Consider the following 115,343-nt stretch of genomic DNA (forward strand, 5'->3'; position numbering starts at 1 on the left):
GGCGCGACCCACCATGGACAGCCTCCCTTGGTTGCAATATGCAACCATTCATGCCAGGCTCAAATGGTTGCGAAGTGAAACCAACTCTACCGAGGGGCGCGCGTGCTGACCAGACCCGTCATCGTGTTGTTCTCGATCGCCTGCGGCCTCGCGGTGGCGACCATCTACTTCTCACAGCCGCTGCTGGACACCATCGGGGCACAATTCTCCATGCCCACAGCACAAGTCGGCATCGTGCTAACCCTCACCCAGGTTGGGTACGCCATCGGCCTACTGCTGATCGTGCCCCTTGGCGATACCGTCAACCAACGTCGGCTCATCGTCGGGCAGACCGTTCTGCTGGGTGTATCTCTGCTGGCCACAGCGATATCGCCCAACCCGTGGACGTTCCTGCTCAGCGTCACCGCCGTCGGCGCACTCGCGGTGGTGACGCAGGTGATGGTCACCTACACGGCGGTACACGCCGAGCCAGAGCGGCAGGGATGGGCCGTCGGCGTGGTCACCGGCGGCATCATCAGCGGTATTCTTCTGGCGCGCACGGTATCCGGCGCCCTGTCCGACCTGTTCGGCTGGCGAGCGGTGTATCTGGTGGCCGCCATTGCCGCCGTAGCGACCGCAGCGATTTTGACGCGCGCGCTGCCGCACTCCACCCGCTCGCCCCAGGGGCTGCCCTACGGACAACTGGTCGCCTCCACGCTGCGACTCCTGCGCGACGTGCCGGTGTTGCGCTCGCGGGCCATCATCGCGATGCTCATCTTCGCCGCCATCACCGTCCTGTTGACGCCCATGGTGTTACCGCTCACCTCTGGCCCATACCACTTGTCGCATACCGAAGTCGGGCTGTTCGGGCTAGCCGGGGCGGCGGGCGCGCTGGGTGCGTTCAAGGCCGGATCATGGTGCGACAGGGGCTGGGCCAATCGGGTTACCGGCGTGGGCCTGTCGCTGATGCTGGCCGCATGGGCATTCGCAGCGACCCTGCGCTGGACCCTGCTCGGCCTGACCATCGCAGTCGCGATCATCGATTTCGGGCTGCAGTCGGTACACGTGGCGAATCAGAGCCTCATCTACCGGCTGGATACCGAACTCCACGGCCGGCTCACCGCCGCCTACATGACGTTCTATTCGATCGGCAGCGCTGTCGGCGCCATCGTGTCGACCTGGGTGTACGCGACCCACGGTTGGGGCGGCGTCTGCCTGCTGGGTGCCGCGATCAGCCTTGGCGCACTGTGCTATTGGATCGGGAGCAGCACCAGCTCTGGCGTGGTGGCCGCCGCGGACACCGACAACCGCTGCCGGGAAAGTGCCGGCCATGCCTGCACGGCACAGAACGGCGCGCACTGATCCTGTGCGGCGTGCGTCGCGACATGCACGCAGCACTGGGTGAGCCGCTCCTCGATCATCGTCGACATATCCATGAACGGCTTGACGGTGATCCGCACTATGCGCTCTCCGAGCATGCGCCGCAGCTTCTCCCGGCGTCCCGGTAACGCCGAGGCGGCGAGCGTCATCAACGTGGAGATTCCCAAATCACAGCTGTCACAGATGGTCTTCCACACATCGCCGATCGTCGGATGCGACAGGGAGGATTGCTCGGAAAGCAGGCCCAACAGCGACTCCTTGACCGCCAGCCGCAGCTGCTGCGGAACCTCCTGATCGGCAATGCGATTGGATACCAATCCGAGGTTCTCCTTGAGACGATCGTGTCCGATAAGGGAGGTCAACGACCGCCACACTCCCGCATCATCGCGCAGCAGGTATCCCACCGAGCAACAGTGGGGATGCGAACACGGCAGGGCCGTCAAGTCGCGCCAGGTGACAACGTCACCCGTCTGCGGGCCAAGACGTTTCAGCACACCGGTATGGGTGAGCCGTTGCATGGGGTCGATCGCGCCTGCTCGGCCCGACCCGAACTGCGGCTGTATCGAGACACCACCCACGTAGGGCGTGTCGAAGGCGAGACCGATGACCGCGCCGATATCCGCGTCGTTGACTCCGAGCGCCGCAGTCATGACCAATGTCGTGAAGATCTCACTGTCCGAGAGACGTTGTACCGCCGCGGCTTTGATTCTCGTCAGATCGCCACCCCGATGATGCCGCGAAGCGTCGGCCGACGGACCGTCGTACTGGAGATAGACCTCTACGCGCTCACGGTGACGAGCCAGCAGCTCTAGCAGGGCATCATCGCGGGCAATGAGAACACCGTTGGTATTGATCAGGATTCGGGTGATCGGTCGAGCCATCAGCTCATCGAGCAGCCGGGCAAGCTCCGGGTACACAGTGGGTTCGCCACCGCTGAGCATCAAGACATCCAGTCGGCCGTTCTCCCGTGCAAGCCGCTGGTCGACATTGCTGAGCACCCGCTCCACCGGTACCACACCGTGCAAGTCCGGCGAGGAATCAGCAAAGCAGGTGGGGCAGCGCAGATTGCACGCCTCGGTGATGTCTGCCAGCAGGATGCACGTGTGCTGGGTTTGCATCTCGGGCAACCCGCGCAGATAAGCCATCGGGATGGGATCGAAGTTGCCCGGCACATCCGGTACATGGGTCTTGGTGGGTGCCGTCCATTCCTCCAGGTACTCAAGGATCTCAGCGTCCTCGTCGTACAGCGTGCGCACCAACCCATGCACGCGGCAGGCCCGTTCGAGCCACACCCGGTCGTCACGGTGGGCGAGCCAGCCCGAGAGCCGGGCCACCTCCGCGAGGGGGCGCTCCGGGTTCGCCTCGTGGCACTGCGGACAGAAAGCGTTGACGTACCGCAAGATGCGGTCCCCGCGCAGCCCCATACCCGCCACGTCTACTCCAATCCGTCCAACATCGAAAGACAGCCCACAATGAACCCCGTCATGATCGCCACGGTTGCCCAACCGATCATGAAGCCGATTCCCAGCCCGCGGACCCAGTCCCGGCCCCACACTGTCAACGCGAGCCCACCGCCCAAACCGATGACCGACATCACGACGGCCACCACGGTCGCCCGGGTATCGGGTGCGAACCCACCACTCATCGCGTTCTCCAGCACCAGAAAGGTTCCGAACGTCATCACCCAGAAGACGAAGACACCGACGAAGGTCATCCCCACCACCGCACCACCGCTGGATTTCGGCGGCGGCTGCCGATAGGGGTAGTAACCGGGCGGATACGGCGGATATCCGGGCGGCAGCGGATATCCGGGCGGCAGCGGATATCCGGGCGGCAGCGGATATCCGGCGGGACCGTACTGCTCCGGGCCATACGGGTATTGCTGAGGTTGCTCACCTTCGGGCGGCGGTTGCGGCGGGATGCTCATTGGTACAACACCGGATTCAGCCCCGTGCAGATTCCAACCGTGAGCATGGACACCAATGCCCAGCCGACCATCAGGCCCACACCCCAACCACGCTTGTCACGATCCCCCGTTCTGATGAGCACCGTGCCCACGCCGAAAGCGACCGCAATCCCTACCAGCGCAACAAATCCGGGCACCACCTCGAGGCCGGCACCGTACCTGTCGGCCAACGACCCGCCGATCATCAACGAGAGGAATCCAAACACCGCGTTGCCGAAAATGAAGGAGAGTGCACCGGCGACCATCGTCGCCCCACTCGTGCCGGGTTTGGGCTGTTCGGGTGGATAGCTCATGCCGTCACCACCTCGGCGCGGCGCTTGCGGAACATGCCCTGGTAATAGCCCGCACGGTTTCCGCGCCATAGCCTCCATGCGGCCAGAGTCATTCCTAGCAACAGAACCCATTGCGGACGAGTGAGATTCAGCCAAACTGTTTCGTTGGCGCGGGTGAACTCGACGAAGAACCGGAACACCGCGTACGCGGACACATAGAGCACGAAGAGCTCACCGGAATGTGTCACACGCGGACGCAGCCACCACCACAGCACGGCGAAGGCCACCACCTGGAAGGCGATCTCGTACAGGAAGGACGGATGCATGGCCACCCCGGCCAGGCACCCCGGACAGTTCGGTCGCGATGCCGGAGCGTGCACCCCCCACGGCAGCGAGGTCGGCCGGCCCGGGGCCTCGGTGAGGTGACATCCGATCCGGCCCACCGCCATACCCAACGCCACCGCGGGCGCGAACAGATCGCCGGTCTTAGCCTGGTATCCGATGAGCCGCTTGGCCACCAAGACGCCGACATATGCGCCCAACAGCCCGCCGATGATGCTGCGTGACCCGAACATCCACGCCTCGACAAGGCTGGGATTATGCGCCGGGTTGAGATGTTCGATCCAGCCCGAGAGTCGCATACCGATCGCACCGCCGACCAAGGCACCCGCCACCGCGATCAATGACTGCTCAGCGGGAGCACCCCTGCGACGTGCTTCGTAGGCGAAGACCACGGCAGCAACCAGCACTCCGAGCCCTACGAAGAGCCCGTGCACGCCAATTCCCAGCCCCATCGGCTCACTGTACGAGCCAGTACCGGGGATACGCAGCGCAAATGCGCGATTACCGGAAGTTACAGCGCGCAGCCCACCAGCACCGGCTCGGGGACCAGCCGGACACCGAAGGCGGCCAAGACCCCGTCGCGAACGGTACGCGCGAGCTCCAGTAGGTCGCCGGTACTCCCGCCCCCGCGATGAGTCAGTGCCAGTGCATGTTTCGTGGACACCCGCACCGAAGACTGCGCGCCCGGATACCCCTTGACAAAGCCGGACCGCTCCACCAGCCAGCCCGCCGAGAGTTTCACCCCGTCCGGGGCCGGATACTGCGGAATGGCGATATCGGGCCCGAGCCGTTCGTGGGCGCGTTCCCGAACGTTATCCAGATCACCTTCGGTAACAACAGGATTCGTAAAGAAGGAACCGACACTCCAGGTGTCGTGATCGGACTCGTCGAGCACCATGCCCTTGCCCCGCCGCAGGCCGAGCACCGCCTCACGCACCGCCAGCGCATCAGTGCGCGCCCCTCGATCCACCCCGAGCTCGTTGGCAAGCTCCGGGTACCGGATCGGAGAACTCAAACCGTCGGCGGATAAACCGAACTCAACCCCGAGTACCACCCGGGCATCGGTGCCCTTGAGAATGCTGGTGCGATAGCCGAACCCCAGCTCGCCGGGCTCGTACCATCGCACGTGGCCAGTCGCCCGATCCAGTACCTGTACGCGCCGCAGCAGCGCGGCCACCTCAACGCCGTAGGCACCCACGTTCTGCACCGGCGTGGCACCGGCGGTGCCCGGGATTCCCGAAAGACATTCCAGCCCCCCCAGACCGGCCCGCAGTGATAACGCCACAACCTCGTCCCAATTGGTCCCCGCGTCCGCGCGCAACAGCGGCCCGTCCACCGTCACACCGGCCGAGGCGATGTGCACCACCGTGAGGTCCGGAAGGTCGTCGGCCAAAACCAGATTCGAACCGCCCGCGAGCAACAGGACGGGATGGCCGTCCAGCGCGGCCAGCGCACCGGTCACCTGCGCACTGCTCTCGCACCGAATGAGCGTGGAGGCCACCGGCCCCAGCCGCAGGGTCGTCAACGAGGCAAGCGGAGCATCGTCGGTCACCACGGCGCCGAGATCCTCGATCTTCGCGCGCGTTGTTGGTGCCAAGCTCACGGGGGGTAACGGTAGCCTTGCCACCCATGGCACGCTCATTTGACCTGTCAGTGGAGTATTCGGCCAGCGTCGAACAGGTCCACGCGGCCCTCGCCGACGAGGACTACTGGAATGAACGTCTGGCCAGCTCCGGCGCCGACACCGCCACCCTGGATTCCCTGAAGTCCGACGGCGGCGCACTCGAAATCGTCACCACGCAAGTGCTGCGCAGCGACAGGCTGCCGGGCATCGTGTCGCAGTTTCACCGAGGCGACCTGCAGATCGTCCGCACCGAGAACTGGAGCGCCATCACCGATGGTGCGTCCGAGGGCACCGTGGTGGGCTCGATACCGGGCGCACCCGTCACCCTGTCCGGTGCCGCACGGCTGCACACCGGCGCCAAGGGCTCACGCCAGGACCTAAAGGTCAGCGTGGAGGTGAAGATCCCCCTGGTCGGAGGCAAGATCGAGGGCTTCATCGGCGGAAAACTCATGGACCTGTTATCTGCCGAACAGCGATTCACCTCGGAGTGGATCGCCACCCACGGCTAACCTGGGTCCGATGTCCAGGCGTTCGGTGTTCACCGTGAATTTTCCGGCTCCGGCCGAGAAGATCTACCAGGACTTCGCGAGCCGGGACTACTGGGAAACCCTGATGTCTGCGTATGGGTGGATCACACCGGTCTCGGAGATTCACACCCTGACGGTGACCGACCGCGGTATCGACGTGGTGGTCAAACAGAATCTGCCCCGCATGTATCTGCCGCCCATCGCGCAGAAGGTCATGCTCACCGACATGATCATCACCCGGACGCAGCATTTCGAGCCGTTCGATCAGGGCAAGGGATCCGCGATGGGCAGCTACGGGGCCTCAGTACTCGCCGGACCGGGCGCCTTCACCGGGGTGTGCAAGCTGTCCGATACCGATCAGGGCTCGCAGCTGAGACTCGCCAGCACGTGCAAGGTGTATATCCCGTTCATCGGGGGCAAGCTCGAAGACCTGATCCTGTACCACGTCAACGACCTGTTCCGTGTGGAAGAAGGTTTCATCGCTGACTGGATCTCGAAGCACCACTAGTTGCACGCACTATTTCGGAGCCTCGAACCCGCCAATCTTCTGCTCGAGCAGTTCGGCCATCCGCAGCGGGGTGCGGTCCTCGAACATGGGACCGATGAGCTGCACGCCCACGGGCAGGCCCGCCGCGGAGCGGCCCGCTGGTATCGCGGTGGCGGGCAGACCGGGCATGGTCGCCACGCCGGCCCAGACCAGCTGATTGACGAACGGGTACGCGATACCGTCGATGGTGACCTGCCGCGCTTGTAAATCCGGTTCGTGGTCGTGCGGGAAGGCGGGAGTGGGCGTGATCGGGCACACCACCACATCGAATTCGGCGAAGAGCTGCCGCCAGCTGTGGCGGTGAAGCTCGCGACGGTTGTTCGCCTCGATCCATTCGCGGTGACTAAACACCGGACCGCGTAACCACGCGGTATCGAAACCCCGGTCATCTGGATTCAGTGCGGCGGCGAGGATCCGCAGCTGCTCGTATCTCTCCACGGGATAGCCTGCCGCAAGATTCGAGGTGAGTAGCTCGGCATAGAGCGCTGCGGCGTCGGTCAGATCCGGCAGCAGCGGACTGTGCCGTTCGACGCGGGCGCCGCCGTCGACGAGCGCATCGGAGACGCGGTCAACGGCTGCCCGCACGGCGGATCCGGTGGGGATGAGTGGATGCTCGTCAAGAACCAGAACACGAAAGTCGCGGAGACGATCGTGGCGGGCCGGTGGTAGAGCGACGTCGAACCCGACGCCCAAGGTGAGCGGGTCCGGCCCTGCCATGACCTCCAGAAGCAGGGCGAGGTCGCGGGCCGTGCGCGCCATGGGGCCGACCACGCTCAGATCGCGGTCGGTAGGCAATGGTGGATTGGGCGGAGGAAGATGACCGCGATTCGCCACAAGTCCGAGTGTTGGCTTATGCGCGTAGACGCCGCAGAAATGAGCGGGTGTGCGCAGCGAACCGGCAATGTCTGAGCCAATGGACAGTGCGCCGAATCCGGACGCCAGTGCGGCGGCTGATCCACCCGAGGATCCGCCCGGCGTGCGAGCGTGATCCCACGGGTTGTTGGTAGTGCCGTAGATACCGTTGAAGCTCTGTAAGTCTTGAAGCATCAAGGGCACGTTGGTCTTTCCGAGCACGACGGCCCCGGCGGCCTTGATCCGCGATACCTGGACCGCGTCGTCGGTCGGCCTGTAGTTCTTGTGCTGGGGCATGCCCCAGGTCGTGGTCAGCCCCGCCACGTTGTAGGACTCTTTGACGGTCATCGGGATACCGAGCAGCGGCCGATCCTCGCCGCGAGCACGTGCCTGATCGGCATGGCGCGCCGCGGCCCGCGCACGATCGAAGTCCGGTACACAGATCGCGTTGATCACCGTGTCGTCCTGCTCGATACGGGCGATTGCCTCGTCGGTCAGTGCTACTGATGTGACCTCACCGGCGCGCAACGCGGCCGAGAGCCTCTCGGCCGACTCAAAACTCCACTCCATGATCTGACGTTATAGGCCTGCCGCCGAGGACATAAAACACCTTTGAGCGCAACAGGTTCGGTGCTCCCTCATGACGACGCCCCCGGCGCCGACATCAATAGTCCGATTCGGCGGCGAGCAGCTCGGCGAGGAACACGTCAGGGGCGGGGGCCGCGAGCCGGGCGCGTGCGAATGCCCGGACCCGATCGCGTAGCTCGCTCGACTCGGTGGCTTCTCCGGCGCCCACGCTGACCCGCGCCGCCGGCCAGTCGGCGTTCCAGGCTTGTGCCTCATCGGCGGGCCGACCGTCGGCGTCGAACACCGGCAGCAGCGCGCCCCCTTCGGCGTCCAACGCCCCGGCCGCATGAAACGCACCGCAAGACAACGAGACCGGAATACCCGCGGCTGATTCGGGGCCGGATAGCGCCGCCCGCAGCTGGGCCATTACCGTCGCGCCCTCGGCGACTACCCCCCACGCCAGATTGCGTTCGGCCGCGTCGAAGATCCCCGGTGGTACGTCCGACCAGGCGATGGTCACGTTCCCTGCGGCGATCACGCCCGAGGGGCTGGACTCGCCGTCCAGACCGGCCGCCAGCGCGTAGTCCTCGCGTCGCGCGGCCGTGGCGGCCGGTGCACCCCACTGGAGTCCAGCATCATCGGCCAGGTCACGACACCGTGCCACGAGCGCGTCCACGCGCGGGTCGCGATACGAGCCGAGCGCCGCACCGTGGGGCGCCAGCAGCTCAGCCACGTCGGCATCCAGGGTGTCGTCGGTGAAGTAGCCCTCGGCAGCCGCGGTCAGCACCGCGAGTTCAGCGTCGAGCACCGGCCGATCCAGCGCGACAATGCCGTCACGGCGACTCGCCGGCCACCATCGCCGCAGCCAATGTCCCAACGCCAGCCGCCGCAAGGAATCTGCCGACCCCGGCAGCACCGTCACCGACGGCAGCTCGATCACCTCGGCGGGATCGGGGTCGCGCAGCGCCTCGATGACCGCGACGTGCCCGGCCTCACCGAGCACCCTCCACATCCAGTCGGCTCGCGCCGCATCGGTGAAGCTGATCACCGGCAGATGCGACGGGTCGTCAATCGGCCAGGACAACACAGCCCCACTGACCTCGAGAAGCGCCACCGCGCCAACCGGGGCAGGTGCGGAACCTGTTGCCCACAAACCAGATTCATTGATCAGCTTCATGCCGTGGCCTGCAATTCCAGCATGGCCTTGATCCGCTGCCGGTGGTCCAGGCTCACCGAGCGGGCCACCCCCTCCAGCAGCGACCGAAGATCATCGACATCGCCGCAGGACTCCTGCCAGACATCGCGGCCATGCAACCTGGCCCACAGCCTGCTCACGTAGGGCCGCGCGAACGCCGCGAGGTCGTCGACAACCTGTCGCTGCCGGGGATGGATCGCCGCACCGTCGGCGAGATAGCGCCGGGCGTGCATCACGTAGGCCTCTTTCACGAGCCGGGCCTGGACGCGCCCGGACAGGTTGTAACGTGTCGTCACCGAATCACCCAGTGGCCGCAGGTCTGTCGCCATCTCAACGCCCGCCAGCAGGGCAGCTTGTTTGTCCTCGCTCATCAGCCCCCATGGGGCGCAGGCCCGGTCGACCTCCTCGGCGCACAGCAGCGGGACATCGGGCAGCTCGTCATGGTCCAGCGCCCGGCGCAGCGTGGCCCGCACCCGATCAACGACGCTGCGATCTAGCGGACGGTCGCCGTCGGTGTCTCCATCGATGGCCGGCGGCAGTTGCGGTTCAGCGGAACTCAATCCGATCTCGACAATGGACCACGGCAGCGTAGCGACCACGCCGTGCGCACTCGCGCCCAAGTTGTACGGGGTGGCATCGGCGATGAGTGCCGTCCAAACCCGTTGGCGTGCAGACATCTCACGGTGAGTACTGGCCTCGCCCAGGACCGTGGTAAGGCCCGTGAAGAACGGGCCGGTGATGGTGTCGTCCGGCCGCACATCGCGCCAGCTCCGGTCTCGCAATCTGGTGAGTCTGGCGACCACGTCGGGGTCATCGACATGGCGGTTGAGCACCTCGATCGCCGTACGGTCCCGATCACGGTGCAGATCGTGCAGAACCTCCGTTGCGGTGCGCTGATCCTCAACCTGCGGAACGCCTTTGGTGACAGCCAATTCGAAACACACCGGGAAGTAGAGCTCTTGAGCGTTACCCGTCGTAATGCGCTGTCTGCGCCGCTCGGCCTTGAGCATCACGAACCAGTCCGCCGTGGCCCGCAGCTGTGGACCATGTCCCACGATTTGAGCGTGCATGGCAGCGGCCACCTCGGGCCCCAGCACTGGAGCCGAGAAAGCCGCATTGCTCCGCAACCTCAGCACCAGAGGGTCCAGGATCCGTTTCACGGTCCGGCGCAGCGGCCCACCGTCGTCGGCACTGAGCACCTCGACACCGGGGCCGATAGCGCGCCAGGCCCGGTCGATCACGGCACGCCGCGGCACCGCCGACCGCACCGAGACGGCGGCCTCGGATGTTGCCGACCCGATGCTCACCGTCACAAGGGTAATCGCTTTCGGCCACCCGAAAGTTGGGTTCGGTAGCGGCGGGCCTGGTCGACGATATCGACATGACCACAGGACGATTTCCCACCATTACCAGGGTCTTCGGTGGATGCGCCGCGTTGCTGTCCGGCCGCCGGAACACCTCAGCACACTCGGACGCGGAGGCCGAAGAGCGGCTCGTCACGATCGAGGAATTCGCCGCCGAATTCGACCATGTACTGATCCGCAAGCGGCTGCTGACCGGGGCACAGCGCGCCGTGATCGACGGGGGCACCCGTTCTCGCGGGGTCGTCACCGGGTTGAGCGCCACCGGTTCGGGCCGCGAGATGCAACTGGACCTCATGGTGACCCGGCCGGACGGCCGCCAGTTCCCGGCACGCGAAACCGCGGTGATACCCACTTCCGCGCTGCCGAAGATGGCACCGGGCAGCGTGATCGACGCCTACTACCGGCCCGGAGATCACAGCATCATCGCGGTCTGGGTGTGTGCCGACTGACTCAGCGGGCACCGTCGACGGCGAAACTGACCACGGCCGCCCAATGCAGTGGAGTCGCCGCGCAGTCACCGTCGCGCCAGCGTCGCAACTGAACCCGCTGCCAGCGGTTCACCGCACGGCCCGCATCCTCGCCGCGGTGCGCCCGGTCGACCTCGGCGACCGTATCGGCCATGGGATCTTTTGCAGACAAGCCAAATTGACCGTAGGCCGCCGCAGTCGGCAACGACCACAGGGTCGCGGTGACCAGCTCCGCTCCCCCCAGGATCATCGCCGCGGCGAGCCCGGTTGCCTCATCGAAGCGGTAATCGCCTCCCGAGGAACAGGCCAGCAGCGCGACTCGCGGCGGGATCGAAAGCCGCGTAGCCATCATGTCGGCCGCGGTCAGCGGACGATCCTCGGCCAGGTGCAAGGCAGCCCGTTCAGCATGGCCCACGGTTCCCTCAGCCGCGCTGGCATGCCCGACGTAGAGCAGCCGGGCGGGGTGCTGCGCACACGCCCGCGCAAGCCAGTCGCGGTCGATATCGGTCCGGCGGAACAGTTCCACCGGCGCACCGACCGCGGGCAGCACCCGGTGATCGGCCATCAACTCGCCGAAATGGCGCGTCAGCGCGGCCTCCGGCGACGGGCGTCCCAGCACCGAGCCCAACGTCGAATCCGGTCGCTGCCCGGGGATCCGCGGATCCAGCAGGAGCACCACCGGACCGTTCTGGCGATCGCGCCACCGAGCCGGTGCACGCGGCGCATGCACGATGTTCGGCGGCACAGCCATCAACACGTCGGCCAGCTCCATCAATCGGACATCATCCGCACCCGGCATGGCCAGCTGCCCCCAGGGCACTCGCGCCAATCGCGGGCTGGGTGTCACGAACAACACCGCGCGCTCAGGTGACCCACCATCAGACAACGCAGACAACAGCGTCCAGCCGTCGGCTGCCACCAACGCGGACCCGAGCATGCGTGCCAGGTTCAATTCGGTCTCAACGCCGACGAAAGCCCCTGTGGTCAAGGCCCGTTCGATGGCCACGAGTGCGGTCTCGGCGCCAGAAGGATCCGGCAGCGCGGCATTGAGGGCAGCGCAGGCCGTTTCCAGCGCCTGCTGCTCGACGACCCAGGTGATGGTTCGCGACGGCTCCCCCACCACCCGCAGGCTGGCGTAGGTGGCTACGCCCACGTCGGCGAATCGCAGGACCAGGGTGTCGGTCATGGCCACGTCGACCATTCGTCGTCGGCGGCGGTTACCTCACGGCCGTATCGCTGCCAGGCCAGCTCCCGGTAATCGCTCATGATCTGGTCACCGGCGGGATCCATCCTCATCGGCGGCAGCGGCCCGAGACGGGTGAGCCCACCGTCCGCCTGCACCGGCGGTGCCGCGGCGACGAGCGCCAGGTCGCCGTCGACGGGAACCGCTGCGGTGGCCGTGGCCGCCCACGCTCCCGATGACGGACCTACCCGGGTATCGCCCAGCTCTGTAGTGAAAGCCCCTCGCGCGCTGTGGTATTCGATCAACTCACTGACCAGTTCGGCGTTATCCCATTCCTTCGCCACCGCGAACGCGCCCGCGAGCAGAGGCGCCGAGACACATCTGGCCCAGCGCATGCGCGCCCCCGCGTCAGGGATCGCGTAGCGCACCGCGTCGACCGCCAGCGCCGCCGGCACCTTGAGCTCGGCGGCCCGTTGGAGCTTGGACATCCCGCGCTGGTACTCGGGACTGTCCGCACCACCGGACATCACCCCGGTCGTGGGATCCAGGCCCAAGTCGGCGAGCGCGTCGGCACGCCAGATGTTGCCCAGCTGATCGTCGAGCCGGGCGTACTGCAACCAGCTGTGCCGCGGATAGGAATCCAATAGCTCCCTGGCCTGCGCCACCTTCGCGGCCGCTTCGGCAAAGTCACCACGGAGTATGGCAATCCAGCTGCGCTGTAACAAGATTCGATGAATATGCAGTGGCTTTTCGATCTCGCGCCAGTGCCGCTCGGCATGTCCCCAGCATTCATCGGCCTCGTCCAGTGCGTTCATCCGGAATCTGATCAGGCCGAAGTACAGCCAGCTGCGGGATACGTCGTGTGCCCGGACATGCTCGGCGATCGCCGGGTATGCCTGGTGGACCAGCGTCTGGGTTTCGGCGATATCGCCGTCTGCCCATCGGGCCGCGGCTCGTTCCAACTGCGCACGGGCGCAGGCCAGTTGCCAGCCCCGCGCCCCCGCGCGCGCCTCGGCCCGCCGCAGCCACGGTTCGGCGTCGTCGAGCCGGCCGGTCTCCACACAGAATCGGCCATACGAGAGCGCGCCATTGACAAACAGATGGTCGGACTCGGGGTCGCCCTCGCGCACATACTCCTCGAGTAGATCGAGAACCTCGGCCCATACCGGCACCGAGTCCGCGTACATGTCGTCGTCGCACAGGCCCCGGGCAATCAAGATCCTGGCGTAACAGATGAGACCGCGGTGTTCGGCGGCCAAATCCTCGAAATCCCCAGCAGTTTCGATCAGTGCTCGCAGGCTTGCCGCGGCCCCGTCGTGGTCACCATTCGCCGCGGCCAGTCCCGCCGCGAGGAACTCAGCGCGCCGGGTATAGCGGCAGATCAGGCGGTCGACCTCGCCATCGGACAGGGCGACCTGCGCGGCAAGATCAGGCCGCCGCCCCGAGCGGATGTCGGCATAGGCCGCCAGGCATTCACGGATCCGCCGTACACCCTCCACCACGCCGTCGTAGGCGGTGCGCACCAGGTAGATCTCGGCGAGTTGAGCCAAGACCTCGCACGCGAGGTCGTCACGGTCGGCCTCCTCGGCCTGAGTCAACAGCGACAGCAAAATCTCCTTGGCGGCCTCTTCCTTGGCCGCCAAGGCCAGGTGACGGGCCCGCTCCAGGTCGCCGATGATCGTCACCTTCGAATAGTAGGAAGCGGCGGGCGTGCTGTGCACGCCCGCCGCTTCTCGAGATGTCAGCCGCAGCTCACCTTGATGGTGAACGGCTTGGTGATCATCCCGGCCATCGGGTTCTTGACATCGGCACCGGAGGCCTCGCCGGTGATGGTGTACGTCTTCCCGTCGACCTTGACATCGGCCGAGCCAACGCTGGCCCCCATGCCGCTGCTGACCGCGAGTGCGGCACCGTCGTACACCAATCCCAGCGACTGCACCTTGGGCGGCGCCTCGTCGGTCATCACGACACCCAGACCCTGTTGGCCGCTGACGGCACCGCTGGCCACATTGATCTTGCCGCCCTGCTTGACGCAGGTCACGGACTTGAGGTCGAGGCCGGCCAGGTCCTTGCCGTCCACCTTGACCTCGGCATTGCTGCCCGGGCTCACCTGCGATCCGCCCGGCTTGTCGGTCGAGCAGCCGACCACCACCGCTCCGGCAGCGAGAAGTCCCATGGCGCCCACGATCACTCGATTCATCATCTGTCCCTTCGTCGTCCGTCGCCCCGATGGCTCCGTCATGGCTCAAGTGAAGGCGGGCAGCGGCACTACCGATCCCAAGAAATCCCGATTACCGCAGGCAGCGGTCGCCCAGGCACCATGGAGAAGTGGCACCCTCCCCTGCGTCCCGGCCGCACGGAACCATCACCCGTGGCACCACGGGCATCAACCGGCTGCGCCGTAGCGACCGCTGGCTGGTCCATCGCCCCGATGTGCAGACCGCGCTGGCCGATGCCGCCGATCCCCTGGTAGTGGACCTGGGATACGGCGCCATGCCCACCACCACCCTGGAGCTGGCCTCGCGGTTGCGGACAGTCCGGACAGACATCCGGGTGGTAGGGCTGGAGATCGATCCGGAACGGGTGGTGCCGCCACGCGACGGGGTCCATTTCGGTCTCGGCGGCTTCGAATTAGCAGGCCACACACCGGTTCTGGTGCGCGCCTTCAATGTGCTGCGTCAGTACCCGGAATCGGAGGTGGCGCAGGCCTGGGCCACGATGACGGCCCGGCTCGCACCCGGCGGGCTCATCATCGAGGGCACCTGCGACGAGCTGGGCCGCCGCTGCGCGTGGTTGCTGCTCGATGCGACCGGACCGCGAACCCTCACCCTGGCCTGCGACCCCTTCAACATCGAGAGACCATCCGACCTGGCCGAACGGCTACCGAAAGCCCTTATCCACCAAAATGTTCCGGGCCAACCCATTCACGATCTACTCACCGCCGCCGACCGCTCCTGGGCAGCGGCGGCCCCACACGGCGTGTTCGGGCCCCGAGTCCGCTGGCGCATGATGTTGAAATCACTGCGCGACAATGGCTTTCCCGTGGAACAACAGCGCAGACAGGTCCGTGACTGCATCTTGACGACACCGTGGGCGGCCGTGGCGCCACTGGCCTAGGCTGGAAGACATGCGGATAGTGTTGGCGCAGATCACCAGCAGTGCCGATCCCACCGAGAACCTGGCCACCGTCGCGGCCACGGTGCGGGATGCCGCCGCGCAGGGCGCCGCGTTGGTCGTCTTCCCGGAGGCGACCATGTGCCGGTTCGGTGTGCCCCTGCGCCCTGTCGCACAGCCCATCAACGGCCCGTGGGCCGACGGAGTCCGCACCATCGCCCACGACGCGGGCCTGACCGTCGTGGTCGGAATGTTCACCCCCTCCTCCGACGGCCGTGTCCACAACACGCTGCTGGCCACCGGCCCCGGCGTGGACACGCACTACAACAAGATCCATCTCTACGACGCGTTCGGCTTCCGCGAATCGGCCACCGTCGCGCCCGGGGACAAGCCGGTGCTCATCACGGTCGACGGAGTGAGCGTCGGGCTGACCACGTGCTACGACATCCGCTTCCCCGGCCTGTACACCGACCTGGCACATCGCGGCGCACAGGTGATCACCGTCAGCGCCTCCTGGGCCGCCGGAACCGGGAAATGGGATCAGTGGACGCTGCTGGCACGGGCGCGGGCGGCCGACTCGACATGCTTCATCGCCGCCGCCGACCAAGCCCTGCCCGCTCTGGAGACGCCCGCCAACGGTTCCCCGACGGGGATCGGCGGAAGCCTGCTGGCCTCACCCACCGGCGAACTCATTGCCCAGGCCGGTCCGGAGCCGGAGCTCATCGTGGCGGATTTGAACCTGGACGCGGTCGCCGAGACCCGCAAGATCTTGCCCGTCCTTAACCCGTCCTCAGCCGAGTAAGGCACAATCGCGCGGGTGACGACACCGCCTCAGCCGCCGCTCGGCCCACCCGGATCGACACCTTCCGAGCCTTCGCCGTGGCAACCGCCGTCCCAGCAGGTGCCGTCCCCGCACCAAGAGCAGCCGCCGACCCTGCAGAACCCGGTGGCTCCGCCCCCCGTCGAGCCCCCGCCCTCAGACGCGCCGCCGCAACCTGCCGAGCCCAAGAAGGGCCGCGACTACAGGTCGCTGGTACTCATCGCCGTCATCGTTGTCGCCGTATTTGTGGCCGCCGTCCTCGGCATCGAGCTCTACGCTCGCCAGCGGACCAGCAGTGAGGTGAATGCCGCCACGTCATGCCTGGTGCAGGACGGCGCGACCGCATCCTTCGGCCCGATGCCCCTCGTCGTGCAATACCTCGGCAATCACATCGACAAGCTCACGATCAAGACCGCGGGTAATCAGATCGCACAGGCCAAGAAGATGTCCGTCGCCATCACGGTCCGCGACATCTCGCTGAAGAAGACGGCCGACTCGCTCGGCACCATCGGACGCCTCGACGTCGAGGTGTCCTGGCCGACCGCCGGCATCACCGAGAGCGCGCGTGACCTCGTGCCGGGAATGCTCGGCTCGTTGGTGGGAGATGCCACCACCAACGAATCCACCGGCGAGGTGACGCTGAGCGCGGCCGGCGGGTTGGCACAGATCACCACCAAGCCCGTCATCAAGGACGGCATGGTGACGCTGCAATCTGAGAACGTGTCCGCGTTCATCGGCCTGCCCCGCGAGATCATCCAGCCGGCGCTCGACACCTTCTCCAAGGGGCTCGTCGGCGGCGCGTACCCGATGGGGCTCAAGGCCCAAGAGGTCAAGGTCACCAACGACGGGATCACGGTCAAACTGTCGAGCACCAACCAGCCCATGAAACCGGTGGAGAATCCCTGCCTGCAGAACCTCTCGTTCTAAAGCAGGAACCCGTCCAGCACGGTCCGACTGCTCGACAGGCCTAGCCGGGTCGCACCGGCATCGAGCATGGCCGCGGCATCCTGTGCCGTCCGGATTCCGCCGCTGGCCTTGACCTCGAGCCGACCGCCGACGGTCTCTGCCATGATGCGCACGGCCTGCACGGTAGCTCCTCCCGATGGGTGAAACCCGGTGGAGGTCTTCACAAAATCGGCCCCGGCAGCCTCGCTCACCCGGCAAGCCTCACGGATCGCCCCCGCACCGGAATGCTCCAGCAGAGCCGCGGACTCGATGATGACCTTGAGCGTCGCGGCCGGGACCGCCCGCCGGACCGCCTCGATATCAGCCTGTACCGCCGTGAAATCACCTGCCACCGCGGCACCCACGTCGATCACCATGTCGATCTCGGTCGCACCTGCGGCTGCCGCGAGGGCGGCCTCGTGCGCCTTGACGGACGAAAGATGTTTTCCCGACGGGAATCCCGCCACCGCCGCGACAATCAGCCCGGGAGCATCGACCGGGAGCATCGACGGCGAAACGCATACCGCGAGCACCCCGAGGTCGATGGCCTCCGCGATAAGGGCCTGCACGTCTCCGGGCGTTGCTTCAGGCTTGAGCAGCGTGTGGTCGATGCGCGCGGCAACCTCCCCGCGAGTGGGCCAAACCGCCGGTGTGCCTACCGAATCCGTCATGGGCGTAGCGTCCCACACATGACCTCCCAGCATGAGCGTGCGGTCGTGTTCTCGGCCCTTCATCAGTCCGGGATGTTCGTGGTCCCCAACCCGTGGGACGCCGGGTCGGCCCGCATCCTCACCGGCTGCGGCTTCCCCGCGCTGGCCACCACCAGCGCCGGATTGGCGTTCGCGCTCGGACGGCATGACGGCGCCAATCTGGTCAGCCAGGCCGAGACGCTGGCCAATGCTTCGCAGATCGCGGCCGCCACCCATCTGCCGGTCTCGGCCGACCTGGAGAACGGCGGCCCCACCATCGGGGACATCGCCATGACCATCCGCGAGGCGGCGGCCTCGGGGCTGGTGGGCGGATCGATCGAGGATGCCACCGGGATTCCCGGCGCGCCGATCTTCTCGCTTGCCGAAGCGGTGGACCGCATTACGGCGGCGGTGCATACGGTGCGCGATTTACCGTTCCCCTTCACGCTGACGGCGCGGGCCGAGAACTTCCTCTACGGCAGGCCGGACCTGTCTGACACCATCACCCGGCTGACCGCATACGCCGAGGCCGGCGCCGATGTGGTGTACGCGCCGGGCCTGCCCGATGCCGACGCCGTCCGCGCCGTCTGCGCGGCAGTCGATCGCCCGGTCAATGTGCTCGCCACGGGGTTCGTGCTGAATCACTCGGTGGAGGAGATCGCGCAATGGGGTGTGCGCAGGGTCAGCCTCGGATCCGCGATGGCACGCGCCGCACTGGGGGCGTTCGTCGACGGGGCCCGGGAGATCGCGCAGCACGGCACCTTTGGATTCGTGACCCGCGCTATTCCCTATGCGGAAGCCAATGCCCTGTTTCCGTGAACCTTTCGGTGCACGTGATTTCTTGCCCGGGCCGCGCTGCAGCCGCAATTGGATAGCCTATCCTTATCTACATGGAACGCCCCTGGCCAGTGCTCTACCGCCATGTCGCACCCGACCCCTCGGTGCCCGCACCTCCGGAACCGAAGCTCGTCAGCCCGTTCGGTGTGAGGCTTGTGGACCCGGATAGCGAAGACACTGCGCTGATTGCGCGATGGATGCGCCAACCGGCGCTGGTCAACGGCTGGGAGCAAGACTGGCCGGATGAGCGCTGGTACGACCAGCTCAAGGCCCAGGTTGAGAGCACCTATTCGCACCCGTACCTGGTGCTGTTCCGGGACGAGCCCGTGGGCTACCTGGAGTTTTATCGGGCAGCTCAGGATTCGATCGGCGAAAAGTACGCCGCCGACCCCTACGACCTGGGAATACACGGCGCCATCGCCAACCAGGCCATGGCCAGCAAGGGCTTCATGGTCATGATCCTGCCCAAGCTCATCAAGAGCTTCTTCGAGCTGGAGCCGCAATGTAAGCGGGTCATGTTCGACCCCGAATTCCAGAACTTCGAGACTCGCAGGGTCTTTGAGCACATCGGCTGCACCTTCCTGGGCGAACATCAGATGCCCAACCGCCGGATGGCGCTGTACACCACCGCGCGCACCCCGGCGGATGTACCCGCCCCGCTGGCCTAGACGCCCAGGGAGCGGTAGCCCTCGATATCGGGTTTCAGCGTGGCGGCGACGAACTCCCAGAGAGTCTCGTCGGTACCGCCGCCCACCCGGGCCAGCTTCATATCGCGCCACCAGCGGCCGACTGGAGTCTCGTCGGTCAGGTATCCCGAACCGCCAAAGATGTGCAGGCACTCGGAGAGCACCTCTTCGCCGAGCCGGGCGGCGGTGACCTTCGCCGCGGCCGCGGTACGCAGGTTCATCTGCCCCGTCGCGGCGATGCCCTCAAGCGAATAGCGCATCATGTCGACCCGGGACTGCAGATCCGCAACACGTAAGCGCAACGCCTGGTGCCCCAGCAGGGTGCTGCCGAACTGCACCCGCTCCGTCATGCGGGCAAGGGTGATCCCGAGAGCCTTCTCGCAGAGCGCCACCACCTGAGCAGCGATGCCGAGCCGCTCATGCGACAGCCCCCAGCTGATCGCGGCGAGCCCCGCGCCGGGGCGGGCGATCAGTGCGTCGGCAGGAACCCACGTGTCGATATCGATGGGCGCGGTATCGAGCGGTCCCGCGCTGAGCTTCCGGTACCGCTCATGCACCACCACCTGGACGGTGGGCACCAGCAGCAACATCACATTGCCGTGCTTGCTGGCGGCATCGTCGTCGGCGCCGCGGGCGACGACGACGATGTGATCCGAAATCGGGCCGAGCGAGACGAACTTCTTGCTGCCGCGCACGTGGTAGCCGCCGTCGACGCTGCGGACCAAGGTCTCCGAAATCTGGAGATCGGAGCCGCCGGCCTCTTCGGAGGCGCCGATGCACAGCACGGCCTCACCGCGGATCGCCTGCTCGGTGATCTCACGCAGGTAATCGGTTCTACCGAACCGGCGCAAGATGGAAATCGCTGAGTCGTGCAAGCTCGCGCCAATGCTGATTCCGATCGAACCGAGCCCACCCAGTGCGAAGCCCAGCGAGACCAGCTTCGCGACGTCGGGCAGCGCCCCGGACGACCACTTGTCGGCCAGCACACCGGTACTACCGAAGCGCTCGATCAGCGCACGGGGGAATCGCTCGGTCTTCTCGGCTTCGTCCACCCATGACGTCACCTCGTCATCGATGACTGAACTCAGCAGCGCGCGAAAACCTTCGATAGACAGCGGAGCCACGGTCTGGCTCTCCGGGCCGGCCAGGGTCATCGCAGACCTCCACCGGTCTCGATAAGACGCTTGACCTCGAGACGCCGCAGCTTGCCCGACGTCGTAATCGGCAGATCGCCCGGGGGCACAAACACGATTTCGGAGGGCACGACCCCGCAGTCGGCGGTAACGCGCTGCACTACCTGCCTGCGCGCCGCCTCGAAGTCGGTGCCTTTGTACTCGACGGCCAGTGCGAGCCTCGGGCGGACGCCGCCTTCATCGAGTCCCACGGCCGCGACTCTGCCTGCCCGCACCCCTTCGACCGACGCGGCTGCCCGCTCGACATCGATGGGATACACATTGCGCCCGGCAAGGACGATGAGTTCCTTGAAGCGGCCCACGATGACCAGGTCGCCGTCATGGAAGTAGCCCAAATCGCCGGTGTTGAACCACTCGTTCCTGTCGATGGCCGCGTTACCCAGATATCCGTTCATCATGCAGGCGCCCTTGATTTCGACCTGCCCGACTTCCCGGCCGCTGATCGCCGGTACCTCGCGCGCGGCGGGTACCACCCGGACCTCCATCCCATCGAACGCCGAGCCGACCAATGCGTATCTGCGGGGGGCCTGACCGCCATCCGGGGTCGCGACGAGCACGTCGTCGGATCTCGCTCCCACACCGGGACGGGTCATGGTCACAACACACGTCCCTTCCGCCAGACCCCAGGCCGCCACCGCCGCGCCTGGAGAGAAACCATGGGGAGTCGCCGCCGTGAGGAACCGCTCGAAACCGTCGCAGTTGATCAGCTCGGCAGCGCTGACCGCCGCGCGCAGCTTGCCGAGGTCGACGCCGCGGTCAATCTTGTCGACGTACCGGCCAATGATGTCGTACGCGAAGTTCGGCGCCATCAGATATGTCGCGCCACTCTCGGTGAGCCAGTCCAACCACCTGATCGGCGAGGCGGCAAAGGCGCTATTGGGCGCCAGCCACAGCGGCATACCCGTCCAGAACGAAGCCAGCAGGGTGATGAGGCCCATATCGTGGTACAGCGGCAACCAGCTGCACGTCAGGTCTTCCCCGGTCAGCTCGGCCCGGCGCACCATGGCACTGACATTGCTCATGACGGCTCCCCGGGACAGGACAGCGGTCTTGGGTGTGCCGGTGGAACCGGAAGAGTTCTGGAGGACGGCGGCCGTGGTCTCATCGCCGGTCTGGACGGGCGTGAACGCCTGTGGACGGGGGCGCGCTCCGATCTGCGCCACATCCTCGATCCGGATGCTGGACTCCACCGCACGCAACTGCTCCAGCTCACGACCGTTGCTGTAGATCGTGCGCACACCGATCGCCGCGCAGCGTTCCAAGGTCGTATGCGCCCAGCGGTCCAGATCTGCCCCACGCACCAGGCCGGGGAAGAACGACACACTCGTTCCCGCCAGCCATGCACCCTGCACGCTCGCCACCAAGTCGACGGTGGGACTGCCGATCAGACCCAGTGCCCCGACCGGTCCGTGTGCGTTGTCGAGCAGGTCTACGGCGACGGTCTCCGCTCGCGCATGCACCTCGGCCCAGGGGAACCGATGCCATTCGCGGGTTGCGCCATCCATGACCACCAAGTCGGCGGACGAGGTCAGCATCGCCTGGGAAACCTTCTCCGCCAATGCATTGCCCTGCACTGCGGGCACGTTCGTTGTGGAACTGGTCATGGTTCTCTCGCCCTTCCCGTTCTGCGAACTTCTACTCGGCGAGTGCGCTGGTCGTTTCGGGCGAGACAGTGGCCTGCCCTGCCGAGACGATGTCGACAAGGTCGCCAAAGGAATCACAAACGAGTAGCTGATCTTCAGTGAGGGTGACGCCGAACTGCTCCTCGATGAGGACGAGGCCAAGTGCGAATCCCACCGAGTCGAGCCCAAGATCGTCGATCAACAGCTTGTCGCGGGTGATCTCGTGCGCGCTTACCGCGAGCTCTCCGCGCAGGATCTTCTCGAGTTTCTCGGCAACTTCAGTCGACATGTTGACTGCTCTCCTTGTGGCTCAATACAGGTGGGCACGAGGGCTCCAGCGCTCCGCGGCACCGACTATACAACTGGCATTAGGTAAGCCAAACCTACTATCTTGGGCGCCCCATCGGGCTCCTACCAGTTGTCGCGGGCACGCTCCCGTAGCGCCCCGATCGACGTACGACACGGCCGCCGCAGCTCAATCGCGAGGGGGCTCGCCACAGCGCCGTCTGCACGTAGCCTGCGGGGGAATGAGCCCGGCTAGCCGGCGGGGGGAATGAGCCCGACAACTCCGCTGCACATCTGGCGGAAGTTCACGATCCCGAAAATGCTGCCACCGGGAACGAATTGGCACCCCGAGCGCCCGGTCATCGGGCCGGTGCCGCCACCGCCACATTCGGGCCACGCACCAAGGCCTTGCGTCTGCATAACACTCTCGGCGACCGCGATCTGCTGTTCGCGGGAAGCGTCGGCGGGATTCCCAACGCCACCGTGGGACGCCCAGGTGGACGGCTTGAATTGCAGCCCGCCGTAGAAACCGTTTCCGGTATTTGCAGACCAGTTTCCACCGGATTCACATTCGGCGATCGCGTCCCAATTCACAGAATCGGCCGAGGCGACGCTCGCGGTCATGGACAACGACATCACGAACAGCACGTTGACGATCAGACACACCGCACGCCTGTCGCGCACCCATCGCGCGCGGTCCATGACGACCTTCATGTCACTGCACCCCGATCCTCTGTCACCGGAGAGATCACGTGATGCGTGATGTACCACCTGCCACTCCGGTCGTGATCAGATTGTGATCACTGTTGTAATCGTTACTCACGAGGTGTGCGTTACGCAAGCGGAGAATGGTAAGAAAAGTTGCCACTGAGCTGCCTGATGCTTTAGTGATTTCTTACTTCCGCCAATAACGTCCAGATAAACCAGTGGTCTCGGGGGAATTACACGTTTGTCATTTAATCGCGCAATTGATTCACATCACAATGCAATTTGCCCGCCCGTACGGCGCAGACCGCGAACCCGCCCCTCGGACCCGAGATTGTGCCGCCGAGAGCCGGACGGGTCAGGGCCTAGATCTCAGGTCCACCCGGGTTGCACTGCGACACCGTCATCAACGCCTCGTCCACCGGCGGCCGCCATGGCTCCAGATTCCAGCTCGGCTTGTTCGGGATGAACACCCGCCCGTACCAATGGCAGTCGAACTGCATCCGCATACCCGGCGACTGCGCGTCGGGAGCCAATGCGAGAACCTCAGCCCACGCGATGTCCGCGCCGTCGGGTGCCTCATAGGTACGTCCCAGCGGCGTCGGGTAAATACGCAGCGTACGCCCCAAAGACATTGCGCCCCAAGACACGTGATCAATAAGTGCAGGCTCTACCGCGGCCGCGGGCACCGCATTCGCCGCCAGCAAGACGGCCGTCAGCGCAACCAGCGCCGCAACCGCGCGCATTACCGCGACTTGCCCTGCACCTCAAGCACACGGGGACGAACATCGACGAAGTACACCCCGGCCGCCACGGCGGCGATACCGGCGGTCAACAGCTCCAACCCCGGAATCAGGGTGAGCACGGCCGCTCCGGCAAGGATGACTATCCAGGTGGTCTTGGTCTGCTTTTCTGCCGCCACGAACGCATCTGCGGGCTGAATCGCGGCATGGACCAATCCGACGATCGCCGCGATAAGAGCGACGAGCGAGATCAGTGCGAAGACATGAAAAGTGAAAGCCACCCGATCAGCCTACGTGGCTGATCGGGTGGCTGTCAGAGCTGGAACTGCCTACTTCTGGGTGACGGTGCGGGTCGCCGTCTTCTTGGCCGGAGCCTTCTTGGCGGGCGCGGCCTTCTTGACAGCAGCCTTGGCCGGAGCGGCCTTCTTGGCGGGCGCGGCCTTCTTGGCAGGCGCCTTCTTGGCGGGCGCCTTCGCGGCCGGAGCGGCCTTGCTCGACAGGTCGATGCCGACCAGCTTGGCGGCACGCTCACCGACGGCGCGAGTCTGGCTGGCCACGGTGCCCAGCGCCTGCTCGGTCAGCTCGGCGTAATTGCCGACCAGACCCTCGGCGCGGGTGACGTTCTCCTCGATGCCGGGGGTGCTGCGGATGCGCTCAATGGCCTCTTCACCACGCTCAGCGAGGTTGTTGTAGATGTCGGTCGCCACCTGCAAGTAGGCCTCGGCAACCTTGCGCAGCTCCTCGGGGGTGAACCGGTCGCGCAGCTCGTTGACGTCGGTGGGCAGCTCGGCCGACAGCTCGCGCAGCCGGTCGCGGGTCTCGTCCACGCGGGCACCGGCCTCAGAGGCGGCCTCTTCGGCACGCTCGCGCAGCTTCACGACAACATCGGCGACCGCGGCCAGCGCCAGGTCACCGGCGCCGACGGCTACGTAGAACGGGGTCTTCAGGTCGTCGAACGAGGTGTTCTTCTTGGTCATGCCAGATTCCTTTCAGGGATGGGGAAAGTTATTCAGTTGTCGCCAGTAGATTCGGGGTCGGATTGAGCCAGATCCGAATTGGCTTCGGCGTTTTGCTGGACGAATGAGCCGTAGACGTCCAACAACACCTGCTTCTGTCGCTCGGTGATGACGGTATCGGCAATGATGGCGTCCCGTACCGGACTGGCATCACTACGATCCAAAATGCCCGCACGCACGTATAACACCTCCGCCGAAACCCTTAGCGCCTTTGCGATTTGATTGAGAACCTCTGCCGACGGACGACGCAGTCCGCGTTCGATCTGGCTGAGGTACGGGTTGCTCACGCCGGCCTTCTCGGCCAGCTGACGCACGGAGACCTGAGCGGCCTCACGCTGTGCCCGGATGAAGCCTCCGATATCGGAAGCGGCGTTGCTCACAGCGGTGGCGAGGTCTGATTCCTGCGACATAAGAACCACCGTAAGCTGCAGTGCTAGCTATTGCAAGCACTTCTGTTAGCAATGTGCTCCACGTCACTTCGGCACGGGAATAGCCGGGTCAGGGCCTTTTTAGAAGAGCACCTGCGCCACGGTATAGATGACCAAACCTGCTAGCGAACCCACCACGGTGCCATTGATGCGAATGAACTGCAGGTCACGGCCGACATGCAATTCGATCCGGCGACTGGCCTCCTCGGCGTCCCAACGCTCGATCGTTTCGGTGATGACGGCCGTTATCTCCGCGCCGTACTGATCCACCAGATGCCGGGCCGCGCGTTCCACCCAACCGTCGACCTTGTCGCGCACGGAGTCGTCGTCGCGCAGCGTCTCCCCGATCCGCACCACGGTGTCGGCAATCCGCGTACGTAGCTCGCTGGACGGATCGTCCACGGACTCGGTGATCATTTTCTTGGCAGCGGACCACGCGGTGGCCGCGGCGTTCTGGACTTCCGCGCGCGCCATCAACCGCGACTTGATCGCCTCGGCCTTGGCGATGGTCAGGTCGTCGTGCTGAAGATCGTCGGCGAACTCGTACAACAGCCTGTTCACGGATTGGCGCAGGTCATGATCAGGATTGCGACGCACCTTGTCCGTGAAGTCCACCAACTCGCGATAGATACGGTCGCCCACGAAATGGTCGACGAATTTGGGTGTCCAGCTGGGAGAGTCACGCACCACCACTCGATCGATGGTGTCGCTGGCGCCCAGCGCCCATTCAAAGGCACGGTCGCACAACAGCTGGATCACCGGCGCATGCCGGTCCTCCTTGAGCACCGTCGAGAGCACCCGCCCCACCGGCGGCCCCCACTTGGGTTCGGCGATCCTGCGCACGATCACGCTGTCTATCGCCTGCTGCACGTCCTCGTCGCGCAGCATCTGCGCGCCGACCCGGAGCACCGTGGAAGCCTCGGCCGCAACCCGCTCGGCATGCGACCGGTCACTCATCCACTTGCCCAGCCGGCCCGCGATCTGCGCATCCCGCACCTTGGCAGTGATGACGGCCGGCGACATGAAGTTCTCCCGGACGAAGTTCCCGAGCCCCTCCCCCAGCTGATCCTTCTTGCGCTTGATGATCGCTGTATGCGGGATCTTTAGCCCAAGCGGATGCCGGAACAGGGCGGTTACAGCAAACCAGTCTGCAAGCGCACCGACCATGCCCGCCTCTGCGGCCGCTCCGACATAACCCACCCAGCCCGGCGCCCCGACCGACTGCCACCAACGGCACGCCAGAAACAACACGGTAGCCGCGACCAGGAACCCTGTAGCCACGGCTTTCATTCGGCGAAGCTGCTTCTGGCGCTCCTCGTCGACGGCCGAATTGCCCATCGCGAAGACGCCGCCGGACGCATTCCGCGTGCGCGGCTGATCGCTATGCTTGCCTGCCACTCCTCCATCATCCGGTATCGAGCGCGTCACGCATCCCCGAGGGGCCCGTGAAGTAGTATCGGTTACAGATAACTAAGGGAATGTGGCGATAACCGTGGCAAGTAAAACGCAGCCTGCGGCTATCAAGACTGATGGTCGCAAGCGCCGCTGGCATAAGCACAAGGTCGAACGACGAACCGAACTCGTGGACGGCACCCTCGATGCCATCAGGCACCGGGGGCGTGATATCAGCATGGATGAGATCGCCTCCGACATCGGCGTCTCCAAGACGGTGCTCTACCGGTACTTCGTCGACAAGAACGATCTGACGACGGCCGTCATGACACGGTTCGCGCAGACCACCCTCATTCCCAAGATGGCCATGGCCCTGTCGGCCCGGCTGGATGGCTACGACCTCACCCGCACAGCGATCAAGGTGTACGTCGAGACTGTGGCCGCCGAGCCCGAGATTTATCCGTTCGTGATGGCCAACAGCTCCACCAGCCGCAGCAAGGCCATCGCGGATTCCGAACGCATCATCGCCCGCATGCTCGCGCTGTCGTTGCGCCGCCAGATGTCCGAGGCGTCCATGGACACCCGCGGTGTGGAGCCGTGGGCGTACATGATCGTCGGCGGCGTGCAGCTGGCGACCCACTCGTGGATGTCGCACCCGCGGATGAGCTCCGATGAACTCATCGACTACCTGACGATGATCTCCTGGAACGCGGTGCTGGGCATCGTGGGTGTGGGTGGGTCCCGAGAGAAGTTCGTCGACATGCCACACCCGTCACCGGTTCCTCCTCCACCACAAGTGCGTCAAACCCACTCCGGGTAACCCGACGTCGCTAGGGTCACTGGGCATGACCCCCAGGATCGACACGTCCGCACTGCGCTATCGCTCCGGCTTGCTGTTCGCCGATGTCGATACCCGTTCCACACCCGGGTTCGACGGGTCGCGAGAGGACGGCGAAGCCCTGCAGGCCGAACTGTCCGAGCGCCTCGGGGTGCTACAAGAGATGCTGTACGCCAATGGGCGCAGCGGCGACCACCGTTCGGTGCTGCTGGTTCTGCAGGGCATGGACACCTCCGGCAAGGGAGGTATCGTCAAACATGTTGTGGGACAAGTTGATCCGCAAGGAATTGAACATGCGAGCTTCGGGGTTCCCACAGCGGAAGAACGTAAGCACCACTATCTGTGGCGCATCCGCAACGCACTGCCTTCGGGTGGGCAGCTCGGTGTCTTCGACCGTTCGCACTATGAGGATGTCCTGGTGGTGCGGGTGCACGACCTGGTGCCGCCGGAGGTCTGGGGCGCTCGCTACGACGAGATCAATGCCTTCGAGAAGGAGCTGACCGAGGCAGGCACGACAATCCTCAAGGTGGCCCTGGTGGTATCGCTCGACGAGCAGAAGGAACGCCTCGCCGAGCGGCTGGACCGTCCGGACAAATACTGGAAGTTCAATCCCAACGACATCGACGAGCGTGCGTTCTGGTCCGCCTACCAGGATGCGTATCAAGCGGTGCTGGAGAAGACGAGCACCGAGTACGCGCCCTGGCACGTCATCCCGTGCGATCGCAAGTGGTACAGCAGACTCGCGGTTACCGCACTTCTCGACGAAACACTGGACGGCCTAAATCTCTCGTGGCCACCCGCCAATTTTGATATCGAGGAACAGAAACGCCGCCTCACGCAAGCGTGAGACGGCGTTGACCTGTTAAGTCTCGCTATTTGACGAGGGTGAACTGACCCACGTTGGTGATACCGCGGCGGAAGAAGTCCGCGCAACCGGTCAGGTACCGCATGAAGCGGTCGTAAACCTCTTCGGACTGAATCCTGATGGCTTCCTCGCGGCGCTGTTCAAGATTCTGGGCCCAGATATCCAGGGTCTTCGCGTAGTGCGGCTGCAGCAAATGCGTGCGCTCCAGAGTGAACCCGGAACCAGCAGCTAGTTTCTCGATATCCTCGACCGCCGGCAACTGACCACCGGGGAAGATCTCCTCGCCGATGAACTTCATGAATTTCAGATCACTGATGGTGAGTGGAATTCCATTTTCCCGGAAGAATTTCTGAGTGTGGGCCAAAATGGTGTGCAAAAGCATTCGGCCATCATTAGGAAGAATGTCATATGCGCGTTCAAAGAAGATCGGGTACCGCTCTTGCTTGAATGCCTCGAATGCACCGATCGTGACAATTCGATCGACTTTATCGTTGAATTCTTCCCAGCCCTGCATGCGAATATCGGCGGTACGGCCAGTTTCCTCGGCCACCTTCGCCAGGCGGGTGCGGCTGTACTCGCTCTGATTCTTACTCAACGTAATACCGACGACGTTGACGTCGAACTTACGCATGGCGCGCTCCAGGCATGCGCCCCAACCACAGCCGATATCCAGCAGGGTCATTCCCGGCTCGAGGTTGAGCTTGCCGAGTGCCAGGTCAAACTTCGCCAGCTGCGCCTCGGCAAGGGTCAGGTCGTCACGCTCGAAGTAGGCGCAGGTATAGCCCATGGTTTCTTCGTCAAGGAAAAGGCCATAAAATTCGTCCGAAATGTCGTATATGGACTGAGATTCCTCGTAGTACGGCTTCAGATCGGACATTTACTGCAGCACCTAATTCCCATCACATTTTGGCTACTTTGTACTGGCCCGCAGACTAGCACGGTCAACTGTGCCTACCTCTTAGGAACGGCCACCGGCCAGTCCAACTGCACCAACAGCGCTCGAGCCGCCCCCTCAACCTGATCAGCATCCCCCGTAACCCCCAGAACGCGCAAGGTCGCATCGGCCAATGCCTCCGGAGCTATGGAATCACCGTCGGCGCGGAGCATGATCACCGACTCGACGAGCCGGAAGGGCAGGCGCTCCACCCCCTCGCGGATCATCTCCGCGCGGCACGCGGCGGCGGCCAGATCCTGATAGTGCGCGCGGAGCTGGTCGCGCTTGCGCCGGAACACCACGAATCGATCGGCACGCAGATCCGGTAGTAGATAGAGAGCGCCCAGGTTCCACCGGCTCGCCGCCAACTGGGCGGCGTCGGCGAGCGCGAGGGCATAGAGACGCACGACTGGGGGCTCCGGGCGATCGGCGATCAGCGCCGCATAATGCAGCGGCTGGTCGATCGTCATCGCCAGCAGCGCATCGAGGATGTCGTCCTTGGTCTTGAAGTGGTAGTAGAGCGAGGCCTGCTGCACGCCCACCGACTCGGCGATGCGGCGGGTGGTGGTTGCCGCGAACCCGTCGGTGGTGAACAACTCGGCCGAGGCATCGAGGATTTCGTCGCGAGTGGTGTTCCCCTCGCGAATGGGACTGATACGCCGCGGTCGCCCTGACATTGTGCCGACCCTTCCATGTACCCCTCGGCAACGCCCCGATTCCATCGCCTGGTGAGCGTTTCGTCATCGCTCCGACATCTGCGCAACGACAATGTTACACCGCGCCCCCGTCCCGAAACGGCGCTGTCACCCATGCGTACCGGCCGGCCGTCAGACTTACTTACCTATCGCATGACAGATATTTCTTCCCACATAGATGTGGGTTTTGCCGACCACCCAGGGCGCAAAACATGTTGCCCGAGGACCGATCAGGGAGTGCCCATGAACGCCCCAACGGCCACCCAATCCGCGGCCCGGTCCGCGGCGAGCATCGCCGGTTCGGACTCCGATGACCTTGCCGCGTTCGGCTATAAACCGCAGCTGCACCGAAGCCTTGGCAAATTCGCGTCCTTCGCGGCAGGATTCTCATTCGTCTCGATCCTGACGACGATCTTCCAGCTGTTCGCCTTCGGGTTCAGCTTCGGCGGCCCGGCCTTCTTCTGGACCTGGCCGATCGTCTTCGCCGGGCAGTACATGGTGGCGCTGAACTTCGCCGAGCTCGCCGCGCGTTATCCGATCTCCGGCGCCATCTATCAATGGTCCCGCCGACTCGGGGGAGCCGTCGTGGGCTGGTTCGCCGGCTGGTTCATGATCATCGCCCAGATTGTCACCGCGTCCGCGGCCGCGATCGCGCTGCAGGTGGTGCTGCCCACGGTCTGGAGCGGATTTCAGCTGGTCGGCACCGACTCGTCGCTGACCAGTGTCAGCGGTGCGTCGAACGCCGTGCTGTTGGGATCGCTGCTGCTGGTCGTGACCACCGCCATCAACGCCGTCGGCGTCAACTGGATGTCCCGGATCAACTCCATCGGTGTCACCTGCGAAATCGTCGGCGTGATCGCCGTGGTCGGCATGCTCTTCGCCAGCGCCGAGCGCGGCCCCAGCGTAGTGCTGCACACCGGTGACGCCGGCAGCGGATATCCGTGGGCGTTTCTGGCGGCAGGGCTCATGGCCGCCTACGTACTCGTCGGATTCGGGTCGGCCAGCGAGCTCGCCGAAGAGACCCGTAATCCGCGCCGGGTAGCCCCGCGCACCATCTTGTCCGCGATCGTGGTGTCGGCGATCGGCGGGGCACTGATGATCCTGGGTGCGCTGATGGCCGCGCCCAGCCTCACCGACGGTCAGCTCGCCACCGGTGGCCTTCCTTATGTATTGGACAGCAAGCTGGCCTCCCCGTTCGGCACCCTGCTGCTCATCGACGTCGCGATCGCTGTGTTCGTCTGCACCCTCGCCATCCAGACAGCGGCCTCCCGGCTGATGTTCTCGATGGCTCGCGACGGCAAGCTGCCGTTCTCCACGGTGCTCTCGCACGTGAACCCGCGCACCGGCACACCGATCGCGCCGGCCGTAGTCGTCGGGGTCTGCTGTGTCTTGATCCTGGTGGTCAACTTCGGCAACGCCGCACTGTTCACCAGCCTGTGCAGCGTGTGCATCGCCCTGATCTACCTGGCCTACCTGATGGTCACCACACCGTTGTTGTTGCGCCGCTTAGGGATCGGCGGCAGCAAGTGGGACGCCAACGCGGGGCAGACAGATGCCGATGGGCGCAAGCTCTTCTCGCTCGGACGATTCGGCCTCCCGATCAACATCCTCGCCGTCGGCTATGGCGCCTTCATGGTCCTCAACCTGTCCTGGCCCCGGCCGGCGGTCTTCGACCCCACGGGAGCGCACCCCTATCTGGTGTGGATAGCCCCCATCTGCATCGCTGCGGTGCTCATCGCCGGGATCTTGGCCTACCCGCGGCGCACCGATTCCACCACCAAGGAGATCTCCTGATGACGACCGCGACCACCAAGGGAGCGCGAGATCACGCCCGCTCACAGGCCGGCCAGATCACCGACGCCATGCCAGTGCTCCCCGCTTCCCACTGGCCCTGGGCCCCCGATGACGTCGATCCACTGACGCTCATCTGGGCCGAGACCATCCCCGGGGGCCGGTACGCCAGCAAGGTGCTGGGTCGCGGCACCCGGCTGCGACTCACCGACGTCGCCGGCTCCGCGTGCGTGAGCGTGGTGCTGCTGCGCGCCGACGCCCCATGGGAACGACTGAACGTCGCCGACACCGTCAAGGTTCCGTGGCAGGCCTATCTCGGCGCCGGGCATCCGCTGCTGTCGGATCAGGGCCGGGTGCTGGCCACCATCGTCGCCGACAGTTCCGGGCATCATGACACCTTCTGCGGAACCAGCACGTTGACCGCTAACACCGCTAAATATGGTGCGGGCGAACTTTATTCAGCGAGCCCGGCCGGACGCGAGTTATTCACGCTCGCCGCGGCCAAGCATGGCCTGGCACCGCGCGATATCGGCCCGTCGGTGTCCCTCTTCCACGGCATACGCGCCGAGGCGGACGGTACGTTGCGCAGCGCCGGCACCGCGGGCCCGGGGGCCGCGGTGGATCTGCTGATCCACCTGCCGGTGATCGCCCTGCTGGTGAACACCGCACATCCCCTCGATCCGTCGGACACCTTTGACACCGGACCCGTCCAGGTGCTGGCCTGGCCCGCGCTCGATGAGCTGGTCGACCTGCCCAACAAGGACCCGGAATATCAACGCGCCGTGCTCAATACAGAGGACGCCTGGGCCGCCGCACAGAATGGAGACTCCCTGTGACAAGCACGGTTCTCGACGAGGTAGTACCCGCGCGCGCACCCTGGAGCGCCGTGGTCGCCGCAGGAGATGTGTTGACCATCATCGACCTGAAGGGTAACCAGGCCGTCGACACCCTGTTGTATTCGGCGGCCGATACCGCCGTCCGCTACTCGGCGCAGGCAACCATCGCGGCACAGGGAAACCTGTTCCTGCGCAACGGAACCGTACTGCGCGCCGAGGACGGCAGCCCGCTGATGACGATCGTCGAGGACGAGGTGGGCAGCCACGACACCATCGGCGGCGCCTGTTCCCAGGAATCGAACACCCTGCGCTACGGACACCACACCAAGCACCAACACGCATGTGTCGAGAACTTCCTGATCGAGGGCGCCAAATGGGGCCTGGGTAAGCGAGACCTGGTGTCTAACATCAACTTCTATATGAATGTCCCGGTAGACGAGGACGGGACCCTCGGTATCGTCGACGGCCTTTCCGCACCGGGCAAGAAGATCAGGCTCCGGGCCGAGATCGACACCCTGGTGCTGGTGTCGAACTGCCCGCAGATCAACAATCCGTGCAACGGATTCGATCCCACTCCGGTGCGGATGATGGTGGAGAGCGCATGAGCACCGTCTCAGTCACGGCGCCCGGCATGCTGACCACGGTGCAAGACTGGCCGGGACGCACCGGGTACTGGCAGGTGGGCGTGCCTCCATCCGGCCCGATGGACGACCTGTCGTTCCGGCTGGGCAATCGGGCCGTCGGCAACCCCGAGGGCGCCCCGGGACTGGAGGCGACACTCGCTGGTCCCACACTGCATTTCACCCAAGCGACCCTCGTCTGCGTGACCGGTGCACCCGCACTGGTCACCGTCAACGGGCGGCCGGTCCCCCAGTGGCGGGCCGTCACTGTCCCCGCGGATGGCACACTCACCGTGGGTGCCGCCGCAGACACCGGGATGCGGATCTACGTGCTCATCGCCGGCGGCATCGCGGTTCCCCAATTCCTGGGCAGCGCAGCCACCTTCACCCTCGGCGGGTTTGGCGGCCCGGAGGGACGTGCGTTGGCCGCCGGAGACACCCTCATGCTGAGTAACTCCGATGGCACCGAACCGCAATGCATTCCCGGCGCGGCACAACCAGCGATCGGTCACCATTGGGAACTCGCAGTCACCGAGGGACCGCATGGCGCGCCCGAGTTCTTCACCCGCAGTGATATCGACGAACTGTTGTCGACCCACTACGAGGTCCACTTCAATTCCGATCGCACCGGAGTGCGCCTCATCGGACCCAAACCGCAGTGGGCACGCACCGACGGGGGCGAGGCGGGGCTACATCCGTCGAATATCCACGACAATGCGTATTCGATTGGCGCTCTGGACTTTACCGGCGACACTCCGATCTTGTTGGGCCCCGACGGCCCCAGCCTGGGCGGGTTCGTCTGCCCGGTTACGGTCGTCTCGGCCGATCGGTGGAAGTTGGGGCAGCTGCGCGCGGGCGACACTCTGCGGTTCATCCGAATCGAAGCCTCTCGCAGCGCCTCGCTGCGCTCGATCGGTATCGATCGCCGCGGGCACTGGCCCTCGGTGTTCTCCACCCACGGCGACGGCGACGACGGTGTACTGGCATATCGGCAGGCCCGCGACGACGCGCCCGCTATGACTTACCGCCGCAGTGGCGACGACAACATTCTGGTTGAATACGGCGACCTCACACTGGATTTGGCGCTGCGTGCGCGCGTCCACGCGTTACACCAACGACTAGAGGACACCCATACCTCCGGCATCGTCGATCTGACGCCGGGCATCCGGTCGCTACAGGTGCACTTCGACCCCGACAGGCTGCCCATGGGCAAGGTGCTGGGACTGCTGGACGATATCGACGAGCATCTTCCCGCTTCCAGCGAGCTCGTGGTGCCCAGCCGCCGGGTGGCCATGCCCCTTTCCTGGGATGATCCCTCTGCCCGCGAGGCCATGGAACGGTATCGCCTGGGTGTGCGCGCGGATGCCCCGTGGATGCCCTGGAACATCGAATTCATCAGGCGAATCAATGGCTTGGACACTGTTGACGAGGTGTACCGCACGGTCTACGACGCCTCGTATCTGGTACTCGGTCTGGGTGACGTATACCTGGGCGCGCCCGTGGCGACCCCGGTCGATCCCCGGCATCGGCTCGTCACCACCAAGTACAACCCTGCACGCACCTGGACACCGGAGAACGCGGTCGGCATCGGCGGTGCGTACCTGTGCATCTACGGCATGGAGGGCCCCGGCGGATACCAATTGGTCGGACGGACCGTACAGGTCTGGAACCACCGGCATCCGGACAACGCCGGCGTTTTCGAACCCGGAACACCCTGGCTGCTGCGATTCTTTGACCAGATCAGCTGGTACCCGGTGAGCGCCGCAGAGCTCCTTGAGCTGCGTGATGAGCTTGCCACCGGACGTGGCACCGGCGGCGTCAGGATCACTGAGGGTGAGTTCTCCATGGCGGAGTACTCGGCATTCCTTGCCCACCACGCGACGTCAATAGGCGAGTTCCGTAGCCTTCAACGCGCGGCATACGCTGCCGAGCGCGAAGCGTGGAGTACTGCGGGCGAATTCGCCCGGGTCTAGCAAGTGAGCGCCCCGAACCCCTCGCTCGCGAATGCCGGGGCGTGTCACTTTGCTGTCTGAATTAACCACCCCTGGCGATCTTGGTCAAGAGAAATGGGCACACTGACATTTCACGCGGCTATCAGGCGACACTGTCGCCGAACGCGGCGAGGGCACGCCGTGCGCACACAATCGGGCTGAGATGTGTGCGTATGGCGTGCCCTCGCGCGGTGGGGTGGCTTACTTGGCCTTGTACTCGTAGAACCCGACACCGGTCTTCTTGCCGAGGCGCCCAGCCTCGACCATCCGGAGCAACAGCGGCGGGGCCGCGTACAGCGGCTCCTTGTATTCGTCGTACATCGAGTCGGCGATGAGCTTCAGGGTGTCGAGACCGACGAGGTCCGACAGGCGCAGCGGGCCCATCGGGTGCGATAGTCCGGCCACGACCGCCTTGTCGATGTCTTCGACTGTGGCAAAACCGGATTCGGCCATCCGGATGGCCGCCAGCAAGTACGGGACCAGCAGGAAGTTGACCACGAAGCCGGAGCGGTCGGCGGCACGCACGACCTGCTTGCCCAGCACCTCACTCGCGAAGACCTCCGTGCGCGCGGCAGCCTCGGGCGTGGTCACCAGCGTCGAGATCAGCTCGACGAGCGGCAGCACGGGCACCGGGTTGAAGAAGTGCAGTCCCAGCACGCGCCCCGGGTTTTTGGTCGCGGCAGCGATTTTCATGATCGGGATGCTGGAGGTGTTGGACGCGAGAACCGCGCCGGGATCGGTGATCACCTCGTCGAGCTTGGCGAAGATCGAGGCCTTGATGGACTCGTCCTCGATGACGGCCTCGATGACAAGCTGGCGATCGGAGAAGTCGGCCAGGTCGGTGGTGAACTTCAGGTTGGCGACGGCGGCATCGCGCTCACGCTCGGTGATCTTCCCGGCGGAGACGCCGCGGTCCAGCGACTTGACGATGCGCGCAGACCCCGCCTTCACCAGCTCCTCGGTGGTCTCGAAGACCAGCACGTCGACACCGGCACGTGCCGATACCTCGGCGATACCCGCGCCCATCTGTCCAGCGCCGATAACTCCTACGCGCGTGATTCCATCCGTCATCTTCGTACTACTCCCTGAACATCGTTGTTAGTTTTGGTCGTATCTGATGGTCTTCGCGCAAGCTGGGGGTACCTCCCGCTTGCGGGGGCCTCATCCATCCAGCACACAGGCCCCGCCCAACGGGATACGTGGGCGGGGCCTGTGCTGTCAACTCAGTGGGTCACACCGAGAGTCTTGACGTGGGCGCATTGCCCGGCTAGAGCAGGCGCGACTTAGTGGAACTGGCCCTCTTCAGTCGAACCCTTCAGCGCCGCGGTCGAGGTGTTCGGGTCCACGGTGGTGGCGATCCGGTCGAAGTAGCCGGCGCCGACCTCACGCTGATGCTTGGTGGCGGTGTAACCACGGGCCTCGGCCGCGAACTCGCGCTCCTGCAGGTCGACGTAGGCCGTCATACCCTCGCGGGCGTAGCCGTAGGCCAGGTCGAACATCGAGTAGTTGAGCGCGTGGAAGCCGGCCAGGGTGATGAACTGGAACGTGAAGCCCATGGCACCCAGCTCCTTCTGGAACTTGGCGATGGTGGAGTCGTCCAGGGCTTGCTTCCAGTTGAAGGACGGGCTGCAGTTGTAGGACAGCAGCTGGTCCGGGAACTCGGCCTTGACGGCTTCCGCGAACTTGCGGGCGACCGCGAGGTCCGGCACGCCGGTCTCCATCCAGATGAGGTCGGCGTACGGGGCGTAGGCCTTGGCACGCGCGATACAGGGCTCGATGCCCTTCTGCACGTTGTAGAAGCCCTCGGAGGTGCGCTCACCGGTGACGAAGGGCTGGTCGCGCTCGTCCACATCGGAGGTGATGAGGGTGGCGGCCTCGGCGTCGGTACGCGCGATGACGACGGTCGGGGTGTTCGCGACGTCAGCGGCCAGACGGGCCGAGGTCAGGGTGCGGACGTGCTGCTGGGTGGGGATCAGCACCTTGCCACCGAGGTGGCCGCACTTCTTCTCCGAGGCCAGCTGGTCTTCCCAGTGGGTACCGGCGGCACCCGCGGCGATCATGGCCTTCTGCAGCTCGTAGACGTTCAGCGCGCCACCGAAGCCGGCCTCACCGTCGGCGACGATGGGCACCAGCCAGTTGTCGACGCTGGTGTCACCCTCGACACGGGCGATCTCGTCGGCGCGCAGCAGCGCGTTGTTGATGCGGCGAACGACGGCCGGCACCGAGTTGGCCGGGTACAGGCTCTGGTCCGGGTAGGTGTGACCGGAGAGGTTTGCGTCACCGGCAACCTGCCAGCCGGACAGGTAGATGGCCTTGAGGCCGGCACGGACCTGCTGCACGGCCATGTTGCCGGTCAGCGCGCCCAGCGCGTTGATGTAGGAACCGTCACCCTTGGTGACGCCTTCCCACAGGATTTCCGCGCCACGGCGGGCCAGGGTGTTCTCCTCGACGACGCTGCCCTGCAGCTCCTCGACCTGGGCGGCGGTGTAGTCGCGGGTGATGCCCTTCCAGCGGGGGTTGGTGTCCCAGTCCTGCTGGATTTCGGCCGCGGTGCGCGGCTTGCCGACATTCGACATTGGTGCTCCTCTGTTACTTGCCCTGACGTTTGGCTGTCGCAGACAGATTGTTAACGCTCAGGCACGTTCACTGCGTTGACTGTTACGACGATGTCACAGACCATATGCGCAGGTCCACCCGTTCCCAATGCCAATTTTCGCTAGGGATTAACGAGCTATTGCTAACCTTGCGAAGCGGCTAATCGTACGCCCGTACTGTTGCTACCGACCGGTAACCAACAATCCCCTGTTCAGAACGCTCGTACTGTTAAACGATCGACACTGTGTCTAGTTATCGAGCGAATATCGAGGCGAGGGCCTTCACCTCGTCGCCAACGACATATGTGAGCGTTGTAACACTGCGGCCGGGGACGCCGAGCTCGGTTCCGTCCTCGTAGACGTTGGTGATGATCTCAAGCTTGTCCCCCAGCGAAACCGCGGAGTCATGCTCGAGGCTCACTCGATAGGGGCCCGACAGCAGGTCGGGATTCCGTGAGAGGTGATCCTCCACGATGCTCCAGTAAACGGAATTGTTCATGTGGTCGAACAGATCCATATCGGTGAACCGCACCGGGAAGTCCCGGATATCGGTCGCGGTCTCCCGACTTCCGGGCTTGTTGTAGGGCTTCCACCGCAACCGGTCCACATCGGTGGTGGACGCGACGGTGGCCAGGAAGTCGTCTTCGATACGGGCCGGCCCCTGGGTCTCACGGCTGACGTGAATCCAGAATGCCTCGGACTCCACCAGTCCCCCGTCGCGACCGTCGAGCCGCACCCGCATCTGGCACCACCGATTGGACGTCGCCGAGCACCAACGGCGCAGCCACAGGGCCTCCCGGAACTCAATGGGCTTGATCACATCGATCATCGTGCGACGGACGACCCAGTGCGGGTGGGTCTCCTCGGCCTCCACCCCACGCAGGTGGTCCTGCCCGATGTCCTGGATGTGCCGGGCGGCCCCGTCCAGCCGTAAACGCCCGCCGGAGTCGACGTCGGCAATCCGAACGGGCCAACGGCCCTCGTAGACGTGGGGATGCGCATGGGGCACGGGCATCATGTCTTTGTCGAGGCCAATGCTGGCTTCCACACTCACGGGGCGGTCCTTTCGCGAGGCCACGCCGGCTTCCGGCACGACAGAGAGCGCGTCAGCCGCGCATTCCCCGAAAGCCATGGTCCCATAACCGAAACGGGCCAGGTATCGACGGCGTGTCATGGCGCATTCGATTGGCACCCAACCGATCTCACAACACTCAAGGAATGGCCGCCCACGATCCCCTTGTCGGACCATACGATCGCCTGGTGGTAACCACCCGGCCGGGCCCCGACAGCAGGGTCGCCCGCGCCCTGCTCGCGGGAGCCGGTCTGTTGTTCACGATCGCCATCGGCGGGCTCGTGATCACGAGGCACACCGTGGTCAGGTTCTCCTCGGACGAGGCCGCCGAGCCCTATCCACTGTGGATGCCGTTGACCTCGTCGCTGATCGTGCTGCTGCTCACCCGCCTGGTGCCCGTGCGCCTGCCTGCGATCGACCCGCTCGCCGACATCGGACCGGAGCGCCTCACCCGCGAAGTGTGGGTGCTGGTGGGCGCCGCGCTCGCGTTCCCCGCCCTCGTCGTCGCGGCAGCGGCGACCGGGATACCGCAGGATGCCGTGTACAGCCCGATCAAGGCGCTGATGTTCCTCGTAATTCCGCTGCTGGCTTTCCGTATCTTCCGTGGCGGTGTGCCGCAGGAGCCGAAGGCGCGGTGGACGGCCCGGCTGGACCGCACCCGCCTGCTGGCGCCCATCGTCCCGGTTGTCGCATGGATCGCGTTGGCTCGACTCGGCCCCCTCGCGCCGCCCGCCATCTCCCTGGCAAGTCTGCCCGATCCCGTCACCATCGCCGTAGCCTCGCTGATCACACTGCTGACAGCGGGCGTGCTCGAGGAAGTGTTCTACCGCGGGTACCTGCAGACCCGGCTGGAATCACTGGTTGGCCGTTGGCCGGCCATCGCTACGTCGTCAGTGCTCTTCGCCGCGATGCACATCGCTTCACACGTGCAGGTCACCACAGTGGCAGTGGACCTCGCGACGATCGTGGCCGTCCAGGGAACGTTCGGCGTGATGCAGGGCTACCTATGGAGCCGGTATCGAAACATCCGGGCTCCGATGGCCATTCACATCGCCGTCAACTTGATCTACCTCGACATGCTCATCAGCTGACGATCGTTCGCGTACCGAGAGGCACATCACCGCCGCGATGACGCAGAGCCCGGCGGCGAGCCGGAATGCGTTGTCGTAGTTGCCCTGCTGGTCGCGTAGCCATCCCGCACCCGCTGCCGCGATGGCCGCCCCGATCTGATGCGAGGCGAAGACCCATCCGAACACCACTGGTGTGCGTTCACCAAAATACTTACGGCACAGCGCGATGGTCGGCGGCACAGTGGCCACCCAATCCAATCCGTAGAAGATGATGAACACCCACGTAGAGGGCTCAGCGTGAGGAGAAAGCAAGGCGGGCAACAGCATCAGCGAAAGGCCGCGCCCAAAGTAGTAGATACCCAACAGAACGCGCGCATCGATACGGTCGGTGAGCCATCCGGAAGACACTGTCCCCGCGACGTCGAAGACGCCGATCAGTGCCAGCAGGCTTGCGGCTACCGTGGTCGGCATCCCATGGTCGTGTGCCGCGGGAATGAAGTGGGTGCCGATCAATCCGTTGGTGGTCATTCCGCAGATCGCGAAACTGCCTGCCAATAACCAGAAGACGGGTTGCCGCGCTCCGATGAGCAGCCCTTCGAGCGCCGCACCGAAACCCCCGGATGCAGCGCCCGACTCGTCGGTCTCTGCACCAAACGGGCCAACTCCCTTATCGGTAGGCCGGTTTCGCATGAACAGCACCACCAGCGGAACCACGGATACCGCCGAAGCAGCCACCATTACCGAGGCCCACCGCCAGCCGTGGGCATCACTCACCACCGCCACCAACGGTAGGAAAATGAGCTGGCCGGTGGCGCTGGCGGCCGTCAATACGCCCGTGACCAATCCTCGGCGCGCGGCGAACCACCTGGTCGCGACGGTGGCCACGAATCCCATCGAGATCGACCCGGTCCCGATACCCACCAACACACCCCACAGCAGTAACAGCTGCCAGGACGCGGTCATGAAAACGCCGAGGAAGGTGCCGGTCGCGATCAGCGTGAGCGCCCCCGCCAGCACCGGACGCACTCCGAACGTGTCCATCAGTGCGGCCGCGAACGGCGCCGTCAGCCCGAACAACGTCATGTTGATCGACATCGCCAGCCCAATGGTGCCGTGCGACCAACCGAACTCGGAGTGCAGCGGGTCCATCAGAACACCCGGGACGGATCGGAATCCTGCCGCGGCGAGTACCGCGACGAACGCCACCGCGGCGATGATCCAGGCCGGGTGAATCCGGCGGCGGCCAGGTATCTCGGGTGTCAGGGATTGCGTCACCTGCCCAGGCTGACCGATGAGGCCCCTTCCCACAATTGGCATAAATGCCAATAGGTGTAAAGATCATGCCATGGCACATACGGTGGCCGTCCTGCTGCTCGAACCACTGATCGGGTTCGACGCGACCATCCCGTCACTGATGTTCGGACAGGCCGGCGCCGACCGCTACCGGGTCATAACCTGCGGGTTATCCCGTTCCCCCGTCATGACTACCTCGGGGTATGCGATCACCCCACAGGAGGGGACTGCCGCGCTGCACGGTGCGGACACCGTCATCGTCCCCGGCACCCAATACCCGCCGGCGCGGCTTCGCGGCGAGTTGGCCGAGGACCTCCGTGCCGCGTTTGACACCATCAGGCCGGGCACCCGCATCGTCTCCATCTGTACCGGAGCATTTGTGCTCGGTGCCGCCGGACTGCTCGACGGTCGTCGCGCCACCACCCATTGGCACAAGGCGGACGATTTTCGTGCGTTGTACCCACGCGTGGAGCTCGATGAGACGGTCTTGTTCGTCGACGACGGCGACGTTCTGACATCGGCGGGGCTGGCCTCGGGAATCGACTTGTGCTTGCACATTATTCGACAAGACCACGGCACTGCGGCGGCCAACGATGTGGCCCGGTATTGCGTGGTGCCGCCATGGCGGGAGGGCGGCCAGGCACAGTTCATCGACCGGCCACTCCCCGAATACACCGGGGATTCAACGGCATCCGCGCGCAGCTGGGCCCTGGAGAACCTCACCGAACCGTTGACGGTGCGGCAGTTGGCCGACCATTCCCGAATGAGCACGCGGACCTTCAATCGGCGTTTCCGCGACGAGACCGGGCTCTCCCCCGGTGATTGGGTGCGGCAGCAGCGTGTCGAATGCGCCCGGGCGCTCCTGGAATCACACGATCTTGCCGTGGACGAGGTGGCCCGGCGGTCGGGCCTCGGCTCGGCCGCGAATCTGCGGCATCACCTACGCCGTGGGTTTGACATGAGTCCTACTCACTACCGAAAAACTTTCCGGGGCAATTGATCGGCTAGACGATGCCCACACCGGTCAGCACTTGCCAGATCCCGACCACCGCGAAAAGGACGAGCAGCACCACTTGCCGGTGGGCGAGTGCCCAGTTGTGTATCGGCTCGAGTATCGCTTGGGTTCTCGCCGGCGCAATCACATAGCTGATGAGCGCTACCTCGAAAACGGCAAGCATCGCGAAGACGAAGACAACGGCGGCGAGAACCTGCGTGCCCAGCGCCGTTCCCGACCCGACGATAATGGTGTCGACCAGCAGAACCAGCGGAGGCGGAGGCATGTATCCGATGCCGAGCACCAGCGCGACCCACAGCGCACCGTTCTCCCAAGCACCCTTGCCATGATGGAAAAGGCGTCGAAACTTCGCCACCACCACGGCGACCGCACCCCTGATGCGACCAACCGAACGGGGTTCGGCCGTCGGAGTCTCCGGATCTAGTACCAAAACCGACGAATCCCCACCCGCGCCAGCGGCCACAGGCTGATTTTCTCGCTTACGCGACCGAAGACGCACCGCGATGACAACGGCCAGCACAATGCACAGCACGCCGGTTCCCAGTTGGAGCGGCTTGACGGACGAGCCCGGATCCGCCGTCGCAAGGTTCTTCGCAAAGGACGCGAAACTCGGCACCATATGCAAGGCGAATAGCGCGATCACAAAAGACGGCACATTCACCATCAGCGCGCCAACCCAGAAGGCCAGGAGGTTTTGCACCGGCCGAGGCCGTGAGATGACCACCAAAATCAGGCCGAGCAGCACCGGATTGAGTGACATCAAAAATGCCAACCCCAATAGTTCGCGCCACATATCGATAACCCTACTCTGTTTGCTCACGAATGGCAGCGCCAGCCAAAATGCGGCGAATTGCGCTGGCTACATTGGTGAGAAGGCTGATCATTTCGGCAGAAGGCAGCTCAAAAAACTTAGCCATCATGAAACAGCTTGCGTTGCGACCCCGACAATTCCTCGCACGCTAAAGCAATCCATGCAATCGCAAGTCGCTCGCGTATTTAGCGATGATCGGCGCCGAGACTTGCGGAATATCGTGACCGGAACCAATCTTGGCCTCACGCACCGCGGCCTGGAATCGGTCGGCCGGAGCCATCGAACCCCGCGAGGGTTCCGGCGGCTTCCCGTCCCAACCGTGATCCTGCAAGATCTTCAGCATCTGTAACACGGAGCCTTGGCGCTGATGATCCGGCAATTCGTGAAGGCCAGACTCGAAGCGCGTCACCCACTCGCTGAAATCGCTGATGCGTTCAATCGGGTGGCCAGCTTCGATCAGCCAATCGACGTACTCATCGATTCCAATGCCGTCGTCATGCGGATTCATCACGTGATAGGTCTCGAATCCCGTGAACGATCCGGCGGACGAGCCTGCCGCCTGGCCGCCGAGCCTGGTGATCGCCTCGGCAACGAATTCCACGGGGAGCCCGTCGAAGTGCGCGCGCTGACGGTTCCCGTCGTCGGTGAGTCGGTACACAGAATGGGGCGCGACTCCGGTGGCGACAATGCTCAGCACCATTCGGGCGACCGTGTCGGAGGCATTCACTTGGCCCGCATAGCTGGTGCCGACCATGATCATGCCCGAACGGAACACCGTGACTGGCAAACCAACCTGCTCGTGGGCCTCGCGGAGTAGCACCTCGCCGGCCCACTTGCTGTTGCCATAGCCGTTCGCATAACTCCCATCGGAAGGCCGAATCGCACTGATGAGCCGGATATCGGCATCCTCGACGAAGGTCGACTTCTCGATCTCTCGCCCGACGTCGGCCGTCGAGACGAACGTGTACGGCTTGAGTTTCGTGGTCAACGCGAACCGGATCAGCTCCGCCGTGCCAACCACATTGGGTCCAAACAGCTCGCTGTAGGGCAGAACGCTATTGACCAGCGCCGCGGAATCGACGATCAGGTCGACGGTGTCGGCCAGCCGCTGCCAGGTCTCGTCATCCAGACCGAGGCCGGGTTCAGCCTTGTCACCGGCGATCACCTGCAGCCGCTCAGCGGCGAGCGCTTCGTACACCCGGATCAATTCCGCATCGCCGCTGTCGAAGGTCCTGTCGAGACGGCGCCGGGCCTCTTCGTCGGACTTGGCACGCACCAGGCAGATCAGCGTGCCGTCGACCTGTTCCAGCTCCTTGAGCCATTGCAGCACGAGGTAGCGCCCCAGGAAACCGGTCGCTCCGGTCAACAGCACCGTTCGCGGACGCGCATGGGCGCGCGGCAGCGCCGGAGCCGCCTGCAGCGTTGCCTCATCAATGAACTTGTCCAGCTTGAGGTCACTGGCCCTTACCTCTGAGGCGCCGGGTCCATGCACGGATGCATAGGTCGGTCCGTTGGCCCAGGAGCCTGCCGCGCCGTCCAGGTACGCACTCAGACTTCGCACTGTCGGCGACTCGAAGAGGGTTCTCACCGCCAGCTGAGCATCGAGCGAGGTGTTGATCGCGGCAACCACCCGCATCGCGGAGATCGAGTCCCCACCCAGATCAAAGAACGAATCGTCGGTCCCGACCCGCTCGACGCCCAGTACCTGCGCGTAGATGCCGGCAAGTGTCTCCTCCACCGCATTGGCCGGAGCGCGGTAGCGGGCCGCGTCGTCGTACTCGGGCACGGGGAGGGCACGCTTATCGAGCTTGCCGTTGACCGTCAGCGGCAGCGCCTCCAGCTTTACCACCGCGGCCGGCACCATGTAGGGCGGCAGTCGCTTGGCCAAGGAACTGCGCAGTTCGGCGGGCTCACCGGCGCCGATGAAGTACCCGACCAGGCGCTTGTCGCCGGGGCGGTCCTCGCGGGCGATCACCGCCGCCTGCGCCACCCCGTCCAGGTCGGCGAGGGCTGCCTGAATCTCACCAAGCTCGATGCGGAAGCCGCGAATCTTGACCTGCTCATCGGCGCGGCCCAGGTACTCGAGCTGACCGTTGGCGACCCAGCGCACCAAATCCCCGGTGCGATACATACGCGCTCCCGGCTCCCCGAACGGGCACGCGGTGAACCGTGAGGCGGTCAGCGCGGAGCGGCCCACATAACCGAGGCCGACACCAAGTCCAGCCACATACAACTCACCGACCACACCCGGTGGGACCGGTCGCATCCACCGGTCCAACACGAACAACGCGGCGTCGGGAACCGGAACGCCGATCGGTACCACACCCGATCCGGCGATCAATTCACCAAACGTGGCATAGATCGTCGTCTCCGTCGGACCGTAGCCGTTGATCATTACCCGTCCGGGCGCCCACTTGTCCACCACTTCGGTGGGGCAGGCTTCACCGGCGACGACCAACGTCATACCCTCCAGTCCCTCCGGCGACAGCATTCCCACCGCCGAGGGGGTCTGGAACAAAACGGTGACCTTTTCACGGATCAACAGATCGCGGAAATCATCCGGCGACCGAACGACCGAATCCGGAACGATGACCAGTCGGCCACCATGCAGCAGCGCCCCAAAGATCTCCCATACGGTGATGTCGAAGACCAGCGACCCCGCCTGCGTCCACACCTCACCAGGCCCCGTGGGCATGTGGGTGAGCGGGAACTTCAGTGCTTGTGTCACATTGCCGTGCGCGATGGCCACGCCCTTGGGGACACCGGTCGTTCCCGAGGTATAAATCGTGTACGCCACGTCATCAGGTGCCGGAGTGAGCAACGGCGCATGGCCGTAGATGGCACCTGTGGGGTCGTCTTCGGCATCGTCGAACTGGACGACCGAGACTCCGGACCCGTCGAACCGCGCGCGCAGCTCAGCGGTCGTGACGGCCGCGATGGGCACGGCATCGGACAGCATGAACTCCAGTCGCGTGTCCGGCACCGACGGATCAATCGGCAGGTACGACGCCCCGGTCTTGAGAATCGCGAGGATCGCCACAATCGCATCGTCGGAGCGGGGCATCAACAGCGCCACCGACTCACCCGGACCGGCGCCGTAGATCGCCAGTAGATTCGCCAGCCGCGTGGCGGCCTCATCGAGCTCGCCGTAGGTTGTGGAGCGGCCCTCGAATGTCAGCGCCACCGCCTCGGGGGCGCGGTTGACCTGCTCGGCGAACGATTCCGGAATGGACAACACCGGCTCCGGTCCCCGCGCCAGTACCTTGCGGTTGCCCCAGCCGTCGAGCTGCTTGTGCTCACTGGTCTTCAGCACGTCGAGCGACGAGAGTCGTTGCGAGGCATCGGCAACCATCGACGTCAGCACCCGCTCGAACCGCTCGAACACGGCGTCGATACCGGCCGTATCGAACTTGTCGGTATCGAATTCGACGCGAATGCCCAGCTCATGACCCGGCAGCGCCATCACCGACAGCGGATAGTGGTTGTACTCGCGGGTGACGAACTCGGTGATGGCCAGCTCCTGCACACCCGTGAATGCACTGGTGTCAATCGGGTAGCTCTCGTACAGGAAGAGCGTGTCGAACAGCTGCTCGTGGCCCACGATGTGGTGAATCTCGTTGAGTGCCAGATGTTCGTGCTCGATGGTGTCGTTATGGGCACTCTGCAGCTGCCCCAACAACTCCGCGACCGTGGTGGCCGCGGTGGCGCGTGCCCGCACCGGCACCGTGTTGATGAGCAGACCCACAATGGAATCGGACCCGGCAAGCTCTGCGGGCCGCCCCGAAACCGCGGTACCGAACGCGACATCGTCTTGTCCGGTCACCACCATGAGCAGCTGCGCCCACGCCGCCTGCAACACCGTGCTGATCGTGGTGTGCTGCGATCGTGCGAGATCGGCAAGGGCCTGCGTGGTCTTGGCCGACACCCGATAGGACTCGACGCCCCTGGCACCCGGGGGTGCCGGCGGAGCGACGAGAGTCGGGGTATCGAAACCGGCCAGCACCTCACGCCAGGCCGCCCGTGCGGCGTCTTGATCCTGTTCCGCCAGCCAGCCGACGAAGTTGCGGTATGCCGATGGCGCGGGAAGCCGCTGACCGAAGTAACTCGCGAAGATCTCCTGCAACAGGATCGGCAACGACCAGCCGTCAATCACGACGTGGTGGAACGTCAGCACGAACCGGTGTTTGTTTCCCTCGGTGCGAATCAACGCCGCGCGCAGCGTGGGTCGATCGGCGAGGTCGCAGACCGCGGCACGCTCGGCAGCGCAGAGCCGCTGAATCTCCTCGTCGGGAGTCAGATCGTCCCCACGAAGGTCGAGGTATCGCCATGCGATCACCGGTTCGGCGAGAATCACCTGTACCGGGTCGCCGAACTGCGTGCAGAATCGAGCGGCCAGATTGGGATGACGGCGGACGACTGCGTGAACCGCGTCGCGGAGCCTGAGCTGGTCGACAAGACCGGTCACCGTGATATCGAGCTGCACCGCGTAGAAGTCGATTCCCGCCGCGTCGTCGTCCAGCACCCCGGCCGCGCGTGCGAACGTGGTGTGGAAGAGCAGACCCTGCTGAATGGGTGTCAGCGGCAGCACATCAACGATGTTGTGCTGCTCGTGCAGCTCATCGATCTGCTCTTGACTCAACTGTGCGGGAGCGATATCGGACGGGGTCAACCCGCCGCCGCCGCCGCGGACATACGCGCAGATCCCGGCGAGGGCCTCGAACCACAGCTGACTCAGCCGCTGCACCTGCGGCTCGGTGACCGACGAGGGTGCCCACGTCCACCCGGCCCGCAGATGCGCGCCGGACTCGTCGCCGAGTCCACCCTCCACGATTCCGGCATTGAGATCCACCGTGTACATCAGCGGCATGGACACCGAAGACGCCACACTGGTTGAGGTCAGGCTATCCTCGTTGATCCGCCAGAGCTCGTCGGTGAGATCCGCCGCGCCGGCACCGAGGCGACCGAGGTAGTTGAATCCGATAACCGGTTCCGCCACCGCCAGGTCCACGTCACGGTTCAGGTAGCGCAGCAGTCCGTACGTCAACGGATCGGGAAGCGCGCGCAATTGTTCCTTGGCGCCCTTGATGATTGGCCCCAATTCGGCGGCCCCACCGGATACTTCCTGCCAGGACAGCCCACCGACACTCAGCGCCACCGGGTACTTCGTGGTGAACCAGCCGACGGTGCGCGACAAGTCGACATCGTCCGCCAGCTCCTCGTGGCGCCCATGGCCCTCGACACCAATGCCGACGGACTCCACGTTGGAATCCAGGAACTCGTTCCAGGCCAATCCGAACGCGATCAGCAGAATGTCTTGCACCCCCGCGTGAAAAGCCGCGGGGACCTCACTCAGTAGCTCCCGGGTGGTCTCGGCATCGAGAGACACGGACAGCGTCTTGGCCGTCGCGTAGGTGTCCAGCCCGGGCAGCACCGCGGGCAGTGCTGCGGGAACCGCTGTCACTTCTCGCCAGGCATCGGCCGTTGCGACCACCTCGGCGGAACGCGCGTGTTCGTCGAGTAGCGAGGCCCAACGGGCGAACGAGGTCCCTCCCGTCGGCAACTCCACCGGCTGCCCGCTATGGTGCTGCGCCCAGGCGATATTCAAGTCTTCCAAGAGAATTCGCCATGACACGCCGTCCACCGCCAGGTGATGGATCATCAGGGCCAACTGCCGGGTGTCGGGGACCCACACCGCGCTCAGCTCAGATCCCGCGGCCGGATTCAGCTGAGCACGGGCTGCCACCAACTCCGCGTCCGACAACGTCTCGGCGACACGCAAGCAATCGCGCGCGTTCACCGCACCCTTCTCCGGGACGGTCAGTGACCACACCCCGGTGTCGGAGGCGCCGTCGTTCTCGGCGCGCAGCCGCAGGGTGGCGTGCCGGTCCAGCAGCGCCTGCAGCACGACGACGACGTCGTCCTCCACCACCCCCGCGGGGGCCTGCAGGACGATTGTCTGGTTGAACTGGTCAGTGGGACCTTGGACGCCGTGCAGCCAGTGCATGATCGGGGTGGCCGACAGCGGGCCGATGCCCTCGTCGACAACACCGGCCTGACCGTCCGAGAGGGAGGCCACCGCCGCTACCCCACTGACGGTCTGCTCGACGAAGATGTCACGTGGCCGGCACAACACCCCAGCCGCCCGCGCACGCGACACCACCTGCATCGACAGAATGCTGTCGCCGCCGAGATCGAAGAACGACTCGTCGACACCTACGCGATCCACGCCGAGAACCTGGGCGTAGATATCGGCCAAGATCTTCTCGACAGGTCCGGACGGTGCGCGGTAATCCGTACCGACACTGCGGTATTCAGGTGCGGGCAGCGCGCGCTTGTCCAGCTTGCCGTTCACCGTCAACGGCAGTGTCTCCAGCACCACCACTGCCGCCGGAACCATGTACGCCGGAAGCCTTTCCGCGAGCGCGGTGCGGGCCTCAACCGGATCGGCGCTTCCCATGATGTAGCCGACAAGGCGCTTGTCGCCGGGGCGGTCCTCGCGGGCGATGACCACCGCCTGCTCCACGCCGTCCAGGCGCGCCAGTGCAGCCTGAATCTCACCCAATTCGATGCGATACCCGCGAATCTTCACCTGCTCGTCGGCGCGGCCCAGGTACTGCAGCTGGCCGTCCTCACCCCACTGCACCAGATCGCCGGTGCGGTACATCCGCGAGCCGGGCCCACCGAAGGGGCAAGCCAGGAACCGCGATGCGGTCAATCCGGATCGGTGCGCATAGCCGGGTGCGACCCCGTTACCGGCGACATAAAGCTCGCCGACAACGCCTTCGGGTGCGGGCCGCAGCCACTTGTCCAAAACGAACAGCGCGGCCCCGGGAACCGGTGAACCGATAGGTGCCACATCCGAACCCGGCCTCAACGGTCCACTCATCGCCGCGTAGATCGTGGCCTCGGTCGGACCGTAGGCGTTGATCATCGTTCGTCCGCTGGTGGCCCACCGATCCACCAATTCGGTCGGGCAGGCCTCACCGGCGACGATCAGCGTCGTCGACTCCAGCCGTTCGGGCGACAACATGCCTGCCGCCGAGGGGGTTTGGCACAGGACGCTGACCTTCTCGCTGATCAACAGGTCGTGAAGTTCGTCCGGCGAAGACGCGATCGACTCGGGCACCACCACCAGGCGGCCACCGTGCAACAGCGCGCCCCAGATCTCCCACACCGAAACGTCAAAGACCAGCGAATGCCACTGCGACCACACATGGCCGGGTCCGGCCGGCAGATCGGCGCGCACCGCGTCCACCAACTGCGTGACGTTGTGGTGGGTGACCGCGACCGCCTTGGGGACACCGGTCGTGCCCGAGGTATAGGTCATGTACGCGAGGTCATCGGGTTCCGGCGCGGAGAGCGCGGAACTAGGCTGGCCATCAATGAGGGGATCGTCGATTTCGGTCACCCGCACATCGAGTCCGTCGAATCGCGAGCTCAAGTCGGCCGTGGTGAGAATCGCTACCGGTCCCGCATCCGACACCATGAACTTGATGCGCTCGTCGGGATGGGCGGCGTCGATCGGCAGATAGGCAGCCCCGGTCTTGAGTACTGCCAAAAGCCCGATGATCGCCTCGCCCGAGCGCGGAACCAGCAGCCCCACAACCTCTCCCGGTCCTGCTCCATTACCCGCCAGCAGGTGGGCAATGCGGTTGGTGACCAGATCCAGTTCGCGATAAGTCCACGACCTGTCCCTGCACACCAGCGCGACGGTCTCCGGCGCGCGCTCCACCTGGACTGCGAACAACACCGGGATCGAGACGGGTGCGGCGGTCGGCTCGGTGAGCACCGCCCGGTTGCCCCACTCGTCGAGCCGGTCGTGATCGTCGTCGTCGAGAAGATCCATCGACAACAAAGTCCGGGTGGGATCGGCGCTCATGAGGGCTCCTTCTTCTTCCCTTTGACATCGGATGTCATGGCCTCCAGCACACGCTGGAACCTCTTGACCAACTTTCCAATTCGGACAGCGTTGAAGACGTCGGTGTCAAATTCCACGCGAAGCCCCAGCTCGTGGCCCGGTGTGGCTTGCACCGCGAGCGGGTAATGGTTGTACTCACGATTACTGAACCCGGTGATAGACAACTCGTGCACACGCGATAGCGCAGCCGTGTCGATCGGGTAGTTCTCGTAGACGAACATAGTGTCGAAGAGCTGATCATGCCCGACGGCATGATGAATCTCGTTGAGCGCCAGGTGCTGATGCTCCAGTGTGTCGCCGTAGGCACCCTGCAGCTGATTCAGCAGATCGGCGATGGTCGTGGCCGAGGTGATGGTCGCGCGAACCGGCACCGTGTTGATCAACAGACCCACCATCGATTCCGCCCCGACGAGGTCGGTGGGCCTGCCCGACACCGCGGTGCCGAAGGCGACATCGGTCTGGCCGGTCAGCCACATCAGCAGCTGAGCCCACGCGGCCTGCAGCACAGTACTGACCGTGGTTCGGCAGGAACGAGCGAGCTCGCCGAGTGCCTGCGTGGTCTCGGCAGACACCTCGAAGGACTCAACCCCTCTTCGGCCCAGCATCATTCGTCCCGGCGGTGCGACAAGGGTCGGGGTCTCGAAACCTTCGAAGACCTTGCCCCAGGCCGAGCGTGCGGCACTGTTGTCCTGTCCAGAAAGCCAGGTGACAAACCTGCGGTAGGCCACCGGCGCGGGCAGGCGTTCGCCGAAGTAGCTCGCGAAGATCTCCTGCAGCAGGATCGGCTTTGACCACCCGTCGAGCACGATGTGGTGATTGGTGACCAAGAACCGGTATTGGTCCTCACCGGTCCTGGCCAGCGCCGCCCGGAACGCGGGTTGCCCGGCCAAGTCGCAGACCGCGGCCCGCTCCGCGGCGGAGAGCCGCTCGACCCGCTGCTCGATATCAGCGCCACCGTCCACGTCGAGCTCGATGTACTGCCATGCCAGTTCGGGATCGGCCGGAATCAGCTGTACCGGCTCACCGAACTCCTCATAGAACGTGGCAACCACGTTCGGGCGACGTTTGATCGCGGTGTGCACCGCCTCCTCGAGCCGCTTCGGATCCAGCGGACCGCTCAAGGCCACATCGAGCTGCACCGCATACAGGTCGTCGCTGCCCTCCATGGCATCTGGTGCCAGATTGGAGTGGAAAAGCAGCCCCTGCTGCAGCGGAGTCAGCGGCAGAACGTCGGCGATCTGAAATTCCTCATGCAGCTCGTCGATCTGCCGCTGGCTCAGACGCGCCGGAACGATATCGGACGGAGTGAGCCCACCACCACCGGCGCGCACATGGGAGCAGATCCCGGCGAGCGCGTCGAACCAGAGCCGGCTGATCCTGTCGACCTGATCGTGGCTCAACACCGATAGCGCCCATGTCCATGTCGCATGCAACCGACCGGAGTCGGACCCGGCGCCTTCCATCACACCGGCATTGAGCTCGACGGTGTGCCCCAACGGTGTTGGTACCGATGTCGCCGCGGCCGTGATCGACACCCCATCCTGGTCGATCCGCCACAGGTCTTCGGAGAGATCGGCACCGCCGGCACCGAGCCGTCCGAGGTAGTTGAACCCGATCGCCGGGTCCGGTCCCGCGACGTCGACGTCGGGGTTCAGGTACCGCAACAGCCCGTACGAGAGTCCGTCGGGCAGGGCGCGCAGTTGTTCCTTGGCGCCCTTGATGATGGGAGCCAGGGCGGAATCACCGGCAACCACCTGCGCCCACGACAGTTCACCCACTGCCAACGACACTGGGTACTTACTGGTGAACCAGCCGACGGTGCGAGAAAGGTCGATGTCTCGCTCGAGAGTCCCGCCCAGTTCTTCGTTGCGACCGTGGCCTTCAACGTCGATTCCTATCGGCGCACCACGGGAACCGAGAAACTCGTTCCACGCCAGGGCGAACGCGATCAGCAGGATGTCCTGGACCCCAGCGTGGTACGCGGCGGGCACTTCACCCAGCAACTCCCGGGTGAGGTCGGCGTCCAGCGATACCGACAATTGCCCCGCACTGACATAGGTGTCCATCGTGGGGTGTGCCGGCGGCAACGCGGCCGGGATCGCCGCTACCTCGCGCCACGTGTCGGCCAACGCCACCACGTCGGCAGAGCGTGCGTGCTGGTCCAGCAGCGTCGCCCATCGGGCAAATGACGTCCCGCCCGACGGCAATTCCACCGGTTGTCCACCGTGGTGCTGCGCCCACGCAATATTGAAGTCTTCCAACAGAATTCGCCACGACACCGCATCCACCGCCAGATGGTGAATGATCAGCACCAGGCGACTGTTGCCGCGCTCCCAGAGCGCGCTCAGCATCGAACCGGTAGCGGGGTTCAGTCGCGAACGCGCCTGATACAGCGCCTCCTCCGTCAACGCATCCACGGCAAGCAGGCAATCGCGCGCGTCTACCGCCCCCGTCTCCGGAACCAGAAGCGACCACTCACCACCGGTATCTTCGGCACGAAGCCTCAGCGTGGCGTGCCTATCCAACAAGGCCTGCAGCACGATGACCACATCGTCATCGGTGACTCCCGCGGGAGCTTGCAGCACCACGGTCTGATTGAACTCATCGACCTTGCCGCCCAGCCCATGCAGCCACTGGATGATCGGCGTGGCCACCACCGGACCTGTGCCCTCGTCCACGACTGCCGTCGCTCCGTCAGCGAACACCGCTACCTGCGCCAGTCGCGATACGGTCTGCTCGACGAAGATGTCGCGTGGCCGCAGTAACAGACCGGCGGCGCGCGCACGGGCCACCACCTGCATCGACGAAATGCTGTCCCCACCAAGGTCGAAGAAAGAATCGTCGACACCGATCTGTTCTACGCCGAGCACCTGAGCGTAGATACCGGCCAAGATTTCCTCGACGGCATCCTCGGGCGCCCGGTAATGATCGGCGTCCTGGTACTCGGGTGAGGGCAGCGCGCGTGTGTCGAGCTTGCCGTTGACCGTCAACGGCAAGGCAGCCAACACCACAACGGCCGCGGGGACCATATACGCGGGTAGCCGCTCGGCCAGCACGGAGCGCACCGCCGCGGGATCCAAAGTCCCCGCGATCGATTCGGTGACGTAACCCACCAACCGCTTATCGCCGGGCCGGTCCTCACGTGCGATCACCGCCGCTTGATCCACGCCGTCCACGCGGGCCAGTGCCGCGTGTACCTCACCCAGTTCGATGCGGTAGCCGCGGATTTTCACCTGCTTGTCGGCACGTCCCACATACCGCAGCTGGCCGTCTTCGCCCCACTGCACCAGGTCTCCGGTGCGGTACATCCGCGATCCGGGCGCCCCGAATGGGCATGCGACGAAACGTGTTGTCGTCAGGTCCGAACGTCCCAGGTACCCGCTCGCCTGGCCGGACCCCGCCACATACAACTCACCGACGACACCTACCGGCACCTGGCGCAGCCAACCGTCCAAGACGAAGAAGGCCAGATGCTCCAACGGCACACCAATCGGGCTGCTGTTGCTGACAACGTCACCACTGCCGATCTCCCGGAAGGAGGCGTGCACCGTCGTCTCGGTGATGCCGTACATGTTGATCATCCGCGGCAGCCCCGGGTGACTGTCGAACCATGGCGAAAGACGCTGCGGCTCCAGTGCCTCTCCACCGAAGACCACTGTCTGCAGCTTGAGCTGCTGCCCCACTTCGGGCTGCAGCGCATCCGCGGTTTGCAACGCGTAGAAGGCCGAAGGAGTCTGACTCAAGACGCTGACTTCTTCGCTGACCAGCATGGCGTGCAGTTCTTCCGGGGAGCGCACAACCGCGTCGGGCACGATGAGTAGCCGCCCGCCGTACAGCAGAGCACCCCAGATTTCCCACACGGAGTAGTCGAAGGCCAGGGAGTGGCATTGGGTCCATACCTGGCCCAAATCCAGCTCTGCGTCCAGCGATTCCAACAACTGGGCAACGTTGCGGTGAGTGACCGCCACCCCCTTCGGAGCGCCGGTGGTTCCCGAGGTGTAGATGATGTAAGCGATGTCGTCCACCGCGGGGACGGGTAATGCGGTGTCGGACTGCCGATCTACGGCCGGATCGTTGATGTCGATCGCGGATACCCCGGATCCGCCGAGCCGCGGCAGTAAGTCCGCCGTGGTGACGGCGGCAACCGGTGCCGCGTCCCGCAGCACGAACTCCACCCGAGAGTCGGGGTGTGCGGGGTCGATCGGCAGGTACGCCGCGCCGGTCTTGAGCACCGCCAGAATTGCCGCGATCGCCTCACCGGTACGGGGAAGCAGCAGTGCCACCCGCTCACCCGGGCGTGCGCCACGGGTCACCAAGTGGTTCGCCAACCTGTTGGCGGTCGCATCCAATTCCCCATAGGTCCAGGAACGTTCACCACAGGTGATCGCGACTGCCTCCGGTGCGCGCGCGACCTGTGCGGCGAAGAGCTCCGGGATGGAGGTCAACGTCAGCTCCGGCCGGGTCAGCACCGCGCGGTTACCCCACGTGTCCAACCGATCGTGTTCGCCGGCATCGAGTAGGTCTATGGAAGACAACCGTGTGGCGGGGTCGGCGATCATGGCCGTCAACACCTGCCGCAACCTGTCGACGATAATCTCGATCGCAGCCAATTCGAAGACGTCGGTATCGAATTCGACACGCAGGCCCAGCTCGTGTCCAGGCATCGCCACGACCGAGAGCGGGTAATGGTTGTATTCGCGGCTACTGAAGTCGGTGATGGCCAGCTCTTGCACACCCAGCTGCGCGCCGACGTCGATCGGGTAGTTCTCGTACACGAATAGCGTGTCGAAAAGTCTGTCGAGACCGACAGCGTGGTGAATCTCGTTGAGCGCCAAGTGCTCATGCTCGACGGTGTCGTTGTGGGTGCGCTGCAACTGGTCCAGCAGATCAGCGACGGTGGTGGCCGCGGTGATGTTCGCGCGCACCGGCACCGTGTTGATCAGCAGGCCGACCATCGCGTCGGCCCCGGCCAGGTCGACGGGGCGACCCGACACCGCGGTGCCGAATGCCACATCATGGTGGCCGGTCAGCCAGGTCAGCACCTGAGCCCACGCGGCCTGGAGCACCGTGTTGACGGTGGTGCGCTGCGCACGGGCCAGCTCGGAGAGCGAGCGGGTGATGTGCTCCGATATCCGATAGGACTCGACGCCCCGGCGACCTGCCGTGGCGAGCGAACCAACCAGCGTCGGAGTCTCGAATCCGTCGAGAGCAGCACCCCATGCCGATTGCGCCGCAACGCGATCCTGCCTCGCCAACCAGGTGACGAAGTTACGGTACGGAGTGACTGACGGCAGACGCTGCCCGTAGTAGGCACCGAAGATCTCTTGCAGCAAGATGGGCAGCGACCAACCATCGATCACGATGTGGTGAGCGGTCAGGACGAGCCGGTGCCGGTTCTCCGCAGGACCACCGAGCCCGGAGATGAGCGTCGCCCGGAAGACCGGCTCGGTGAAAATCCGGCAGGCCGCCGCGCGCTCTGCCGCACACAGCCGCTCAACCTGCTCATCGATGTCGCCGGCCAATTCAACATGCTGCCAAGCGATGACAGGATCTGCGGCAATGATCTGTACGGGCTCCCCGTACTCCTCGCTGAAGAGGGCGGCCAGATTCGGATGGCGCCGTACCACCGTGTACACAGCGGTACGCAAGCGAGCCGCGTCGAGAGGTCCCGTCACGGTGAGCCCCAATTGAACCGCGTACACGTCGTCGCCCACCGAATCCCCGGTGGCCTCCGCAAATCCGGCCTGGAACAGCAGCCCCTGCTGTAGCGGCGTAAGCGGGAGGACATCGGCGATCTCGTACTGCTGCACCAGCGCATCGATCTGGGGCTGGGTCAGGAGTGCGGGCGCCAGATCGGATGGCGTCAAACCGCCTCCACCCGAACGCACATGAGCGCATATCCCGCCCAGAGCCTCAAACCACAACTGGCTCAACCGATCAGCCTGAGCACCATCCAAAGCTGAAGGCGCCCAAGCCCAGTTGGCCCGAAGCTCGGGACCCGACCCGGCGTCCGAATTTGTCTCGAGGATCCCGGCGTTGAGCTCTACCGAGTGCGCCAGCGGCATCGAAATCGCCGCAGCCACATCGGTCATCGACAAGCTTTCTTGGCTTATCCGCCAGAAATCCTCGGAGAGGTCCGCTCCCGCACCCAGGCGCCCGAGGTAGTTGAAGCCGATCGTCGGCTCGGGCCCCGCCAGGTCGACATCGGGGTTCAGGTAGCGCAGCAAACCATAGGTCAACCCGTCGGGCAGGGCGCGCAGCTGCTCCTTGGCTGCCTTGACCACCTGACCGAGGGCAGCTCCACCCGCTGCCACCTGCCCCCATGACAGTTCGCCTACCGCCAATGACGCTGGGTATTTGGTGGTGAACCACCCGACGGTGCGCGACAGGTCGATACGGCGATGGACGGCTTCGCCGATTTCCTCCTGCCGCCCGTGGCCCTCGATATCGAATGCGATCGGCGCTCCCCCGGCGCCCAGGAACTCGTTCCAGGCAAGGCCGAAGGCGATCAGCAGAATGTCTTGCACCCCAGCGTGAAACGCAGCAGGCACGTCGCCGAGTAGTTGCCTCGTGGTCTCGACGTCCAAGGACAGGGATAGCCGTCCGGCATTGGCGTACGTGTCGGTGGCAGGCTGGACCGCGGACACCCGGGCGGGTGTCGCCAGTACCTGCTTCCAGGCGTCGGCCTGCTCCACCACATCCGCAGACCGCGCGTGTTCGGCCAGCAGCGAGGACCAGCGGGCGAAGGATGTCCCACCGGTCGGCAGCGCCACATCCGCTCCACTGCGATGCTGTGCCCACGCGATATTCAAGTCTTCCAACAGAATTCGCCAGGACACTCCGTCGACGGCCAGGTGGTGAATCACCAGCGCCAACTGTTCGGCGCCGGGAATCCACAGCGCGCTCAACATCGATCCGGTCGCCACATTCAGCCGAGAACGGGCCGCCACCAACGCATCATCCGACAAGGCGTCGACAACATGTAGGCAATCACGGGCAGTTACCGCCCCCGTTTCCGGGACGAGCAGCGACCACTCGCCGTCATTGTCCGTGGCGCGCAGCCGCAGCGTGGCATGCCGATCCAGCAAAGCTTGCAACACGACAACCACGTCGTCCTCGGAGACGCCCGAGGGTGCCTGAACCACGAGTGTCTGATTGAACTCGTCGACCGCGCCCGCCGAAGCCTGCACGCTGTGCAGCCAGCGCATGATGGGTGTGGCGTCCACAGGTCCGAGGCCTTCGTCCACCACATCGGCTTCGCCGCCGGAGATTTCGACGACAGCGGCCAGCCGCGACACGGTCTGCTCGATGAAGACATCACGCGGCCGGCACAACACACCCGCTGCCCGGGCACGGGCGACCACCTGCATCGACAGGATGCTGTCGCCGCCCAGATCAAAGAAAGAGTCGTCGACTCCGACTCGATCAAGACCGAGCACCTGGGCATAGACACCGGCCAGGATTTCCTCGACGGCAGTGCCCGGCGCCCGATAGTCAGCACCCAGGCCGCCGTATTCGGGGGTCGGCAACGCGCGAGTGTCCAGTTTGTTGTTGGACGTCAGCGGTAACGCCTCAAGCATCACCACCGCGGCCGGAACCATGTAGGGCGGAAGACGTTTCGCCAAGGTGCTGCGCACTTCGGCGGGGTCAGCGGTCCCGGTGACATAGCCCACGAGACGTTTGTCTCCGGGCCTGTCCTCACGGACGATCACTGCTGCCTGGTCCACCCCATCGAGCGCTCCCAGCGCGGCTTGGACTTCACCAAGTTCAATGCGGTACCCGCGGATCTTGACCTGCTCATCGGCTCTGCCCAGATACTGCAGCTGTCCGTCAGTTCCCCACGACACCAGGTCTCCGGTGCGGTACATGCGTGTACCGGGCTGCCCGAAGGGGCATGCCACGAAGCGCGAGGCTGTCAGGTCGGAGCGACCGACGTAGCCGCAGGCGACGCCTTCCCCGGCCACATATAGTTCCCCGACGACCCCGGCCGGCACCGGTTGCATCCAGGTGTCCAACACGAAAAGCGCCGCGCCGGATACCGGCGCGCCAATGGGAACCGCAGAATCCGGCGACCCCGCTGCCAGCGGGGCACTGATCGCCACACACATCGTGGTCTCGGTCGGTCCGTAAGCATTGATCATCACCCGGCCGGGAGCCCACCGCTCGACGACCGCGGGAGGGCACGCCTCACCCACCACGGCAAGCGCCGTGGACTCCAGGCCTTCGGGGGACAACATCGCCACAGCCGACGGAGTCTGCGTCAGCACGGTGACCTGTTCGGCGACCAGCACATCGTGGAAGTCCGCAGGTGAGCCCGTTATCGATTCGGGTACCACCACCAGCCGGCCACCGCGGAGTAGTGCGCCCCAGATCTCCCACACCGAAACATCGAACGCCAGAGAATGGCATAGCGGCCATACCCCTGGGTTTGGCAGGCCGGCATCGAGCGTCGACATCAACTGAGTGACATTGTGGTGTGTGACGGCAACGCCTTTGGGGGCTCCAGTGGTCCCCGAGGTGTAGATGATGTAGGCGATGTCATCGGGGGTGGGGCCGGGCGATGAAGCCGCCGGCACGGTATCGAGTGGAGTATCGGCCACATCGAGATCGATGATGGCGAGATCGAAACCGTCTAGTCGCGCCCTGAGCCCGGCGGTCGTGATCGCGGCGACCGGCGCCGCATCATCGAGGATGAACTCCAGCCGCGAGGCCGGTACCGCCGGGTCGATCGGCAGGTACGCCGCCCCGACCTTCAATGCTGCCAATATTCCGATAACCGCCTGGGCGGACCGATCCGAAAGCAGGACGACACGGTCGCCCGGGCCCACTCCGTGCGATACAAGCCGACGCGCCAGACCGTCGGCGGCCGCGTCGAGCTCGCGGTACGTCAGGGTGCGCTCACCGAACGTCAGCGCCGCGGCATCATGATCGGCGGCCACCTGGGAGGCAAACAGTTCGGGAATCGATACGCGCTCAGCGAGCGGCCCGGCGAGAACCGCCGTGTTGCCGACGTCAACCAAACTCGCGAGCTCATCGTCGACCAAGGAATTCAGTGAAGAAAGACGCCGATCAGGGTCGGCCGCCATCTCCGATAGGAGCCGCTGCAACCGTTCCGCCAGATTCGGCACTCCGAATTTCGAGAACGGCAGTCCGTCGCCCGAGGTGCTCAGAAGTAGTTGGTCACTAGCTCCGATAAAGAAGAGTCCGAAGTGCCCCATCGGGCCGTGGTTGGTGTAGCTCGCCGTAGCGGGTACGCCGGCCAGGTCCAAGGTGAGTCGCATGGGAATGAAGTTGATGGCGACGCGATTTCCCGCCTGGCGGGGGCCCCGGAGGCCAAATTCGCCGCCGTCAAGAATATGCGCCGGGAACCGCTGGTGCTTCAGCAGTTCGCGAATGCGTACATCAACGTGCTGGCAGAATTCGGCGACCGTGGATTCCGGCGGAGCACTGAGCACCAGCGGCACCACGCCGGCCAGCATGCCCGGGAGCATCTTCGACTCGGGCCGAACACGTCGGCTCACCGGAAAGTCGAGCGCCACTTCCGACCCGCTCGTGGACCATCCGCGCACCAACAACGCGCAGGCCGCCGTGATCACCGAGTACCGGCGAACACGCAAAGCCTTTGTCAAGTCTTTGATTTCGCCGACTACCGCGTCATCGATCTGAACCGACGCGGACGGCGTGTAGCCCTCATGGCCCTCATGAGCATGCGGCGGCCGAGGATCGAGCCCACTGTCCGGCGGAAGGTTACGGCTCCAGTACTCGCGATCCTCTAGATAGTCCGCAGACGCTTCGTACTCTGCCTCCAGGTCGACCAGGTCCTGCAGGGTGCCGAAGTAGGCGTCGGGAATCGGATCTCCCGCGACCAGCGCCGAGTAGATCGACGCTATTCGGCGGCTCACGATCGCCATGCCCAAGCCGTCCAGGTTGATGTGATGGCACAGCCCGAACATGTAGTACTCATCGTCCGCAGTCCGGATCAACGCGAATTTCAGCAGTTGGTCGGTCAGCGGCATCAATGTGCGTTGGATCGATGAGGCGATCTCGCGAGCGTGCCCGACAGGATCTTCGGAATCACGCACGTCGTGGAAGGCCAACACGAGCTCCGAATGGTCAATCGCCCTCTGAACGATCTGACCATTGACCTCAACGAAGGCGGCCCGCGCAGGCTCAGCCTCACAGATTGCCTGACGGACGGCCTGCTCAAGTAGAACTCGTTCTACTTTTCCTTCGATTCGAACCAAAAGGCCAAGCTGCCACTCCGCACCGACAAGACCGCTTTCCTGGGAAAGCCAGATATCCAATTGTCCGCGCGAAAGCGGTAATGCCCTGTCATCAGACTCCAACATTCGCCTACCCCCTCTCCGAAGGTTCAGCGCCCAAGACCCCCACCCTGCGCCAATCTCTCACGCAGGCTCTTCGGCCGGATATCAGTCCAGTTTTGTTCGATGTACTCCAGGCAGGCGGCACGATCCGCTTCGCCGAATACAACCCGCCAGCCATCAGGCACGTCGGCGAAAGCCGGCCATAGGCTGTGCTGCTCCTCGTCGTTGACCAAGACGAAAAAGCTTCCCTTGTCATCATCGAATGGATTGATGCTCACGCTTTCTCCAGGTTGCTTCGGTGGACATCGCAAACATACGGCTGAATTTATAGCGGCGTAGCGGGTTTCACAAAGTTCTAATCTTCGCAACTTTGACACATCACGGTTCGCTGCCGCAACTAATTAGCCACAATATCGGTATGAATGTATTTATCCAGGTCAAATACGGTTTCAGAACTATCTATCTGTTGCGAAGATCGCGCACATGAGTATACCAAGTCTGAGCACGCCACGTAAGTCGAGTGTACCGCCATGCGCGAGAGCAATCAGGTTTCCGCACCTAGCTACGCCCTGCAGCAAAGTATGCGGCCAACACTGGCTACACCTGTTACCTAATATCGAAACCAGCAGCAGGCCTTAGTCAAGTAGCTTGAAGAAGTAGCCGAGAATTCAACATCTAGAGGTTTATCGAGTTCAGGTAACAAATCGGTCCATTCCGTTACATTGCGCGTGGCACCGCCCGTGTTACACCCAAGTGCGCTCAGAATGAACTCATGGCGACCTGAATTAAGATTCAGCCCGAAATCGATGGCATCGCAGTCCCGCTAGCAACACAGGACAGGGGAACAGCGAAGGCCCGGAAGTAAATGTGGTGACAAACCACTACGAATTAAGTTCTCATCTATAAGAAATACCGTAGATATCCACGATCGTTTGGCCACCTCAGCGGATCCCGTCCACGCCGCAACGAATTCCGCGGAAAACATTGTTATGCACGCGCCGCCGATAATGTACCGACCCTCTCAGAGATCACCCGCACCACCCTCAATACATGGAGCACAGCATGCTCACAGCGTGCCTCGGCGCACATCGAGAGAAGTGTGCGGAGCACCCCGAAAGCCCTGCCTGGATGGAGGCGGGAAACCTCGAGAAGGCGATACTCAAAGGAACGCATCTGACGAATGATTCATACGTGTCGCAGCGTTACGAAACTAGATTAGTCATCCTGTGGTTCGGGGCGAGCCTGAGTTCCCTCAATGGGAGATGTTCCGGCCGGCATCAGCATGACAAACACCGGGAGCCGCACCACGGCGCCATTGAGGATCGGCAGCCGAATCGCGACGGACACGACCTCAAGCTCCAGACGTCTGCCCCGTCGAGTCTCCATCTCCAGACGCCCGGGTAACTGCCTGGGCGTCGCGAGCCAATCCAGCCCGCGCTCTATCGACTCGACAACGTTCATGACTCGACTATACCCACACGATGGAACTCACAAACGATGAAATTCCTTGTCGGAAGAGGAATCTGCCGCACCGATTACGCCTTGGTGAAGCTGTACATCCGGTACTCCACCGCCCCTCCGCTGCGCAGGTCCTCGTAAGCTCGCTGGGCCGGCGCAAATCTACGGATCACACCGCGCAGGATCGTCGGCGTGGCGCGATCGATCACGTACCGCCAACGCTCCAAGTTCTTCGCCATCCCCCGCCGGACCTCCACATTGATCCCCCGCTCGGACACCATTCGCAACGGCGCGTTCGCGAGCGCCACCTTCCAGCCGGCGACATCCTGCGCGCTTCGGGCGTCCGCGTAGAGGAAATACCCTCCGGGGCGGAGCACACGTGCCACTTCCTCAAGAAATACCGAGAATTGGGGGTATAGGTGCGACGACTCGATGTTGATTACCGCATCAAAGGACTGATCCGTGAACGGCAGGTTTTGGGCGTCGCCGTGCGTGAACTCCAGACCCGGCAGATTGTGCCGCCTGCGACAGAACTCGATCCCGTCCGGGTTGAGGTCCAGCCCCGTATAGGAGGTCGGATGCAATGCGCGTACGAGGTACGAGGCCCCGCCGCCATGGCCACAACCGACCTCCAACACTCGTCTACCATCGAGCTCCGCCTGGGTAGCGGTGCTGTGATAGAGCTGAATGGAATACCGATCGGGCTCATCGGACGCCGACAACGGGATATCCATTGCCGGATCCTCTTCATAGCCGTAATTGAGGAACACGACGTTCTCTGTTTCGAGCTTACGGGTGGCATACCGGTAGATGAACTTCTGCACCCCCTGAGTGAACTGCGCGTTCAGCTTGAAGATGACCCAATCTCGCGACTTCCGAACCGGATGAGTGCGCACCATGGGCGAATTATGGCAGAGTTCTGAGTTTCAGACCGGCTTATCGAATTCCGAACTGCCTTGCGACAGTTGGAGAACCAGAGATAATGACTCAGTGTTCGGGTCCACCAACGCGACAACAACTGAAGGGCCAGGAACAGAATGAAGTTTGCGCTGGCGTGCTACGGAACTCGCGGCGACGTCGAACCGTCGGTCAGCATCGGATGCGAGTTGACCCGAAGAGGACACGACGTTTGTCTGGCTGTCCCTCCGGACCTTGTCGCCTTCGCGGAGTCCGCTGGGCTGACCGTGGTTCCTTATGGCCCGGAACTACAGGATTTCCTGCAGGACGAGTTCCTGCGAAACTTCTGGGCTCAGTTGGTACGCAATCCTGTCGGTACGCTGCGTGAGCTGTGGGCACCGATCGCCCGGTATTGGAGTGACACCAGCGCCACGCTCGCCTCCGTGGCGGAAGGGGCTGATCTGCTGTCGACGGGTCTCAATTTCGAACAATCGGCCGCCAACGTCGCCGAGTACTTCGACATCCCGCTGATGATGCTGCACCACTTCCCGATGCGACCCAATGGTCAACTGCTTCCCATGCTGCCGGCACCGCTCGTACGATCGGGCGGAATGCTGTCTGAATGGCTGCTCTGGCGCGCGACGAAAAGCGCGGAGGACGCGCAGCGGCGCGAACTGGGCCTGGCCAAGGCAACAGGTCCCGCACCGCGTCGAATCGCGCGCGGAGGAGCCGTCGAAATCCAGGCCTACGACGCGGTTTCGGTCCCCGGACTGGCCCATGAATGGGCGAAATGGAATGGCAAGCGGCCCTTCGTTGGGGCACTCACGATGGGCCTCTCCACCGAGGCCGACGACGACGTCGCGTCCTGGATCGCCGCGGGAACGCCGCCGATCTGCTTTGCCACCGGCAGCATTCCACTCGAGTCGCCGGCCGACACGATCGAGATGATCGGTTCTGCCTGTACGGAACTGAACGAGCGGGCGCTGGTCTGCGCCGGAGGCACAGATTTCGGTGATATCTCTCATCCCGACCATGTCAAGGTCGTCGGCGCCGTCAACTACTCGGCGGTCTTCGCGGCCAGCCGGGCAGTTGTTCACCACGGCGGCTCAGGCACCACGGCCGCGAGCCTGCGGGCCGGTATCCCTACCCTGATCCTGTGGAGCACGGCCGATCAGCCGTACTGGGGCAACCAGCTCGGCAGATTGAAAGTCGGTGCTGCCCGCCGCTTCTCGGCGACCAATAGGAAAACACTGGTCACCGACCTGCGCCGGATCCTGGCCCCGGAGTATGCAGTGGCGGCCCGCGAGCTTGCTACGGCGATGACCAGCCCTGAAGAGAGCGTCTCCAAGGCCGCCGACCTCTTCGAAGACGCCGTCCGGCGGAAAACCCAGTGAGGAATGGCCGCTACTGCGGTGGCTTGATGATCAGTCCCTGCCCGGTGGGCAGGGCGACGACACTTACACCCAATTCACTCGCCACCTCATCCATGGCGATGCGCTGCTCATCGCGGCCACGGTTCGCGTAGTCGTCCAAGAGCACAAACGCGCCCGGCGACAATCGCGGCCAAAAATACCGCAACGTCTCCACTTCTGGTGGAGCACAGTTCATATCGATATGCAGGAATGCGACAGCATCGGTGTCGACTTCGGCCAGCGTCTCGGGAACGGACCCGACGATGACGCGCTGATTCTTCCACTGCGCGAAGTTCGCCTTGACGCTGTCCACCGAGCTCACGTACATGCCATTTTTTACAAGTTTGTCGCTCTTTTCGAGCGCGCCGGCGCTGCGCTCACCCGCGCTGACGAAGCGCGGATCGAGGCCGGCGAAGGTGTCGAGCAGATAGAACGTCTTACCCAGCTGATCCCAATCGAGGTACTCCATGATGGCGCTGCTCAAGAATCCGTAGCTGACTCCGCACTCGACGAAATCGCCCTTCACCTTGTTGGCGCTGGCCGCAGCCCAGAGCCCGACATGCACCCGCCAGTGCCACTGGTACCAGTCCGTTCCGCCCAGGGCGCGAACACCGCGTTGATACGCGCGCTGAAAGTCCGGATCATCAAGGAACGCATGACTGTTGAAACAGATCAGCGCATCGTTCGAATAGACCTTAGGTAGAAGCGTGCGCGCAAGCCAATACTCCTTGCGAACCGCCCACAGCTGGATACGGGTACGGAGCGATAGCTCATCTGCCACAGCGAAAACGATAGCATCCGCCGTCAGCGTGGCGGGGAGAAAGGCTCGTCGCGAACCAATTCAATCTGATCGAATCGCTATGGCTCGCAAGCTGATCGATGGCAGTTCTGACCATCACACCGCATCGCGATCAACAGGTATCGGTGGTGAATCCTCTACCGCGGTGGACTTCTTCCGGGTCAGCCGAGACTTCAGGGAGATAGCGTGTTTTTCCACCACGAACCAGCTGAAGGCGGCTAGCGGCACGGTGGCTGCGGTCGCAATAGCGAAGAACAGCAAGAGATTCAGGCTACCCAGCCCCATGACCACCAAGAGCTGCTGTATGGGATAGGCGTAGATATACGTGCCGTACGACAGGTCGTTTCGTAGATTCAATCGTGGATTGTGAATGAGCGAACCCGACACGATGACCGCATAGGCCAAGGGCAGCGCCGCGATATCCCGATAGTTTTCAAGCAGTCCTGATGCCAGCACGATGCCGACGCTGAGCGCGACCAGCGACCACCGCGCAGGGATGACGTCCTTGTACTGATTCAGCAGTGCCCCGGCCGCGAACATCACGGCGAATCGGGCCACCATCTGCGCGATGGACGTCGCGGCGAAGACCGGATACGACAGATATGCCGTCGCACAGAGGAAAAAACGAACGCCGCCGGAACAACCCACCGCCGCTTGAGCAACCCCGCCACACCCAGCACCGCCACCGCGATGTAACAGATCATCTCGAAGACAAGCGTCCAGATCGATCCGTTCCACACCCCCGGCCACGGGACACCTCGCGGCGTGCCGTCGACACCGGCGTAGTAGACGTTCAGCAGACCATTGTTGAGGACGTACTCGATCGGCTTGTGTGAGGAGAACAAATCCGAGACCGAGCCACCCTGGATGAGAACGCTGATGGGGGCGATCACGAACGCGATGATCAGGAGACAGACCCATAGGCCCGGGAAAATGCGGAGGCCGCGGGCAATGGCGAAGTCTCGAAGCTTCGGCTTGCGCAGCCAGCTCGCGGTGATGAGGAACCCCGATACCGCGAAAAAGCCGTCGACGCCGACCTGCTCGATGAGTTGCTCAAAAGGCCGGTAGCTGATCGTTCGACCGGTGAGCGGCCAGGAATGCCAGAAGATGACACTTACCGCCAGGATCAACCGCCACGCGTTCAACGCATTGTTTCGCGGGTCGAACACCTGGCCGAGCGTAGAACCCCTGGCCGGCCGCGCGCCGTCGCTCCCGCTCACGCGGAACACCGCGCGCGTGCGAACTGCTCCATGGCATCGGCCGCGGCCACGGCACTTTCACCGGGCTTGGTCATTCCGTCCGCGAGCTCACGAGCCCGGTCGACGTAGTCCGGAGCAAGAATCCTCCGCAGGTCCGCAACCAAAGTCCCGCGAGTAGTGGTCGAAAAGCGCCGGGTGGTACCCACTTTCAACTTCTTGACCTGGCCACCCCAAAGCGTTTGATTGGCATCCATTGACAAGATCAACGTAGGAACCCCAGCACGCAGACTTGCCGCGGTGGTGCCCGAGCCTCCGTGATGCACGACCGCCCGGCAGGCCGGAAAGACCGTCGCGTAGTTAACCGCTCCCACAACCTTGACGTGGTCGGGAAGTTCCGCATCGCTAAAATCGGTCCATCCGGCGCCCACCAAGGCCCGCTCACCCAGCTCCGCACACGCCGAGCCGATCATTTCGAGTGCGGCAGTAGGAGATTCGACTGGCATGCTGCCGAAGCCGAAAAAGATCGGCGGCGTTCCCGACGCGATCCACGACGCGACATCCTCATCAGCCTCGGCGGTCAAGGCCATCGTCAGCGAGCCGACAAACGGCCGCAAAACGTTCCATTCCTTCCACTCCGCCGCCAGCCCGGGAAAGCAGACCTCGTCATAACCCTGGATCTCCAGCGATCCGCGCTTCGCGATCCGCTGTGGCGACGGTCCGGACGCCTTCGGCAGGCGGAGTTCACGCCGCTGCGCGTCCTCCACCTTCTTGTTCAGGCGCCACGCCAGCCAATCGAAGGCCGTCATGGCCGTGCGCCCCAATCGGGACGGCAGGATGGTGACGAGCTGACCATTGGGCCGCATCGGGATGTGATGCAGCGTGACCAACGGAATATCATGGTATTCAGCAACATTCGCGGCCGGCTCCTGATAGCTCTGCCCTGCGAACAACACATCGGCACCCTCGGCCGCGGACATCAGCGTGGTGTTCATCTGCGCCCAGCACTCATCGCTGAGCTCCCACATCTGACGCCACATCCTCCGGATCTCCCGCACCTTCCAGAAGGTGTGGAAGAAGAACGTCCAGAAATTGCGATACACGTCCAGCCAGGTCTTGGTGTCCAACCCGTAGGAAACCGTCTCCAGCCCTGCCGACTCCGTAAAGCTCATCAGGTCGGGCGGCACGGCCATGACCACGTCGTGTCCCCTGCGCTGCAACTCACGGGCCACGACGACGGAGGGCTCAATATCACCCCGGGTTCCGTAGCTCGCCAGCACAAACTTCATCGCCTCTAACGCCTTTCGGGTATCGCGGTTCAGTGGAGTCGGGCCGCCCTCATTCCTTGCGCCAAAACACGCCAGTCCCGTCAATTTCCACGATCTCCGCGGTTATCCCATGCTTCGTGCGGTAATCCGTGACGGCCTGTTTGCACGAGTCAAGTGCGTGGTAATCGTCGACGATGCAAAAACCTCCGGGAGACAAACGCGCATAAAGCCCGTCGAGCGCCTGGATTGTGGATTCATAGAGGTCGCCATCAAGCCGCAACACGGCGATTCGTTCTATCGGGGCATCATGCAGCGTGTCTTTGAACCAGCCGGGAACAAAACGGACCTGGTTGTCCAACAAACCATAGCGCTGGAAATTAGCCCTGACATTCTTTTCGGTCACTGCCAGGATGGGTGCCGCGAGGTGCAGCCTGTCTCCCTTGTCCGCCTTGTAATGCGCGGTATCCGGAGGAGGCACCCCCTCGAACGAATCGCAGAGCCAGACACTGCGCGTCGTATCCCCATACGCGGCGAGAACTCCTCGCATGAGGATGGATGCACCACCGCGCCATACTCCGCATTCGACCAGGTCGCCGGGCACGTGATCAGCAAGCGCCGTCTCAACGCACTGCTGCAGACTGGTGAGTCGCTGCATCCCGATCATCGTCAACGCATCCGCCGGCCAATCCAGACCCAAGTCACGTTTGTGCGCATCGAACGGACGCTTGCGCACGAGCACGTAGTCGCCAAATTTGAAAAAGGGGCGGTGCAGCCAGTTCCAACCCACTGGCACAAGTTCGTCAACTCCGTATCTGGTGAGGTCCTTCCGAAGAAGGTCCAGATAAGCGGATCGAGTGTCGTAATCGGTCACGGTCAAGAACTGCCCCTATCTCGAAATGCTGGTGTCCCGTCCCAGCGCTAACAATAGCCGTCTGAACGACACCGTCGACACGTTTCGGACCGGGCCACTCCCCTTGTAGGCGCTGCATTTTCAGTGGAATCTGTCAAGAATTCTTATGCACGAATGTCACCAAATATCTGGCACTCGCTCCCGGCGCAGATCCCCTGGCCCTTCATTTAGTATTCGGCGTCATCGGAACACGGCACGGGGCAGCCGCTTGGGCTCTGCTGCCCGATGAATCACCACCACGGAGTCGAAAACCTCGATCCGGTCGATGATGGTGGCCGCGAACGGCACCTGGACTTCCTGAAGCCGCTTGGGATGGTCCTCCATGATCTGGTAGACCGACCTCATCTCCATATAATGAGCGTGCATCGCATCCATCAGCCATTTGGTGAAGTCGATGAAAGATTCACGCTGATCGCGATAAATCGTCCAGTAGTTGGCGCAGACGTCCTCGACGATGTAGACCCCGCCGGGCCGCAGACGCGGAAACAGATACCTGAACGACCCGATCATCTGTCGAGGAGTATGACCGCCGTCATCGAGAACGGTGTCGAACGGTCCGAACTCCTCGACCACGGTCCCGAGAAAGTGTGAATCGGTCTGATCACCGATCCGCACATGGATATCGCGCCCGGGGTCGTCGTGTTGCGCAGCCTCGGGGTTGATGTCGAGGCCCACGATCGTGGCTTGCGGCAGGTGCGCGCGCCACATGTGCAGAGATCCGCCCCGATCCACCCCGATCTCGAGCATTCGCTCGGTCCGCGTCAGAGCGTTCTGATAGATGGGCAGGTAATGACGCAGCTTGTGCACATTGTCGGTGTTCTCGAATATCCCCCCGATAGGGGTATCGGCGGGCGCTGAATGATCGGCCCGCATCGAGACCGTCCTGGCCAGGTCCGGGCCCAGCGCGTCGAGCATCCGGCGACGGCCCGCGTACGGATAACGTCGCGCAATGAACGGCGGTTTGGTCTGCAGTGCCAGACGGAAGAGCGGCATAATCACGAGATCCTTTGCTGTCCTTTGATGTTCGAAGAACATCGCCCATTCTCAGAATCCCGAAATGCCATGCAACTCAGCCTACCGACTCTTCATGGCGACACCGGTGCGCTAACTGTCCTCGCGCGGGGACAGAGCCCGTTCTCGCAGTCCCCGACTATCTGACTCCGCCGGGGTCGCCGTCGGGTCGATTTTCTTGCGTCTGAGGCGCGATTTGAGCGCCAGTGCGCGCTTCTCAACCAGGAACCAACTGAATGCGGCGGGCACCAGCGTCGCACCCGCCGAGACAACAAAGAAAACGAAGGGGTTCAGGCTGGCTAAACCCGCGACAGCCAAAAACTGCTGTGTCGGCGACGCGTAGATGTAGACGCCGTACGACAGGTCCGTCTGTATGTTCATGCGCTTGTTCTTGATCAGCACCCCCGAAACAACGACGGCATACGCGAGCGGAAGAGCGCCGATCACGCGGTAGTCGGGCAGCATGCCCGAGGCCAGCACAATCCCGGCGCTCGCCACCACAAGCGACCATCGGGCTGGTATCACGTCTCGCCACTGATACAGCAGCGCACCAGCAGAGAACATGATGGCGCTGCGCACGGCGAGCTGCGGGATGGTCCATAACCCGGGGAAGGTCAGCGGCGGCAGGAGAATTGCCGCAATCGTTGCCAGTACCAGTATCACCGGCGCTGTCCACCGGCGACTCGCAAGGCCGAGTAGCCCGAGCCCCGCGACGGCGATGTAGCACATCACCTCAAATACGAGTGACCACAGGGAGGCGTTCCAGATTCCGGGGTATGGGATATCGCGCGGCGTCCCACCCACATCGAACTGAAGCTGCACCAGTGCGCTGTTTTTCAGCATGTATTCGATCGGTGCGCTGGAGAACAGCAGCCTGGCGGCCGAGCCACCCTGGATCGCAACACTGAGCGGAGCGATGACAAAGGCCGTCACCGCCAGCACGACGTAGTACCCCGGCAAAATGCGAAGGGCTCGAGCGAGGAAGTAGTCGCGCGTGCTGGGATTACGGAGCCAACTCGCCGTGATCAGAAACCCGGAAAGGGCAAAGAATCCGTCAACTCCCACCGAGAACAGCAGTTGAAGTACTGCCTTCGATTCCACGACATGCCCGGTGAGTGGGAACGAGTGGAAAAGAATGACCTCGGTCGCCAAAGCGAGCCGACAGGCGTTCAGCGCGTTGTTTCGCGAATCGAATACAGAACCGAGCTTCATGCGCCTCCACCACTCTTCGCCGGAAGCGCCATCGTATCGTCATATCAGTTCGAGATCAGGCTTTCCGGTGTTTCCACATGTAGTTGGAAAACATTGTCACAACTGATGATTCACAATCATGCCGGGCCTTCTCGCCGCCAAATCTCCGTCGCGGCGCGATGTGCTCAAAAACGATTCGGGCAGCCCTTGTCGATCCATTCGAGAAGTGCATGCAGGCCGTCCTCAAGCGCCCACTTCGGACTCCACGCGAGCTGTTCGATTGCCGGCTCGATATCGCAACTCGCGGCGCGCACATCGCCGTCCCGGAACTTCCCGACAACAGTGGGCTCGGGCGCGGCACAGATGCCGGCGACCTTACGCGCCAACTCGTCAATGGTTGTCGCGGTGCCAGAACCGATATCAAGGGTGCGTCGCTCGACTGCGGGCGCGTGCACCGCGGCGAAGAGTGCGTCGACAACGTCGTCGATGAAAACAAAGTCGCGGACTATCCGCCCGTCCTCGTAAACCTCCAGCGACTGCTTCTCGCGTGCCAGACGCGCGAAGAGGGTGACGATTCCGGTGTAAGAGTTGGTGAGTGACTGGCCGGGCCCGTACACGTTCTGTAGTCGCAAGACGCTGAGGTTGGTGTCGCGCGCGGCCGCCCAGGACGCCAACAGATGTTCCTGGGCCAGTTTGGTGCCTGCGTAGATGTTCGTGGGGCGGGGCTCTGTCCGGCCGGCGCAGCTGGGAAGCGGCTCCGACGCCTCCCCCGTAGGTCCTTTCGGATCCCACTGGCCGGCAAGTAGTTGTGCATGACTGCGCGGGCGCGGATAGAAGACATCCGCACCGGACTGCCACGCACCTTCGCCATACACCGCACGCGACGATGCAAGCACCAGCTGATCCGGCACAAGTGCCGCACGACTCAGGGCGTCAAGGAGTTGGGTTGTGCCCACCACATTGACCGAACCGTGGCGCGTCGCTTCCGAAAGCGACTGCGCTGTACCCGTCTCCGCAGCCAAATGAACAACCTGCGAGGGTTCGAACAACCGAAGTACGGCATCCCAGTCAGGGGCATGGGTGACGTCTCCGGTGAAGAGCCGCACCGACGGTGGGAGGTCGATCTCTCGGCCTCTCGCGTGTACCTGCGGGTGTAGGACGTCCATCACCGCGACGTCGTATCCCGCTTGAACCAGACGGTTGGACAGCGCGGATCCGATAAATCCCGCTCCACCAGAAATGAGTACAGATTTCGACAAAGCCGACGCCTCCCGTTCTTTACAGAGCAGCTCGCTGACCCGCACGCATCGGTAATGCGTTCCGGGTCAATGATATCGATGGTCCATGTGTCATCACACGGGGTTCTTCCGGCATGGGCCGCCGCACGGTAACGCCTGACCTAAGCACGGGCGGCCCTCTCCTCCAACAGGTCGGCCGCCTTGTTGACGCTCTCGTACGGCTTGGACATGTGGGGAGCGATCGCCCGAGCCCGGACCGCACATTCCGGGCTGAGGATCTCACGCAGGTCCGCGACCAGCGTCTCGCGAGTCGTCGTCGAAAAGCGCCGGGAGGTACCCACTTTCATGCGCTTGAGCTGATTTCCCCAAAATGGCTGATCACCAACAGTCCAGAGGATCAAGGTAGGCACTCCGGCGCGCAGGCTCGCCGCCGTCGTGCCCGAACCGCCGTGGTGAACGATCGCCCGGCTCACCGGAAAGACCGCCGCATAATTCACCACTCCGACCACCTTGACGTGCGGGGCGGTGTGAACGTCGCTGAAGTCAGTCGCGCCGGCACACACCAATGCGCGCTCCCCCAATTCCGCGCATGCTGAACTGATCATCTCCACTGTCTCTGCCGGAGATTCAACCGGGATGCTCCCCGAGGCGAAACAGATAGGCGGTGGCCCCGCGGCGATCCATGACATGACCTCGTCATCGGCCGCCGTCGTCAACTCCATGGTGAGCGCACCCACAAACGGCCTTCGTCCGCCATACTTCGCCCATTCCTCCGCCAGTCCGCGAAAGCAAATACTGTCGTAAGCCTGGATTTCCAGCGACCCGCGCTGGCCGATCCGCCGCGGCGAAGGGCTCCCCGCCTTGGGCAAGCCGAGCTCACGCCGTTGCGCATCCTCTGCCTTCTTGGTCACGCGCCAGGTCAGCCAGTCATAGGCGGTCATCGCTGTGCGTGTCAACGGCGGAGGCAGGAGCGGAAAGAGCTGACCGTTGGGGCGCCACGGCATGGTGTGCAGGGCAACCAACGGGATCCCATAGAACTCGGCAACATTGGCGGCCGGTTCCTCATAACCCACGCTGGTTGACAGAAGATCCGATCCATCTGCCACCGACACAAGAGCCTTACTCATTTCCGACCACTGTTCGGTGACCAGTTTCAGGGCCTGCTGACACAACGCGACCAGATCCTGGACCCTCCAAAAATGACGAGTCCACGACATCCACAAGTCGCGGTATTCATCGAGCTGCGGCCCCACCTGAACGCCGTAGGACACCGCCGAGAGTCCGACCGACTCTGCGAAGCCGATCAAGTCAGGCGGAACCGCCATGCGCACTTCGTGTCCCCTGCGCTGCAGTTCCCGTCCGACAGCAACGGCAGGTTCGATATCGCCGCGCGTGCCATAGCTTGCCATGGCAAATTTCATGACGGTATCGACCTCCCCGATATGTTTACGTACTCGCAGAATGGCCGTCAGTGCTGCCGGTCATTATTACCGATCTTGTGCGTCACGGATAGCCTCAAGATGATGGGCACACATGTGTCTCCAAATTCCAAAACGCCAATGCAGCTACAGCCGAAAGAATTCCGTTCCATGGATTGCCACACGTAAAATCGCTATCCCGGATGAAGCGGCAATGCAATACGAGCCTGCCCGTATTGCGCAGGTCTCACGATATCCGTATGCGGCTGCGGCCGTGCCGGATCGATCGTGACAGACTTTGTCGTGACTCAGAGGTCGCCGAACGCCACTCGCACACCCCCTCCCCGCGATTGATTCCGTCGGCATTCCGTCTTCATACGCGATAGGGTGGCGTGTGGGTTGCGCCGCGACAGCGTAGAAAATGTCGCCGCCGCAACCGAACTCGGATTGTCGTCGAGTAGGAGCACACATGCGCGGCATCATTCTCGCGGGCGGGTCGGGCACTCGCCTGCATCCGATAACGACGGGTGTCAGCAAGCAGTTGCTGCCGGTGTATGACAAACCGCTGATCTATTACCCGTTATCCACCCTGATCATGGCCGGAGTCCGCGACATTCTGGTGATCACCACGCCTTTTGATGCCCCGGCATTCGAGCGACTTCTCGGGGACGGCTCGACATTCGGCATTAGCTTGACCTATGCGGTCCAGCCCAAACCGGAGGGGCTGGCGCAGGCGTTCGTCATCGGTGCCGAGCACATCGGCACCGACACTGCGATGCTGGCACTGGGTGACAACGTCTTCTACGGGCCCGGCCTGGGCACCAGTCTGCGCAGGTTCGAGAACATCAGCGGTGGAGCGATTTTCGCGTACTGGGTGGCTAACCCGTCGGCGTACGGTGTCGTGGAGTTCGATGCCGCCGGCGTCCCGTTGTCCCTGGAAGAAAAGCCCGCGAATCCGAAATCCCACTATGCGGTGCCCGGCCTGTACTTCTACGACAACGATGTCATCGAGATCGCGCGCTCGCTGCAGAAGTCTGCTCGGGGCGAGTACGAGATCACCGAGGTCAATCAGACCTATCTGGATCAGGGACGTCTTTCCGTCGAGGTGCTGCCGCGTGGAACCGCGTGGCTGGACACGGGCACGTTCGACTCACTGCTGGACGCGAGCGATTACGTACGCACCATCGAGCGTCGCCAGGGCCTGAAGATTGGCGTGCCGGAAGAAATTGCGTGGCGTGCGGGTTTCATCAATGACGACCAGCTCGCTGCACGTGCCCAACAGCTACTCAAATCTGGATACGGAAGTTACCTACTTGAGCTCTTGCAGCGGAAATAGACCGATGTTCTGGTCGGCGGTAACAGAATGGATTGCCGGACGTATAAATAGTCATGGGTCTGAGTGCACCCTGGGCCTTGGGTTTCGTTGAATACGTAAAGTTGATGTGGTCGGTACGAGGGAGGCAATTGAGAACATGAACAAACTGTCACTGACGAAGATTGTGGCGGCCGTTGGCGGTGCCACGCTGGCGTTGAGCGCGGGCGCCGGACTCGCATCCGCGGACCCTGTTACGGACGAGATGGTGAACAGCACCTGTACGTACGATCAGGCCAACGCGGCGCTGCACGCGGAGAACCCGATGGCCGCGGAGTATTTCGACCAATCACCCCCGAATCAGCAGTTCATGCAGGAATTCCTCAGTTCACCAAAGGCCAAGCGCGTGACCATGATCAACCAGGTCAGGGGCAATCAGGGCATCGAGTTCGTCATACCCGTCTTCCAGCAGATGGTGCGCACCTGCCACAAGTACTGAGTCTTTTACCCACAAAGGCCGGGCCGAGGTGAACCCTCGCCCGGCCTTTTGCGTTGGCAACACCGCATCCAACACCAAAGCGATTGAGCCAAAGCGTGATTAGTTGTTGAACTTCGGCAGCTCGGTGGTCGGATCGTCATCGTCCTGTCGAGCCGGGACGGACGGTGCCGGGCGGGCGCCAACGGGCTCAAGCAGAGCACTCGGCGGTCGCGGCCGTACTCGCTGCGGCCACCAGAACCACCGGCCCAGGAGCGCCGCGATCGACGGAGTCATGAACGAGCGCACGATCAGCGTGTCGAACAACAGGCCCAGCCCGATGGTAGTGCCGATCTGACCGATGATCTGCAGATCGCTGACGACCATCGAAGCCATGGTGGCCGCGAACACCAATCCGGCTGATGTGACGACCTTTCCGGTACCGCCCATCGCGCGGATGATGCCCGTGTTCAGCCCCGCACCCAGCTCCTCTTTCATCCGGGAGACGAGCAGCAGGTTGTAGTCGGACCCCACCGCCAACAGGATGATCACGGACATCGCCAACACCATCCAGTGCAGATTGATGCCAAGGATGTACTGCCACAGCAGCACCGACATGCCAAAGGACGCGCCCAGCGAGAGCGCCACCGTGCCGACGATCACCAGAGCCGCGATGAAGCTCCGGGTGGTGACGAGCATGATGATGAACACCAGGCAGATCGCCGCGATGCCCGCGATCAGCAGGTCGTAGGTCGAGCCGTCCTTCCAGTCCTTCGCGGTTGACGCGGCACCGGCTAGGTAGATCTTGCCGCCCACCAGAGGCGTTCCCTTGAGCGCCTCCTCTGCCGCGTTACGGATCTGCTCGATCCGGGTAATGCCCTCCGGCGACATCGGATCACCATTATGAGAAATGATGAACCGCACCGTCTTTCCGTCCGGCGACAGGAACGAACTCATCGCGCGCTGGAAGTCGGGGTTTTTGAACACTTCTGGGGGCAGGAAGAACGAATCGTCATTCTTGGAGGCATCGAATGCCTGTCCCATGGCCATTACGTCATTGGTGGATTCGTCCATCGAAGCGAACTGCCCGGACATGGTGGCGTACATGGTGAGCACCGAAGTCCGCATGCTCTGCATGACCTCGATCATCTGAGGGAACTGGACAAGCAGCTGCGGCATGATCGCGTCCAGCTGATCCATGTCCCTGACGAGAACTAACAACCCGTCATCGAGCGCGTCGACTGCGTCCATCGCATCGAAGATCGATCTGATCGAGAAGCAGATGGGGATGTCGAAACAGTGCTTTTCCCAATAGAAATAGTTGCGGATCGGCCTAAGAAAGTCATCGAACAGCGCAATGCTGCCCCGTAAGTCGTCGGTGAGTTGCTGCACCTCATGGGTATGGCCCGTCATTCGGTGTGTGGTCTCGGACATCTGCTTCATCACGAGGTACGTGTGCTGCATCGTCGCGATCATCTTCGACATATCGTCGGCCTGCTTTTGCATGTCGGCGATGCGCTTCTTCTGGAATCGAGTCGCCTGTACCTGGCCGGCGCTTTGCAAACTGAGCAAGAAGGGCACCGATGTGTTGGCGATCGGGGTTCCCTCGGGGCGGGTAATCCCCTGCACCCGCGACACCCCACGCACCTTGAAAATGGCCTTGGCGACCTTGTTCAACACCAGGAAGTCGGCGGGGTTTCGAAGATCCCGGTCGGTTTCGATCAACAACACATCGGGCGTCAGACGCGACTCGGAGAAATGTCGTTGTGCGGCAGCGAATCCCTGATTGGCGGGGATATCGCCGGAGATGTACAGCCGATCGTTGTAGCTCGTCTTGTACCCCGGCAACGTGGACAGCCCCACCAATGCCACCGCCAACGAGGCGACCAGGATGGGTGCGGGCCAGCGGACGACTGCCGTACCCAGCCCGCGCCACCGCTGAACCCGCAGCTTACGTTTGGGTTCAAGCAACCCGAATCGGCTGGCCACCGCAATCCCCGCGGGAACCAGCGTGACCGCGACCGCGACGGCCGCCAGCATGCCGATGGCACACGGAATGCCCATAGTTTGGAAGTAGGGCAGCCGCGTGAAATGCAGACACAGAATGGCTCCGGCGATAGTCAGCCCGGAGGCCAGGACAACGGGGGCCACGCTGCGATATGTGGTGTAGTAGGCCGTTTCCCGGTCCTCACCGGCCTGGCGCGCCTCTTGATACCGGCCGAAGAAGAAGATCCCGTAATCGGTGCCGGCGGCGATGCTCAAGAAGACCAGCATGTTGACGGCGAACGTCGACAATACGAAAACGTCGTGGTACCCGAGGAATGCCACAATGCCACGGGCAGCGGCCAATTCGACGCCGACCATGATCAGCAGCAGGATCACCGTGACAACGGAGCGATAGAGGATCAACAGCAACGTGAAGATGATGACCACGGTGACCGCGGTGATCTTCAGAATCGACTTGTTGCCCGCATGCTGCATATCCGAGGCGAGCGGCGCCGCACCGGCCACATAGACCTTGACGTCGGTGGGAGCGGCGGGCAACGTCCGATTGACGATCTCGCGGATCGCGGCAACCGACTCGTCCCCCACCGCGGTGCCTTGATTACCAACGAGATTCAACTGCACGTATGCGGCCTTTTCGTCGGGACTCTGCACACTCGAGGACGTCAGCCGATCGCCCCACAGATCCTGCACGTGCTCAACGTGTTTGGGATCGTTACGCAGCTCGCGGATCAGTCCGGCGTAGTACGTATGCGCATCCTCGCCGAGCGGCTCCTTCCCCTCAAGCACGATCATCGCGGAGCTGTCCGAGTTCGATTCGTTGAAGTCCTTGCCCATGCGCATGATGGCCTTGACGGCCGGCGCATCCTGCGGCATCAGCGATACCGAACGCGCTTCCGCGACGTTTTCCAACGCGGGGATCGCCTTGGTCCAGTCCCAATTGACCGACGCCAGCGTCGTATACAGAATCAGCGCCAGCCAGCCCAGGATGATCAGAGGCGACAGGTTTCGTATTGTTCGCGCGATAAACGGCCGCGAGTGCGCTGAGTTTGTCTCAGCACTCATCCCCGGTCTCATCAGTTCCTCTGCAGCACGGATCGGACGAGGCGCGGTCCCTTCCACCCGTGCACCGCACCGACCGGCCGGGGAGACACCTGCAGCGGCCACCAGAACCACCGGCCCAGGAGCGCGGCGATGGCCGGCGTCATGAACGCTCGCACAATCAGGGTGTCGAACAGCAAGCCCAAACCGATCGTGGTCCCGACCTGCCCAAGCGTAAGCAGATCACTGACGATCATGGAGCCCATCGTGGCCGCGAACACCAATCCGGCGGCGGTCACCACCTTGCCGGTACCGCCCATCGCTCGGATGATGCCCGTATTGAGGCCGGCGCCCAACTCCTCTTTCATACGCGAGACAAGCAGCAGGTTGTAGTCGGACCCCACGGCGAGCAGCACGATGACCGACATGGCCAACACCACCCAGTTGATCTGTATGCCGCAAATGTGTTGCCAGACAAGGACGGACAGACCGAATGACGCACCCAGTGACAACGCCACGGTTCCGACGATCACCAGGGCGGCGACCAGGCTCCGCGTCATCAACAACATGATGATGAAAATGAGGCACAGCGCCGCAACGCCCGCGATCAACAGATCGTATTTTGATCCGTCGACGAGCTCACTGACACCTGCCGCCGTGCCGGCCAGCGAGAGCTTGGCGTGCTCCAGCGGGGTTCCCTTGAGCGCTTCCTCCGCGGCGGTCTTGATCGGCTCCACCCGCGAAATACCTTCGGGCGTCGCGGGATCTCCGCGCTGAGATATGAGCATGCGCGTGGACTTGCCGTCGGGCGACATGAAGATCTTCATGATCCTCTTGAAGTCCTTGTTGTTCAGAACATCCGGCGGCAGGTAGAAGGAGTCATCGTTCTTCGACGCGTCGAAGGCCTTACCCATGGCCGTCGAGTTCTCGGTGGATTCATCCATCTGGGCGAAGATGCCGGACATCGTGCTGTGCATCGTCAGCATCGATTCGCGGGTGCTCTTCATGGTGTCGATCATGATGGGGAACTGCTCGAGCAGCTGCGGCATCAGCCTGTCCAGCTCGTCAAGATCGCCCACCAGAGTCTGCATCTTGTCGGTCACCTGGTCGACGCCATCGAGCGCATCGAAGATCGACCTGATCGACCAGCAGATGGGAATGTCGAAGCAGTGCTTCTCCCAGTAGAAGTAGTTACGGATCGGCCGCCAGAAGTCTTCGAAATTTTCGATGTGGTCCCGCAGTGTGGACATATCTTTCTGAAGATCGTGCGTGGTACTGACCATCCGGTGAGTGGTCGCCACCATCTGTTTCATCAGATCGAACATGCGCTGCATCAGCGCGATCGTCGTTCCCATGTCATCGGCCTGCTTGAGCATGTCGTCCATACGCGCGCGCTGGAACGGCAGACTCAATCGCTGGCTCGCGTTCGACATGCTGAGCATGAAGGGCACCGACGAGTGCTCGATCTGCGTTCCCTCGGGACGCGTGATGGACTGCACGTTGGCGATGCCGGGTACCGCGAACACCGCCTTGGCCAGCCTGTTCAACACCAGGAGATCGGCCGAGTTGCGCATATCGTGATTGGCCTCGACCAACAGGATGTCGGGCGTAGACATCTTCGATTCCGGGAAATGCCGTGAAGCGGCGACGAGTCCCTGGACCGCGGGGATGTCCTGCGGAATGTACTTCGCGTCGGTGTAGCTCGGGTTGTATCCCGGCAGCGTCAAGAGCCCGATGAGCGAGATGGCCACCGTCCCGGCGAGAATCGGTCCGGGCCAGCGCACGATTGCGGTGCCCAGCCGCCGCCAGCGGCGCGTCGTCACCTGCCGCTTGGGATCGAACAGCCCGAAGCGACTACCTGCGGCGATGCATGCCGGTACGAGGGTGAGCGCCACCGCCACCGCCACCAGGATGCCGACCGCGCCCGGGATACCCAGCGGCTTGAAGTAAGGCAAGCGGGTGAAGTGCAGGCAGGCGATCGCACCCGCGATGGTCAGGCCGGATGCCAGGACGACCTTGGCCACACCCTTGTAGGCGGTGTAGTAGGCCCTCTCGCGATCCTCGCCTGCCTGACGCGCCTCCTGGTACCGCCCGGTGAAGAAGATTCCATAGTCCGTACCTGCGGCAATACCCACAGACACCAGCAGGTTGACGACGAAGGTGGTCAGACCCACGATCCCATGCATGCCGAGGAATGCGACAAGTCCTCGCGCGACCTGCAGCTCGATGCCGACGGTGAACAGCAAGATGATGACCGTGATGAAGGACCGGTAGAGCAGGAGCAGCATCAGGAAAATCACGCCGACACTCACCAGGGTGATGAGGACGACCGTCCGGTTTCCGCTCTCCGACATATCGGAGACGACAGCCGCGGGACCCGTGACATAGGTCTTGACCCCTGGCGGCAGCCCCGGGGTGTTCTTGACGATCTTCTGGACGGCTTCCACGGATTCGTTCGCATCGGCCTGACCGAAGCGTCCGGTGAGATTCAATTGCACATACGCGGCTTTTCCGTCAGCACTCTGGGCGGCACCTGCGGTTAGCGGGTCACCCCAAAAGTCCTGGATGTGCTGCACATGTTTCGGGTCGTCCTTCAATTGACGGACGACGGCGTCGTAATACTTGTGCGCGTCGTCACCGAGGGGGTTCTCGCCCTCGAGCACGATCACCGCGACACTCTCGGAATTAGATTCCTGGAAGACCTTCCCCATCTGCGTCATCGCTTTGACGGAGGGCGCATCCGGCGGGCTGAGGGAGACTGAATGTTCTCTTTCGACGATCTCCAGCGGCGGCACCTTGACGGTCAGCACGACAGTGATCGCAAGCCAGCCCAAGATAATGAATACCGCACCCTTACGGATAATGGTCGCCATTACCGGCCGGTGTGATTGGCCTTTGCCGCCGCCCTCGCTCATGCGGCCTTCAGCAGGCATGAGGTAAAGGCATTGGTCTGAGTACTCACCTTCTCGGACTTAACCTCATCGTCCACGATGATGCGGCAGCCGATACTGCCACCATCTCCCTGCGCCATGATGCTTCCCACGGCGGTCGTCTTGCCGATCTCGAATTTCACCGACCACGGCAGCGGGATTTTTTGAATGTACAGCGGATCGCCATTGACATCGAAATAGCTGATATCGGCGACATTCCCCGGTGAGCCAAAAACCTCATACGACATCTTCTTGGGATCAAACGATTTGGAGTCACTGACATTCGTGTCGGCATACGACGGACGGTTCTCGGAACCGAATACACCGTGGAGCCGCGACACCGTAAATCCGCCGACGCCAATTACCGCGAGCACCAGCAGCGGAATCCACAGACGCATCAAAAGCCGAAGAATCGTAACCCTCCTCGTCTATCGCCGCATCCGGCACCATGCTCGGACATGCACATCCCAAATTGCAAAACGCGGAACACCTCAGCGGTGCTCCCCGGCCGTTAAAGATTAGACCATGCATGAGAGTCGCGTATGTGCCCGTTGCACACCCGATATGGAATGAGTAGCACGCTATGTGGGATACATGCGTGTACAGATTTACTGCACGGCATCTTGGGCAACTCTAGTGACGTATTTACCATTCCGCACGAATGAGTGAACAGATAGCTAATCACCAGCTGGAGCCCCTGTTTGTGACCTCGGCATCCAACCGCCAGGCACAGTGGCGCCGGTCATAGCGAGAAGCAGCTCAGCCAACCATGTTCGCCGGTGACCTTCACCCCGGTATGTCCAGAAAGCAAACCAGCTTGATTGCTCGGTGACCTCAGGCCCCCACTTCCCTCGCGGCGGACCAGATCCTGAACGGATCCGAACCTTGCCAAGACTGCCAAGTTGGAGTTGGCAAGGCGCGTAGGCTGGTCAACGTGTCCAAAACGTATGTTGGAGGGCGCCTTCGTCAACTCCGGAGCGAACGCGGGTTCAGCCAAGCCGCGCTGGCCCAGATGCTGGAGATCTCCCCGAGCTATCTCAATCAGATCGAGCACGACGTCCGCCCGCTCACCGTGGCGGTGCTGCTGCGTATCACCGAGGTGTTCGGTGTCGACGCGACGTTCTTCTCCTCCCAGGACGACAGCCGCCTCATCGCTGAGCTGCGCGAAGTGGTGCAGGACAAGGATCTTGACATCGACGTCGATCCCGCGGAGATCGCCGATGTGGTCGCCGGGCATCCCGCGCTGGCCCGCGCCATGGTCAACCTGCATCGGCGCTACCGGATCACCACCACGCAGTTGGCGGCCGCCACCGAGGACCGCTACACCGACGGCAGCGGCAGCGGTTCGATCACCATGCCGCACGAAGAAGTACGCGACTACTTCTATCAGCGGCACAACTATCTCCATGAGCTCGACACCGCGGCCGAAGACCTGACGGTTCGGATGCGCATGCACCGGGCGGACCTGGCCAGAGAGATCGCCGACCGTCTCAACGAGGTGCACGGCGTCCAGATCGCCCGGCGCATCGATCTCGGCGACAGCGTGCTGCACAAGTACGACCCGGGATCCAAGACGCTGGAGATCAGCAATCACCTCTCCGGTGGGCAACAGGTCTTCAAGCTGGCCACGGAGCTGGCCTACCTGGAGTACGGCGATCTCATCGACACCATGGTCGACGACGGCAAGTTCACCTCGGAGGAATCACGGAAGCTGGCGCGCCTGGGCCTGGCCAACTACTTCGCCGCCGCCACAGTCCTTCCCTACCGCCAGTTCCATGGGGTGGCCGAAGATTTCCAGTACGACATCGAACGGCTTTCCGCGTTCTACTCGGTGAGCTACGAGACCATCTGTCACCGGCTGTCCACTCTGCAGCGCCCCTCGATGCGTGGGGTGCCGTTCTCGTTCGTCCGGGTCGATCGTGCCGGAAACATGTCCAAACGGCAGTCAGCGACCGGCTTTCATTTCTCCTCCAGCGGTGGCACCTGTCCGCTGTGGAACGTCTACGAGACCTTCGGCAATCCGGGCAAGATCTTGGTCCAGGTGGCGCAGATGCCCGACGGGCGCAACTACCTGTGGGTGGCGCGCACCGTCGAACGGCGTGCGTCGCGATACGGCCAACCAGGTAAGACGTTCGCGATCGGGTTGGGTTGCGAGCTACGGCACGCACACCGGCTGGTCTATTCGGAGGGGCTGGATCTGTCCTCCGAAGGTGCGACGACGCCGATTGGTGTGGGCTGTCGCGTGTGCGAGCGCGACAACTGCCCCCAGCGTGCCTTTCCAGCACTCGGGCGGGCACTCGACCTTGACGAGCATCGCAGTACGGTGTCGCCATACCTTGTCCAGCAAGAAGGAGCCCGACAGTGAGTGATGAGCCGCTTGCGCGAAGAGCAGACCGTGCCGATGGCCGCATCCCATCAGGTGGTCTGCGTGAGCTCGGACCGGTCAACTGGGTGATTGCCAAGGGCATGGCACGCGCCATCAGCGTGCCGGAGATGCACCTGGCGACCACGCTCGGACAGACGGGCGTCCGGTTCTGGCCGTGGCTGGCGTACTCCGGTGCGATTCTGCGCGGCACCAAACTCTCTGCCCGCGATACCGAAGTAGTCATCCTGCGCGTGGCCCACGTACGTGAGTGCGAGTACGAACTGCAGCACCACACCCGCATCGCCAAGGGCGCCGGTATCGATCCCGCGTATCAAGAGCGGATCTTCACCGGGACCAGCGCCGAGGGACTCTCCGACAAGGAACGCGCACTCATCACCGGTGTTGACGAGATCCTCACCACCAGAACACTTTCCGATGACGCGTGGGAGGGACTTGCCAAGTTCCTGGATCGCCGCCAGCTCATCGGCTTTTGCCTGCTCGTCACGCAATACGACGGCCTGGCCGCGACCATGTCCTCATTGCGCATTCCGCTTGATCACTGACGTACCCAGAGGCGTGGGCTACCGGTCCAGCAGCGCAGAGTGCTGCGCGGAGTAGCGCTCCCCGGACGCAGGTGCCAAACCATCCAGCCGGGCAAGCTGTTCCGCCGACAGCACCGCGTCCACCGCGCCCGCGTTCTCTTCAACACGCGCGGCCTTGGTGGTCCCGGGGATCGGCACAATGTCCTCACCACGCGCCAGCAGCCAGGCCAGTGCCACCTGCGCCGAAGTCAGGCCTGCCTCCACGGCGACCGTCCGCACCTGCTCGACCAGGGCCAAGTTGGCGTCGAGGTTGTCGGCGTTGAACCGCGGCAGGTTCTTGCGAAAGTCATCGTCCGAGAGCTGATTCGCCGACCGGATAGCACCCGTCAGGAAGCCTCGGCCCAGCGGCGAATAGGGCACCAGCCCGATACCCAACTCCCTCAGTGTCGGCAGCAGCTCCGACTCGACGTCGCGGGTCCACAGCGAGTACTCCGACTGCACCGCGGTGACCGGATGTACCGCATGTGCCCGGCGCACCGTGGCCGCAGAGGCCTCCGACAGTCCGATCCGGCGGACCTTGCCCTGGCCCACCAAATCTGCCAACACCCCGATCACCTCTTCAATGGGCACACTCGGGTCGACGCGATGCTGGTAGTACAGGTCGATGTAATCGGTATCAAGCCGTCGCAACGAACCCTCCACCGCGACAACGATATTCGCCGGTGAGCTGTCGGGGTTGAAGAGCGCGCCAGTGCTGTGCGAGACCAGCCCGAATTTGGTGGCCAGCACCACCTCATCCCTGCGGCCCGCGATGGCCTTGCCCACGAGCTCCTCGTTGGCATAGGGGCCGTATATCTCGGCGGTGTCGATGAGGTTGACCCCGAGGTCCAACGCCCGTCGCAGCGCCGCTATCGAAGCCTGCTCGTCGGGGCCCGCATCCGAACCAAGTGGCTGGTAACCGGAGGACATCGACATGGCACCCAAGCCGATTCGCGATACCGGCAGGCCGCCGATCTGTGTGTATTTCATGTCAACCCTTCTTCTGTCCCACTGCGGCAGTCGGGGCGCCGTTGACCGACTCGGTGTAGTACGCGACCTTGAAATCGACGACCTTGAGGTCCTCGGTGAGCCGCTCCATGGCGGCCATAATCCGCACACGCTGCGCGAACAGCAGCTCCAGGCGCTCGGCGTGGGTCTCCTCGCCACCCTCCAACAGCTGGATGAACCGGCGCATGTCGCGCACCGGCATGCCAGTGCGACGCAACCGCAGCATCAGCTGGACACGCTCGATGTCGTCGTCACTGAATCGGCGGCGGCCACCGCCATCTCGCGGTACCCGGGGGAACAGACCCTCGCGCTCGAACCAGCGCAGCGCGTCGATCGACAACCCGGTCCGTTGGGCAACGTGCGAGATGGGAAACCCTTCATGTTGCGGCTCACTTGTGCTCACACAGCCACGGTAGAACCTGGAGTCGACTCCAGGTCAAGTGGGACATACGCGCAGGGCGAGCCCTAAGTCATCGCAGGTACTGGACACGGCGTCGCGGGTGCCGTTGACACGTTCTTGATGCCACCGCACCATCGGAACATGCGCTTGGCCCCCGACTGTAGGTAGGCGTGCAATTTCGTTTGCGCACTGCCTGTTTCAGTCCCTCTTCCGCCAAGCGAAGGTATTTCCGCATGTCCACTCCCGCCCACCAGCTCACCGTCAACGGCAGATCCCTTCAGAACAATGGGTCCCACGGACTCGAGCGCGACGCCATCGGCTCCTGGGGCGTCTTCGCTCAGGGATTGGCAGCGGCGGCACCCAGTGTCGCGGTCGCGACGGTGCCGTTTTCCCTGTTCGTGGCCGCCGGTAAAGGCGCCGCCTGGGCAGCGGTGATCGGCCTGGTGGCGGTGATTCTGATCGCCACGACCATCAGCTTCCAGGCCAAGAGGACGGTGTCGTCGGGCTCACTCGGGACATATGCCGGCAACGGGCTGGGCCCCGGTGCTGCGTATGCCGCCGGTTTCAGCCTGCTCATCGGCTACATCACTTTCGCCACCACAGGCACTCTCGGCGGTGTGCTGTACTTCGAATCCTTCCTGGAGGCGATCGGAATCCACTCGGAGGCAACCGCCTTCAAACTCGCGCTGGTGGCAGTGGTCGTCGCAGTCGCCGTCTATCTGCCCTATCGCGGTGTCTCGATCTCGGCCAAGTATGAGCTCGTCTTCGAAATCATTGCCACCGCACTTATTCTCATCATCATTGTGGCCTCGTATGTCAGTTACGGCTGGCGCATCGACACCGAGCAGTGGTCACCGTCCAACCTCGGGAACAGCACCACCTTCATCGCGGCGGTCACGGCGGTCGGTGCGTACGCGGGGTTCGAGAGCGTCGCGTCCCTGGGCGCTGAATCGCGGGACGCACACCGCACCATCGCCCGCTCACTGCTACGCGTCGTACTGATCATCGGAGTGCTGTACATCCTGGCCACCTACCCGCAGATCCTGCAGTTCCGGAACATCGACGGCGACAGCGCGATACTGCCTCAGGTCGCCACGAATTCCGGTGTGGCATGGGCGATCTACCCGATAAGTCTGGCGGTGGCCATCGCGTTCATCGTCTTCGTCACCGCGGTCATCAACTCGGCAGCACGAGGGCTGTTCACCCTGGCCCACGAGGGAGCGCTCCCGGCCGCCCTCGCGCGAGTGCACCCGGTCTACAAGACCCCCGTCGCCGGCATCTTCCTCATCGGGGTCATCGCGGTGGCATTTTCCGTGACCGCCACGCTCAGCTCGGTGGGCCGCCTGGTATTCGATGTGTACGGAAATTACGTGGCCAACTGGGGCTTCCTCACCAGTTACCTGCTCGTGGTGGTGGCCACCCCCATTTGGCTGTACCGCATCAAGGCACTTACCCCGGCCCGGCTGGCGGTATCGGTCGCAGCCACCCTGGCCATCGGGTACGTGATCGTCAGCAACTTCTATCCGGTGCCCACATTCCCATTCAACATCCTGCCGCTCATCTTCGGTGCGATCCTGCTCGCCGGCCTGCTGCGCTATTGGTATCTACGGGCACGACGGCCAGAGGTCGCCGCGCGGATCGGCTCCATCCAAACGCTTTCCGAATCTGAGAAAGAACGTTTGGCCGAGCTCGGCATCCTTGAGGTTCTCTACGACGAACCGGCCACCGAACCCGAACCCGCCAACGATTCAGGAGTTCTCGTCAAATGACCGCCGCCACCACGTCACCAGCCCTTGTCTACCAAGGGGTCAGCGATACCGACTTCACCGAGTGGACACGGATTGCCGCACGCGTTGCCGACGAGCTGGCGACCACCACGCTGGAACGAGACCGCGCCAACCAAAACCCCGTCGCCGAGATCGGACTGCTCCGCGAGCACGGACTGCTGTCTTTCGCCACCGCTCGCGAATTCGGCGGCGCCGGAGGCAGTCTGGCCCAGGCACTACAGCTCAGCCGGATCATCGCGGCAGCCGACGGCTCCATCGGCCAGCTGCTCGTCTATCACTTCTCCAACGGCGTATGGACCTACATACTCGGGTCGCCGACTCAGCGTGAACACATCGCGCGCGGCGTCGGCGAACAGGGCTGGTTCCAGGGCAGTGTCAGCAATCCGCGTGACCCGGGCATCACGGTTACCCGGACAGACGAAGGCTATCGGGTCAACGGCACGCGGACATTCGCCACCGGGGTCGCGCTCGCCGACCTGATCACCGTGCTGCTCTACGACGAGGAGCCGATCAACGCGATCATCCCCCGTGACAGGGAAGGTCTGCGGTTCAACGACGATTGGGACAACCTCGGACAACGGCTTACCGCAAGCGGCAGTGTCGAATTCGATAATGTGCTGCTCCGCCACGACGAGGTACTCACTGGCCTTGGCGAATACGGTGACGCCCGCGAGCACCGCGACGGACTGCGGGCGTTGTTCAGCCAGCTGATCTTCGTACATCTGTATCTCGGGATCGCCGAAGGCGCACTCGCCGCCGGCGTCACCTACGTCAGAGACAAGGGCCGCCCGTGGCCCGAGGCGCATTCCACAGAGGTGACCGAGGATCCCTACCACCAGCAGCTGCTCGGGCGGCTGTCGGCCGGGATCGCCGCGGGCATCGCCCTCGCCGACGCGGTGACCAAGGAATTCGAACAGACCCTGGCCGCGGATCGAGCACTCACCGCGGCCCAGTGGGGCGCACTGGCTATTCGGGTGGATCAGGCCAAGTCCATCGCGACCGAGGTGTCCCTGGATGTCACACACAACATCTTCCAAGCCACCGGCGCTCGGTCGACGGCTAATTCGGTGGGACTGGATATCTATTGGCGCAACGCACGCACACACACCACCCACGATCCACTGCCGTACCGCCAGCGTGAGATCGGGCGGTACCTGCTGACCGATGAGTGGCCGTCGCCACGCAGCCTCACTGGCCTCGGGCGGCTCTCCGCCACAACACAGGGCAAGGGATCGTGACGGATATTCGCTTCCTGCAGACCTCCGCGGAGCGGGAGCGCGCCTTCACGGTGTTCTGGAGGGCCATGGTGGGTTTGCCGCCCCTGGGCGATATCGCGGTGGACCAATTGCTCGAAACGGGAAGATATCTTGGCGCTTTCGACGATGCGGAGCTTGTCGGCGGAGCCGATTCATACACCAGCTGGCTCACCGTCCCGGGCGGGACACGGGTTCCGCACGCGGCTGTCACACATATCGGTGTGCTGCCCACCCACACCCGGCGCGGGATACTCACTTCTTTAGTCACCCGGCAGCTCACCGATATCGCGGGGCGTGGAGAGCTCGTCGCCAGCCTGCGCGCCTCCGAAGCGGTGATCTACCGCCGTTTCGGCTATGGGGTCGCGACCAGCAGCGCGAACTACCGCATCCAGCGGCGACGGGCACTGGCGCACAGTCTCGTTGACGCCGGACCCGTCACTCTGCTCGACGCATCATCCACACCGCAGCGACTCGCCGCGATCTATGAACGCGCGGCGTGGACCGGAGCAGTGGCATGTCCGCCGCACTGGTGGCGGCTGCACGAACTGTTTGACGCCGCCGATCCGGTGAAACCCTATGTGGTCACCCACGCCGATGGGTACGTCAGATATCGCCCACGGAACACCTCCGAATGGTTCGCCAGCGACACCCGGACTATATCTGTTGATGATCTTGTCGCCCATAGCGATAACGCCTACCGTGCGCTAGTCGGCCACCTGTTGGAGCTGGATCTTGTCGATGTCATCGAACTCGGCCAACGCCCGGTCGACGACCCCCTCCCCCACCTCGTTACCGATCCGCGCGCGGTGACGGTCACCGGTATCCGTGACGAGACCTGGCTACGGCTCGTCGATGTCGAGGCGGCACTAGCGGCACGCACGTACGTGGATACGGCACCGATAGTGATCGAGGTGCACGATGACCTGCTTACCCATAACTCGGCACGGTTCGCCGTGGGCGCCGACAAGGTCCGGCGCACCCAGCACACTCCTGATGTGTCACTCGATGTCGCCGCCCTGGGGTCGGTCTATCTCGGCGGCACCTCGTGGACACAGCTGGCACGCGCTGGACTGGTATCGGCACAGTCGACGCAGGCGATCACGTCCGCGGATGCCCTGTTCTCGACCGGCGCACAGCCTTTCGCCGGTATCAACTTTTAGGAGAACCCTGTGCCCGATGATCTTCACGCAAGCGGCTCATCCGTCTCTGACCGCCAGCTACACCTCCTTGCCTTCGGCAACGTGCGCTCCGGTGGCGCGTGGCGGCTTCCCGGCGTACGAAACGGCCCGGCCAATCAGCTCGATACGTTGGTCGCCACCGCGAAAGCAGCGGAAGCGGCCAAGTTCGATGCCATCTTCTTCGCCGATGGCCTCAACTTCGGCCCGGAGGCCACCTGGGCCCACAAGTCCACCGAAGACTTCGAACCACTCACGGCCACCTCATACCTCGCCGCGGTCACCGATCGCCTGGGCCTGGTAGTCACCGGATCCTCCACCTTTCAGCCGCCGTATCACCTGGCACGCCAACTGTTGTCGCTCGATCATCTGAGTGCGGGACGTGCCGGATGGAACCTCGTGACCAGCTTCGCGCAGGCGGCCGCCGCCAACTTCGGCGAGCGGGGCTTCCTCCCGCACGACGAGCGCTACCGGCTGGCAGAAGAGACGCTTCACGTGGTGAAGGCCCTATGGCATTCCCTCGAATCGGATACCGTCATCGAGAACCGGGCGACGGGAATCTACAACGATGTCAACAAGATTCACGTCGCCAACCACGATGGCGAGTTTCACAAGGTCAAGGGGCCACTCGGCGTCACGCCCTCCCGCCAGGGACGACCGGTGATCTTTCAGGCCGGATCTTCCACCACCGGAAGGGCCTTCGCCGCCAAACATGCCGAGGTGGTCTTTACCGGGCAAACCGACATCGACCGCGCCAAGAGCTTCTACCGACAGCTCCACGACGAAGCCCGCGCGTCCGGACGGTCCTCTCTGCCCTTGGTCACCCCCTCCCTCGGTGTCGTTGTCGGCTCCACCGAGGCCGAGGCGCGTGCCGTGGAAAGCACCGTCTATGAGCACTTCATCCCGGAATACCAGGCGGGGTGGCTCCTCGAGGTGGATGTCAACGTCATCGGCGCCGACCTGGACGGCCCGGTGCCGGCGTCCGCATTCCCGGAGAGCACCGAAACCCATCAAACCGCGCTCGCCGGATACAAGCACCTTGCCACCGTGGGGAATCCAACCGTTCGGGAGTTCCTCTACCGTACGTTGAACGCGTTCGGTACGAGGTTTGTCGGTTCCGCCGAGCAGGTGGCCGATCAGATCGAGCTGTGGTTCACCGAGGGCGCCGCCGATGGATTCATTCTGAGCACATCGGGGCTACCGGGCCAATTCGAACTCTTCACCGAACACGTGGTGCCAATCCTGGTGCGTCGCGGTATCTTCCGCGCCGAATACACCGGGTCCACACTGCGCGACCACCTGGCCTTGCCCTGGCCGGCTCCGCAACGCGCGCCGGCCCTCCTTGCCCACTAGGCCTCGGCGGCGACCTCACGCAACGTGCCGTCCTTGACGTCGTAGACGAATCCGCGCACGCTGCCCTTCCGCGGAACAAATGGGTTGGCCTTGATCCTCGCCACCGACTGGCGGACGTCCTCGTCCAAATCGGTGAACGCCTCGGCCGACCACGGCGGTTTGATCCCCGTCTCGTCCTGAATCGAACGCTTGAAGGCATCGTCGGTGAATGTCAGCATGCCGCAGTCGGTGTGATGGATGAGAATGATCTCCTCGGTGCCCAGCAGCCGCTGCGAGATGGCCAACGACCGGATCTCATCCTCGGTGATCACTCCGCCCGCATTGCGAATGACGTGCGCGTCACCTTCGTGAAGGCCAAGCAGACCATACGGATTCAGGCGTGCATCCATGCACGCGACAATCGCGACCTTGCGCCCCGGGGGCAACGGCAGATCGCCCTTGTCGAAGCTGGCCGCATAAGCCTGTGCGTTGTTCAGCAGTTCGTCAGTGGTCGACATGGCGCGAAGGTACGCGTGAGCACATGCCAGGTCAACGGTTACGAGCCCGCTGATCCCAGATGTGATCGCACACCTTCAACAAATATTCGCGGACGCAGCCGTGCGGCGGATACCAGCCACCGCTCGACTCGGACTGTGCATCCCGAACCAGCCCACGGACCTCGCCCTCCGAGTCAACGGCAAGGAGCTCGCCGGGCGCCACGGCGAAGGGCACGGCAGAGCTCGAACCCACTACCTGGATCACCGATAGCGGCTCACGCGTTCGAGGTCCGAACATGGCCACACTCTTACGTTCGAGTTCGTCATGGAACTCTTGCGCACTGAGAATTCCTTCCCGCCAACGAGTCCCGTCAAGGATCTGTTCTATGGACAACACCTCACCGATGTAGCTACTGGTCAACCCGTTGGTGGCTGCCAGGAGTTCCCGATGTTCGGGATGTAATGCCGCACCGAGATGCGCTGTCAGCAAGTTCAATTCGGACTGACTGGCACCGGGACGACGCTGCGCAGGAGCCACGGACTTGACAAGCGACGTCAGCTCAGCGAGCTTAGCGACGATCTCGACCATCGTCGGTGGTGACGGACGGATATCGCGTCCCCAGGTTCGCGCGTGAGGGCCCATCTCCTGTTCGGCCAGGTACATGCCCTGCTCAAGATTCTCGTGATGCAGATAGGAGTACAGGTCCGGCCACATCGTGCGCGAATCGATGTCGAGCGGAAACACGCTTCCGGCTCGCGCTTCATCGGACTGCCCGGTGTACAGATAGAGGCAGCCGGCATAGCCGTTGCCGGTATCGGCGATCGGCGCGAATTGGGTCGAATCGTCGGCGACACCCAGGTCATCGGCGGTATCGGTCTCATCAAACCATTGCGCGATCGTGCGAACGGTCTCGTCCCAACGATCGCCGACACCAATATCGCTGGTGCCCAACAAGTTCGTGCTGAAGTGATAGCTCTCCCAGCCATTAGCGACACCGAGGAACTCACGGTACTGCGGATCCAACGGACGGCCGAGCCGTTCCTCGGTAGCGAGAAGTTGTTCCTCGGTGGCACCAGGATTGGGGTGGGTCACCGGGTACAGGCCGTCATCCAGCGAGGCATGCCGTCGCTTGTTGTCGATCATTGCGTCGAGTAGTTGACGCCAAGCGTGAAGTCCAACTGGTTCCGCCACGTTTCCCCCCTTTACCTCCCAGCGGATTACGGCGGGCCCCCCGGCCCCGCGACAGCTCAGAAGTTGATCATGTGCCCCGCGAGTCCGTGGAACGCCTCCTGCAGCGCCTCGGACAACGTCGGGTGCGTGTGCACGTTGCGGGTCAGTTCGTTGACCGTGAGGTCCCACTTCTGCGCGAGCGTCAGCTCGGGCAGCAGCTCGGAAACATCGGGGCCGATGAGGTGTCCGCCGATCAACTCGCCATACTTGGCATCGGCGATCAGCTTGACGAAACCAGTCGGATCCGCGAGCCCGTGCGCCTTGCCGTTCGCGGTGAACGGGAACTTGGCCACCTTGACGTCGTATCCCTCGGCACGAGCCTGCTCCTCGGTGAGCCCGAAGCTGGCAACCTGCGGCTGGCAGAACGTCGCCCTGGGCATCATCCGGTAGTCGCCGAGCTCCAGCGTCTCGGCGCCGGCGATGGTCTCGGCGGCAACGACGGCCTGCGCCTCCGCGACGTGCGCCAGCTGCAGCTTGGAGGTGACGTCACCAATGGCGTAGATGTGCGGCACGTTGGTGCGCATCCGCTCGTCAATGGCGATGGCGCCGCGATCGGTGAGCGCGACACCCGTCTTGTCCAAGCCGAAGCCCTCGACGTTCGGGGCAAAACCGATGGCCTGCAACACCTTGTCGGCGACGAGCTCGCTCTCCTGCCCGTCCTTACTTACCTTGACGCGAACGGGACCGCTGCCCCCTTCATCCTGGATCGACTCGACCTTGGTGCCCGTCAGAATCTTGACGCCCAGCTTCTTGTACTGCTTCTCGATCTCCTTGGACACCTCGGCGTCCTCATTGGGCAGCGCGCGTGGCAGGAACTCGACGATGGTGACGTCCACGCCGTAGTTCTTGAGGACGTAGGCGAACTCCATACCGATGGCGCCGGCGCCCGCGATGATGATCGACCCGGGCAGCTCGCGGGTCATGATCTGCTTCTCGTAGGTGACCACGTTCTCCGACAGTGCGGTCCCGGGTACCAGCCGCACGCTGCTACCGGTGGCGATGATCACATTGGCGAAGGTCAGGGTCTCTGTCGAGCCGTCGGCCTTCTTCACGGCCAGCGTGTTGGCATCGGTAAAGGTGCCCACGCCCTCGTACTCGGTGATCTTGTTCTTCTTCATCAAGAAGTGCACACCGGCCACGCGCCCCTCGGCGACCTTGCGACTGCGATCGAACGCGGCACCGAAATCGAAGGTGGCCTCACCACTGATGCCGAATGTCTTGGCTTCCTTGGTAAAGATGTGGGCCAGCTCCGCGTTACGCAGCAGCGCCTTGGACGGGATACACCCGACATTGAGGCAAACCCCGCCCCAATACTTCTCCTCGACGATGGCTGTGGTCAGACCCAACTGGGCTGCGCGAATGGCCGCGACATAGCCACCGGGACCTGCTCCGAGAACGACGACGTCATAGTGTGCAGTCACGTACTCCACCCTAGTAGGACGACGTCAGGCGGGGAGCGTCAAGCCCGGTCTCGGTACTGAATACCCCAACTGCGCAGCGGTTCCGGGCACAGTGACTGAACCCCGGGCACCGAGGGTGCGGTGCACGCCACATAGCCATATTTGACTCCGGCGGCCGCCACCGAGATCGCGGGCGCCGTCAACACGGCAAAAGCGAGGGCGACAACTATCGGGCGCGGTTCCACCATGGCCAGCAGTAGCGCGACCACCACACAGACAAACACCCAGATCAGCACGTAGGTGACCGCGAGCGTCCGGTCGTTCGGCAAGAGGGTCTCGAACCAGTGCTGGTAAAGCAGCAGCCCGACCGCCCCGGCCGGAATCCACACCGCCAGCAGCAGCAACAGCAGCACCCAGCGCTTCAGGAAGGCGGGTTCCCGCTCAGCGGGTACCCGTACCGGCTTCGCCGGCTCGTCGGCGGCCACCGGCACCGCGCCGGTATAGGGGTCGGGCGTCATCGATTCGGCCGACGTGACCGGCATCGCGCCGGTGTAGTCGCTGCCCACGTCAAACGCCGCGGTGAGCGGCAACGCATCGGTGTCGATGCGGCCGGTGGTTACCAGGTCTTCGTCATCCTTGAACGCCGAGAACGCGGTGAAGGTGGCGGTATCCAAACCGTCTCTACTTCTGCCGTCGTCGATCGGCACGGCCAGGGGATCGGCAAGGTCGCCCTCGACGATGCTCGGCCTCTCTGTGCCGTCCACGAGCTCGGTCTCGGCGCTCGTCTTCTCGACTGTGTTTTCCGCATTTTTGTCAGACACTGTGAATCACCTGTATCGCCGCAAGAATCCCGAACCATCCGGGAGAAACCGCCAGCACGAATGCCGCCAGCGCCGTCATCCATTTACGCGTGGACGCGATCAAGATAAAGAACCCGATCAGGCTGGGTACCGCGACAACAACGCCAATGAATAGGTCGGGCCGCACTGGTTCGTGCGCGATCAGCACGCTAGACATTCCAGCGACAAGTCCAACTGCTATCCCCAGCAGCATCGCGCTAGCTACAACCTGCGCGCGTGGCAGTGGTATCACGAGAAAACTCCTGCTCGGTGTTCTGTCCGCCCCCGGGCCATCTTCGACCATACTGCGATCACTGGCACACTGGCTCAAATGACGTCGGCGCGCCGCTCCCCGGACCCACATCTCTGGCTCGAAGACATTGGCGGAGACGAACCGCTGAACTGGGTACGGGAACGCAACTCGATAACAACCGGCGAGTTTTCCGGTGAGCGTTTTGAGGATATGCGGGCCGAAGCGCTGGCCATTCTCAACACAGACGCACAGATCCCCTACGTGCGGCGGCGGGGCGAATACCTCTATAACTTCTGGCGCGATGCCAACAACGCCCGCGGCCTTTGGCGCCGAACCACTTTGGACCAGTACCGCCGGGAAGATCCCCAATGGGACGTCATCATCGACGTCGACGCACTGGCGGACACCGAAGAAGAAAACTGGGTCTGGGCGGGCGCGACCGCGTTGCGGCCCGAGTTCCGCCGGGCGCTGGTCAGTCTGTCGCGCGGCGGGTCAGATGCCGTGGTGGTGCGCGAATTCGATCTGGAAACAAGACAGTTCGTGACGGACGGTTTTGTGCTACCCGAGGCCAAGACGCAGATCGGGTGGATCGACGCCGACACCGTTTTCGTGGGCACAGATTTTGGGCCCGACAGTCTCACGGACTCGGGGTATCCCCGTCTGGTGAAACGCTGGAAACGCGGGCAATCTCCCGACGAAGCGGAGCTGGTGTTCAGCGGCGAATCCTCAGACGTGATGGTGGGCGCGAGCTTTGACGACACTCCGGGATTCGAACGCACCCTGATCAGCCGGGCCACCGACTTCTTCAACTCCGAAGTACACCAGCTGGGCGTCGACGGAGAGCTGCTGCGCATAGACGTCCCCACCGATGCCTCGGTATCGGTGCACCGTGAATGGCTCCTCGTCGAGCTCAAGTCGCCGTGGCAAGTCGATGGCACCGAATATTCGGCCGGGACGCTGCTGGCCGCTCGCTATGCGGACTTCCTCGCCGGCGATCGCACCGTCACCCCGGTATTCGTTCCCGATGAACACGCGAGTCTGCATCACTACGCGTGGACGCGGGAACGGCTTACCGTCGCGATCCTGCGCGATGTGGTTAGCGAGATCCTGGTCTTCACCCCGGGCACCTGGGACTCAGAACCACTAACAGGTGTGCCGGTCAACACCACGACGCAGATCGTCGCGGTCGATGACCTGGGTGATGAGATTTTCCTCGACACATCAGGTTTCACCCAGCCATCGACGCTGCTGCACGGAGAGGTGAGCGCAGCGGCGGCCTCTGTATCCCCCGTCAAGGCGGCGCCATCGTTCTTCGACGATGCCGACTTTGAGGTAACCCAATACTTCACCCAGTCCGACGACGGGACATCGATTCCGTACTTCGTGGTTCGCCCCAAGGGATCCGATGGTGCGGGACCAACTCTGCTCGGCGGCTATGGGGGCTTTGAGGTCGCCCGGACTCCCGGGTACGACGGTGTGCTGGGCAAGCTGTGGCTGTCCCGCGGCGGCACCTACGTGCTGGCCAATATCCGCGGAGGTGGCGAGTACGGCCCGGTGTGGCACACCCAGGCGATGCGTGAGGGCCGCCATCTGGTGTACGAGGACTTCGCTGCTGTCGCGCGCGATCTGGTGACTCGGGGCATCACCACCGCCGCACAGCTGGGCGCACAGGGCGGAAGCAACGGCGGCCTGCTGATGGGGGTGATGCTCACGGCATACCCGGAGCTGTTCGGCGCCTTGGTGTGCCAAGTTCCACTGCTGGATATGCGGCGCTATCACCTGCTGCTGGCCGGTGCCTCGTGGGTTGCGGAGTATGGCGACCCCGACAATCCCGATGATTGGGAGTTCATCTCCAAATACTCTCCTTACCAAAACATTTCGCCCGAGAAGCGTTATCCACCGGTTCTGGTGACCACCTCGACCCGCGATGACCGCGTTCACCCGGGGCACGCGCGCAAGATGACCGCCGCATTGCAAGAGGCCGGGCAACCGGTCTGGTACTACGAGAACATCGAGGGCGGCCATGGCGGCGCGGCCAACAACGAACAGTCGGCATTCAAGGCGGCGCTGGCCATCGAGTTTCTCTGGCGCCAGCTCGCACCCTGACCCGAAATCTCAGGGCAATCCCCGATGCCGTGACACCATCCGCGACGGACAATGGCCGCATGAGCGAATCCAACACCGTTCCACCGTGGATTAACAAGATGGTCAAGGGCCTGCTCCGCAGCCCGCTGCACCCCGTACTCAGCGGCAACATCGCGCTGTTCACCTTCACCGGCCGCAAGAGCGGCAAGGAATACAACGTCGCCGCCACCTACGTTCGTGACGGCGACGTGTTGACCGTCTTCACCGACAGAGCGTGGGCCAAGAATCTGCGCGACGGCCGGCCCGTCACCGCGTTGGTGCGCGGCAAGCGGCTCGATGGCACCGCCGAGCTGTCCACGGGACCGCAGATCGCTGAGCCGTTAGCCGAGCTGCTGCAGAGGGTGCCGCGAGATGCCAAGTATCACAACGTGCGCCGCAACCCGGACGGCAGCTTCAACCAATCCGATATCGACCGGGCGGCGGCCAGTGAGAGCATGGTGACAGTACGTCTGTCATGACGTACGTCACTCCCGATGGAAACAGTCTCGCAAATCACTTCTCCAGGTCAGCCCATCACGCGGTAACGGCATAGTCACACACATGCAGTTTGCTCGACATGTTTTCAGGCCCGCAAATCGCCATTAACTACCCACCACAAAACCGCAGCTCACAGGTGCTAACTGCTGCAAGCACTGTCTGATCCAAATCTTAATATCCCAGTTCAGGGGCACGTCCATATCGCGGGGTGGCCGCGCTGACAACGGGCTCTGTTACCGAAATCGAGACCGATCCGTAACCGTCGCGGGTTGTTGCCATCGGGTGAGCTCGACTACCTTGGTAGTTAGCTGAATTACTGGCCTTGGCAAAGTTGCCTGGCGGGCCGCAGTTATTGACCGACCGTGACGTGAGCGCATTGATGGGCTTCCGGATAGTCGGTAGTTGGAGCCAGATTGCCGTGAGGTGCACGATGAGAAACGACCTGTTTATCGGGTTGAGCGAGAACGGGTGGGACCGTGCTCCGTGGGATACCGAACCGGAGTTTTCACCCACCGAGCTGGACATCCTGTTGGATCGTCGGCTGTCCGTCAGTGACGCCGCTGAACGCGTCGGATGTGTCGAGCATGACGTGCAGCGCATCCGCGATGCACACGCGGCCTAGCGTTCACGTCAGCGCCGCAGCAGGCCGCCCACCAACCCCGCGGCCACTCCGATCACGATCACCAGGCCCCCGGCGGCCATAGTCAGACTCAGCCAGTGGTGGGCATTGCTCACCGCCTGGGTGACCAGCCCGTCGGCCACATCGCGGAGATTGTCGGTGACGCGGTTCAATGGCCGGTCCAGATAGCGTCGACCGATCTCCAGCCCAGCCCACCCGGCCGCGCCTACCAGTAGTGCCGAAATACCCAGCCCGGCAAGGCCCTTGGTGCGGCTGCGGACCGCCAACTGAGTCAAGCCCGCGAGGATAAGGGTGAGACCAAAGGATATCCAGACCGCAAGTTGGCCGAAGCGTGCCACCGGTACTAATCGTCCCGGTGTCAATCCGGCCAGATTGTCGTCGGTAACCGAGACCTTCAGCGTCTCCGGCGCCTTGATGGAAAGACCTTGCGGCACCAGGCTCTTGATCATGAGAGCCACATCGATCTGCCAGCTGCCCTGCGAATCACGCTGCGCCGAGCTCGAGTTCATGAACAACCACTGGTGTGCCATCCGATTCACCGATGCGAAGTCGGCACCGAACTGCGGACCACTGGTGTACGCGGCGGTCAATTCCGCGACCTGAGTCTCGTTGACGCGCGAACCCTGCTTCTTACCCAGCGACACGATCTGTGTAGTGAGTTCCGCGGCGATCGCGCGCTGAACATTCGGATCGGCCGCCGCCGGCCCCGTCAATGCCACGTAGCCGTTCTCATTGACAATCCTGGATTGTGTCCAGGCCGCCGTCACCGTGACGGCCAGCGCGGCGGTGGTGAGCAGCCACAGCAGGACCGCGAACAGGAAGCGCATCCCGTCGAGGTTAGTCCGTGAGCGCGCGTCCCAGGATCAGCGGATCGGCCTGACCGACGACGTCGGTGTCCTTGTCGTCGTAGTCGAACTTGCCCAGGACGTGCCGCATCGCGTTCACACGGGCCCGCTTCTTGTCGTTGCTCTTCACCACGATCCACGGCGCGTGATCGGTATCGGTCAGCGAGAACATCTCTTCCTTGGCCTTAGTGTAGGCGTCCCACTTGTCCAGGGAAGCCAAGTCCATCGGCGAGAGCTTCCACTGCCGCACCGGGTCAACCTGCCGGATCGCGAAACGCGTGCGCTGCTCGGCGGACGATACCGAGAACCACAACTTGGTGAGGCTGATGCCGTCATTGACCAGCATCTGCTCGAAAAGTGGTGCCTGGTGAATGAATTCGGAATGCTGCTCGTCGGAGCAGAATCCCATGACCCGTTCGACGCCGGCGCGGTTGTACCAGGACCTGTCGAAGCACACCATCTCCCCGGCCGCCGGCAGATGCGGAACATACCGCTGGAAATACCACTGGGTGCGTTCCCGCTCGGTCGGCTTCTCCAGCGCGACAACCCGGGCACCACGTGGGTTGAGGTGCTCCATGAACCGCTTGATGGTGCCGCCCTTGCCCGCGGCGTCGCGCCCCTCGAAGAGGATGACGTGCCGGGCGCCGGTGCGCTTGCTCCAGTTCTGGAGCTTGAGGAGCTCGATCTGCAGCAACCGCTTCTCCAGCTCGTACTGCTGACGGCTCATCCGCTCGTCGTACGGATAGTTTTCCCGCCAGGTATCCACCGCGACGCCGTCAGGCGCGATGAGTATCGGATCGTCGTCATCATCATCGTCGACGGTGTAGCCCTGCACGGCGGCGGTAATGGTCTCGGTCACTAGCGGAAAATATCCCCGGCAGCCGTCGCCACGATGGACAGCGAGTGAACGACGGGTGTCAGCGGCGGAAGGGGCGCAAGGCCTTGTTGGAGAGCTTGGTGAGGCTCTTGAGCGCGACCGGAGCCAGCCAGCTCGGTCCGCTGTACCAGAGCGGCTCACTGGGCAGCGTCACCCGGGTATCGACAATGGCTTCGGTGCGGCAGTACTTGAGCAGACCGCTGGCGCCTCCAAAGCGGGAGCCCATCCCGGACCCCTTCCAGCCACCGTGCGGTGCGGTGAGGCAGGACAGGTTCATGATCACGTCGTTGATGTTGACGGTGCCGCAATCAAGTTGCAGGGCAATGCGTTCGGCGCGCTTTCGGTCTTTGGACCACACGCTGGCGGAGAGCCCGTACTCGCTGTCATTCGCCAGGGCGATCGCCTTGGATTCCTCGGAGAACCGCATGATCGGCAGCGTCGGGCCAAAGGTCTCCTCCCGCATGCAGTCCATCGAATGGTCCACGTCGACCAGCACGGTCGGAGCATAGAAGGTGCCGCCACCCGGAACCCGTGCCCCGCCGGTGAGCGCCCGCGCACCCGCCGAGACTGCCTGGCGCACATGCTGGTCCACGATTTCGAGCTGATTCTCATCGATCATGGCGCCGACACTGTGATCCATCCCGGCGCCAATCTCCAAACTCCGCACCTCGTCGACCACCAGATCGACGAACTGCTCGTAGATCGAGTCGTGCACATATACCCGCTCGACGGATACGCAGGTCTGCCCGGCGTTGAACATGGCGCCCCACACCGCCGCGTGCGCGGCGCGTTTGACGTCGGCGTCCGACAGCACCAGCATCGGGTCTTTGCCGCCGAGTTCCAGGCTGACGGGGGTGAGCCGGCGCGCGGCGCGCTCCATGATCTTCTTGCCGGTCGCCGTCGATCCGGTGAACTGGATGAAGTCCACGTTGTCGATCAGCGCCTCGCCTACTTCGCGGGCGCCATGGACGATCTCGAACACCGGCGGCGCCCCGATTTCCTCCCAGCCACGTGCGATGAGTTCGTCGGAGAGCGGCGTCCGCTCCGAGGGCTTGAGCAGCACCGAGCAACCCGCCAACAGTGCCGGAACTACATCCCAATATCCAAGTGCCACAGGGTAATTCCAGGGGGAGATGACACCCACGACCTTGCGGGGCCGCTGATGCAGCGTGATCTTCTTGGTATTCATGGCGATCGACGACGCCGGACGTGACTCAGGTGCCAAGAACTCGGCGGCACGCGGCGCGTAGTACGCGATGATCGCCAGAATCGACGGAATTTCGATGCCCGCGTCGATTTTCGACTTGCCGGTCTCGGCGATCAGTTGGGCCTCGATACGGGGCGTGTTGTCGGTCAGCCACTGCGCGAAGCGGGCCAGTACCTTGCCACGCCCCTCGGGGCCGAGACGTTCCCACGACGGCTGCGCCTTCGCCAGTTGCGCGGTGATTACGGGGATATCCGAGGGATCGGTCCAGTTCACCTGCCCAACGACCTGCCCGTTCGCGGGATTGCGCACGTCGCGGGCGGCGCTGTGGGCGGCAGTGGCGAGATTTTCAGACGTCGTTGTCATTAGAGGAGTCTAGGCACGAGGTGACCCACGTCGCACCCCTACCAGTTGGTTGGGACGATCCCGCGCAGGTAGGCAGCTTGGCCCAGGTGCTGGGCACAGTCGTCGACGATGCTGACCAACCGGGCACTCGCGGTGACCGGCGGGTCCCAATGCCTGTCGACGACGCGTGCGAGTTCGGAATCGGTAAGACTCTCGACATAGCGCAGCGTCATCTCGTGCACGTCCTGGTAGTAGCCGCTGAGTAGATCGACCGTCGCGACGACCTTGGCCACGTCCGCCGGTGTGTGCCCGTAACCGTTGGAATCGGCGGGCAGGTCGAGGCCGAATCGCGGCTCCCAGCCCCGGGCCGTCCACAGCGGCTCGTCCCCCGTGATGGCACAGATCTGCACATCCTGGCATCGGGCCGAATGCCAGATCAGCCAGGCGATGCTGTTCGCATCCGTGGTGGGGCGATACGCCAATGCGGAATGGGGAAGACCGTCGGTCACCTCGCCGACATGTTCGATGATCCGAGTAAAGCTGTCACGCAACAGTTCCCGCGCCGACGCAGCCGCCAGAGTGTCCGTCATGGTTTGACAGTACGCCCGGGCTTGGGCACCGCCTTCGCGGCAGGTGGGCTCATCGTCAACACGCCCGCAGCACAGCCACAGACAAGCACCGCGAAGATCGGCAGCACCAATGCGGTGTTCAGCGAGAGGGCATCGGCCACCCAGCCGATGAGCGCGGGTCCGCCTAGCACTGCGACGTAACCGGTGCCGACAACCCGCGATAGCACCCGGCCCTCGTGTTGTTCATCGATATTGCCGGCGACGGTGAACACCTGCGGGACGCCACCGGCGAGCCCGAGACCCACCGCGGCCCACCCCGCCAACGTCAGCGGCAGCACCGGCGAAGCGATGACGATCAGCATCCCGACGGCCGCCAGGGCGCAACCCCACCGCAGCACCAGAACCCGCCCGATGCGCTCCACGAGTTTGTCGACGGTGAACCGGCCCACCGTCATCGCGAGCATGAACACCCCGAAGGCGAACGCACCCTGGGAATGAGAGGCGCCCAAATGCTCCTGTGCGTGCAGACTGCTCCAGTCTGTTGCCGACCCCTCAGAAAGCATGAGCAGGAACGCCAATAGGCCGAGCATCACCACCTGGCCCCGTCGGCACGTCATGGGTGGCGGCAGGGTGTACGGCACCGTGTCCGGCGCCTCGACCTCGCCCGCCCGCAGCTTGTCGCGCAGCAGCACGGTGGCCGAGCATGTCAGCAGCGCCAGGCACAGCACCGTGACACCGAGCACCGTCTCCCAGACCTTGATGTGCAGTGCGAATGCGGCCGAACCGATTCCCGCACCCACCACGTTGCCCACGGAGAACACCCCGTGGAACGAGGCCATGATGGGGCGGCCGTGGAAACGTTCGACATCGACCGCCGCGGCGTTCATCGCGACATCGGTGACACCCACGGCGACGCCGCACAGGACGGCACCGAGTCCGGCGACCCATACGGCGTGGGCTGCCAGCGGGATGTTCACGCCGAGGGCCATCGCCGCACCACCCGCGACCGCGATCGGACCACTTCCGAACCGGTCGACGAGCACACCACTGAGCTGCATGCCCAGTAGCGCGCCGACGCCGAGCCCCAACACCACGAAGCCCAGCACCGTAGACGACATGCCCGTGGCCTGCTTCATGGTCGGCAGGTGCACGGCCCAGGTGGCCACCACGAGCCCGAACGATGCGAATACACCGATTACGGCAATCCGCATACGCAGCGGCTTCGTCAAGAAAAAGTCCTCACCTAGGGCATTGAGCCAACGGTCGCGCGCGCCCACCACGACCTCGGCGAGCAGCACTCACCGGTACCTCTTGACCACAGTACTGATCAGCGCTACGCAAGGCCGAGCCGCCACGTGACGGGCGCATACATTCCTTGACATTCATATGATCGTATGGTGATATTAATTCATGGACGCCTTCATGGTGATCGCCGATCCCACCCGCCGCCGGATCATCGACACCCTGCGCGAGGGCTCAGCCGATGTCACGACATTGATCGAACGGCTCGATCTTTCCCAGTCCCTGGTGTCCAAACATCTCGGCGTCCTGCGCGACGCCGGCACGGTTCGGGTGGAAGTCGCCGGAAAACGGCGGGTCTATCACCTAGCCGACGACCCCCTACCCGCCGTGCTGGCCTGGGTGACCCCGTATCACCGCACGTGGGCAAGCGCGTTCGATCGCCTGACATTCCTCATCGACAACGACTCCGGCACCCAGGACAACAAGAAAGAGGACAACCGTGACTAATCCCCTGGCCGCAACCCTCGCACCGTGTGATGACCACGAGGGCAGATGGGTCCTCACCATGTCCCGCGACGTGAGCCACTCCCCCGAGACGGTGTGGCAATGGCTTATCGACCCCGACAAATTGCGCCAGTGGTCGCCCGCCATACCGGATCGCCGCCTCGATTCCGTGGGAGCGGCCCGGGTTCAGGAGACCGCCGCTGATCCCGTGCTCGACGGCGAGGTGCTCGCCGTCGACCCACCCCGCGAGCTGATCCATCGCTGGGGTCCAGATGACACCCTGCGTTGGCGAATCGAACCCACCGAGAATGGATGCCGGTTGACCCTCGAGCATTCGATGTCCGATCGCGGCAACGCCTCGGGAAATGCCGGCGGTTGGCACATCTGCCTCGACACCCTCACCCTCGCGGTCGAGGGGACTCCACGGGGCCGAGTCGTCGGCCTTGATGCCATGACGCATGACTGGCAAAGCCTCAATGACGGGTACGCGACGATACTCGGCTGAAGTCTCACAGAATTTGCGGGAACCCTCTCTGCCGCCCCGGGGCCCTCCAGTTAATTTGGGTATGAATCCGCGCCAAAATTGGCCGCTGAACAGGGACTACATATGCAGTAGTCAATGTTCGGACATCGGCCGATTTGGCCGGTTCAGCCATTGGCAGAATTGCTTTGCCCAAATTACTCTCATGCCACTGCATTCGGCATCGGCGCCGAACGCACGGGAGGGCGCCAACCTCAACGCGGCGATCGATCAAGCCCCTGCCGGACATGTCACCGTCGTCGCCTACTCGCTGGGTGCGGTGGCGGCCAACAAGTCGTATCGACAGCTCGCAGCGAGCAACCCCCACGCCGACATAGATTTTGTGTTCCTGGGCAGCGCCAATACCCCGAATGGCGGAATCTTCGCCCGATTCCCTTGGCTCAAGGTTCCGTTTGTCGACATCGAGTCCGACGGCGCCCTGGAACCCGGACCATTCACGTCGACGGTGATCAACACCGAGTACGACACCTACGGAGACTTCCCCGCCTACTTCAATCCACTCGCACTCGCGAATTCGATTGCAGCGCTTCAGTATGCGCATCCCGACAAGTACTACGACGAAGTCGATCCCGCTTCGCTCGACGATCCCGACAAAGTGATCAAGACACAGGTCGGCAGCACCACCTACTACCTGGTTCGTGCCGAACATCTCCCGCTGCTGCAACCGCTGCGCGACCTCACTAACCCGATAGGAGCGTCCTTCGTACTCGATGCGATCGAACCCACGCTTCGGCTCTTCATCGACATGGCCTATGACCGCGAAACCAGCCCGGGCACTGTAAAACCGTTCAGCTTCTTCACCCCGCCGAAGAACATCATCGAGGCATTCAAAGAGCTCCCCGGCGCCATCGAGGAAGGCGCCGAGAACGTCCAGAGCGGACTGCCCGGTGCGACGCCGAAGCAACCCGCACCGGCCGACAAACCCGCCAATTCCCCCGCCTCCCAGGCCGATCCCGCGAAGGCCACGCCGCCAGCACCGGAGGCTCCCAAGGAAGCAGTCCTCACCCTCACCACACCCGGGCCGACCACTCCGCCGGCACCGGCCAGGATCCCCGATCCCACCGCCATCGCGGTCAGCGCCACAAATCCAGCGACACCGGAAATCGTGAGCTCCGCCCCCGCCCAGGTGACCGAAGCAAAGCCGGCGGCCAAACCCCAGCTCACGCCGGAAGCAAAGCCGGACGAGAAGCCCACATTGACCTCCGTCAAGGACACCACGAAGCCCACCCTGCGGCTACCCAAACTTCCCGCGTCACAGCCCGGGACGACACCGAAGACCGCGAAACTTCCGTCGATCAGAGACAGCCTCAAATCGATTCCCGGTCTGGGCATCAGCAAGGCACCCCGCACCACCACCGGTGGCGGCACCGACACGAGTACCACCAAGGGAACGGGCGACGCCGGAAACACCAGTGGCGCTGGATCCGCCAACCCCAGTAACCACTCCACGTCGGCTGACCACTCGAATTCCGACGGCGGCCACGCAGGGAGCAACGCGGCGTGACGGCGCCTGCAGGCATTACCGCCCCGGCGGCTGTGCCCTGCCCTGCACTGTGGTGGGACGTCCCCTAAAGCAGCTCACCGAGTACGGGTAGTCCTGAGTCATCACGTAGTGATAGGTGTCAACGTCCCTGCCGTCCAGATTCACGGTGCTCGTGATGCCATGACATTCGTCGAGATCGTTGGTGGCGAGGCTGTTTCCGTCTCCCACGCCTGCCCCGGTGATGGGAAATCCGTCAAGCGCGTAGCCGACGACCTCAGCGACATGCGCCTTCGCCAGACACGGGCTGGGCGTGTGGTAGTGGTAGCTGCCCGTCACCTCCGGATGCCCTGAACAGTCGTCCTGCACCTCCCACGCCCCCGCATCGCGCCCCGCCGCGTCAAGGGCGCTGAACAACACCACACCCGACAGCATCACGCCCACCTCGTGGCCGATGCACTGCGGCGGGCCATAGGTGGGCTCAGAGGCCAGCACATACGTCAGCTCTTGCGCGGCGATGGCGTTCGGGTTGCGGTCGTACTGATACGCGGTGTCATCGGTCGCGATCGGGAATCGCCCGGTGGTGTGGTTTCGGGGCAGGTCGTTGGTCTTGATCACCCGGGCGGCCCCGGATGTCGTTTCGGCGAACGCGCCGTCGTGTTGCACATGCCCCTGGACATACGCCTTCCTCGCCGGGTAGTACCACCTGCCGTCTTCGGAGAACCACGGGCCACGGACTTGTGCACCGATGGCCGGCCCGAAGCTGTGCGCGTACCGCGGGCACGCGAACACGTACCCGGGACGTGGGCCAGCTGTCACGATCTTTCCGTCCCCGACGGGCAGCCTGCCATCAGCGAAAGCGTCACCATAGTTATGGGCGATATCGAGCGTCAGGGGCTTAGGGTGCACCCCCGGCGGAGCGGAGCAGGCTCCGGGGATCGCCAGACAAATCAGCCAGATCAAAACCCCCGGGTTCCGCACGGCTCCAAGTCAAACATCAGCCCTCGGGATAGAACAGAAAAAGCACGCAACCCTGCTCGGACTGGGGAATGTGCCAGGACTGCGCAGGTGCATGCAGGAACGTGCCCGCCGGATAGTCATTGACTCCGTCATTGAGCACCCCGGAAACGACGTACACCTCCTCTGGCCCGGGCCGGTGGTGATCTTCGCCAGCCCACACCGCTCCCGGCGCAATGGTCGTAATCAGGGCTTTCGCGCCGTTCTCACCCTCCCAGAGCGGTTGAATCGTCACCCCGGGGAAGAGTTCGATCGGCGCGACGTCGGCGGCGGCCTTCCACGCGTACCCGGGAGCATGAGGACCGAACTGACCCGGATCTCCTGGGGTGCTCGCCATGCGTGGAGCAACCCCACCCGGGGGTGTGGGCATTCCTCATGTGAGCCCTCGGCACCGCGTCGCCTAGAATGGGGGAATGCCAGCCAAGACCGAACCAGCCGCGATCGACGACATCGAGCCGCTGGCCGACGAGACTGCCCACCAGGCGCAGCGCGTCGTCGCCGCCTACGCGAACGATGCCGACGAGTGCCGCATGCTGCTCGCGATGCTGGGTATCGGGCCAACCAAGGTCGACGCGTAACTCGGATACGTCTCCTCGCGATTGGTCCTGAGAAACACACATGGTGCCTCCATCGGATGACCGATCACCGGTAGAGGCTGTCGCCGGCAGGTCCGACTTCGTCGTCGTCGCCAACCGCCTCCCGATCGACCTGGTGAAGCTGCCCGACGGCTCCACGACGTGGAAACGCAGCCCTGGCGGGCTCGTCACCGCGATGGAGCCGCTGCTGCGTAAGCGTCGCGGCGCCTGGGTGGGCTGGCCCGGAGTTCCCGATGTCGACGTCGCCCCGGTCTCCGAGGATGACATGGTGCTGTACTCGGTCCGCCTCTCTACCGAGGAGGTCGCCGAGTATTACGAGGGCTTCTCCAACGCCACCTTATGGCCGCTGTATCACGATGTGATCGTCAAGCCGGAATACCACCGCGAGTGGTGGCAGGCATATGTCGACGTGAATCGTAAGTTCGCGGAGGCAACGGCAGCGGTCGCCGCCGAAGGCGCGACGGTATGGGTCCAGGACTACCAACTGCAGTTGGTACCCAAGATGCTGCGCATGCTGCGGCCGGATCTCACGATCGGCTTCTTCCTGCACATTCCGTTCCCGCCTGTGGAGCTGTTCATGCAGATGCCGTGGCGTACCGAAATCGTGGACGGCCTGCTGGGCGCCGACCTCATCGGATTCCACCTGGCCGGCGGCGCCCAGAACTTCATGTACCTGGCGCGAAGGTTGGTGGGTGCCAGTACATCTCGGGCATCGATCGGCGTGCGCTCACGGTTCGGTGAGATCCGGGTGGGCTTCCGCACCGTGAAGGTGGGCGCCTTCCCCATCTCCATCGATTCAACACAGCTCGACAGTGTGTCCCGCAGCAAGCAGATTCGCCAGCGCGCCAAGGAGATTCGCGCCGAGCTCGGCGGACCACGCAAGATCCTGCTGGGCGTCGACAGGCTCGACTACACCAAGGGCATCGACATCCGGCTGCGCGCGTACGAGGAACTACTCGCCGAGGGCCGCGCCAGCAGCAGCGACACCGTCTTCATCCAGCTCGCTACGCCCAGTCGCGAACGCGTCGACAGCTACAAGAAGATGCGTGGCGACGTGGAACAGCAGGTGGGCCACATCAACGGCGAATTCGGCGAGGTCGGACACGCGGTGGTGCATTACCTACACCGCCCGGTGCCCCGCGAGGACCTCATCGCCTTCTTCGTCGCCGCCGATGTCATGTTGGTGACACCGTTGCGCGACGGCATGAACCTGGTGGCCAAGGAGTACGTCGCGTGCCGCAGCGATCTGGGCGGTTCGCTGGTGCTCTCCGAATTCACCGGAGCCGCAGCAGAATTGCGTCAATCTTATCTGGTCAATCCGCACGATATCGATGGCGTGAAGGACGGTATCGAGTCGGCGCTCAACCAGACTCCCGAGGAAGGGCGGCGCCGGATGCGGGCACTGCGCCGTCAGGTGCTGGTTCATGACGTGGATCGGTGGGCGCGCGCCTTCCTGGAAGCGCTAGCGACACCAGCCACCGGTGATTCGATCGCACCGGAGCAGCCCGCGGTGTTGGGCGGCGAACCCCTCTAAAGCGGCGTGATGTAGGAGATCAACCATTTGTCGCCGGAGCGCGTGTAGTCCACCTGAATCGATGATGAGTCGTACACCGGGGTGCGCGACTGGTCGGTGATGGTGCGATTCATGTACACCACCACTTGTGCCGAATCTCTATGCGCGGCAATGATCCCGGTGCCCACGACACTGGTCTGGCTGACGATCTTGCGCTGCTTGGCCTGCGGGATGATCTCCCTGTTCGCCTTGTCTTCGAACTCACGCCGGTACTCGGGGGTCAACCCCGCGTACTGTTCGTCGAGGCTGCGCTCGACGGTCTGGTAGTCGTATCCGAAGATGCTTCCCACCTGCTTACCGGCCTGCTTGATCAGTGTCTCACCCGCGGCCCTACTGGCAACGGTGTCAACCCTGTGCCAGTACATGCCGCCGGCCACGGCGGACAAACCGATCACTGCCAGCACCACAGCCGCAACGAAAGTTCTTGTCAACCAGCGCATCAGCTCTGCCCGTCCGGCCAACGCAGGTCATACGCGGTCATGTTTCCTTGCTGATCCTCGGCGACAATCATCCGCATGCGGTACGACTTGGAGGGCTCGTTGACCCCGGAGTCGGCGTTGGTCAGCGTCACACGCGCGGAGATGAGTATCGATGCCTTCTTACTTATTTCGTCGACGCTCTCCAGGCTCGCCTTCTTGATCACCACCTCGGAGCTGGTCCCGGTTTGGTGGTACAGCGCTTTGAGATTGGCGGTGTTGTCCGGGTTGAACGTGCCCCGCAGCGGTCCGCTGGTGCTGTTGACGAACTGGTCGACGTTCTTGTCGATGCTGTCCTGGCTATAGGTCATCATGTTCGTCACCGTCTGCACGGCGGTGTCGACGAAGCGCTGATCGCGCGCGGCCCGCAGGTCGTCCTGGTGTTGCGCACGCCCCATGAGCGCCAGCGCCAACCCCAGCGCGCCGATGAGCACTACCGCCAGTACGGCCGCCGCCCACGCCACAGCGCGCGTGTTTCCTAGTCGGCGAGAGTCGGCAACGGAAGGCTCGGGCTTCGACCGAACCTCGGTGCGGCCCAAGGACACACTGATGGTCTCGGCACCGATCTCACTGGTCGGCCCGGCCGGCCGGGCCGCCCGGCGCCGCGTTGTCTGTGCCGAGCCGCCCGCGCGAACAGCCTCGGGCTGTGATGACGGGGTCGTCGTGTCTTCTTCGGTCATACCGGCTTCGGTCCCAACATCAGATCCGCCCATGTCTCCGCCTCGCTACCACGATCCAACGCGGGCGCATAGACGCTCGGCTGATTGTTGGCATCAAGAAACACACCATTCTTCGGATCGTAGGCACGTGCCGCCATCGGCTCCGATTTCGCCGCCACCGGCATCACATCCCCACCGGCCGGGGGCGCTTCCGGCGCCGGTGGAGGAGGCGGGGGCAGCGTCGGAGTACCCGGATCCGGCTCGACGCCCGGCGGTATGTTCGGGAATTTGTTGGGCGGCAGAATGTTCCGCGGGTCCTCCACCGGGGTGCCGTACGGAGCAGGCGGGCCGCGCCACGGGTTGCTGCCAATCGGTACATATCCGCGCGGATCGCGGCACAGCTGAATGGTCGGCGCCCGCTTACCGGGGAACTCCTGGCACGGGTAGTTGCGCGCACCGCGCACCGCGCTCGGATCGTTCTGAGCCGTCTTGCAGTACATGTCGCTGGGTAGCTCGCGCAGGGTCTCGTCGGCAGGGGTGCGCATCAGCGGCGCCGGCACGAAACCGGTCAGGCACGGCGGCGGGTCGCCCAGGTTAAGCCGGAAGTCCAACTTCGCGCCCTCGTCCATCGGTGCACCACCGGCGACCGTCAACAGCGCCGAGAACAGCGCCGGCAGGATCACCAACGACTGCTCGATCGACTTGTTGTAGATGACGCCGACACGACCCAGATTGGCCAGGCTTGCGGCGAGCACCGGGAACGACGGGCGGATGCCCGCGAACAGTTTGGAGGCTTCCCCAGCGGCGCCCGGAGCTACCGTGAGGAACTGGCGCAGCTGCGGATCGGCCTTGGCGAAATGTTCCGTCAGTGCCGCCAGACTGGAGACGGATCCGCGGATGTTGTCGCCACTGCGAATCTGGGCGTCCAGCAGCGGCCCCACCTGATCGATCAGCTTGGTGGTGCTGTCGTAATTGGCGTTGGCCTCTTGGATCAGCAGCCGCGACGAGTCGATCAGCCGGGAAAGTTCCTGACCGGATCCGTTGAATGCCTTGAACGCCTCGGCCAGCACCTCCCGCAGCCGAGTGTCGGCAATGGTGTTCACGAGGCCGTCTGCCTGGCGCAGCAGAGTGGAGACGTCGGTGGGGATCGAGGTGCGATCGGTACCGATGACATCGCCTTGCCGCAGGCTCCCGGCGGCCCCCGTCGGTGGCGGCACCAGATCTACGTACTGCTCGCCGATGGCGGACACACTCTTGACGACGGCCCGCACATTGCCCGGCACCTTCACGTTGTCGTTGAGCCGCATCCTGGCGGTGACGCCCTCGGGAGTCAGCTCGACATCGGTGACCCGGCCGATCTGCACACCGCGATAGGTGACGTTCGCGTTCTGGTACAGACCACCCGTGGCAACGAACTGTGCTTTCACATCATGGTTTCCGATGCCGAGCGCCGTGGGCACCCGCAGGTAGAAGATCGCCATCAGCGCCACGCTGATCACCGTGACGGCCGCGAAGATCGCCAGCTGTATCTTGATCAGCTTTTCCATCAGCGACCACCTCCCTGCGGGGCGGCCGGTGCGGCCGGCGCGGGCAGACTGAACGGGCTGGTCTCCTTGCCGTTCAGGTTGGCCATGGAACCGATGAGCCATTCCGGCGGGTTCACCACGTCGTTGAAGTGCTGCATGTTCGGATCGAAGAACGATGTGGTGAAGAGCGTTTCACCTATGCGCCGCGCGGTCAGATCAAACGTCACGAAGACGTTCAGGTAGTCCCCACGCACCGCGTTCCGCAGGTACTTGGTGCTGAACGGGAATGTCGGCAGGAGATCAAGGCTGTCGATCAAAACGTCACGGTTTTCTGCCAGTGCCCGAACCACCGGGTACAACCCCTTGAGATCGGCGACGATGTCTTCCTTGGTGGTCCGCAGCACCCGGTCGGTGATCTTCGCGAGGTTCCCCACCGATCGGAACGCCTCGATGATGTTGGCGCGATTCTCGTTGAGCACCTTCAGCGCAGGTTCGATCGAATCGATGGCGCGCCCAAGGCTTTCCTTGTGCTCGGCCAGAACCCGCGAAAACTTGTCGATGCCCTCGATGGCCGAGATGATGTCGTTCTGCTGAGAGTTCAGCGACGAGATCAGCGTGGCGAGCTTGGGCAACACCTGGGTCAGGTTTCCGGTGCGTCCCTTGAACAAGTTGTAGGTCTCGTCGGTAATGTCTTGTATCGCACCGAGATTGCCCTTGTTGACCACCACAGATAGCGCAGACAACACCTCTTCGGTGCTGGGGTATTTTCCGGTCCGGCTCAGCGGGATGGTGTCTCCGCCGGCCAACCGGCCCACCGCGGGTTCCCCGGTGGGTGCGGCCAGCTCGATGTGCTGTGAGCCGAGCAGGCTGGTCTGGGCGACCTTCGCGACGGCGTTAGCCGGCAGCCGCACCTCCGGACCCAGCGACACCTTGACTCCGGCATACCAAGAACCATCTGGCTTTTGGAACGCGTCGATACCCGACACACTGCCCACGGTCACATCGTCCACCATGACCGGAGAGTTTTGCGGCAGCGTGGTGACATCGGGCAGCTCGACGGTGATCGTGTAGGACCGTGAGCCATGGCCCGCCGTCCCCGGCAGGTTCAGCGAGTTGAGCCCATTGAACTGACATCCACTCGTCACGACGGCGACACCGACACCGATCGCCATCCCGCGCAGTATGTTCCGACTCATCGCGGTCCTCCCGCAGTAGCGGGGGGCGCTGGCTCGTCCGCAGCGGCGGGGAAGCCCGGCGGCACCGGACCCGGCTCGGCAGGGCGCAGCTCCGTGCCCGGGGGTGGCGGGGCGTTGATCTCCTCGGGCCCGAGCATCAACGCACTGAGGTCCTGCGGCGACGGCTTCGGCGGCGGTGCGCCATTGGGCCGGACCCACACCAGATCCTCGCGAGGTGCCTCGGATTTCGCCTCCGTCTCGGGAGTGTCGTAGATGATCTGTCCCTTGTACGCCGAAATCTGGTTGATCGGGTGCAGCAGTATCGGGGCGTAGTTGAAGGTCGCGCGGCGCAACACGGGCCCCATGCGTTCGCGGCAGATCTCAGCCCGCTTCAAATACTCGGTCTTGGTACCGGTTTCGAACACACCACCACAGATGAACTGCACCGGGTTGGCCAAGTTCGGAATCGAGAGCATGCCGTTCAACGTGCCTGCCGCCGGGTTGTAGATGTTGTAAAAGTTGGCCAGACCGTTGGGTGCGACATGCAGGATCTGTTCGACGTCGTCGCTCTGGTCGGAGAAGATCTTCACAAAGTCGCTCAGCTTGTTCACCGAATCAATGAGCGCAGAGTTGGTGTCTCCCAGGAAACCTCGCACATCGGTGAGTGCCTGATTGAGTGCTCCCAGGGTGGCGCCGAGGTTCTCGGTGCTAGCTGCCAGGACCTTCGACACCGAGGCCAAATGGGTGCTGAACTGCACTATCTGCTCGTTGGAGTTCGCCAACGCGTCCACCAGCACCTGCAGGTTCTTGATGGTGCCGAATAGGTCCGTGCGCGAGTCGCCGAGCCGCCCGGCCGCCTGTGAAAGCTCTCGCACCGCGTTCCGGAACGAATCACCGTTACCGTCGAAAGTACTTGCCGCCTGGTTGATGAAATCGCTTACCGGGCCCTTGGATTCACCCTGTGGACCCAGGCTGTCGCTGAGCTTGGCGAGCTCGGTCTTGACCTCATCCCATTCGATCGGGACGGCGGTCTTGTCCAGACCCAACGAGGCACCGTCGGCGAGAGCTTGTCCCTCGGTGTAGGCCGGGGTCAGCTGAACAAACCTGGCGGTCACCAGATTTGGGGCCATGATGATCGCTTGCGCGCCCTCGGGCACTTTGAACTTGTCCGGGAGCTCCATGGTGACCTTCACGTCACCCTCGCGCGGCTCGACGGCGCTGATATGGCCGGCCTTCACACCGAGAATCCGAACGTCATCACCCGGATACAACCCGACGGCCGACGCGAAATGCCCGACGATCTTGTAGGTTCCGCGGCTGGGCCACACCCAATACAGCAAGCCACCCACGAGTGTCACGG

The 115,343-nt window shown here is 63.6% G+C and carries 97 protein-coding genes and 1 pseudogene (2 of these 98 cut by a window edge); 34 read left to right on the forward strand and 64 right to left on the reverse strand.

The genetic code is table 11. From position 1 onward, the window contains the following. Window positions 1-15, reverse strand: partial view of a winged helix-turn-helix transcriptional regulator gene (locus B4400_RS04155; RefSeq protein ID WP_078308084.1) — the start only. The gene continues 420 nt to the left of window position 1, outside the view; only the first 15 of its 435 coding nucleotides appear in the window; the start codon lies at window positions 13-15; the stop codon falls past the left edge of the window. Window positions 16-102: 87 nt separating this feature from the next. Here B4400_RS04155 and B4400_RS04160 point away from each other — a divergent pair, with 87 nt between their 5' ends. Beyond that, a complete protein-coding gene (locus B4400_RS04160; RefSeq protein ID WP_078308082.1) occupies window positions 103-1,341 on the forward strand; it encodes an MFS transporter in 1,239 nt (412 codons plus the stop codon). Here B4400_RS04160 and B4400_RS04165 read toward each other — a convergent pair. The 5 genes from B4400_RS04165 to B4400_RS04185 are packed head-to-tail and all read right to left on the reverse strand — an operon-like array spanning window position 1,230 to window position 5,542. After that, on the reverse strand, window positions 1,230-2,783 hold the full coding sequence (locus tag B4400_RS04165) for a radical SAM protein (RefSeq protein ID WP_078308526.1): 1,554 nt from the start codon (window positions 2,781-2,783) through the stop codon (window positions 1,230-1,232). The two genes, B4400_RS04160 and B4400_RS04165, sit on opposite strands and share 112 nt — an antisense overlap. Window positions 2,784-2,794: 11 nt before the next feature. Continuing rightward, window positions 2,795-3,286: a hypothetical protein gene (locus tag B4400_RS04170; protein WP_078308080.1), complete on the reverse strand. Its 492-nt coding sequence runs from the start codon at window positions 3,284-3,286 to the stop codon at window positions 2,795-2,797. Beyond that, window positions 3,283-3,618 (reverse strand): hypothetical protein, encoded by a 336-nt coding sequence (locus B4400_RS04175; protein ID WP_078308078.1) that lies wholly within the window; start codon window positions 3,616-3,618, stop codon window positions 3,283-3,285. The genes B4400_RS04170 and B4400_RS04175 overlap by 4 nt, the downstream gene beginning before the upstream one ends. Beyond that, window positions 3,615-4,391, reverse strand: a complete 777-nt coding sequence (locus tag B4400_RS04180; RefSeq protein ID WP_078308076.1) for a prolipoprotein diacylglyceryl transferase — start codon at window positions 4,389-4,391, stop codon at window positions 3,615-3,617. Before B4400_RS04180 ends, B4400_RS04175 begins: the two co-directional genes overlap by 4 nt. A 59-nt stretch (window positions 4,392-4,450) precedes the next feature. Continuing rightward, window positions 4,451-5,542 (reverse strand): UDP-N-acetylmuramate dehydrogenase, encoded by a 1,092-nt coding sequence (locus tag B4400_RS04185; protein ID WP_078308074.1) that lies wholly within the window; start codon window positions 5,540-5,542, stop codon window positions 4,451-4,453. Between the two features lie 26 nt (window positions 5,543-5,568). Between B4400_RS04185 and B4400_RS04190 the strand changes: the two genes are divergently transcribed. Together B4400_RS04190 and B4400_RS04195 are read left to right on the forward strand one after the other, a co-directional pair. Continuing rightward, window positions 5,569-6,072, forward strand: a complete 504-nt coding sequence (locus B4400_RS04190; RefSeq protein ID WP_078308072.1) for a DUF2505 domain-containing protein — start codon at window positions 5,569-5,571, stop codon at window positions 6,070-6,072. Between the two features lie 10 nt (window positions 6,073-6,082). Further along, on the forward strand, window positions 6,083-6,598 hold the full coding sequence (locus tag B4400_RS04195) for a DUF2505 domain-containing protein (protein ID WP_078308070.1): 516 nt from the start codon (window positions 6,083-6,085) through the stop codon (window positions 6,596-6,598). Window positions 6,599-6,607: 9 nt separating this feature from the next. Here B4400_RS04195 and B4400_RS04200 read toward each other — a convergent pair whose 3' ends face one another. The 3 genes from B4400_RS04200 to B4400_RS04210 form a co-directional block, all read right to left on the reverse strand. Beyond that, window positions 6,608-8,059, reverse strand: a complete 1,452-nt coding sequence (locus B4400_RS04200) for an amidase (RefSeq protein ID WP_078308068.1) — start codon at window positions 8,057-8,059, stop codon at window positions 6,608-6,610. 94 nt (window positions 8,060-8,153) lie between these two features. Continuing rightward, window positions 8,154-9,233, reverse strand: a complete 1,080-nt coding sequence (locus B4400_RS04205; protein ID WP_078308066.1) for a hypothetical protein — start codon at window positions 9,231-9,233, stop codon at window positions 8,154-8,156. Continuing rightward, complete coding sequence (locus B4400_RS04210; protein WP_078308525.1) at window positions 9,230-10,558, reverse strand: hypothetical protein; 1,329 nt, start codon at window positions 10,556-10,558, stop codon at window positions 9,230-9,232. Before B4400_RS04210 ends, B4400_RS04205 begins: the two co-directional genes overlap by 4 nt. Window positions 10,559-10,626: 68 nt before the next feature. On the opposite strand from B4400_RS04210, the gene B4400_RS04215 reads away from it, so the two are divergent. Beyond that, window positions 10,627-11,064, forward strand: coding sequence for a hypothetical protein (locus tag B4400_RS04215; RefSeq protein WP_078314626.1), 438 nt, complete (start codon window positions 10,627-10,629; stop codon window positions 11,062-11,064). Window position 11,065: 1 nt separating this feature from the next. Here the strand turns inward: B4400_RS04215 and B4400_RS04220 are convergent, their stop codons facing one another. From B4400_RS04220 to B4400_RS04230, 3 genes are read right to left on the reverse strand one after another with little or no spacing between them, the layout of a single operon-like run. Then, window positions 11,066-12,268, reverse strand: a complete 1,203-nt coding sequence (locus tag B4400_RS04220; protein WP_139361251.1) for a CHAT domain-containing protein — start codon at window positions 12,266-12,268, stop codon at window positions 11,066-11,068. Then, window positions 12,265-13,950 carry a hypothetical protein gene (locus B4400_RS04225; protein WP_078308524.1) on the reverse strand — a complete coding sequence of 562 codons (1,686 nt, stop codon included), beginning with the start codon at window positions 13,948-13,950 and terminating at the stop codon, window positions 12,265-12,267. The genes B4400_RS04220 and B4400_RS04225 overlap by 4 nt, the downstream gene beginning before the upstream one ends. A gap of 56 nt (window positions 13,951-14,006) precedes the next feature. Continuing rightward, the gene (locus B4400_RS04230; RefSeq protein WP_078308523.1) at window positions 14,007-14,465 is read right to left on the reverse strand and encodes a lipoprotein LpqH; all 459 of its coding nucleotides are present in this window, start codon (window positions 14,463-14,465) and stop codon (window positions 14,007-14,009) included. Window positions 14,466-14,593: 128 nt separating this feature from the next. On the opposite strand from B4400_RS04230, the gene B4400_RS04235 reads away from it, so the two are divergent. From B4400_RS04235 to B4400_RS04245, 3 genes are read left to right on the forward strand one after another with little or no spacing between them, the layout of a single operon-like run. After that, window positions 14,594-15,382: an SAM-dependent methyltransferase gene (locus tag B4400_RS04235; RefSeq protein WP_078308062.1), complete on the forward strand. Its 789-nt coding sequence runs from the start codon at window positions 14,594-14,596 to the stop codon at window positions 15,380-15,382. A 10-nt stretch (window positions 15,383-15,392) separates the two neighbouring features. Beyond that, a complete protein-coding gene (locus B4400_RS04240; RefSeq protein WP_078308060.1) occupies window positions 15,393-16,181 on the forward strand; it encodes a carbon-nitrogen hydrolase family protein in 789 nt (262 codons plus the stop codon). A 15-nt stretch (window positions 16,182-16,196) separates the two neighbouring features. Next, on the forward strand, window positions 16,197-17,126 hold the full coding sequence (locus B4400_RS04245) for an LmeA family phospholipid-binding protein (RefSeq protein WP_078308058.1): 930 nt from the start codon (window positions 16,197-16,199) through the stop codon (window positions 17,124-17,126). Here B4400_RS04245 and deoC read toward each other — a convergent pair. Continuing rightward, a complete protein-coding gene (deoC, locus tag B4400_RS04250; protein WP_078308522.1) occupies window positions 17,123-17,815 on the reverse strand; it encodes a deoxyribose-phosphate aldolase in 693 nt (230 codons plus the stop codon). The genes B4400_RS04245 and deoC overlap by 4 nt on opposite strands. An 18-nt stretch (window positions 17,816-17,833) precedes the next feature. Here deoC and B4400_RS04255 point away from each other — a divergent pair, with 18 nt between their 5' ends. Together B4400_RS04255 and B4400_RS04260 are read left to right on the forward strand one after the other, a co-directional pair. Beyond that, a complete protein-coding gene (locus tag B4400_RS04255) occupies window positions 17,834-18,652 on the forward strand; it encodes an isocitrate lyase/PEP mutase family protein (RefSeq protein ID WP_078308056.1) in 819 nt (272 codons plus the stop codon). Window positions 18,653-18,723: 71 nt separating this feature from the next. Further along, complete coding sequence (locus tag B4400_RS04260) at window positions 18,724-19,338, forward strand: GNAT family N-acetyltransferase (RefSeq protein ID WP_078308053.1); 615 nt, start codon at window positions 18,724-18,726, stop codon at window positions 19,336-19,338. Here the strand turns inward: B4400_RS04260 and B4400_RS04265 are convergent. The 9 genes from B4400_RS04265 to B4400_RS04305 all read right to left on the reverse strand — a co-directional run bounded on the left by B4400_RS04265 (window position 19,335) and on the right by B4400_RS04305 (window position 26,764). Next, window positions 19,335-20,510 carry an acyl-CoA dehydrogenase family protein gene (locus tag B4400_RS04265; protein WP_078308051.1) on the reverse strand — a complete coding sequence of 392 codons (1,176 nt, stop codon included), beginning with the start codon at window positions 20,508-20,510 and terminating at the stop codon, window positions 19,335-19,337. The genes B4400_RS04260 and B4400_RS04265 overlap by 4 nt on opposite strands. Beyond that, window positions 20,507-22,153, reverse strand: a complete 1,647-nt coding sequence (gene mbtM / locus B4400_RS04270) for a long-chain-fatty acid--ACP ligase MbtM (RefSeq protein ID WP_078308049.1) — start codon at window positions 22,151-22,153, stop codon at window positions 20,507-20,509. The genes B4400_RS04265 and mbtM overlap by 4 nt, the downstream gene beginning before the upstream one ends. A 31-nt stretch (window positions 22,154-22,184) precedes the next feature. Further along, a complete protein-coding gene (locus B4400_RS04275; RefSeq protein WP_078308047.1) occupies window positions 22,185-22,460 on the reverse strand; it encodes an acyl carrier protein in 276 nt (91 codons plus the stop codon). A 248-nt stretch (window positions 22,461-22,708) separates the two neighbouring features. Then, window positions 22,709-23,170 carry a transglycosylase family protein gene (locus B4400_RS04280; RefSeq protein ID WP_078308045.1) on the reverse strand — a complete coding sequence of 154 codons (462 nt, stop codon included), beginning with the start codon at window positions 23,168-23,170 and terminating at the stop codon, window positions 22,709-22,711. Window positions 23,171-23,526: 356 nt separating this feature from the next. Continuing rightward, complete coding sequence (locus B4400_RS04285; RefSeq protein ID WP_078308043.1) at window positions 23,527-23,907, reverse strand: DUF2599 domain-containing protein; 381 nt, start codon at window positions 23,905-23,907, stop codon at window positions 23,527-23,529. Further along, entirely contained in the window at window positions 23,907-24,185 is a 279-nt protein-coding gene (locus B4400_RS04290) for a DUF2516 family protein (RefSeq protein WP_078300852.1), read from the reverse strand. The genes B4400_RS04285 and B4400_RS04290 overlap by 1 nt, the downstream gene beginning before the upstream one ends. 48 nt (window positions 24,186-24,233) lie before the next feature. Continuing rightward, window positions 24,234-24,881 carry a heparin-binding hemagglutinin gene (locus tag B4400_RS04295; RefSeq protein WP_078308041.1) on the reverse strand — a complete coding sequence of 216 codons (648 nt, stop codon included), beginning with the start codon at window positions 24,879-24,881 and terminating at the stop codon, window positions 24,234-24,236. 32 nt (window positions 24,882-24,913) lie between these two features. After that, window positions 24,914-25,330, reverse strand: coding sequence for a helix-turn-helix domain-containing protein (locus B4400_RS04300; RefSeq protein WP_078308039.1), 417 nt, complete (start codon window positions 25,328-25,330; stop codon window positions 24,914-24,916). 99 nt (window positions 25,331-25,429) lie between these two features. Beyond that, window positions 25,430-26,764 (reverse strand): DUF445 domain-containing protein, encoded by a 1,335-nt coding sequence (locus B4400_RS04305; RefSeq protein ID WP_078308521.1) that lies wholly within the window; start codon window positions 26,762-26,764, stop codon window positions 25,430-25,432. 76 nt (window positions 26,765-26,840) lie between these two features. Here B4400_RS04305 and B4400_RS04310 point away from each other — a divergent pair, with 76 nt between their 5' ends. Then, the gene (locus B4400_RS04310; RefSeq protein WP_078308520.1) at window positions 26,841-27,560 is read left to right on the forward strand and encodes a TetR/AcrR family transcriptional regulator; all 720 of its coding nucleotides are present in this window, start codon (window positions 26,841-26,843) and stop codon (window positions 27,558-27,560) included. A 25-nt stretch (window positions 27,561-27,585) separates the two neighbouring features. Beyond that, window positions 27,586-28,425: a polyphosphate kinase 2 family protein gene (locus B4400_RS04315; RefSeq protein ID WP_078308036.1), complete on the forward strand. Its 840-nt coding sequence runs from the start codon at window positions 27,586-27,588 to the stop codon at window positions 28,423-28,425. A 25-nt stretch (window positions 28,426-28,450) separates the two neighbouring features. Here B4400_RS04315 and B4400_RS04320 read toward each other — a convergent pair whose 3' ends face one another. Next, complete coding sequence (locus B4400_RS04320; RefSeq protein ID WP_070915620.1) at window positions 28,451-29,320, reverse strand: cyclopropane mycolic acid synthase family methyltransferase; 870 nt, start codon at window positions 29,318-29,320, stop codon at window positions 28,451-28,453. A 74-nt stretch (window positions 29,321-29,394) separates the two neighbouring features. Beyond that, window positions 29,395-30,054 carry a TetR/AcrR family transcriptional regulator gene (locus tag B4400_RS04325; protein WP_078308033.1) on the reverse strand — a complete coding sequence of 220 codons (660 nt, stop codon included), beginning with the start codon at window positions 30,052-30,054 and terminating at the stop codon, window positions 29,395-29,397. 261 nt (window positions 30,055-30,315) lie between these two features. Here B4400_RS04325 and B4400_RS04335 point away from each other — a divergent pair, with 261 nt between their 5' ends. Genes B4400_RS04335 through B4400_RS04350 form a run of 4 tightly spaced genes read left to right on the forward strand, consistent with a single transcriptional unit; the run spans window position 30,316 to window position 35,292 of the window. Further along, window positions 30,316-31,866, forward strand: a complete 1,551-nt coding sequence (locus B4400_RS04335) for an amino acid permease (RefSeq protein WP_078308029.1) — start codon at window positions 30,316-30,318, stop codon at window positions 31,864-31,866. After that, on the forward strand, window positions 31,866-32,699 hold the full coding sequence (locus tag B4400_RS04340) for an urea amidolyase associated protein UAAP1 (protein WP_078308027.1): 834 nt from the start codon (window positions 31,866-31,868) through the stop codon (window positions 32,697-32,699). The genes B4400_RS04335 and B4400_RS04340 overlap by 1 nt, the downstream gene beginning before the upstream one ends. Continuing rightward, window positions 32,696-33,304: an urea amidolyase associated protein UAAP2 gene (locus B4400_RS04345; protein WP_078314552.1), complete on the forward strand. Its 609-nt coding sequence runs from the start codon at window positions 32,696-32,698 to the stop codon at window positions 33,302-33,304. Before B4400_RS04340 ends, B4400_RS04345 begins: the two co-directional genes overlap by 4 nt. Next, window positions 33,301-35,292 carry a 5-oxoprolinase/urea amidolyase family protein gene (locus B4400_RS04350; protein ID WP_078308023.1) on the forward strand — a complete coding sequence of 664 codons (1,992 nt, stop codon included), beginning with the start codon at window positions 33,301-33,303 and terminating at the stop codon, window positions 35,290-35,292. Before B4400_RS04345 ends, B4400_RS04350 begins: the two co-directional genes overlap by 4 nt. A gap of 219 nt (window positions 35,293-35,511) precedes the next feature. On the opposite strand, the gene B4400_RS04355 is transcribed toward B4400_RS04350, so the two are convergent. From B4400_RS04355 to B4400_RS04365, 3 genes are all read right to left on the reverse strand, one after another. Then, window positions 35,512-36,381, reverse strand: coding sequence for a 3-hydroxybutyryl-CoA dehydrogenase (locus B4400_RS04355; RefSeq protein WP_078308021.1), 870 nt, complete (start codon window positions 36,379-36,381; stop codon window positions 35,512-35,514). 212 nt (window positions 36,382-36,593) lie between these two features. Then, window positions 36,594-37,886 (reverse strand): isocitrate lyase, encoded by a 1,293-nt coding sequence (gene aceA / locus B4400_RS04360; protein WP_078308019.1) that lies wholly within the window; start codon window positions 37,884-37,886, stop codon window positions 36,594-36,596. Between the two features lie 271 nt (window positions 37,887-38,157). After that, window positions 38,158-38,940 carry an acyl-[acyl-carrier-protein] thioesterase gene (locus tag B4400_RS04365; RefSeq protein WP_078290383.1) on the reverse strand — a complete coding sequence of 261 codons (783 nt, stop codon included), beginning with the start codon at window positions 38,938-38,940 and terminating at the stop codon, window positions 38,158-38,160. Window positions 38,941-39,164: 224 nt separating this feature from the next. Here B4400_RS04365 and B4400_RS04370 point away from each other — a divergent pair, with 224 nt between their 5' ends. Continuing rightward, on the forward strand, window positions 39,165-40,067 hold the full coding sequence (locus tag B4400_RS04370; protein ID WP_170914925.1) for a CPBP family intramembrane glutamic endopeptidase: 903 nt from the start codon (window positions 39,165-39,167) through the stop codon (window positions 40,065-40,067). On the opposite strand, the gene B4400_RS04375 is transcribed toward B4400_RS04370, so the two are convergent. Continuing rightward, window positions 39,981-41,363, reverse strand: a complete 1,383-nt coding sequence (locus B4400_RS04375) for an MFS transporter (RefSeq protein ID WP_078308015.1) — start codon at window positions 41,361-41,363, stop codon at window positions 39,981-39,983. The two genes, B4400_RS04370 and B4400_RS04375, sit on opposite strands and share 87 nt — an antisense overlap. 28 nt (window positions 41,364-41,391) lie before the next feature. Here B4400_RS04375 and B4400_RS04380 point away from each other — a divergent pair, with 28 nt between their 5' ends. Beyond that, window positions 41,392-42,339 carry a GlxA family transcriptional regulator gene (locus B4400_RS04380; protein ID WP_078308013.1) on the forward strand — a complete coding sequence of 316 codons (948 nt, stop codon included), beginning with the start codon at window positions 41,392-41,394 and terminating at the stop codon, window positions 42,337-42,339. 4 nt (window positions 42,340-42,343) lie between these two features. Here B4400_RS04380 and B4400_RS04385 read toward each other — a convergent pair whose 3' ends face one another. The 6 genes from B4400_RS04385 to mtf2 form a co-directional block, all read right to left on the reverse strand. Further along, on the reverse strand, window positions 42,344-43,147 hold the full coding sequence (locus B4400_RS04385; protein WP_078308011.1) for a GAP family protein: 804 nt from the start codon (window positions 43,145-43,147) through the stop codon (window positions 42,344-42,346). Window positions 43,148-43,313: 166 nt separating this feature from the next. Continuing rightward, a complete protein-coding gene (locus B4400_RS04390; RefSeq protein ID WP_078308009.1) occupies window positions 43,314-51,044 on the reverse strand; it encodes a non-ribosomal peptide synthetase in 7,731 nt (2,576 codons plus the stop codon). After that, window positions 51,041-61,429, reverse strand: coding sequence for an amino acid adenylation domain-containing protein (locus B4400_RS04395; RefSeq protein ID WP_502688381.1), 10,389 nt, complete (start codon window positions 61,427-61,429; stop codon window positions 51,041-51,043). Before B4400_RS04395 ends, B4400_RS04390 begins: the two co-directional genes overlap by 4 nt. A gap of 26 nt (window positions 61,430-61,455) precedes the next feature. Then, a complete protein-coding gene (locus B4400_RS04400) occupies window positions 61,456-61,686 on the reverse strand; it encodes an MbtH family protein (protein WP_005062145.1) in 231 nt (76 codons plus the stop codon). Window positions 61,687-62,623: 937 nt separating this feature from the next. Then, the gene (locus tag B4400_RS04410) at window positions 62,624-62,869 is read right to left on the reverse strand and encodes a hypothetical protein (protein ID WP_078308005.1); all 246 of its coding nucleotides are present in this window, start codon (window positions 62,867-62,869) and stop codon (window positions 62,624-62,626) included. Between the two features lie 74 nt (window positions 62,870-62,943). Next, entirely contained in the window at window positions 62,944-63,723 is a 780-nt protein-coding gene (mtf2, locus tag B4400_RS04415; protein ID WP_078308519.1) for a fatty-acid O-methyltransferase Mtf2, read from the reverse strand. A 180-nt stretch (window positions 63,724-63,903) separates the two neighbouring features. Between mtf2 and B4400_RS04420 the strand changes: the two genes are divergently transcribed. Next, window positions 63,904-65,157, forward strand: coding sequence for a glycosyltransferase (locus B4400_RS04420; protein ID WP_078308003.1), 1,254 nt, complete (start codon window positions 63,904-63,906; stop codon window positions 65,155-65,157). 10 nt (window positions 65,158-65,167) lie between these two features. On the opposite strand, the gene B4400_RS04425 is transcribed toward B4400_RS04420, so the two are convergent. The 8 genes and pseudogenes from B4400_RS04425 to B4400_RS04460 form a co-directional block, all read right to left on the reverse strand. After that, the gene (locus tag B4400_RS04425; protein ID WP_078308001.1) at window positions 65,168-65,956 is read right to left on the reverse strand and encodes a TylF/MycF/NovP-related O-methyltransferase; all 789 of its coding nucleotides are present in this window, start codon (window positions 65,954-65,956) and stop codon (window positions 65,168-65,170) included. 114 nt (window positions 65,957-66,070) lie between these two features. Next, a pseudogene (locus B4400_RS04430) lies at window positions 66,071-67,194 on the reverse strand (acyltransferase family protein). Continuing rightward, window positions 67,191-68,459 (reverse strand): glycosyltransferase, encoded by a 1,269-nt coding sequence (locus B4400_RS04435; protein ID WP_078307999.1) that lies wholly within the window; start codon window positions 68,457-68,459, stop codon window positions 67,191-67,193. The pseudogene B4400_RS04430 and the gene B4400_RS04435 overlap by 4 nt, the downstream one beginning before the upstream one ends. 49 nt (window positions 68,460-68,508) lie before the next feature. Next, window positions 68,509-69,309, reverse strand: a complete 801-nt coding sequence (locus B4400_RS04440; RefSeq protein WP_078307997.1) for a TylF/MycF/NovP-related O-methyltransferase — start codon at window positions 69,307-69,309, stop codon at window positions 68,509-68,511. A 219-nt stretch (window positions 69,310-69,528) separates the two neighbouring features. Continuing rightward, window positions 69,529-70,263, reverse strand: a complete 735-nt coding sequence (locus B4400_RS04445; protein WP_078308518.1) for a class I SAM-dependent methyltransferase — start codon at window positions 70,261-70,263, stop codon at window positions 69,529-69,531. A gap of 189 nt (window positions 70,264-70,452) precedes the next feature. Next, entirely contained in the window at window positions 70,453-71,571 is a 1,119-nt protein-coding gene (locus tag B4400_RS04450) for an acyltransferase family protein (protein ID WP_078307995.1), read from the reverse strand. A 164-nt stretch (window positions 71,572-71,735) separates the two neighbouring features. Beyond that, the gene (locus B4400_RS04455; protein WP_078308517.1) at window positions 71,736-72,809 is read right to left on the reverse strand and encodes an NAD-dependent epimerase/dehydratase family protein; all 1,074 of its coding nucleotides are present in this window, start codon (window positions 72,807-72,809) and stop codon (window positions 71,736-71,738) included. 140 nt (window positions 72,810-72,949) lie between these two features. After that, window positions 72,950-74,209: a glycosyltransferase gene (locus tag B4400_RS04460; protein ID WP_078307993.1), complete on the reverse strand. Its 1,260-nt coding sequence runs from the start codon at window positions 74,207-74,209 to the stop codon at window positions 72,950-72,952. A 466-nt stretch (window positions 74,210-74,675) separates the two neighbouring features. Between B4400_RS04460 and rfbA the strand changes: the two genes are divergently transcribed. Further along, complete coding sequence (gene rfbA, locus B4400_RS04465; RefSeq protein WP_078290300.1) at window positions 74,676-75,542, forward strand: glucose-1-phosphate thymidylyltransferase RfbA; 867 nt, start codon at window positions 74,676-74,678, stop codon at window positions 75,540-75,542. 136 nt (window positions 75,543-75,678) lie between these two features. Next, a complete protein-coding gene (locus B4400_RS04470) occupies window positions 75,679-76,017 on the forward strand; it encodes a hemophore-related protein (protein ID WP_078307990.1) in 339 nt (112 codons plus the stop codon). Window positions 76,018-76,116: 99 nt separating this feature from the next. On the opposite strand, the gene B4400_RS04475 is transcribed toward B4400_RS04470, so the two are convergent. From B4400_RS04475 to B4400_RS04485, 3 genes are read right to left on the reverse strand one after another with little or no spacing between them, the layout of a single operon-like run. Beyond that, window positions 76,117-79,062, reverse strand: coding sequence for an MMPL/RND family transporter (locus B4400_RS04475; protein WP_176112806.1), 2,946 nt, complete (start codon window positions 79,060-79,062; stop codon window positions 76,117-76,119). A gap of 11 nt (window positions 79,063-79,073) precedes the next feature. Beyond that, on the reverse strand, window positions 79,074-81,971 hold the full coding sequence (locus B4400_RS04480) for an MMPL/RND family transporter (protein WP_502688375.1): 2,898 nt from the start codon (window positions 81,969-81,971) through the stop codon (window positions 79,074-79,076). After that, window positions 81,950-82,366 (reverse strand): MmpS family transport accessory protein, encoded by a 417-nt coding sequence (locus tag B4400_RS04485; protein ID WP_139359981.1) that lies wholly within the window; start codon window positions 82,364-82,366, stop codon window positions 81,950-81,952. The genes B4400_RS04480 and B4400_RS04485 overlap by 22 nt, the downstream gene beginning before the upstream one ends. Window positions 82,367-82,902: 536 nt before the next feature. Here B4400_RS04485 and ramB point away from each other — a divergent pair. Beyond that, window positions 82,903-84,333 carry an acetate metabolism transcriptional regulator RamB gene (gene ramB / locus B4400_RS04490; RefSeq protein ID WP_078307982.1) on the forward strand — a complete coding sequence of 477 codons (1,431 nt, stop codon included), beginning with the start codon at window positions 82,903-82,905 and terminating at the stop codon, window positions 84,331-84,333. Then, on the forward strand, window positions 84,330-84,896 hold the full coding sequence (locus B4400_RS04495; protein ID WP_078307980.1) for a carboxymuconolactone decarboxylase family protein: 567 nt from the start codon (window positions 84,330-84,332) through the stop codon (window positions 84,894-84,896). The genes ramB and B4400_RS04495 overlap by 4 nt, the downstream gene beginning before the upstream one ends. A gap of 18 nt (window positions 84,897-84,914) precedes the next feature. Here the strand turns inward: B4400_RS04495 and B4400_RS04500 are convergent, their stop codons facing one another. Together B4400_RS04500 and B4400_RS04505 are read right to left on the reverse strand one after the other, a co-directional pair. Next, on the reverse strand, window positions 84,915-85,904 hold the full coding sequence (locus B4400_RS04500) for an aldo/keto reductase (RefSeq protein ID WP_078307978.1): 990 nt from the start codon (window positions 85,902-85,904) through the stop codon (window positions 84,915-84,917). A 1-nt stretch (window position 85,905) separates the two neighbouring features. Next, window positions 85,906-86,325 (reverse strand): MerR family transcriptional regulator, encoded by a 420-nt coding sequence (locus tag B4400_RS04505; RefSeq protein ID WP_078307976.1) that lies wholly within the window; start codon window positions 86,323-86,325, stop codon window positions 85,906-85,908. 230 nt (window positions 86,326-86,555) lie between these two features. On the opposite strand from B4400_RS04505, the gene B4400_RS04510 reads away from it, so the two are divergent. From B4400_RS04510 to B4400_RS04525, 4 genes are read left to right on the forward strand one after another with little or no spacing between them, the layout of a single operon-like run. Further along, a complete protein-coding gene (locus B4400_RS04510; protein ID WP_078307971.1) occupies window positions 86,556-88,091 on the forward strand; it encodes an APC family permease in 1,536 nt (511 codons plus the stop codon). Beyond that, a complete protein-coding gene (locus B4400_RS04515) occupies window positions 88,088-89,347 on the forward strand; it encodes an acyl-CoA dehydrogenase family protein (RefSeq protein ID WP_078307969.1) in 1,260 nt (419 codons plus the stop codon). The genes B4400_RS04510 and B4400_RS04515 overlap by 4 nt, the downstream gene beginning before the upstream one ends. Then, window positions 89,344-90,525, forward strand: coding sequence for a GNAT family N-acetyltransferase (locus B4400_RS04520; protein WP_078307967.1), 1,182 nt, complete (start codon window positions 89,344-89,346; stop codon window positions 90,523-90,525). Before B4400_RS04515 ends, B4400_RS04520 begins: the two co-directional genes overlap by 4 nt. 9 nt (window positions 90,526-90,534) lie before the next feature. Further along, entirely contained in the window at window positions 90,535-91,893 is a 1,359-nt protein-coding gene (locus B4400_RS04525; RefSeq protein ID WP_078307965.1) for an NtaA/DmoA family FMN-dependent monooxygenase, read from the forward strand. Here B4400_RS04525 and B4400_RS04530 read toward each other — a convergent pair. From B4400_RS04530 to B4400_RS04550, 5 genes are read right to left on the reverse strand one after another with little or no spacing between them, the layout of a single operon-like run. Then, entirely contained in the window at window positions 91,890-92,390 is a 501-nt protein-coding gene (locus tag B4400_RS04530; RefSeq protein ID WP_078307962.1) for a beta-class carbonic anhydrase, read from the reverse strand. The genes B4400_RS04525 and B4400_RS04530 overlap by 4 nt on opposite strands. 31 nt (window positions 92,391-92,421) lie before the next feature. Then, the gene (locus B4400_RS04535; protein WP_139359983.1) at window positions 92,422-93,561 is read right to left on the reverse strand and encodes an SMI1/KNR4 family protein; all 1,140 of its coding nucleotides are present in this window, start codon (window positions 93,559-93,561) and stop codon (window positions 92,422-92,424) included. Between the two features lie 56 nt (window positions 93,562-93,617). Further along, the gene (lpdA, locus tag B4400_RS04540) at window positions 93,618-95,021 is read right to left on the reverse strand and encodes a dihydrolipoyl dehydrogenase (protein ID WP_078308516.1); all 1,404 of its coding nucleotides are present in this window, start codon (window positions 95,019-95,021) and stop codon (window positions 93,618-93,620) included. A 38-nt stretch (window positions 95,022-95,059) separates the two neighbouring features. Further along, window positions 95,060-95,821, reverse strand: a complete 762-nt coding sequence (locus tag B4400_RS04545) for a hypothetical protein (RefSeq protein ID WP_078307954.1) — start codon at window positions 95,819-95,821, stop codon at window positions 95,060-95,062. Continuing rightward, window positions 95,814-96,092: a putative holin gene (locus B4400_RS04550; RefSeq protein WP_139359984.1), complete on the reverse strand. Its 279-nt coding sequence runs from the start codon at window positions 96,090-96,092 to the stop codon at window positions 95,814-95,816. The genes B4400_RS04545 and B4400_RS04550 overlap by 8 nt, the downstream gene beginning before the upstream one ends. A gap of 78 nt (window positions 96,093-96,170) precedes the next feature. On the opposite strand from B4400_RS04550, the gene B4400_RS04555 reads away from it, so the two are divergent. The 3 genes from B4400_RS04555 to B4400_RS04565 all read left to right on the forward strand — a co-directional run bounded on the left by B4400_RS04555 (window position 96,171) and on the right by B4400_RS04565 (window position 99,336). Further along, a complete protein-coding gene (locus B4400_RS04555) occupies window positions 96,171-98,198 on the forward strand; it encodes a prolyl oligopeptidase family serine peptidase (RefSeq protein ID WP_078307950.1) in 2,028 nt (675 codons plus the stop codon). A 59-nt stretch (window positions 98,199-98,257) separates the two neighbouring features. Next, entirely contained in the window at window positions 98,258-98,695 is a 438-nt protein-coding gene (locus B4400_RS04560; protein WP_078308515.1) for a nitroreductase/quinone reductase family protein, read from the forward strand. A 449-nt stretch (window positions 98,696-99,144) separates the two neighbouring features. Then, window positions 99,145-99,336 (forward strand): hypothetical protein, encoded by a 192-nt coding sequence (locus B4400_RS04565; RefSeq protein WP_046256038.1) that lies wholly within the window; start codon window positions 99,145-99,147, stop codon window positions 99,334-99,336. An 8-nt stretch (window positions 99,337-99,344) separates the two neighbouring features. Here B4400_RS04565 and B4400_RS04570 read toward each other — a convergent pair whose 3' ends face one another. The 5 genes from B4400_RS04570 to B4400_RS04590 are packed head-to-tail and all read right to left on the reverse strand — an operon-like array spanning window position 99,345 to window position 104,492. Then, entirely contained in the window at window positions 99,345-100,181 is an 837-nt protein-coding gene (locus B4400_RS04570) for a hypothetical protein (RefSeq protein WP_078307948.1), read from the reverse strand. 10 nt (window positions 100,182-100,191) lie between these two features. Continuing rightward, a complete protein-coding gene (ppk2, locus tag B4400_RS04575; protein ID WP_078307946.1) occupies window positions 100,192-101,058 on the reverse strand; it encodes a polyphosphate kinase 2 in 867 nt (288 codons plus the stop codon). Window positions 101,059-101,116: 58 nt separating this feature from the next. Then, on the reverse strand, window positions 101,117-102,646 hold the full coding sequence (locus B4400_RS04580; RefSeq protein WP_078307944.1) for an aldehyde dehydrogenase family protein: 1,530 nt from the start codon (window positions 102,644-102,646) through the stop codon (window positions 101,117-101,119). 38 nt (window positions 102,647-102,684) lie between these two features. Further along, window positions 102,685-103,215: a mycothiol transferase gene (locus tag B4400_RS04585; RefSeq protein ID WP_078307942.1), complete on the reverse strand. Its 531-nt coding sequence runs from the start codon at window positions 103,213-103,215 to the stop codon at window positions 102,685-102,687. Beyond that, complete coding sequence (locus tag B4400_RS04590; RefSeq protein ID WP_078307940.1) at window positions 103,212-104,492, reverse strand: MFS transporter; 1,281 nt, start codon at window positions 104,490-104,492, stop codon at window positions 103,212-103,214. Before B4400_RS04590 ends, B4400_RS04585 begins: the two co-directional genes overlap by 4 nt. Window positions 104,493-104,604: 112 nt before the next feature. On the opposite strand from B4400_RS04590, the gene B4400_RS04595 reads away from it, so the two are divergent. From B4400_RS04595 to B4400_RS04605, 3 genes are all read left to right on the forward strand, one after another. Then, complete coding sequence (locus tag B4400_RS04595) at window positions 104,605-104,943, forward strand: ArsR/SmtB family transcription factor (RefSeq protein ID WP_078307938.1); 339 nt, start codon at window positions 104,605-104,607, stop codon at window positions 104,941-104,943. 58 nt (window positions 104,944-105,001) lie between these two features. Further along, a complete protein-coding gene (locus B4400_RS04600) occupies window positions 105,002-105,445 on the forward strand; it encodes an SRPBCC family protein (protein ID WP_078307936.1) in 444 nt (147 codons plus the stop codon). Between the two features lie 181 nt (window positions 105,446-105,626). After that, window positions 105,627-106,985, forward strand: a complete 1,359-nt coding sequence (locus tag B4400_RS04605; protein WP_286151042.1) for a PE-PPE domain-containing protein — start codon at window positions 105,627-105,629, stop codon at window positions 106,983-106,985. 15 nt (window positions 106,986-107,000) lie between these two features. Here B4400_RS04605 and B4400_RS04610 read toward each other — a convergent pair whose 3' ends face one another. Then, on the reverse strand, window positions 107,001-107,942 hold the full coding sequence (locus B4400_RS04610; protein ID WP_078307933.1) for a YHYH protein: 942 nt from the start codon (window positions 107,940-107,942) through the stop codon (window positions 107,001-107,003). A 16-nt stretch (window positions 107,943-107,958) separates the two neighbouring features. Next, window positions 107,959-108,315, reverse strand: a complete 357-nt coding sequence (locus B4400_RS04615) for a cupin domain-containing protein (protein WP_078307931.1) — start codon at window positions 108,313-108,315, stop codon at window positions 107,959-107,961. 76 nt (window positions 108,316-108,391) lie between these two features. Here B4400_RS04615 and B4400_RS24285 point away from each other — a divergent pair, with 76 nt between their 5' ends. Together B4400_RS24285 and B4400_RS04620 are read left to right on the forward strand one after the other, a co-directional pair. Then, window positions 108,392-108,556, forward strand: a complete 165-nt coding sequence (locus B4400_RS24285; RefSeq protein WP_109555886.1) for a hypothetical protein — start codon at window positions 108,392-108,394, stop codon at window positions 108,554-108,556. A 40-nt stretch (window positions 108,557-108,596) separates the two neighbouring features. After that, complete coding sequence (locus tag B4400_RS04620) at window positions 108,597-110,108, forward strand: alpha,alpha-trehalose-phosphate synthase (UDP-forming) (RefSeq protein WP_078307929.1); 1,512 nt, start codon at window positions 108,597-108,599, stop codon at window positions 110,106-110,108. Here B4400_RS04620 and B4400_RS04625 read toward each other — a convergent pair. The 5 genes in view from B4400_RS04625 to B4400_RS04645 are tightly spaced (each overlapping or abutting the next) and all read right to left on the reverse strand, a layout consistent with a single transcriptional unit that may run on beyond the window. Continuing rightward, window positions 110,105-110,608 carry an Rv1363c family protein gene (locus B4400_RS04625; protein WP_078307927.1) on the reverse strand — a complete coding sequence of 168 codons (504 nt, stop codon included), beginning with the start codon at window positions 110,606-110,608 and terminating at the stop codon, window positions 110,105-110,107. The two genes, B4400_RS04620 and B4400_RS04625, sit on opposite strands and share 4 nt — an antisense overlap. Then, on the reverse strand, window positions 110,587-111,303 hold the full coding sequence (locus B4400_RS04630; protein WP_078307924.1) for an Rv1363c family protein: 717 nt from the start codon (window positions 111,301-111,303) through the stop codon (window positions 110,587-110,589). Before B4400_RS04630 ends, B4400_RS04625 begins: the two co-directional genes overlap by 22 nt. Then, window positions 111,300-112,829, reverse strand: a complete 1,530-nt coding sequence (locus tag B4400_RS04635) for an MCE family protein (RefSeq protein ID WP_078307921.1) — start codon at window positions 112,827-112,829, stop codon at window positions 111,300-111,302. Before B4400_RS04635 ends, B4400_RS04630 begins: the two co-directional genes overlap by 4 nt. Beyond that, window positions 112,829-114,004, reverse strand: coding sequence for an MCE family protein (locus B4400_RS04640; protein ID WP_078307919.1), 1,176 nt, complete (start codon window positions 114,002-114,004; stop codon window positions 112,829-112,831). The genes B4400_RS04635 and B4400_RS04640 overlap by 1 nt, the downstream gene beginning before the upstream one ends. Then, a protein-coding gene (locus B4400_RS04645) for an MCE family protein (RefSeq protein ID WP_078307917.1) crosses the window boundary here: on the reverse strand, window positions 114,001-115,343 show its 3' portion. It continues 61 nt past the right edge of the window; only the last 1,343 of its 1,404 coding nucleotides appear in the window; the start codon falls outside the window, past its right edge; it ends in the stop codon at window positions 114,001-114,003. Before B4400_RS04645 ends, B4400_RS04640 begins: the two co-directional genes overlap by 4 nt.

This window comes from Mycobacterium sp. D16Q13 (assembly GCF_002013375.1).
In the GTDB taxonomy this organism is placed as follows: Bacteria; Actinomycetota; Actinomycetes; order Mycobacteriales; family Mycobacteriaceae; genus Mycobacterium.

Excerpts from the sequence above, each read along its gene's own strand:
- B4400_RS04475 (WP_176112806.1), bottom strand. The coding sequence starts at position 79,062 with ATGAGTGCTGAGACAAACTCAGCGCACTCGCGGCCGTTTATCGCGCGA.
- B4400_RS04450 (WP_078307995.1), bottom strand. The coding sequence starts at position 71,571 with ATGAAGCTCGGTTCTGTATTCGATTCGCGAAACAACGCGCTGAACGCC.
- B4400_RS04265 (WP_078308051.1), bottom strand. The coding sequence starts at position 20,510 with ATGACCCTGGCCGGCCCGGAGAGCCAGACCGTGGCTCCGCTGTCTATC.
- B4400_RS04555 (WP_078307950.1), top strand. The coding sequence starts at position 96,171 with ATGACGTCGGCGCGCCGCTCCCCGGACCCACATCTCTGGCTCGAAGAC.
- B4400_RS04560 (WP_078308515.1), top strand. The coding sequence starts at position 98,258 with ATGAGCGAATCCAACACCGTTCCACCGTGGATTAACAAGATGGTCAAG.
- B4400_RS04350 (WP_078308023.1), top strand. The coding sequence starts at position 33,301 with ATGAGCACCGTCTCAGTCACGGCGCCCGGCATGCTGACCACGGTGCAA.
- B4400_RS04170 (WP_078308080.1), bottom strand. The coding sequence starts at position 3,286 with ATGAGCATCCCGCCGCAACCGCCGCCCGAAGGTGAGCAACCTCAGCAA.
- B4400_RS04285 (WP_078308043.1), bottom strand. The coding sequence starts at position 23,907 with ATGCGCGCGGTTGCGGCGCTGGTTGCGCTGACGGCCGTCTTGCTGGCG.
- B4400_RS04230 (WP_078308523.1), bottom strand. The coding sequence starts at position 14,465 with ATGAATCGAGTGATCGTGGGCGCCATGGGACTTCTCGCTGCCGGAGCG.
- B4400_RS04570 (WP_078307948.1), bottom strand. The coding sequence starts at position 100,181 with ATGCGCTTCCTGTTCGCGGTCCTGCTGTGGCTGCTCACCACCGCCGCG.
- B4400_RS04470 (WP_078307990.1), top strand. The coding sequence starts at position 75,679 with ATGAACAAACTGTCACTGACGAAGATTGTGGCGGCCGTTGGCGGTGCC.
- B4400_RS04615 (WP_078307931.1), bottom strand. The coding sequence starts at position 108,315 with ATGGCGAGCACCCCAGGAGATCCGGGTCAGTTCGGTCCTCATGCTCCC.
- B4400_RS04165 (WP_078308526.1), bottom strand. The coding sequence starts at position 2,783 with ATGGGGCTGCGCGGGGACCGCATCTTGCGGTACGTCAACGCTTTCTGT.
- B4400_RS04355 (WP_078308021.1), bottom strand. The coding sequence starts at position 36,381 with ATGACGGATGGAATCACGCGCGTAGGAGTTATCGGCGCTGGACAGATG.
- B4400_RS04260 (WP_078308053.1), top strand. The coding sequence starts at position 18,724 with ATGGAACGCCCCTGGCCAGTGCTCTACCGCCATGTCGCACCCGACCCC.
- B4400_RS04580 (WP_078307944.1), bottom strand. The coding sequence starts at position 102,646 with ATGACAACGACGTCTGAAAATCTCGCCACTGCCGCCCACAGCGCCGCC.
- B4400_RS04530 (WP_078307962.1), bottom strand. The coding sequence starts at position 92,390 with ATGTCGACCACTGACGAACTGCTGAACAACGCACAGGCTTATGCGGCC.
- B4400_RS24285 (WP_109555886.1), top strand. The coding sequence starts at position 108,392 with ATGCCAGCCAAGACCGAACCAGCCGCGATCGACGACATCGAGCCGCTG.
- B4400_RS04325 (WP_078308033.1), bottom strand. The coding sequence starts at position 30,054 with ATGTCAGGGCGACCGCGGCGTATCAGTCCCATTCGCGAGGGGAACACC.
- B4400_RS04195 (WP_078308070.1), top strand. The coding sequence starts at position 6,083 with ATGTCCAGGCGTTCGGTGTTCACCGTGAATTTTCCGGCTCCGGCCGAG.
- B4400_RS04335 (WP_078308029.1), top strand. The coding sequence starts at position 30,316 with ATGAACGCCCCAACGGCCACCCAATCCGCGGCCCGGTCCGCGGCGAGC.
- B4400_RS04375 (WP_078308015.1), bottom strand. The coding sequence starts at position 41,363 with ATGCCAATTGTGGGAAGGGGCCTCATCGGTCAGCCTGGGCAGGTGACG.
- B4400_RS04620 (WP_078307929.1), top strand. The coding sequence starts at position 108,597 with ATGGTGCCTCCATCGGATGACCGATCACCGGTAGAGGCTGTCGCCGGC.
- B4400_RS04460 (WP_078307993.1), bottom strand. The coding sequence starts at position 74,209 with ATGAAATTTGCCATGGCAAGCTATGGCACGCGCGGCGATATCGAACCT.
- B4400_RS04565 (WP_046256038.1), top strand. The coding sequence starts at position 99,145 with ATGAGAAACGACCTGTTTATCGGGTTGAGCGAGAACGGGTGGGACCGT.
- B4400_RS04380 (WP_078308013.1), top strand. The coding sequence starts at position 41,392 with ATGGCACATACGGTGGCCGTCCTGCTGCTCGAACCACTGATCGGGTTC.
- B4400_RS04510 (WP_078307971.1), top strand. The coding sequence starts at position 86,556 with ATGTCCACTCCCGCCCACCAGCTCACCGTCAACGGCAGATCCCTTCAG.
- B4400_RS04640 (WP_078307919.1), bottom strand. The coding sequence starts at position 114,004 with ATGAGTCGGAACATACTGCGCGGGATGGCGATCGGTGTCGGTGTCGCC.
- B4400_RS04275 (WP_078308047.1), bottom strand. The coding sequence starts at position 22,460 with ATGTCGACTGAAGTTGCCGAGAAACTCGAGAAGATCCTGCGCGGAGAG.
- B4400_RS04200 (WP_078308068.1), bottom strand. The coding sequence starts at position 8,059 with ATGGAGTGGAGTTTTGAGTCGGCCGAGAGGCTCTCGGCCGCGTTGCGC.
- B4400_RS04240 (WP_078308060.1), top strand. The coding sequence starts at position 15,393 with ATGCGGATAGTGTTGGCGCAGATCACCAGCAGTGCCGATCCCACCGAG.
- B4400_RS04390 (WP_078308009.1), bottom strand. The coding sequence starts at position 51,044 with ATGAGCGCCGATCCCACCCGGACTTTGTTGTCGATGGATCTTCTCGAC.
- B4400_RS04190 (WP_078308072.1), top strand. The coding sequence starts at position 5,569 with ATGGCACGCTCATTTGACCTGTCAGTGGAGTATTCGGCCAGCGTCGAA.
- B4400_RS04445 (WP_078308518.1), bottom strand. The coding sequence starts at position 70,263 with ATGCTCGACGCGCTGGGCCCGGACCTGGCCAGGACGGTCTCGATGCGG.
- B4400_RS04500 (WP_078307978.1), bottom strand. The coding sequence starts at position 85,904 with ATGAAATACACACAGATCGGCGGCCTGCCGGTATCGCGAATCGGCTTG.
- B4400_RS04300 (WP_078308039.1), bottom strand. The coding sequence starts at position 25,330 with ATGTCGCAGGAATCAGACCTCGCCACCGCTGTGAGCAACGCCGCTTCC.
- B4400_RS04635 (WP_078307921.1), bottom strand. The coding sequence starts at position 112,829 with ATGGAAAAGCTGATCAAGATACAGCTGGCGATCTTCGCGGCCGTCACG.
- B4400_RS04180 (WP_078308076.1), bottom strand. The coding sequence starts at position 4,391 with ATGGGGCTGGGAATTGGCGTGCACGGGCTCTTCGTAGGGCTCGGAGTG.
- B4400_RS04280 (WP_078308045.1), bottom strand. The coding sequence starts at position 23,170 with ATGAAGGTCGTCATGGACCGCGCGCGATGGGTGCGCGACAGGCGTGCG.
- B4400_RS04315 (WP_078308036.1), top strand. The coding sequence starts at position 27,586 with ATGACCCCCAGGATCGACACGTCCGCACTGCGCTATCGCTCCGGCTTG.
- B4400_RS04340 (WP_078308027.1), top strand. The coding sequence starts at position 31,866 with ATGACGACCGCGACCACCAAGGGAGCGCGAGATCACGCCCGCTCACAG.
- B4400_RS04220 (WP_139361251.1), bottom strand. The coding sequence starts at position 12,268 with ATGACCGACACCCTGGTCCTGCGATTCGCCGACGTGGGCGTAGCCACC.
- B4400_RS04175 (WP_078308078.1), bottom strand. The coding sequence starts at position 3,618 with ATGAGCTATCCACCCGAACAGCCCAAACCCGGCACGAGTGGGGCGACG.
- B4400_RS04605 (WP_286151042.1), top strand. The coding sequence starts at position 105,627 with ATGCCACTGCATTCGGCATCGGCGCCGAACGCACGGGAGGGCGCCAAC.
- B4400_RS04585 (WP_078307942.1), bottom strand. The coding sequence starts at position 103,215 with ATGACGGACACTCTGGCGGCTGCGTCGGCGCGGGAACTGTTGCGTGAC.
- aceA (WP_078308019.1), bottom strand. The coding sequence starts at position 37,886 with ATGTCGAATGTCGGCAAGCCGCGCACCGCGGCCGAAATCCAGCAGGAC.
- B4400_RS04205 (WP_078308066.1), bottom strand. The coding sequence starts at position 9,233 with ATGAAGCTGATCAATGAATCTGGTTTGTGGGCAACAGGTTCCGCACCT.
- B4400_RS04600 (WP_078307936.1), top strand. The coding sequence starts at position 105,002 with ATGTCCCGCGACGTGAGCCACTCCCCCGAGACGGTGTGGCAATGGCTT.
- B4400_RS04385 (WP_078308011.1), bottom strand. The coding sequence starts at position 43,147 with ATGTGGCGCGAACTATTGGGGTTGGCATTTTTGATGTCACTCAATCCG.
- B4400_RS04295 (WP_078308041.1), bottom strand. The coding sequence starts at position 24,881 with ATGACCAAGAAGAACACCTCGTTCGACGACCTGAAGACCCCGTTCTAC.
- B4400_RS04420 (WP_078308003.1), top strand. The coding sequence starts at position 63,904 with ATGAAGTTTGCGCTGGCGTGCTACGGAACTCGCGGCGACGTCGAACCG.
- B4400_RS04320 (WP_070915620.1), bottom strand. The coding sequence starts at position 29,320 with ATGTCCGATCTGAAGCCGTACTACGAGGAATCTCAGTCCATATACGAC.
- B4400_RS04515 (WP_078307969.1), top strand. The coding sequence starts at position 88,088 with ATGACCGCCGCCACCACGTCACCAGCCCTTGTCTACCAAGGGGTCAGC.
- B4400_RS04410 (WP_078308005.1), bottom strand. The coding sequence starts at position 62,869 with ATGAACGTTGTCGAGTCGATAGAGCGCGGGCTGGATTGGCTCGCGACG.
- B4400_RS04435 (WP_078307999.1), bottom strand. The coding sequence starts at position 68,459 with ATGAAGTTTGTGCTGGCGAGCTACGGAACCCGGGGTGATATTGAGCCC.
- B4400_RS04630 (WP_078307924.1), bottom strand. The coding sequence starts at position 111,303 with ATGACCGAAGAAGACACGACGACCCCGTCATCACAGCCCGAGGCTGTT.
- rfbA (WP_078290300.1), top strand. The coding sequence starts at position 74,676 with ATGCGCGGCATCATTCTCGCGGGCGGGTCGGGCACTCGCCTGCATCCG.
- B4400_RS04485 (WP_139359981.1), bottom strand. The coding sequence starts at position 82,366 with ATGCGTCTGTGGATTCCGCTGCTGGTGCTCGCGGTAATTGGCGTCGGC.
- deoC (WP_078308522.1), bottom strand. The coding sequence starts at position 17,815 with ATGACGGATTCGGTAGGCACACCGGCGGTTTGGCCCACTCGCGGGGAG.
- B4400_RS04595 (WP_078307938.1), top strand. The coding sequence starts at position 104,605 with ATGGACGCCTTCATGGTGATCGCCGATCCCACCCGCCGCCGGATCATC.
- B4400_RS04480 (WP_502688375.1), bottom strand. The coding sequence starts at position 81,971 with ATGCCTGCTGAAGGCCGCATGAGCGAGGGCGGCGGCAAAGGCCAATCA.
- B4400_RS04255 (WP_078308056.1), top strand. The coding sequence starts at position 17,834 with ATGACCTCCCAGCATGAGCGTGCGGTCGTGTTCTCGGCCCTTCATCAG.
- mbtM (WP_078308049.1), bottom strand. The coding sequence starts at position 22,153 with ATGACCAGTTCCACAACGAACGTGCCCGCAGTGCAGGGCAATGCATTG.